Origin of the sequence: Streptomyces sp. NPDC005181 (assembly GCF_040608395.1) — a bacterium.
In the GTDB taxonomy this organism is placed as follows: Bacteria; Actinomycetota; Actinomycetes; order Streptomycetales; family Streptomycetaceae; genus Streptomyces.
The window spans coordinates 1-115,343 of sequence record NZ_JBEXID010000015.1; the positions used below are offsets into that span (position 1 = coordinate 1).

Genomic DNA, 115,343 nt, shown 5'->3' on the forward strand with positions numbered 1-115,343 from the left:
GACACCCCCGCTCCGACAGCCGCTGACCACTCGGTCACCAGCCGTCACCACACACCCGAAACCGTCACACGCTGCGGTCGCACTGAATGTTTGCACCGGTACATGACGTCACGTCACACCCGAGACCGACGAACCGGACCGGTCCTGTTCATGCAATGACCCTGCACCGAGAACCGAGGAGTTATTGATCGGCAGCCCCCTGCTACGGAGGGCGCCACGTAGTAGCGCTGACCGAGGGAGCGAAGGTCCTTATTGCAGGTCATCCATCCAGCGAGATAGCACAAGTGGGCCGCCGTCGCGTAAAGGCGTTGCTGTTGATCGAATGGCGAAAAATGGCCCTTGTTCCATGTTAGCCTAGCAGGCTAACTTACTCCACCTGCTTCCGGCTCGTGGGGCAAGGGGCGGGAGGGGCTAGGTGTTGTCGTATTCGTGGCGGAGTTCTCGAAGATCGGGTTGTGGCATGTAGCTCGTTGAAGAGGAATGGGAAGCCTTGAGTAATAATCAGAATCTCCTGACCATCGGCTCTCTGGGCTCCACCGAGTTCGCCCTCCGCGGGAAGCCGGCCATCCGTTGGGGCGACATGCCCCGCCGAGTCGGAAAGAAGTCTGAGCGGCGCTACCAGAAGGTTCTACTACTCAACCCTTCGGCCACCCTGTACCGGCATGACCTTCCCCGGTGCACATACCCGTTGGGCATCGGATACATCGCGGCTGTCCTTGAGAAGTACGACTACGAGGTCAAAATTCTCGACGTGTTCGCCGAGGGCTACCACAACTCCCAGCCGATCGAAGGAGACTCCCAGTTCCTGCGCTACGGCCTGGCAGACGATGACGTCGTCAAGGTGATGCGCGCATTCGCACCCGATGTGGTCGGCGTATCCAGCATCTTCAGCAACCAGGCCGACAACGTCCACAATCTTCTCCGCCTGGCCGACCTGGTGGTGCCGGAGGCCCCCACGGCTATCGGCGGCGCCCACGCAAGGTACTTTCCCAAGGCTTGCCTGGAAGACCCGAATCTGGACGCCGTATTCCTCGGCGAAGGGGAGATGACCTTCCTGCTGTGGCTGGAGTTCCTCAACGGCACCGTGCGTGAAGACGAGGTCCACGGCGTCGCTCTGCGGGACCATGACGGCAAGATCCGGATCAAACCCGAGCTGCCGCTCATCAGCTCCATGCGTCCGGAAGGACCCGAGACCGGGAAGTCCTCCCCCATGCTGAGCATGGCGGGCGAGCTGGATCACATACCGTTCCCCGCTTGGCATCATTTCAACATGGAGAAGTATTTCGAGATCAAGGCCTATCAGTCTCCGTATACGGTCGGCTCCCGGGTGGGCCAGCTGTACACCAGTCGCGGGTGCACTGCGCACTGCACCTTCTGCACGACCACCCACTTCTGGGGACAGAAACTCCGAAGGCGCAGCGTGGACAATGTGGTGAACGAGGTCCTGAGACTGCGCGACGAATACGGAATCGACGAGTTCCATATTCAGGACGACAACATCACCAACGACATGGATCACGCCCGTGAGCTGTTCCGAGCCTTTCGTGACGCAGGGCTCCCCTGGGCGACCCCACAAGGCACCGCGCTGTGGCGGATGGATGAGGAGCTACTCGACCTCATGGCGGAGTCCGGCGCCTACCAGGTGACCTTCGCCATCGAGAGCGGTGTGCAGCGCGTACTCAAGGACCTGATCAAGAAGCCTCTCAATCTGAAGCGCACCTCACACCTTATCAAGTACGCCCGTGGCCTGGGAATGCATGTACACGGGTTCTTCATCGTCGGCATGCCGCCGATGTTCGGAAACAACGGCGAGACGATCGACGAAATGCAGGCCTCGTACGAATATGCCGAGGAGGCCGGTTTCAGTAGCGCCTCGTTCTTCGCCGCATCACCGATCGTCGGGTCCGAACTCCTCACGGAATGCATTCGGCAGGGCTTTGTGGACCCGCAGGAGTCCCTTTACCGGATGACCTACAAGCAGGGGATCATCAATGTCCCCGGCCTGTGGGGCGGTGAAGAAATCGCCGAACTTGCCGCCAAGTTCAACCGGGACTTCAACGCAAAACGGGAACGCGCCTACACACCGCAGAAGCAGTGGAACGAAGAGCAGTACTGACTTCAAGGGAGGAACACGTGAGCAGTACCGTGACGGCGAGTGGTTTCGGAGCTCGGCTCAGAGAGCGGCGCGAGCAGGTCAAGATGGATCACGAGGCCCTGGCCTCACTCCTGGGCGAGACGCCCGACACCATCGCCGCCTGGGAAGGCGGCGACAACGGCGATCTGACGCTGACACAGCTCTCGGAGATTGCCGACGCTCTCGGAACTCCGGTCGGAAACCTGACCCCGCCTGCCGAGAACGACCTCGACAACGGTGTCGTCATACAGCTTCCCGAGGATCGTCCGATCCTCAAGGGAGTGCGCGGCGGCACCGACTACTACATCTACAACTGCCTGGTGCGCACCAAGAAGGCGCCCTCCATGGTGCCGTTGGTGGTCGACGTCCTGACGGACAACCCCGACGAGGCCAAGTTCAACGGCGGGCATGGGGGGAGTGAGTTCCTCCTCGTCGTCGAGGGAGAGATCCACATGAAGTGGGGCGACCCTGAGAACCCGCGGGAGGCCGTACTCCCGAAGGGGACGAGCCTGTTCGTGGAGGAAAACGTGCCGCACGCCTTCACTGCGGCCAGGGGCACAGGCAGCGCCAAACTCGTGGCCGTCAACTTCTGAAGTCTGCTCGCCACGGGTGGGCGGGGTTCTTCCCTCCACCCGTGGCACAGAACCGCCTATTTCGGTGAATGGAAGAGCGTGACGAGCAGGACCGACCCACGGAATGGCGACCGGCAGGATTTCGGCCACGGCGCTGTGGTCGAGCGGCGCGAGGTACTGGATGGACGCATCTGGATGCGATACCCCGTGCGAGTGGTGGCCGACAGCCCCCGACTGGTTGCCCTTTACCTGTCCCAAGGCACAGAACTCGGTTTCGGGAAAGGGCCGTTCAGCTGGGGCCCCCACCCCTGGCAGCAGATCGGTGACCGCTGGCAGAGTCCCGGGGTTCTTCAGCTTCATCGGCCGGGGCAGGGTCATTCGGTTTGGGTCCTGAAGGATCCGGTCACCGGCGCGTTCCGGCAGTGGTACGTAAATCTCGAGGCGCCTCTCCAGCGGAGCGGCACCGGTTTCAGCACCCTGGATCACGAGATCGACCTCTTGGTGGCGGAGGGTGCGAGTGACTGCCGGTGGAAGGACGTCGAAAAGTTCGAACTGAGAGTACGGGAAGGGCATTTTTCTCCGAGGGAAGCAGCCTCCATACGCGCGGAAGCTACGCGTGTCGCACGCTCAATCGCCGAGGGCACTCAGTGGTGGCCACCCAGTTGGTCATGGTGGCAGGCGCCGGACGACTGGGGGCCGCTCTCGTTGCAGACTAAAAATTGGGCAGGTATCCGGATATGACCCCCGACTTCTTGGCCGTAAAAGTGGGCGGGAGCCTTTTCTCGCGCAAGGACGAACCAGGGAATGTGGACGATGTCGCCATGTCGGGCTTCGCGAAGAGCCTGGCCCAGCTCCACCGGGTGTTCCGGGGGCGCATGGTTCTCATCAGCGGCGGCGGCGGGTTCGGCCACGGGGCCATCCGCGACCACGACACCACCGATGCCTTTTCTCTCGCGGGACTGACCGAGGCATGCTTCGAGGTGAAGAAGCGGTGGGCCGTACATCTTCGCGATATCGGGGTCAGGGCCTTCCCGCTCCAGCTCGCGGCGATGTGCTCGCTTCGCGACGGGCTCCCGCAGCTGAAGTCCTCCTTGCTGACGGAGGTACTGGACCACGGCGCGCTTCCGGTACTGGCGGGCGACGCCTTGTTCTGTGAGGACGGAGAACTCCGGACCTTCTCCAGCGACCGGGTGCCGGAGGTGCTGCTGCCGCTAGTCGAAGGACGTCTGCGCGTGGTGACGCTCACTGATGTCGACGGGATCGTCACGAACGGGACCGGAGGAGACAGCATTCTGCCCCAGGTGGACGCCGAAGCCCCGCAGAACGCCTACGCGGCCTTGTGGGGAAGCAGCGAGTGGGACGCCACCGGCGCCATGCACACCAAGTTGGACGCCCTGGTCGCCTGCGCCCGCGAAGGAGCCGAGTGCTTCATCATGCGCGGAGCGCCCGATGCGGATCTGAGCTTCCTGGCAGCTCCTTACAGCGCATGGCCGTCACAGGTCCGTTCCACCCGCATCCTGACCGCATCCGCTGGTTGATCAAGAAATCGGAATCATGGACAACTTCACGATACGCAGCAGCCGGCTGGTGGATCTCAACCTGCTGAGGGTCAGGATCTCCTCGAACCTGGAGGAGTTCGCCGCCTATTCGTACTTCTCGTCGTTCTGCCCGGACGACCGCGCGGAGGCGGACTACGAAGTCGTCTGCATCGACCTGGACCGGGACGCCATTCCGGAGTCGGTCTATGCGGACAAGGTGGACAACACCTTCCGGGGGAAGCGCTTCAAGGCCGGTTACTACCTCGTCCACTACTTCGGCGAACCTGCCTATCTGGTCACCGTCGGCCGACGGTTCCACGTCTTCGGCAGAGGACTGGAAAAGACCGTCTGGCCCTACTTCGTCAAGCACATCCTGACGATCTACGCGGCGGACCACGGCTACCTCCACCTCAAGGCCGCCTCATTCGAGCTGCCCGGTTCAGGAGCGACCTTGCTGATCGGCCGGAACGGCGCCGGCAAGACGGTCTTCCTGACGAAGGCATGCCTCAGCGGAGCACGGTTCATCAGCAATACCCACACACTCGTTCGCAGCGGCGTCGCCCACGGTGTCCCCTCTTCCATCCGAGTACGCCGCGACCGGTGCTTCGGAGAGCTGATCGACCGGCACAAGCTGACTCCGCACATGGAGTCGGGGGACTACGTCACCGACGCATCGACCCTCTTCGACAGTCCGCAGCTGGACAGGGCGCCGGTGCGCAACGTCGTCATAGCCGACTACAACCCCGCGTCCGGGCAGGGGCTGAAGCGGATATCCCCCTCCGCGGCCGGAACCTTCATGGAGCAGTTCTCGTTCGCGGTCACTACATACGGGCTCAAGGACGACCTCCTGGCCCACCACAGATCCGATTTCGACGAGTACGTCGAGTCCCTGGGGCGCATGCGGCATCAGCTGACGGAACTCCTCGAAGGCGCGCGCTGTTTCCGGGCCAACGTCGACATGCTCGACAGCGATGCCCGGGCCACGGCTCTGCGGCAGCTCGCCGGATGACTCAGCACCCAACCGGACAACTCGGCACTAAAGTGGAGGAACCACGTGAACAGACCGGTTGTGTACGTAGGCATGAGCGCCGATCTGGTCCATCCGGGTCACATAAACGTCATCAGGCAGGCCGCCGAGATCGGTGACATCACCATCGGACTACTGACCGACGCGGCGATAGCGAGTTACAAGCGGCTCCCGCACATGACATACGAACAGCGTCGGGCGGTGATCGAGAGCCTCAAGGGTGTCATCGCGGTGGTCCCTCAGCACACGCTGGACTACACGGAGAACCTCCAGGCCGTCCGGCCGGACTACGTCGTGCACGGCGACGACTGGCAGACCGGGGTGCAGAAGCACACACGGCAGCGGGTGATCGAGGTGCTGAGCCAGTGGGGCGGACAGCTGGTGGAGGTCCCGTACACCACGGGGATCTCGTCGACCCAGCTGAACCATTCGGTGAAGGAGATCGGCACCACGCCCAACCTGCGGCTCTCCCGGCTCCGCCGACTCCTGGAGAGCAAGGACATCGTCCGCATCCTGGAGGCCCACAACGGCCTGACGGGCCTCATCATCGAGAACTCGAAGGTCGAGGTCGACAACCAGAGCCGCGAGTTCGACGGCATGTGGTCGTCGTCCTTGACCGATTCCATCGCACGCGGCAAACCGGACACAGAGGCTGTGGACGTCACCTCCCGACTGCAGACCGTGAACGAACTCTTCGAAGTCACCACGAAGCCCCTGGTGTTCGACGGTGACACCGGCGGCAAGCCTGAGCACTTCGGCTTCACCGTGCGGTCCCTGGAACGCCTCGGCGTCTCGGCCGTCATCGTCGAGGACAAGGAGGGGCTCAAGCGGAACTCCCTCTTTGGCACAGCGTTTCCTCAGGAGCAGTCCACCGTGGAGGACTTCTGTGAGCGCATCCGTGTCGGCAAACGGGCTCAGATCACGGATGACTTCATGGTTATCGCACGCATCGAGAGCCTGATCCTCGAAAAGGGAATGGACGACGCCGTGCGTCGCGCCGAGGCCTATGTGGGCGCCGGAGCCGACGGCATCATGATCCACAGCAGACGATCGGACCCCGCCGAGATATTCGACTTCTGCAAGCACTTCGACAAGCTGTCCCGCCGAGTACCGCTGGTCGTGGTCCCCACCAGTTACAGCAGCGTGCACGAGCGCGCACTCGCCGGCGCAGGCGTGAACATGGTCATCTACGCCAACCACATCATGCGGGCCGTCTACCCGCAGATGATCCGGGTCGCCCAGTCGATCCTGCGGCACGGACGCGCACACGAGGCGGAGCCCATGCTCGCCTCCATCAAGGAAGCCCTGTCCATCATCCCGGAGAACGTCGCGTGATCCGCCCCGAGGACCTGGTGGCATGGCTGACGTCCGAGGGCGTGTCCCTCTACTGCGGAGTGCCGGACAGCCTGCTCAAGGATTTCAACGCCTGCGTCAGCGGCCCGATGCCCGAGGCCGTACACATGACAGCGGCCAACGAGGGCAACGCTGTCGGGCTGGCCATCGGCCACTACCTGAGCGCAGGCGCTCCAGCGCTCGTCTATCTGCAGAACTCCGGCCTCGGCAACACGGTCAACCCCCTCACATCGCTGGCCGATCCGGAGATCTACGGCATCCCGATGATTCTCCTGGTCGGCTGGCGGGGGCAGCCCGGAGTCGCCGACGAACCCCAGCACCGGAAGCTGGGCAGGATCATGCCCGAGCTGCTGGACTCTCTGGGGCTTCCCTGGTCGGTACTGCCGCAGGAGACGGATCCGGCCGCTGCGGCCGTCCGGAAGGCGGTCTCCCGGTCCATGGCCATGAGTACGCCGTACGTCTTCCTGGTGGCGAAGGGTACTTTCGGGCCCGCCTGGTCGGCGGCCCGTAGTCCCGCCGACGGCCTGCCGAGCCGTGAGGACGCCCTGATCGCCCTGGCCGGCGCGCTCGGTGGCGACCGTGTGGTCGTCTCCAGCACCGGCATGCTGAGCCGCGAGCTCGCCGAGTACCGGGAACGGACGGGGACCTGCTCCGGTCTGGACTTCCTCACCGTGGGCGGTATGGGACATGCCAGCTCGATCGCTCTGGGCATCGCTCTGCGGGAGACGCGAGAGGTGTGGTGTCTGGACGGGGACGGATCGCTCCTGATGCACCTCGGTGCCCTTCCCGTCGCCGCTCGGCACGCGCCCCAAACGTTCTTCCATGTTGTCTTCAACAACGGGGTCCATGACAGCGTGGGCGGGCAGCCCACCTCGATCGACTGCATCGACGTCCCGACACTGGCTAAAAGTTGTGGCTATCGATATGCGTCGTCCGTGTCCTCGCTCGGGGCGCTGGTGGACGAACTGGCCGTGCTGAGGGAGCGCGGAGGTCCGGCCCTGCTGGAGATCCGGGTCAGCCCCGGCAGCCGGTCCGACCTCGGCCGGCCCCGTGCCACACCGGCCGAGAGCAAGGCGGCGGTCATGGAAGCGCTGAGAGGACGGGCAGCGTCATGAAGCTCCAGGACCCCGTGGCCCGGTACGGCAGGGGCGCCGCCGCGTCGGTGCCCGGACTGGTGGCATCCCTGCCCGCCCAGAGCGTGCTCCTTGTTCACGGGGCCCGGTCGTTCGAAGTTTCCGGCGCAGCAGGGATGCTGAGCGGGTTCGGCCGGGATGTGCGGGTCCGGCGGTGGTGGGACTTCCCGCCGAGTCCGGAGGTACGCGATCTGGCGCAGGGGCTTTCGCTGGTCCGGGAGACACGCCCGGACGTCGTGGTCGGTGTGGGTGGCGGCAGCGTCATGGACGCGGCCAAACTCCTGTGTGCGTTTCAGGATGTGCCGGGCGACGAGGTCGAGGAACACGTCCGGGCCGGGAAGCCGGTTCACACACGTCGGACGAAACTCGTGCTGGTGCCGACCACTGCGGGATCCGGCAGCGAGGCCACCCATTTCGCCGTCGTGTACATCGGTGACAGCAAGTTCTCCGTGTCCGGCCCGGCCCTCTTGCCCGATGCCACGGTGCTCGACCCGGCTCTCAGCGAGAGTGGTTCTGCCCATCAGCGGGCAGCGTCGGGCATGGACGCCCTCGCACAGTGCGTCGAAAGCCTGTGGGCGGTCGACGCGTGTGTGGACAGCAGGAGCTTCGCTCTGCGCGGCGCACGCATGCTGCTGTCCGCCATCGAGGACTTCGTCCTGTCTCCGCACCCCGGTGCGGCTCGCGCGATGGCGGTGGGCAGCCATCTCGCAGGGCGCGCGATCAACCTTTCCAGGACGACGGGCGCGCACGCGCTGTCGTATGCGCTGACACGCCGCTACGGCGTGAGCCATGGTCATGCTGTGGCGCTCACGCTGGGCGCCTTCATGGACGCCCACGCAGATGCGGGTGCTTCGCAGCTGCGACGGACGGTCGGCTGGTCTGCCCACCGGCAGGCTCTCGACGACATCGCAGGACTGCTGGGGGCCCCCGGCCCGGCCTTGTCGGGACGTCACTTCGTCGCACTGGGACGGCGGCTCGGCCTGCACATGGCGTTGGCCGACGCAGGGGTGAGGACGTCGGTCGAGTTGCGTTCGCTGGCCGCTGCCGTCGACTCTCGACGGCTGAGCAACAATCCGGTCCGCTTCAACCGTGCCGAGCTTACCGAACTGATCACGGGGTGCTGATGGACGAGTCGGTAACCGCGCAGCAGCTCACGGCCCCGCTGATCGACTACCTCCAGCTCATCATGGGCCAGATCCGCTGGCCGGGCCGCCGGCCAGCGCCAAGACAAGACGTTCGAAGGCACGGCGGGAGCAGAAGAACGGATCAGGTTCGTGCGGGGCGTCGTACTGTTCCACGGGGCTCTTCGTCCAGTGGATACGATGTGGTTGGGTCCTCGAATCTTCGGAGAAGAGCCCCTTTATCACCGCGAGTTGGCCCTGTCCCTGCCCGGCCCGCCCCGGGCGAGTGTGAACGCCCGGCACATCCTCGTCAGCCAGCCCTGCTCCACCAGACGCTTCAACTCCCCCCTTCGATCTTCGCCGTCGTCGCGGGCAGCCCGATCCTCGGCACTATCTGCTTGGCCTGCAACGGCCCCGGCGCATCGGCAACAATCTCCACGATGTCCCGGTACACATCCGGCAGCACCCCCACCCACCAGGCCATCCCGCCACGGCGGCACCATCACCACCCCGATCCCCCGGACCGCAGGCACGCCCCTCGCCTTCAGCAGTTCCTCCGGCCCCACGGCCGACAGCTCTGCCGGCACTCCCGCGACCATCTCCCCTGTGATCACCTGCCGCGACAGATCCTCCCGAGCTCCCTCCAGCCGGACGGTCAACTCCGCAACCTCCGTCTGGAGTTCCGCCATCTGCCGCCGAGCCGCAGCCTCCCGCGCCAGACCCCCCCGGCAACCAGACCAGCGCCCCACCGCCACCGCCACCGTAGAAGCAAGCCGCCCCCAGCACACGACCATCACCGACTTTCCAGCTCAGCCCTGCCCCCGAAAGCAACTACACCCATCCAGGATCTCGCGCCTGACGACGACTTCGCCGGTACGGAATTGTGACTCCACGGTGCGCCAGCGTACATATGCCGCGTGCATCCCGGTTCCCGGGCTGCCGCGGGAGGAACGGGGGTGGAGAAACAGGATCATTCGGCCCGGGACGAATGGTTGCGTGCCGGAAAAAAGGAGTCGTTACGCTGGCCATGTCCCACAAAGACTGCAAGTTCCCCTTTTCCACGGAGGTCGTTGGTGAAGATTGATACCGCTCGTGCACTGGAGATCCTCCACGACCGCCAGTTGGTGCCGGACACCTGCCAAGCGGCCTTCGTGGTCGGATCGTCCGCCCGCGGCTGGGGCAACAAGAAGAGCGACATCGACATCTACCTGGTCAGCAAGGAGCCCTGGTCCGGGCCGGAAATGATCGACGTCTCGGTACCGCTGCGACCCGCCACGATCGGGTGGCACACGTTCTTCGCCGACAACCGCAGCTTCGACCTCGCCTACTGGCTCGACGACCAAGTCGACCAGATGATGGGCAAGGTCTCCTGGGATGCCTTCGACCGGGTTCGTGCCGCTTCCGGGGATGCTCTCGCGGTTAAGGAGGAAATCCTCCTTGAGCGCGTGACAACCTGCCTGCCGCTGATCGGCGAGGACTGGCTGACCCGCCGCCGTGCGGAGGTCGACGCCTCCGCCTTTCGGTCCATCCTGGTAACCCGGTCGCTGGGCAAGGCGGACGGGGCGGTGGATGACTCGCTCGGTCAGCTCGAGAGCGGCGATCCGCACAGTGCGGTCCTCTCGGCCAGGATTGCTCTGCACCATACCGTCGACGCGCTGCTGGAGGAGCAGGGCAACTACGGAAGCGAGCCGCCCAAGTGGCAGGCTCGCAGGTTTCGTGAGACCAGTCCCACGACGCTGTCGTTCGCCAAGTACTGGAAGCTCGTGACAATGCGGGAATACAACCCGGATGACCCGTCGAGGTGGATCAACGAGGTCCTCACACTGTGCCAGGACCTGGCCCTGAAGATCGAGGTCTGACGGTCTCATGGGGGACTCGACCTCGCCCGGTGCCGCACCGGTGGCCGCATGATACGGATACACCTCGACGAGTTGACTCTCGGACGGGTACGCATCGCGATCAGCCCTTTATGGGAGGCGGTTTCCAGCCTGGCACTGACCATGCGGTACCGGAGCGAGATCCCGTATCCCTACAGAAAATGGGCCGCGGCAACCCTACAGCAGGTATCGCCCGCCCTGCGCCAGGAATTGACCAGCACCGTGCGGGCGCACTGGGCAAGGTCGCCGTCATCCTCTCTCACTCCGATTCCGGACGAGTCCTCTCCCGCTATCGAGGACGAATTGTCGACGCTGCAAGCGGACGGCCACGACCGGTTCGCGCAACTCATGGGTGAGTACTGGGACGCCACGCTCGCGCCGTTCTGGCCCGCCATGCGCGGCGTACTAGAAGAGGAGGTTCTGGTGCGCGGACGCACCATGGTGACCCGGGGAGTGGACACGATGCTGGAGGATCTGGGAGGCCGGGTCTGCTGGGAGCGCCCGGAGCTGAGCGTGCCGCACCGCGCGGATCTCGACTGGCCGATGCGGGACGGCCGTTTGATCATCGTCTCCACGCTGTTCGCACGCGGCACCCGGGTGTTCGCCACCCGGCACGACACAGCCGCCTTCTCCTATCAGGCGCAAGGCGCCGCAGTTCTCGGTGGCACCAACAAAGACAACCCGGGAGAAACGCTCGGCACCCTGCGCCCGAGCGACAGGCTGACCATCCTGCTCGGACGGGGCCGGGCGACGGTCCTGCGCGCGCTGCGCTCCCCGGCCACCACGACCGGACTGGCCGGCTCCGTCGGGCTGGCCCCGAGCACCGTCTCACAGCACCTTTCCGTACTCTCCTCGGCCGGCCTCGTACGGCGCTACCGGGTAGGTCCCCGTGTGCTCTACGAGCTGGGCGACTCCGGCGCCGAACTGCTGTCGGTACTGGACGGCTGATTATGTCCGGGACCGACAGCAGGTTGGCGCGCTCCTCACTCCCGTCGCAGGTTCCTGATCGCGGGGACGGCGAGCAGCAGTCCGACCGTGACCAGGACCATCGTCGAGGAGAAGAACAGCACCGGTGTCACACCCACCCATACGGAGGCCGGTCCGGCCGTCATCTGGCCCGCCGGCCGCATGACGACCGAGCCCGCGACGTCGTAGGCGTGCACCCTGCCGAGAACGTCGGGAGGGATCTTCGTCTGAACCGCCGTGTGGAACATGACCAGCCAGAACGCCGTACCAGCGCCCCACACGACGTAACTGACGGCGATCACCGGCACCGACAACTGCAACGCCACCGCGAGCAGGCAAAGGACGGTACCGGCCAGCGCGAGGGCGCCTGCCCGCAGCGGATGCGCCGGACGCAGGCGCACGGCGACCAGCCCGCCGACGGCACTTCCGGCACCGAACATCGCCATCACGAAGCCGAGAGTGCCTTCTCCGTACTCAAGGGTGACGAGACTCTGGCCGAGCGTCAGGAAGGGACCGTTTACGGTCGCCTGGAAGAGCATGAAGATCACGATGACGCCCCAGAGCCAGCTGTGCGACGAGAACTCGCGCCACCCCTGGACGAGGTCGCTGCGCACGGAGGACTGCCGCACCGAACGGGAAACGCGCAGCCGCATGGCGAGCAGGCAGGCGCAACTGATCCCGAACGTCGCGGCGTCGAGGACCAAGACCAGCGAGATGGACGAGACGGCGATGAGCACTCCGGCGACGGCGGGCCCCAGCACCGTCATGAGCGATTCCGTGACGCGGATCGCCCCGTTGGCTTTCTGGACGTCACGGGCCGTGCGCGGGATGACGCTCACATAGCCGGGCTGGAAGGCTGCCGTGGCGGTACCGCCCAGTGCGAGCAGCGTGACGATCAGCCAGAGGTCCGGTGTGCCGACGGTGAAGGCTGCTGCAAGGCCGCCCTGGAAGATCAGTCGGGCGATGTCCGCGGCGACCATGACCCGGATTGGCGTAAATCGGTCGACGAGGACACCGCCAAGGACGACGAAGAGGGCCAGCGGCGCACCATGGGCCGCGAGGGCGTACCCCACGCCGGTGACACCGTACCCGGCCTGCAGCACAGCCACGGTGATCGCGGTCGGGAGGAGCATCTGGTCACCGAGCACGGATATCGTCCGGGCCGCGAAAAGGAGGGTGAAGTTCCGGGACCAGAGTCGCTCCGGCAGCTCACCTTTTTCTTGCGTGTGCAACGCGGCAGGCGCCTCAGTCACGATGCGCGAAGTCGTACTCGACGCGGTCCTCGATCTCCAGGTCACGGACCAGGCGAGCCACCGTGGAGAAGTCCGTGAACATCATGTCCGTGCCCGGCAGACGGCGCGTGTCGGCGATGATGTCGGCGGCGCCGCCGATCCCGACGAAGTCGATGATGTCGGCCCAGATGTCGTAGTCCTGGGCACCGAGGGCGACGATCGCATCCGGAATCGTTCGAATGAACAGCTCTCGCTGTTCTTTGTTGAGGTGCACGAAGATGTCTTTCATGACTTCCGCGACGATGGGCCCGTGCGCGGCCTCGTCCCTCGCATGCAGGCGAGCCACCAGCGAGTGCATGGGCTGGATCGTCCGGTCGTGTGCGAGCAGTTCGAGGAAATTGTTGATGTGCAGTTCGCCGACCACCGTCCACACCAGGAACAGTATGTCCCGTTCCCATTTCTCGCTCCGCTCCGCGGTCAGCCGGAACAGGCGGGTGTTCGTGATCGGATGCGAGTAGTCCGGTTCCGCTATGAGGTGGCGAACCTCCCTGGTGCGCTGCATGGCCGTCATATGCATGTAGGTGTGCCACACCTCGTCGATGTGTGCCTGCTGCACCGCTTCCTTGGCCTCGTAGCGTTCCACGCCAGGGAAAACGCCGTGGGTGAGCATCTCGAACGTCGGATTCGCGACGTACTCCTCGGCCGCGATCACCCGGGCGTTGTATGCCTGCCACGCCAGTGTGCTGACCAGTTCACGCGACTCCTCGGGCGCGTCGAGGAAACGCGGGTGGTCGGCGAACGGCACGAGCTTGACCGGATAGTCAGTCTTGCCGGAACCATCCAGTTCATCTCCCAGGAAATCGGCCATGTCGGTGCGGACGGTGGCCCGTCGGGGCCACGCCGCGACGAGGCGCTTGAGTGTGCTCGGACCGACGTGCAGCTCGGCGATGGGTTCCGCGGAATGCGATGCCTGGAGGTGGTCATCCGTCAAAGCGGCACTCCTTCATGGATCGAGATCCCCGAGACCTAGCACGGCTCCCAAGGTGAGTTTCGGATTGCATACCCATGTGATTGCAACGCCTGACGGTTTGTCAAGCCTCCTGAAGCAGGATTTCCGCGGGCGCAGGTACTCGCCAATCCCGTCGACACGAGAGCGAAAAGGGAATATTCGGCGCTGGGCGAATCATTGGGCGACAACGCCGGGCCTCGCTACTCTTGCCCCTGCAGGCCGAAATGATTCAACCAGCCAAAGGACTCAGGTTGAGCTACATCGGAGAATTGCGCGCACTGGTGGGGACGCGCCCACTCATTCTTCCCGGAGCCGCGGTGATCGTCGTGGACTCCCGCCGGCAAGTCCTGCTCCTGGAACGGGCGGACACCGGGGGCTGGGGACTTCCAGGCGGGTTCATGGAACCCGGCGAAACCCTTGAGGAGACGGCTCGTCGCGAAGTCATGGAGGAGACTGGGCTGGAGCTCGACGACCTCTCGCTGATGCATGTCTTTTCCGGACCCGATCAGTACTTCCGTTATCCGAATGGCGACCAGGTGTTCAACGTCACCACCGTGTACACGGCAACTTCCCGGCACTGGGACTACCGGCTGGATCCCCAGGAAGTGGCGGCGGCAGAGCTTTTCCCGGTGAATCGGATTCCCGCTGACCTCATTGCTCCCGAGGTGCCGATCCTGGAGCACTACGCGAAGACGACCGCTCATTCTGTGTGACCCCGGGAGCGCTCCGAAGTGGCTTTTCTGACTTTCCTGGAACCTCTTCTCCACGACGCCGGCAAGCGTGTGATGGAATTCCCGCGCGGCCTGCCTTTCCATATGAAGGGGGAAGATGCAAATCAAGTGGTGACACCGGCGGACCTCGTCATCGGAAAACAGCTGAGGAGTCGCATCCATGAACGGTTCCCTGATGACAGCATCATCGACGAGGAATCGGGAACGGTCTCAGGAACGTCACCTGTCACCTGGGTGATCGACCCCATCGACGGAACGTCCAACTTTGCGGCGGGAAGTCCGCTGTTCGGTGTCATGGTGGGCGTTCTAGAGCACGGGAAACCTGTCGCCGGCGGGGTGGCGCTGCCCGCCCTGTCGGAGACCTACCTCGCCGAGGCAGGACAGGGGGCCTTCCGCAATGGCGCCCGCATACAGCTCACACCCGATGTCGATCCGGCGCAGCACCTGCTCGCCTATGGCATGGACATCTATCCGTCGGAGATCGAACTCGACTGCCGCATCCTGGCCCGTCTCGCCTCCCGGTGCCGGGGCATTCGCATGAGCAACAGCGTTTTCGACTGCATGATGGTGGCCAGTGGCACGTACGGGGCATTTCTGCACCGCCGCAACCGGATCTGGGACTGCGTCGCGCCGCACGCCATCATCGAGGAAGCGGGCGGATTATTCACCGGCATGGACGGCCGGCCTCTCGATTACACGGACCCGAAGGGGAAGATTTCGGAGGTGTTCTCCATTCTGGCCTGCCGCTCTGGATCTCATGAACTGCTCACGCACACGATTTCAGGGGGCTTCCATTGATACCGCTCGTTTCTGTCAATGTGCGGGAAGCGGAGCCGTTGGTCATGGAGGTCCTCCGGTCGGGGCACCTCACCCAGGGCCCAATGGTGGAGCGGTTGGAAGCGGCCATGGCCAGGATCGTCGGCACCGAGCACGCCGTCGCCGTGAACAGCGGGACGGCGGCGCTGTCCCTTAGCCTGGAGGCTCTGGACCTGCGTCCGGGGGACGAGGTCATCACGTCACCGTTCACGTTCGCTGCCACGTTGAACGCCATCATCGCCAGTGGCGCCACGGCCCGGTTCGCCGACATCCGGCCCGGTGACTTCAATATCGATCCCGCCCACGTCGAAGGCCAGGTCAACGAGCGGACGAAGGTTCTACTGCCGGTGAGCCTGTACGGCCAGATGGCGGACATGGTGGCGATCGAGAAGCTGGCGGCAGTGCACGGCCTGACAGTGGTCGAGGACTCTGCCCAGGCCATCGGGGCAACTCTCGACGGCCGGCCGGCCGGCAGCTTCGGGGTCGGCTGTTTTTCGCTATACGCGACCAAGAACGTGACGGCCGGTGAAGGGGGCGTCGTCACGACCGACGACAGCAGAGTGGCCGACCGCGTGCGCCTGTCCCGGAACCAGGGAATGCAGAGCCGCTATGACTACTCCTGCGTCGGAGGAAACTACCGTCTCTCCGACATGCATGCGGCGGTGGGCCTCTCGCAGATCCGTCGGCTGGAGGGGTTCACCACGCGCCGGAAGTACAACGCTGACAGGCTGTCGGAAGGTCTCGCCGGAATTTCCGGGCTGATCATTCCTGACACCCTTGAAGGGCGTCGTCACGTGTGGCACCAGTACACCGTTCGCCTCACCGACGACGCAGCGTGTACGCGTGACGAACTCGCAGCCGTGCTGGCCGCAGAAGGAATAGCGACGGGCATCTACTACCCACGACTGGTGTTCGATCACAACTGCTACCGCGGGCACCCCCAGGTCATGGCCTCGGAGGCTCCTGTGGCAGCACGGATCACCTCGGAGATCCTCTCCCTTCCGGTGCACCCTGGGCTGACCGATCCACAACTGGATCGCATCGTCTCCGCTATGCAGAGTGCGTTGCGCGCATGAGCGGAAATCCACTTCCTCGCGTCGTCCTCGTCGGGGCCGGCGCCATGGGAAGCCACCACGCACGCGTCATCTCCGAGAGCAACCGCAGCAGTTTGGTGGCTGTAGTGGATCCCGCCGAACATACCGGGCGTAGGCTGGCGCGGCGTTTCGACGCCGACTGGATACCGAAGCTCGAGGACCTTTCGCAGGTTGATGCCGTGGTCGTCGCCTGTTCAACGGCTCAGCACCTGACCATCGCGTTGGACGTGCTGGCAGCGGGTATTCCGCTGCTCGTGGAAAAGCCGCTGTCCGCGAGCCTGAGTGACAGCAGGGAGATGGTGGACACGGCGCTGCGCCGCGGAGTCCCACTGATGTGCGGGTTCATCGAGAGATTCAACCCCGCCGTCCGCGAGATCCTGGCGCGAATGGAATCCCCGACGGGCGTGCGCACGCAGCGGCTCTCCAGTTACTCCCCTCGCATGCATGCCGGCGTCTCCTGGGATCTCCTGGTGCACGATCTCGACCTCGCGATCAGCCTGTTCGGCGGGGACACCCCGAAGGTCGTGTACGCCGCGGTCGAGCGCCACAGCGGCGAGGGCCGGATAGGAGAGGACACGGTGGCGACCAAGCTGCGGTTCCCGGGTACGCGCCACGCGAGCTTGACTGCGAGCCGCGTATCGGACACCAGGACCCGGCGGCTCACGGTCGTCGAGCGCGACAGGACGATCGTCGCGGACCTCCTAAATCCGTGCGTCACCGTGTACGCACGGCCGCCGCACGAATCCTTCGACGCCTCGACTGCTTCTCCCGTCGAGGACGGTGCCACGGAAAGAATCGAGTGCGGCGGGCGCCGTGAACCCCTGGCGGCGCAGTGGGACAGGTTCATCGATCTGGCGGAGGGGCAGGCCGACGCTGTCGCGGAGGCGCGCTCGATCCTGCCGAGCCACGAAACCGTCGCGGCGATCCTGGATTCCGCCGAGACGGATCGGACACCGCACCCGTCGCATCCCCCAGCCTCAAGGGCGTGACGCGGTGTCCCCACGCTTCCCGCGCAGCGTCTCTCTGCAACCTTTCGTGCTCCAGGAGCCCGATCTCGTGCGCGCGCTCGACGTGCATCTGCTGGAGACCGGTCCGGGCACGCTCGTCCTACAGTACGTGCTGGAGGGAGATCTCTCCCGCCTCCGCATCCCGCCCACCCGGGAGCCACGGCACACAGATGAGCTGTGGAAACACACGTGCTTCGAGATGTTCGCACGAAGGACTGCGGACGGCCCCGCCTACCTTGAGTTGAACGCCTCCCCCTCCACGGAGTGGGCGCTCTACACCTTCGACGAATACCATGCGGGAATGGCGCCAGCCCGCCCCGCCCGACACCCTCAGATCCGGGTCACGCGTACGGCGCACCGGCTGGAGATGGAGGTGCAGGCGGACCTGCGCGACCTGCCGCATGCGGGCGCAATGGCCCTGACCACAGTGATCGAGGACGACACGGGCCGACTCAGCTACTGGGCGCTGAAGCACCCCGCGCCGAGACCCGACTTCCATGACCCCGCCGGTTTCCTTATCGCACCATGAGGCGATGACGCCCGCGACCAGCGAGGAAGCCCTTCCAGGGCTCAGCCAGCTCGTACTCGACGATTTCTGCGACCATGCCGCCAACCTACTGGCCACGATGAGCACAGTCGCGCGGCCCGCAGTGGGAGTGTCATTCCTGATAGCCCCCCGCAGTAGCCGATCGTGCTCCTGCGGAGACGCGGACGGATGGTGCACAGCGCACATCCATCCATAGGACACAGGTGGAGCGCCGGCGGAGCCACGGCGAACGCTCATACGCGCGGTGATCGGCGGCCACACTCGGGCCGCGACGAATGCAGCAGTGGCTCCCAAACGCTCGTGATTCAGCAGCGAACCCACACGTCTGAGGCAATTATTGGCGAGATGCCCCTCGGGTTCCCGCAGCTTCCCCTTCGAGATTCTGCGAACCCGTCGGTTTCTCGGCTCGGGCGGGCTGAACGCGGCCTACCTCGCCGAGCTCGTCGGCGAGGACGGTGAAGTCGTCACCGTCGACATCGACCCCGTCGTCACCGGACGTGCGCGCCGCCTCTTGGACGAGCACGGCTACGGCCGCGTCCACGTCGTCACCGCCGACGCCGCCGAACCCATCCCGGACCTCGGTGAGGTCGACATCGTGATGGTGACCGCCGGGGCCTGGGACATCTCCCCGGCGTGGATCGCGCAGCTCAGGCAGGGCGGCCGGCTCGTGGTGCCGCTGCGGATGCGGGGCTTGACCCGGTCGGTCGCCTTCATCCAGCTCACGGGCAAGCACGGCAGCTACCTGAAGAGCGAGTCGGCACGGATCTGCGGCTTCGTCCCGATGCAGGGCTCGACCGCCCACCGGGAAGAACTCCTTCTGGTCAACGGCACCCCGGAGATCGGGCTCAAGTTCGATGACGGCCTGCCGGCCGACCCGCACCGGCTCGACAACGCGGTCACGACACCGCGCCACGAGCTGTGGACCGGCATCACTGTTCGTCTCCAGGAACTCATCGACACCCTCCAGATGGCGATGGCGATCAGTCTGCCGGGCTTCTGCACGATGGCCGTCGACGACGACCTGGACACAGGCCTGGTCGCCCCCGTGAACAAGCGGTTCGCCCTCGCGGCCGTCGAGGACGACACCTTCGCCTACCTCATCACCCGCCGCACCGAGGACAACAAGCACATCGAGTACGGCGTGCACGCCCTCGGCCCGAACGCGCAGCAACTCGCCGACAAGGTCGCCGACGTTCTCCGCGATTGGGAGGCCAACCGGCGCGGCGGCCCCAGCCCGGTCATCCGGGTCTATCCGGCGGGCACCCCCGATGACCGGATCCCGGCCGACCGGGTCATCGACAAGGTGCACAGCCGGATCTCGCTCTCCTGGCCCTCGGCATAACCCCGGGAGCCAGGTAGTCCCGCACCATCCGAACAAGAGGAAGGCACACCATGACGAGCGCCACTCTGGCCCCGCCCGCACCGCTGGCCGGCCTGGACGACGACTTCGCGCCCCTGGACGTGAAGGTCGTCATCGCCGAGCACGCGTACGGCAAGCTCATGTGCTCCACGGGCGACGGCTGCGGCAGCACCTGCGCGACCGGCGCCTCCGCCTGCGGCTCCTTCACCGAGGACCCGGCCTGATCCCAGGCCCGTTCCTAGCCGGTGGGCCGGGCGAAGCGCTGCGCCCGGCCCACCGGCCCCTCTCTCCCTCTCCTCCCCCGCGCCGCCTGACGGAAGGGCCTCATGGTTTCCCGAGCAGTCGCCGACTACCAGTGGCAGGGCGTTGCGATGCTGCGCGCCACCACCAGCCCCGGACCGGCAGACATCCCCCGCGCCCTCGACCTGAACGACGTGGCCGTCACCCGCGGCTGGCTGAACCGCATCTGGCAGCGCGAGGACTTCCGCCGCGCGCTGGAGGCTGCCACCCCCGCCCTGTCCGACGCCATCGAAGCCGTCGTACGCGGCCGGCAGGCCGAGCCCCGTCACGTGCGCCGCACAGCGCTGTCGACGGCCTCCTACCTCCTGCGGTGGCAGCACCGCCCGACCCCGCTCGGCCTGTTCGCCGGCACTGCCCCGGTGTCCGTCGGGCCCCGGGCGAGCGCGCGATGGCGCGACAAGCACCGCGCGGTGATCAGGCCGGACGCCGAATGGGTCACCGACATGGTCCTACGGCTCCAGCGCACCCCCGCACTGCTTGAGCGGTTACCGCTCGTCGCCAACAACGCCGCTCACACGCGCGGCGACCGGCTCGTGGCGCCCGGCCCGCCCTCCGACGGCCACGCCGTCCTCCTGGCCCCCGTCGAGATATCCGTCCGCAACTCCCGCCCGGTGGCCGCCGCCATGGACGCGGCCCGCACCCCCATCCTGTACGGCGAACTTCACGGCCACCTGCGCGACAGCTTCCCCCAGGCCACCGAGGAGAAGATCGACGCTCTCCTCCTGTTCCTGGTCGAGCAGCAGTTCCTCATCACCAGCCTGTGGGCGCCCATGACCACCGTGGATGCCTTCCAGCACCTGTGCCGCGAACTGGACCGGCACCAGGCGGACACCATTCCGGAGGTGCGGGACCTGGTCCGCGCTCTGTACGCACTGCGAGACGACGTGTCCACCCACCAGCCGACGCTCTCCGACACCAACGTGAGCGCCCTCGCTACACGGATGCGCGCCCTCACCCCTGTCACCCCGACACCGCTGCTCATCGACACCGCCCTCGACTGCGAGACCCAGCTCCCACAGGCCGTGATCGCGGAAGTGCAAGCAGCCGTGTCGGTGCTGTACCGGACCACTCCGCAGCCCTACGGCTACCAGCACTGGCGCGACTACCACCGCCGCTTCCGGGCCCGGTACGGCGTCGGCGCCATGGTGCCGGTGATGGATCTGGTCGCCGACAGCGGCCTGGGACTGCCCGCCGGATACGTCGGCTCCGAACGCGGCGCCGCCTCGAAGCTGCGCACCGACCGGGACGAACTGCTGCTCGCCCTGATGCAGCAAGTCCTTCTGGACGGCCGCGACGAACTCCGGCTGACGGACGACATGGTCGACGCCCTGGAGAAGGCCGCCGGAAGCGATGCGCGGCTGTTCGTGCCCCGTGTGGAGACAGCCTTCGAAGTCCACTCCCCCAGCACCACAGCTCTGTCCCGCGGCTCCTTCGACGTCCTTCTCACCGCAGCGCCTCGCCCCGGCAGCAGCATGGCCGGCCGGTTCGCCCACGTCCTGCCGCCTGACCAGCAGGACGCGCTCGCCGCTACGTACGACGGAGCTCCGGGCGTCCTCACGGCGCAGCTCGTGTTCCCGCCGCGCCGGCACCGCAACGAGAACGTCACCCGTACGCCGCAGCTGCTGCCGCACGTCATCGAACTGTCCGGCCACCGGGAAGCGGACGAGACGAAGATCCAGCTCACCGACATGGCCATCACCGCGGACCCGCGCAGTTTCCACCTCGTGCAGCTCTCCACCGGCCGCCGCATCGACGTGCGGGTCCTGCACTCCCTGGAAGGCGGGACGCAGACCCCACCACTGGCCCGATTCCTCGCAGAAGTGGCCAACGGACGGTGCGCCGCGTACAAGCCGTTCGATTTCGGCGCCGGCTCCCGACTGCCGTTCCTCCCGCGCGTGCGCTACCGCCGCGCCATCCTCACGCAGGCCCGATGGCTGCTGATGTCCGACGACCTGCCCGGCCGTAAAGCCACGACACAGGAGTGGGAGAGCGCCTTCACCGCCTGGCGGGACCGGCTGCGGGTTCCGAAGCAGGTCGCCATGATCGAGTACGACCAGCGCCTCCCCCTCAACCTGTCCCACCCGGTCCATCTCCGGGTGCTGCGCGCGCACCTGGACAGCACCCGGCGCCTGGAGCTGCGCGAGGTCCCGGACGGCGATGCCCACGGCTGGATCGGGCGGGCACACGAGATCTGGCTCTCCCTGGGCCGATCGCAGCCGGAGACCGCCGATGTGCCCCGGCCGCGCACCACCACTTCGTCGACCCCCGAGCGACACCTCCCGGGCGCCGGCGACATTCTCCACTCGCAGCTCCACGCCCATCCGCGCCGCTACGACGAGATCCTGAGCCGTCACCTGCCCAGCCTCCTCGCCTCGTTCGGCAAGCAGCCGCCGGCCTGGTGGTTCACCCGGCACCGGGAGATGGCTCGTCCGGACGCCGACCAACACCTCGACCTCACGCTGCACCTGCCGCCAGGCGCATACGGGTCCGCTGCCCAGCACATCCGTACCTGGGCGGACAGTCTGCACCGGCTCGGTCTGGTGGCCGGGCTCGTCCTGGCTCCCTACCAGCCGCAGACCGGGCGCTTCGGCGGCGAGGCGGCCATGGACGCCGCGCACCAGGTGTTCGCAGCGGACTCCGCCGCCGCCCTCGCGCAGATCCAGCTCACCGAACGCACCGGTGCCTTCGCCCCGCAGGCTCTCGCCGCAGCCAGCGCCCTGCACCTCGTCACCCCCCTGGCGCCGAACACCGCGGCGGCCGAGGGGTGGTTGGTGCGCAACCTCTCCCAGGGCACAGGGCGGCTGAACCGGGACCTGCGTGCCCAGGTGCTCGAACTCGCCGCGCCGAACGGCACCTCTGCGCTCGCGGCCCTCCCCGGCGGCCCTGCGGTCGTCGAAGCCTGGCGGGCCCGCGCCGCCGCCGTGGCCACCTACCGGACGACCTTGACCGGTCAGCGTGATCCGCTCGACGTCGCCCGGTCGCTCCTGCACCAGCACCACGTCCGGGCCCTGGGCGTTGACCCGCGCGCCGAGGAGAGCACGATCCGGCTCGTACGAACCGCGGCCCTCCAGCACCGGATGGTCACACGATGACCGCGCCAGCCGTCACCACCGCGGCGATCCTGGAGCAGTACACCGCCCGACTCGCACAACCCGCTCCTCCACCCCCGGACGAGCCTTGGGCGGTGCAGTCCCTCGCCGACGGCGCCGCCGGAATTAGCCTGCTGCACATCGTGATGGCCAGCCGTCACGGCGGCTCCTGGCGCCCCGCCCACCGGTGGATCACCGCCGCAGCGGCCGGGCACATCAGCGCGGCCGACACTGCCGGCCTGTTTCTCGGCGCTCCGGCCCTCGGCTTCATCCTCACCACCGTCCCGCTGTCCTTCCAGCACCTGTACGAACCGGCGCGCCAGACGCTGCACCAACACATCACCGATCTGACGCACCGGCGCGTGGACGCCGCGCTTACCCGCATCCGCAAGGGCGACCTGCCCACATTCGCCGAGTACGACCTGTTCTACGGCCTCACCGGCATCGGGGCCTACCTCCTGCGGACCGACCCCGAAGGGCTGCCCCTGGAACGAGTCCTTAAGTACCTCGTCGCCCTGACCCGCCCCCTCGCCCCCGAGGGCCGCGGCCTGCCGGGCTGGTGGGTCCGCCATGACCCGGCCCGCGGTGAATCCCCCCACTTCCCGGGTGGCCACGGCAACTTCGGCGCCGCCCACGGCATCACCGGCCCGCTCCTCCTGCTGGCCCAGGCCATGCGCCGCGGCATCACCGTCAGCGGCCACCGCGAAGCCATCTGGAGCATCTGCGAACACCTCGACGCCTGGTGCCAGCTCAGCCCCTCCGGTCCCTGGTGGCCCGAGCACATCTCGCGCCGCGACCTCGACCTCGGGCGCCCGCACCACGACGCTCCCACCCGGCCAAGCTGGTGCTACGGAACCACGGGCATCGCACGAGCCGGACAACTCGCCGGGCTCGCCCTGCGCGCCCCCGACGTCCAGGCGTTCTACGAGGACGCCCTGTACCGCGCCCTGACCGACCCCGAACAGCTCGCACACGTCACCGACTCCGGCTTGTGCCACGGCTGGGCAGGCATCTACCAGACCGCTACCCGAGCAGCCGCCGACTCTCTCGATCCCCGCCTTCAGACCCTCCCGAAGCGCCTCGGCGACACCCTCGCAGCGAACGCTCACCCCGGCAACCTCTCCGCGACCGGGCTGATCAACGGCGACGCCGGCACCGCGCTCGCCCTCACCACCTACGCCTCACAGCAGGCCACGATCAACGGATGGGACGCATGTCTCCTGATCAACTGACCCAGAGGGAACCGAGCCGGGTCCAAGGTGCGGTCCTCGCTGTCCTCGCTGTCCTCACCGGACTGCCGATCGCCGACGTCGCTCACCAGTACCGGATGGACACCGTGGCTCTGTCCGACGCCGTCAAGATCTACGACCAGGCCGGCAGAGAAGCCCTCGCCCGCCGCTCCACCACCAACTGGTGGCAGGCATACCTCCACTTCGCCGACTGGGCGAACGCCGACGCCACCTTCACCACATACGTGCTGCCTGTCCTGCGAGGCGCTGAAGCAGCCGGCGCCATCGACGGCTGGTGGTACACCCGCAAGCGCCCCTGCTGGCGTCTGCGACTACGGCCCATGACGGGAGCCAAGTTGGCTGTCGGTGATCACCTGGATCGCCTCGTCGCCGACGGACACCTCCAACGATGGTGGCCCGGCATCTACGAGCCGGAGACCACGGCCTTCGGAGGGGCGGCCGGCATGACGGCCGCGCACGCCCTGTTCATCACCGACAGCCGGGAGGCACAGCAGTTGCGGCAGCGCGGCGACCTGGCCGTGGGGCCTCGCGAGCTGTCCGTCCTTCTCTGCACGCTCATGATGCGCGCCGCCGGGCTGGAGTGGTACGAGCAAGGAGATGTCTGGCACCGCGTCATCACGGAAGAACACCGCTCGGCCATCACCGATGTCGCCGCGGACAGCCTCGACGCCCGCGCCCAGGAGATCCGGCCCCTGCTCATCGCCGACAGCAACGCCCTGCTGCGCCCCGGCGGACCACTGGAGCCCGTCGCCGAGTGGGCTGCCTCCTTCCGCGACGCGGGGCAGAAACTCGGCCACGCCGTCCAGGACGGAACGCTCGACCGCGGGTTGCGACAGGTGCTCAGCTACCACGTGATCTTCCACTGGAACCGCCTCGGACTGTCCATGCGGGGACAGAGCGTCCTGGCCTGGGCAGCCAGGGCAGCGATCCTTCACACAGAGAACGGATCGTGACTGCTTGGGTTGCGCGTCCCCTCGGGCGTCCCAAAAGCCGGTCCGAGCAGCCCCTGCACGTGGACACACGAACCACAAACGGCCTGATCAGAAAATGGTCCGGGATGCTGGTCTGTGATGACGCAGCCGTCGATCTTCACTACCGGATTTCCGTCGCGACCGGGTAGAGGAAGAAGAGGCACTGGTTCGCGTTGAATTCACCCACCTCGGCGACGAAGCGGAACTTGTCGCCTGCGCCGACTGTGGCAGGGATCTTCTTGCCGGTCAGGTTCAGGTTCCCGATGTTGACGTTCTCATACTTGAAGCCCGGGCCAACCGTCGTCTGCGGTCCCTTGTCGCCTGGGCCCAAGAGGAAGTCATAGCGGGTCTTGTAGTCACGGTAGGGCGCCATGTGCACGATCGAGCCGTTGAATGCAACCGTCTGCCCCTCATGCTTGGTCGCGAAGTCCTGGTTCGCGTCGTCGCACGAGTCCCCCGTCTTCAGCAGCGCCGCGAACTCCGGGTTGTTCTCAGGCGTGATCACCTCAGCGGCAGCTGGCTTCGCCGCGGTCGGAGTCGGCGTGACAGAGGGTTCTGCGGTCGTCATCGGCTTGTTCGACTCATCTTTCTTCTCGCCTCCGTCCTCGAGCGCCGCGGCTACGCCGATGATGATGGCCAGGACCACAAGGCCGCCGACCGCCGTGCCGATCAGGAGTCGTGGCAGGGGCTTCTTCGGCCGGCGGAATTTGAGGGTGGAGCGCAGCCTGCCCTGGTCCTGTTCCGCGAGCTCCCAGCCATCCTTCTGCATCTTCGAGATCACCAAGCCGTCGGTGCCGCGAACTGTTCGCACTGACTTGTACTCGTACCTGATCTCGTCGGCCATGCGGCTCCGCGCCCCCTAAATGAACTGTTCACACCAACTGCTCGCGAGCATAGGGGACTCCGCGAGGATCTCGGCACCCTCTTCGAGGTCGGCCCTACTCTCCCAGGCCATGGCCTACCTGGACACGGCCGAGCTGGAAGCCAACCTCACGATGAGGCGTAGTGAAGGACGAGGACGGCCTTCACGAAGTCGGTGCTCCGGTCGGTGCCGCAGCGGAGCTTCCGCAGGAGGCGCCAGCCCTTCAAGACGCCATGGCCTGCTCGCCGACGCCCCGGATCTTGGCGTGGCTGTTGTTGCGTCGTCGCTTCCAGCGCTTGAGCCGACGGCCCCGGAAGGGAACTCGGATGTGCCGTCCGGCGTCTTGGTACGCCTTGCCCGCCCAGCACTTCAGTCCCGCGGCGGCGGCGAGTGCGTCGACGATTCCGCGCTAGCGGGCAGCGGTCAGGTACCGGCCTCGGCCAGGGTCAGATCGCGGGCGGCCAGGATCCTCGGTGGCCTCACGCCGGGCCGCGCCCGCGACCTGACCGGTCGCTTCGGGATGCCCAACTGCCCAGTGCCGTCCGAGCGGTGGCGTGCCGACAGAAGCAGGATGTAAGCTCCTCTCCAATCCAGAGAAGAGGAGTCGCAATGGCGACGCGGGTTGACTTTAATTTCGGCGACGACGGAAGCCAGGAGAGCGTCGTGATCTCCTCCGACCAGCTCGCCCGAGTGGTGCGCGCCGCACTGCAAGACAAGGTGCTGCTGTCGGAGCAGGCCGCGCCTCATGACCTGTGGCGGGACATCGAAGCTGTGACCAGACTGCTGAAGGGTCTGGAGGATTGGCGGGAGAGGGCCATCGTGGCGGTCGACGAAAGCGGCGCCGTGGACCGGAGCGCCCTCGGCATCGCCGCGAGGATGGGCGCGGCAAAGCTGTACGACCTGCTGGAACGGCACGGCCGGCCACGCAGTCAGACCCGGCTGACCCAGGTGGAGATGCTGGAGAGCCGGGTGACCGGCGAGAACGGAGAGTGGGACGCGGCCCGCGTCGTCGCCACCCTGAACAGCTACGGCTGGGAGATCGATGACAAGCGGGCCCGCGCACTGCTGCGGGCACTGACCGAGCAGGAGGTGCTGGAAAAGATTCCGAACCGAGGCGGACGCGCTGTCTACCAGGTCGTCGGCCCTCGGGACTGGCTGTACTGCCTGGACCCGGAGCGCGACACGATCGAGAACGGCCCCTCCACCCCAGCGCGGGTCGCGAGGCTGGCGCGCGAAGACTCCGGTCCGACCGAGTGGTGGCTCGGGAAGTCACTGAAGCGGATGAGGGACGGCGACCGGCTGTGGATCTACTTCGGCGGGGTCGATGGAAAGATCGCGGCAATGGCGCATGTGAAGTCGTCGCCGCGACCGGCGCCGATCGGTTCGCAAAAGCCGTACGAGTTCGACGCCGAACTGGACCTGGAGGCGACCACGGCTCTGTCCAAGTTCCCGGTACGGCTTGAGGAGATGGATCAGAGGCACCCGCAGGCATGCGGGGAGATGCGGGCGGCGGACGTGAAGCTGGCCGAAGCGCGTGCCAACCTCTGACTGCCCCTCCCGCTGGGAGAGCACCGCATCGCCGTGCATGCTCAGCTCTTGAGAGCTTGCTCGATCCGCTCGAAGTCCTCAGGGCCGAAGTTGCCCCGGCCGATCTGCACGCTCCGGTTTTGTCCCGGCGTCACCACATTCGAAAAGCTCCTGGCGGACTGGTGTTCTTGGCCGTGAACCCGTCTACCAGGAGCCTTCTTCCTGCCCGTCGCCGGGGCTACCAGCCACAACCACTCGTGAGGTTGGAAGCGGTTCAGTAGCTCAAGTTTGCGCCTAAGGCTCACCGTCCCGATCGTGAGCGACACGTTGGCGACTTCCTGGAGTAAGGACGGGTGGGCCGATTCTCCAGTTTACGGGCGGGGGCAAGCGGGTAGTCACGCGTCCGGACGGGGGTCGGTGCGGTTCCCGTTCGACCATGTGGCATCGAACTCTTCGCCAAGGTCATCCAAAGGGCGTGTCCAACGCCTCCTCCCTCCCACCTCCCGACCTACGTTGTCCCGGTGGAGCAGCCCAGAACACGCCCCCCTCAGCGCCGGCAGTCGTCAGAGCAGTCCCCGCAGGGCACCATCGACGAGGCCGCCACCGTCTACCGGGTGGTGAGCACGCCCGGCGCGCGGGCACGACGAGTGCCGCCCGTCCTGCGCAGGCTGCCCAATCCACGGCTGACCGGCATCGGTGCGGGACTGTTCGCCGCCGCCGTCATGTTCGCGCTGGCCTGCCTCGACTGGCTGCTGTTCGATGGTTCGTCGGTCCTGTACGGGGTGCTGTTCCTGCCGGTCAGCGCGCTGACCGCGCTCTGGGTGCGGCCCGCGGACCTGGTGACCGCACCGATCAGTGTGCCGATCGCGTTCGCCGTCGGTGTGATTCCGATCGCCGGCGGCACGGGCAACTTCGGCGGGCAGACGATGGCGGTGGTCACGGCGCTCGCTGTCCATGCCGGCTGGCTGTACGGCGGCACGCTCATCGCCGGGCTCATCGCCACCGTGCGCAAGGTCCGGCTGATGCGGCAGCGCCGGCGGCGGATGCGGCTGGCCGCGCAGGCGGCGCGGCCGACCCGCCCCGCCCGGCCTCCCCGGCGCCCTCGGGCGAAGGACAAGCCCTGAGGCCGAGGGCAGGAAGAGCTATCTGCCTGCCGCCGCCATTGCCGCGCCCACGATGCCCGCGTTGTTCTGCAGCTCCGCCGGCACCATCTCGGCCCGTACGTGCTCGATCAGCGGCAGGAACTTGTCGGCCTTGCGGCTGACTCCGCCGCCGATGATGAAGAGCTCGGGCGTGAACAGCATCTCCAGATGGGCCAGGTACTTCTGCACCCGGTGCGCCCAGTGGTGCCAGCTCAGCTCCTCGTCCTCCTTGACCTTCGTGGAGGCGTGCTTCTCCGCTTCGTGGCCGTCCAGCTCCAGATGGCCGAGCTCGGTGTTGGGGACGAGCTGCCCGTCGATGAAGACGGCGCTGCCGATCCCCGTACCGAGCGTCAGCATGATCACGGTCCCCTTGCGGCCGCGCCCCGCGCCGAAGGTCATTTCGGCGATTCCGGCCGCGTCGGCGTCATTGAGGACGGTCACCGGAAGGCCCAGCTTCTCGCCGAGCAGCGTCCGGGCGTCGTGGTCGATCCAGCCCTTGTCGACATTGGCCGCGGTGCGGGTGACACCGCCGGTGACGACGCCCGGGAAGGTGACGCCGACCGGGCCCGACCAGTCGAAGTGGCGGACCACCTCGGCCACGGAGTCGGCCACGTCCTTGGGCGTGGCCGGATGCGGTGTCAGTACTTTGTGGCGCTCCTGCGCCAGTTCTCCGCGGTCCAGGTCCACGGGAGCGCCCTTGATCCCGGATCCGCCGATGTCCACGCCGAAGATCTGCATGTGATCCACCGTACGGGCTGACGCCGCACCCCGCCCCCCTTCCCGGAGCACCGGCCACTCCCCCGGGGGAGTGGCCGGTGCGCATCACTCGGCGGTGAGTGCCGCCGCCTCTGCGCGCAGGTCCCGGCGGAGCTCCTTGGGCAGCGAGAAGGTGATCGACTCGTCGGCCGTCTTCACCGTCTCCACGTCGCCGTAGCCGCGCTCGGCCAGCCACTCCAGTACGCCGTCCACGAGCACGTCGGGGACCGAGGCGCCGGAGGTGAGGCCGACCGTGGTGACACCTTCCAGCCAGCTCTCGTCGATCTCGCTCGCGAAGTCCACCAGGTGCGCCGCCGGGGCCCCCGCGTCGAGGGCGACCTCGACCATGCGGATCGAGTTCGAGGAGTTCTTGGAGCCGACGACGATGACCAGTTCGGCGTCCTCGGCGAGCTTCTTCACCGCGATCTGCCGGTTCTGCGTGGCGTAGCAGATGTCGTCGCTGGGCGGCGAGACCAGCTGCGGGAACTTCTCCTTCAGCGCGTCCACCGTCTCCATCGTCTCGTCGACCGAGAGCGTGGTCTGGGAGAGCCAGACGACCTTCGACTCGTCGCGCACGGAGACATGGGCGACGTCCTCGGGGCCGTCGACCAGCGTGATGTGGTCGGGGGCCTCACCGCTCGTGCCGATGACTTCCTCGTGGCCCTCGTGGCCGATCAGGAGGATGTCGTAGTCCTCCCTGGCGAACCGGACGGCCTCCTTGTGGACCTTGGTCACCAGCGGGCACGTCGCGTCGATCGTGGCGAGCCTGCGCTCGGCGGCCTCGGCGTGCACGGTCGGCGCCACGCCGTGCGCGGAGAACATCACGATGGAGCCCTCGGGCACCTCCGCCGTGACGTCGACGAAGATCGCGCCCTTCTTCTCCAGGGTCTGCACGACGTATTTGTTGTGCACGATCTCGTGGCGGACGTAGATCGGGGCCCCGTACTGCTCCAGGGCCTTCTCGACGGCGATCACGGCACGGTCCACGCCCGCGCAGTAGCCACGGGGCGCGGCGAGCAGGACACGGCGGGTGTCACTGCGGCGCGCGGTGCCCGCACTCGGGGCGGCGGCCGGTGACGGGCTGGGCGAAGCAGTCATGCGTCCCATCGTAAGGCCGTACCGAACAGGCGCGGGTTCGGCCGTGTCGGGAGACTGAGCCGTACGCGACGTTCGCCACGTGTACGCCCTGTAATGCCACGTATGCACGTACGCGACGGTGTCCTTGCGATCGACGGAGGGTTCATGGCGGGCAGCAGTACGGCGGCCCGGGCGGCCTTGCGGCGCACACTCGGGTTCCGGGACCTGGTCGTCTACGGACTGCTGTTCATCGCCCCCATGGCACCCGTCGGCATCTTCGGCACGCTCGATGCGAAATCGGACGGCGCGGTCGCGCTGGTGTACATCGCGGCGACCGTCGTCATGGGCTTCACCGCGTTCAGTTACGCGCAGATGGTGCGCGTCGCCCCGCTGGCCGGTTCGGTCTTCACGTACGCACGCAAAGGGCTCGGGGAAGGGCCCGGGTTCATCGCCGGGTGGATGGCGATGCTCGATTACCTGCTGATTCCGGCGGTCGCCTATCTCTTCTCCGGGATCGCGATGAACTCGCTGGTCCCGGAGGTGTCGCGGTGGGTGTGGACGGCGCTGGCGGTGGTCATCACCACGCTGCTCAACCTCTGGGGCGTACGGGCTGCCGCGCGGGTCGGCTTCGCGGTGCTCGCGATGGAGATCGTGGTGCTGCTGGTCTTCCTGGTGTCGGCGGTGGTGGTTCTCGTACGGGACGGGGCGCAGCGCGGCTGGTGGACGCCGTTCACCGGTGACTCCGGCTTCTCCGTGCAGGCGGTCCTGGGTGCGGTATCGGTGGCCGTGCTCTCGTATCTGGGCTTCGACGCCATCGCCTCGTTCGCGGAGGAGGTCACCGGCGGCTCGGAGAAGGTGGCGCGGGCGGTGCTGTTCTGTCTGGCCCTCGCGGGGGTGCTGTTCGTGGCGCAGGGCTATCTCGCGGCGCTGCTGGAGCCGATGACCTCGGCGGAACTGGCCGCCGAGCCGGCCAGGCAGGGGTCGGCGTTCTACGACACGGTCGACTTCGCGGTCGGCACGTGGCTGCACGACCTGGTGGCGGTGAGCAAGGCGATCGGGGCGGCGTTCGCGGCGCTGGCCGGGCAGGCGGCGGCAGGGCGGCTGCTCTTCGCCATGGCCAGGGGGCAGCGGCTGCCCTCGCTGCTGGCCCGGGTCGACCCGCGGTCCGGAGTGCCGCGGGTCGCGATCCTGATCGCCGCGGCCGTGACGCTGGTGGCGGCGGTCTGGGCGGCCCGTCGCGACGACGGCCTCGACCATCTGGTGTCGGTGGTCGACATCGGTGCGCTGACGGCCTTCGTGCTGCTGCACGCGTCGGTGGTCGGCTGGTTCGCCGTACGCCGGATGGACGGGCCGCCGAGCTGGTGGCGGCATGTGCTGGTGCCGGTGGTGGGTGCGGGTGTGCTGATCGCGGTGATCCTCGGCGCGACGGCGAGCGCGCAGGTGGTGGGGGTCTGCTGGCTGGGGGTGGGGCTGGTGGTGCTGGCGATGCAGTGGGGGCGGAGCCCGGCTGTGTAGGGCTGCCTTGTTGTCCGTGGTGGCGGATACGCTCGCTCGCATGGCTCTCAATACGTCCGCGGAAGCCCCGCTGCCCGTCGGCGAGGTGTCACGGCTCATCGGCGGATGGATCGACCGGCTCGGGGCCGTCTGGGTCGAGGGGCAGATCACCCAGCTGTCGCGGCGGCCGGGCGCCGGGGTGGTGTTCCTGACGCTGCGCGACCCGTCGCACGACATCTCGGTGAGCGTGACCTGCTTCCGGCAGGTCTTCGACCGGATCGCGGATGTGGTGACGGAGGGCGCCCGCGTCGTCGTCCTCGCCAAGCCCGAGTGGTACGCGCCCCGCGGCCAGCTGTCCCTGCGGGCCACGGAGATACGGCCGGTCGGCATCGGTGAGCTACTGGTCCGGCTGGAGCTGCTGAAGAAGTCCCTGGCCGGCGAGGGACTTTTCGCCCTGGACCGGAAGAAGCCGCTGCCGTTCCTGCCGCAGCTGATCGGCCTGGTCTGCGGGCGGGCGTCGGCCGCCGAGCGCGATGTGCTGGAGAACGCGCGGCGGCGCTGGCCCGCGGTGCGCTTCGAGGTGCGCAATACGGCGGTGCAGGGTGTGCACGCGGTGAACCAGGTGGTCCAGGCGGTGAAGGAGCTGGACGACCTGCCGGATGTCGACGTGATCATCGTGGCGCGCGGCGGCGGCAGCGTGGAGGACCTGCTGCCGTTCTCGGACGAGCAGCTGATCCGTACGGTCGCCCAGTGCCGTACGCCGGTGGTGTCCGCGATCGGACACGAGCCGGACTCCCCGCTGCTCGATCTGGTCGCCGATCTGCGGGCGTCCACGCCCACGGACGCGGCGAAGAAGGTCGTGCCGGACGTGGGCGAGGAGCTGGACCGGGTGCAGCAGCTGCGCGACCGGGCTCTGCGGACCGTACGGGGGCTGCTCGACCGGGAGGAGCGGGGACTGGCGCACGCGCTGGGCCGGCCCTCCATGCAGCAGCCGCTGCGGATGGTGGACGAGCGCGCGGCTGAGGTCGACGCGCTGGTCGGGCGCAGCCGCCGGGTGCTGGGGCATCTGCTGGACCGGGCGGACTCGGAGCTGGCCCACACCCGGGCGCGGGTCGTCGCGCTGTCGCCCGCGGCGACGCTGGAGCGCGGTTACGCGGTGCTGCAGCGGCCGGACGGTCATGTGGTCCGCTCTCCCGCGGACGCCGGGGCGCCGGGCGACGAGCTGCGGGCGCGGGTGTCGGAGGGCGAGTTCACCGTGCGGGTGGCCGAGTAAGCCGGTACGGCGGCCCCTCTTCCCTCCGCCCGGACCGGGCGCAGCCGCGGACGCGGTTCGGGCCTGGCTGTCGTAGCTCACACATAGGGTGGATCACATGACGGACGACGCGACAACGGCAGCTGCCGCCACGGACACGCTCGGCTATGAGCAGGCGCGCGACGAGCTGATCGAAGTCGTGCGGCGCCTGGAGGCGGGCGGCACGACGCTGGAGGAGTCCCTCGCGCTGTGGGAGCGGGGCGAGGAACTGGCCAAGGTCTGCCGGCGCTGGCTGGAGGGGGCCCGGGCCCGCCTGGACGAGGCCCTCGCCCAGCCCGGGAAGGACCAGCAGGACGACGCCGGGTGACCTCCTAGGGGCGCGCCGTCCACGCACACGCTTGTGGGGTGGATCACCCAGGCCAGGCTTTAGTTGAAAGTTAACCTACCTCTCGGTTACGGTCACTGCGTCGCTTGATCCGCATTCGTCCGGAAGGTATTTCCGCAAGATGTCCCTCGCTCTTGACCCCGCCGCCCAGGACCTCCTCTTCCGCGAGGCCCACACCGCCAACACCTTCACCGACGAGCCGGTCTCAGAGGAGCAGGTCCAGGCGATATACGACCTGGTCAAGTTCGGCCCCACCGCCTTCAACCAGTCGCCGCTGCGCATCGTCCTGGTCCGCTCCGACGACGCCCGTGCGCGCCTCGTGAGCCACATGGCGGAGGGCAACCAGCCGAAGACCTCCACCGCCCCGCTGGTCGCGATCCTCGCCGCCGACAACGAGTTCCACGAGGAGCTCCCGGCCCTGTTCCCGGTCTTCCCGCAGGCCAAGGACGCGTTCTTCTCCGAGCGTCCGGTCCGTGAGACGTCCGCCACGCTGAACGCCGCCCTGCAGGCCGCGTACTTCATCATCGGCGTCCGCGCCGCCGGTCTGGCCGCCGGCCCGATGACCGGCTTCGACGCCGCGGGCATCGAGAAGGAGTTCCTCGACGGCGACCACAGCGTGCTGATGGTCGTCAACATCGGCAAGCCGGGCGAGGACGCCTGGTTCCCGCGTCTGCCGCGTCTCGCCTACGACGAGGTCATCGAGACCGTCTGACCCGTCCGGCCGCACGGGGAAGGGCCCCGGAGCACTCGGTGCTCCAGGGCCCTTCCCCGTATGCCGTATGCCCGGCTCAGGACGTCTTGAGTGCGGCGGCCATCTCCGCCAGCCGCTGCGGCGACGCCGAGCCCGTGACGACCGTGGTCACGCCGTCGTCGTGACGCACCAGCGCGTCGTACTTCGGGCCCTCCCAGTGCTGCCACGTCTCGCCCGCGACCTGCTGCGTGCGCCCGGTGTTCTTCGCGTCCTGGCTGACCTCGGACACGTACTTCTTCGCCGGGGACGTGGACTGCTCCACCGCGACGTACTTGCCGTCAGGATCGAGGAAGCCCAGGTGCCAGCCGTTGCCCGACTGGCGCTCGAAACTGACCGAGGTGGGCTTCCAGTCCTTGGACAGACCGGCCGGAGCGGCCACCGGATACGGCGCCGCACGCCGCGCCGTCAGGAGCTCCACCCGGTAGTCGACCGGCTGCACCGGGTTGGCCTTGTCGTCGTGCGGTACGAAAATGTAGACACCCCCGGCGACGGCGGAGATCACCGCCATCGACAGGAACATGTCCCGCACCGTCTGCTTGCCTCGCTTGCTTGCCACGGGTCCATGTTCGCATTGCGTCCGACGGGCCCCACCGAGGGGAGGTCGAATACGACAACCGGCCAGCGCGGCCGCTCATACGTGACCCGGTCTGCTCATTTTGTCGACCTGGCGATAGAGTCACAGCACCCTCTTCCGGTCGTCGCCGTACAGAAAGGTGCGTTCCGATGTCCGAGCATCACCTACCGTCACAACTAGAGGTCTCCCCGGAGGCCCCCGACCGCAACCTGGCGCTGGAGCTGGTCCGGGTCACCGAGGCCGCCGCCATGGCCGCCGGGCGCTGGGTGGGCCGCGGCGACAAGATCGGCGCCGACGGCGCGGCTGTGAAGGCCATGCGGGCCCTCGTCTCCACCGTCTCGATGAACGGCGTCGTCGTCATCGGTGAGGGCGAGAAGGACGAAGCGCCCATGCTCTTCAACGGCGAGCGGGTCGGTGACGGCACCGGCGCCGAGGTCGACATCGCTGTGGACCCGATCGACGGCACGACCCTGAACGCCAAGGGCATGCCGAACGCGATCGCCGTGCTGGCCGCCGCCGACCGCGGCACCATGTTCGACCCGTCCGCGGTCTTCTACATGGACAAGCTGGTCACCGGCCCCGAGGCCGCCGACTTCGTGGACATCAACGCCCCGGTGTCGGTGAACATCCGCCGGGTCGCAAAGGCAAAGAACTCCGCCCCCGAGGACGTCACCGTCGTCATCCTGGACCGCCCGCGCCACGAGGGCATCGTCAAGGAGATCCGGGAGACCGGCGCCCGGATCAAGTTCATCACCGACGGCGATGTCGCCGGCTCGATCATGGCCGCCCGTGAGGGCACCGGCGTCGACCTGCTGATGGGCATCGGCGGCACCCCCGAGGGCATCATCTCGGCCTGCGCCATAAAGTGCCTCGGCGGTGTCATCCAGGGCAAGCTCTGGCCGAAGGACGAGGCGGAGCGGCAGCGCGCGCTGGACGCCGGGCACGACCTCGACCGGGTGCTGTCCACGGACGACCTGGTCAGCGGCGACAACGTGTTCTTCGTCGCGACCGGCATCACGGACGGTGAGCTGATGCGCGGTGTGCGGTACCGCAGCGAGACGGCGACCACCGAGTCGATCGTGATGCGGTCCAAGTCCGGCACGATCCGCAAGATCGACTCGACCCACCGGCTGTCGAAGCTGCGCGCCTACAGCGCGATCGACTTCGACCGCGCGCAGTAGAGCGCGCGAGGCAGGCGGCGCGCGGTACGCGTCGGAACGCGAAGAGGCGCCCCCCATGTGCGGTGGGGGCGCCTCTTCGCGTCGGTGCGGGGTCGTCGGGCCGGCCGTCGGTCCAGAAGCGCAGTGCGGGCCCGTCAGCCGGCTGCGGCGATGCGGTCGGCCGAGGCGGCCGCCTTGAGCTCCATCTCGCGCCGTCTGCGGCGGGCGAGCACCACACGGCGCTCGGCAGCGGTGAGACCGCCCCACACCCCGTACGGTTCGGGCTGCATCAAGGCGTGTTCCCGGCATTCGACCATCACCGGACAGCGCGCGCAGACCCGCTTCGCGGACTCCTCGCGGGACAGTCGGGCAGCAGTCGGCTCCTTCGACGGGGCGAAGAACAGCCCGGCTTCGTCCCGGCGGCACACCGCCTCCGAGTGCCAGGGGCCGGCCTGGTCCTCCCGAGCAGGAGTGCGCTGGGTGGGAACGGCGGCGACCTGCAGGGGCTGATGCGGCAGTTGCAGCACGGTCTACTCCTGACGACGGCTTCGCGAGCGAGAGACGATGCAGCACTCCCTACCCGCTGTGCGCGCGCCTAAGCACTGGGTGGCACGGACTTCCGGGTGACGGAATTGCGGTCGATCGGAAATATGGCCTGATCCAGGGCGGTGCGGACCGGTGCGGGTTCAGCGGCCGAGGTGTTTGCGCAGCTGGTTGTGGAGATCCGTAATGAGTTTCCCGCGCTTCGGCTTTGCCTCGACGTTTCCGAAGACGGAATAGCCGTTGACAACGATCACCGGGGCTTCCGGGTCCGCGGATTCCAGTGTGACGACTTCGAAATTGCCGAAGACCCCCGTTCCGCTGCCGCGCAGCGAGATGTTCTCCGGAACCTTGATCTCGACGCTGCCGAAGATGGAGGTCGCGTTGATGACGGTGAGTCTCTGGCTGAAAAGCGCCTCGGTCAGATCGATCTCCACGCTGCCGAAGAGCGCGAAGGCGTTCGTACGGCCACCGACCCGCCAACGGCCCTTGCGGGTGGAGCTGCTGAAGACCGCCACCAGATTGTCGGCCGGGCCCGCGGGGGCCTCGGGGCCGTACGCGTACGGCGTGGCGGACGACGGCCGCGCGGAACCGCCGGGAGTCGGCAGGTCCTGCACCAGCGGTTCGAGTTCGCCGACGGTCTTGGCGCGGTAGACGGCGTCGACCCGCTCGGCGTGCTCCTCGACGGTCAGCCGGCCCTCGGCCATGGCCTCCCGCAGGATGTCCGCGATCCGGTCGCGGTCTGCGTCGGAGGCGCGGATGCCGGCGGGCGCGGGCGGCGCCGGGGCTGCGGGCTGCTGAGGGTGCTTTTCGAGGTCCACCGACCCAGCGTACCCAAACGCGATAGATCGCGACTAGGGCCACTCCGGGTCGATCGGAGCGGGCGAGCGGCGCATGCGGGGCTGGAACTGAGCCTTACCTCACAGGTTCGACCCGCTTGCGGCGTTCTACCCTGGTGGGTGCGCTGCCCAAGGGTGGTCAGCCGCTGTCGCCGAGTGAGGAATGGCCGTAATGCCAGAGTTTGCGTACTCCGATCTACTCCCGCTGGGAGAGGACACCACGCCGTACCGGCTGGTGACCGCCGAGGGCGTCTCGACCTTCGAGGCCGACGGCCGTACGTTCCTCAAGGTCGACCCGGAGGCGCTGCGCACCCTGGCCGCCGAGGCGATGCACGACATCTCGCACTATCTGCGCCCCGCACACCTGGCGCAGCTGCGGCGGATCGTCGACGACCCCGAGGCGTCGTCCAACGACAAGTTCGTCGCCCTCGACCTGCTGAAGAACGCGAACATCGCCGCCGCGGGTGTCCTCCCCATGTGCCAGGACACCGGCACCGCGATCGTCATGGGCAAGCGCGGGCAGAACGTGCTGACTTCGGGTGGTGACGAGGAGGCCCTGTCGCACGGCATCTTCGACGCGTACACCAAGCTCAACCTGCGCTACTCGCAGATGGCCCCGCTGACCATGTGGGACGAGAAGAACACCGGCTCGAACCTCCCGGCCCAGATCGAGCTGTACGCCACCGACGGCGGCGCGTACAAGTTCCTCTTCATGGCAAAGGGCGGCGGCTCGGCCAACAAGTCGTTCCTCTTCCAGGAGACGAAGGCCGTCCTGAACGAGACCTCCATGATGAAGTTCCTGGAGGAGAAGATCCGTTCGCTGGGGACCGCGGCCTGCCCGCCGTACCACCTGGCGATCGTCGTCGGCGGTACGTCGGCCGAGTTCGCGCTGAAGACCGCGAAGTACGCCTCCGCGCACTACCTGGACGAGCTGCCCGCCGAGGGCTCCCCGACCGGTCACGGCTTCCGCGACAAGGAGCTGGAGGAGAAGGTCTTCGAGCTGACGCAGAAGATCGGGATCGGTGCGCAGTTCGGTGGCAAGTACTTCTGCCACGACGTGCGCGTGGTGCGCCTGCCGCGGCACGGTGCCTCGCTGCCCGTCGCGATCGCCGTGTCCTGCTCGGCGGACCGCCAGGCCACCGCGAAGATCACCGCCGAGGGTGTCTTCCTGGAGCAGCTGGAGAAGGACCCGGCGCGCTTCCTGCCGGACACCACGGACCAGCACCTCGACGAGGCGGGTGACGTCGTCGAGATCGACCTGAACCGGCCGATGGACGACATCCTCGCCGAGCTGACCAAGTACCCGGTCAAGACCCGGCTCTCGCTGACCGGTCCGCTGGTCGTGGCGCGCGACATCGCGCACGCCAAGATCAAGGAGCGGCTGGACGCGGGCGAGGAGATGCCGCAGTACCTGAAGGACCACCCGGTCTACTACGCGGGCCCGGCGAAGACGCCCGAGGGATACGCCTCCGGTTCCTTCGGCCCGACGACGGCCGGCCGCATGGACAGCTATGTCGCGCAGTTCCAGGCGGCGGGCGGCTCCAAGGTGATGCTCGCCAAGGGCAACCGGTCCCAGCAGGTCACCGACGCGTGCGACACGCACGGCGGCTTCTACCTCGGCTCGATCGGCGGGCCGGCGGCGCGCCTCGCCCAGGACTGCATCAAGAAGGTCGAGGTCGTCGAGTACGAGGAGCTCGGCATGGAGGCGGTCTGGAAGATCGAGGTCGAGGACTTCCCGGCGTTCATCGTCGTCGACGACAAGGGCAACGACTTCTTCACCGAGCCCGCCCCGGTGCCGACGTTCACCAGCATTCCGGTGCGCGGTCCCGGTCTCGCCTGATCACCTCGTGCGTACGTGCCTGCGGGGGCGTTCCGGTTGCGGCCGGGGCGCCCCCGTGGTGCGTCCGCACCGCTTCGCTCAGGGGTCGAGCAGCCCCGACGTAGCGAGGAGATAGCCGAGTTGGGCGCGGCTGCTGCTGCCCAGTTGTTCCGAGACCTTCCGCATGTGTTCGGCGACGCTGCGGCGGCTCATCCCGAGCCGGCGGGCGATCGACGCGTCCGTCTCGCCGCCCACGACCGCCAGCAGAATGGTGCGCTGGAGGTCGGACATGATGACGGAGGAGCGCAGCGGCGCGCCGTCGGGGCGGATCGGGACGGAACGGGACCAGGCGTTGTCGAAGTTCCGGACCACCAGGCTGACCAGGGCCGGGTGCTGGACCCGCAGCGCCGTGTGCGGCTCGTCGGGGACGGGCACGAACGCGATTTCCCGGTCGCAGACGATGACCCGGTCGACGACTTCGGCGACTGTCCGTACCTCGGCTCCGGCCGAGGTCACCTGCTCGATGTAGGAGAGCGTCGCCCGGTGCGAGCGGACGGTGTGCTGGTAGATCGTCCGCTGCCGCACGCCGCGCCGCAGCATCCGCAGATCGCGGGGGAGCGCCTCGCCGAGGACGTGCGAGGGGCGGCCGCCGCCGGGCTGTGCGGTGAGCAGCTCCTTCCGGCAGCTGCCCACGGCCGCGTCAAGTGCCTTGCTGATGACGGCTCTTCCGGCGAGACGGGTGAGTACGGGCTGTTCGGGCCGGTGCACTTCCGCGTAGAGCCCTTCGAACGCGGCGAGGCTGGCGCGGACCGCGCGCAGGTGGCGGCGCTGCTGGACGATCGCCTCCTCGATGGGTCCGAGTGCGGCGAACGATGCCGTCTCCGGCGGTACGGGGATCAGCGAACCCGGTGCGTCCCGGTCCGTCACCACCAGCTGCAGGGCCCGTAGACAGGCGGGTGCACCGTCCTGCGGAAGGCTTCCCTCCATGAGCGCGCGCCGGTACGCCGCCAGCGCCGTCCCGCAGGGACGGTCCGGCGACGATTCGCGGCAATCACATGCCCGTGGGCTGGATTGATCGTCCTTCACAAGTATGCAGATTACATTTGTGCAAACGGCTCGACATCAGGGGTCGTGGTTGCTCGACGAGTATGTCCGGGTGACGCTCGGCATCGACCAGACCAACAGCCATTCCGGCGACGGACCGGACCGCACGACGCACGGCGAACGGCGTTATCGATTCCTCGTCGCCGGATACGCCATCTCTTCGTACGGAACCTTCCTGAATATGGTGGCGCTCAATCTGTTCGTCTATGAGACGACGGGCCGGGCAATCGCCATGGGGCTGTTCATGGCGGTGCGACTGGGGTCCGGCTTTGCCGCCGGTCTGACGGCCGGCACGCTGCTCGCGCGCTTCACCGCCAAGGCCGTGATGCTCTGGACGAATGTGGCGCAGGCGGCGGTGATGCTGCTGCTGGTCCTTGCGCCCGACGGGCTGCGGACGGGCGCACTGGTGGCCGTCTCCGTGGTGGTCGGGTCCTGCGGAACGCTGTTCATGGTGTCGCTGCGCAGTTCCATTCCCGAGATGGTGGGCGCCGACCGGCGCGGCTGGGCGAACTCCCTTTCCATCACCGGGCGTTCGCTGGCGATGGTGGCCGGCTTCGCATCGGCCGGTGTGGTGGTGTCGCTGGTCGGGTACACCGCCGCCTTCGTGGTGGACATGGCCACCTTTGTGATCTGTGCCGTGACGGTGGCGCTGCTGCCGATCGCGGGCGGAGGCAGAGGGAAGAGCGCTCGGCCGGATTCGGAGGGGGATTCCGGCGGGCGTGCCGAACAGGGTGCGGCGGCCGCGGAGAAGACGGGGCGGCGGCGGATGCCCGTCGCGTTCGTCGCGCTGGCCGCCGCGCCCGGTCTCGGTCTGATGGTGGCGCTGCGCGGGGTGGACGCGTTCGGCTCGTCGTCACACAACGCGGCGCTGCCGATCTACTCCACCGAGCTCGACGCCTCGCGCCCGGCCGTGTTCGTCAGCGCCTTCTGGTGCCTGTGGGCGCTGGGGAACGTCGTCGCGCAGCAGGTGATCCAGCGGTACGCGAAGCGCACCGGCCGGTCGGTGGGTGCGCTGGGCTTCGGTTACGGCACGATCGTGATGTCCGGGGCGTTCATCCTCGCGTTCGCGGGGTTCCCGCTGGTGGCTACGGGGGTGATCGCACTGGTCGCGGGCGCGGCCGACGGGCTCACGGAGGTCTCGTACACCTCGCATCTGCAGACGCTCTCCGCCGACCTGCGCGGGCATGCGTTCGGGCTCTCCGCGACGTTCGAGAATCTCGGCTTCGGCGTCGGAATGATCCTTGTCGCAGCGGCACTTGACCGCTACAGCCCATTGACGGTCGTGGGATGGTCCCATGGCGCTGCGATGGTGGTCGCGGTGGCGTTCCTGCTCCGGGTGGCGGGGCTGCGGAGGGGAGAGAGGCGCGGTGGCGGAGACGGCGGGAGAGCGGGAGCGGGAGCGGGAGAACGAGAACCGCATCGCGGTGATCGGGATGGCGCTGAGGTTCCCGGGAGCTGACAGCCCCGAGCAGTACTGGCGCGACATCCGGGCGGGCGTTTCGCGCGTACGCCGGTTCACCGGGGCCGAGTTCGCCGCCGCCGGGATACCGGAGGCGGAGTACGGGGCGGAGGGGTTCGTCGGGGCGGCGGCGCTGCTGGGCGGCGACGGGCACGGCGGCATCGACGGGTTCGACGCCGGGTTCTTCGGGATGAGCGGGCGCGAGGCGGCGCTCACCGATCCGCAGCAGCGGCTCTTCCTGGAGTGCTGCTTCCACGCCCTGGAGGACGGCGGATATGCCGGTCGCGACGAGTCGCTGCGGATAGGGGTGTACGGGAGCGCCGGTTACCGCCTCTACTCCCTGCACAGCTATCTCGCCGAGAATCTGGCCACCGAGGCACGGTCCGGTGACTGGCTGACCGTCAAACAGGTCCAGGTCGGCAACTACCCTGATTTCACAGCCAATAGAGCCGCGTTCCGGCTCGGCCTGACCGGTCCCGCGGTCAATGTGGCGACGGCCTGTTCCAGTTCGCTGGTCTCCGTGCATCTGGCCTGTCAGGCGCTGCGCGCCGGTGACGCCGATCTGATGCTGGTCGGCTCGGCGGCGCTGCACCTGCCGCAGGTGACCGGGCACCGCCATGTGAAGGGTTCCACGCTGTCCCGGACCGGTGCCGTGCGGGCCTTCGACGCAGATGCGGACGGCACGGTCGGCGGCAACGGTGTCGCTGCCGTCCTGCTGAAGCCGCTGGACCGGGCGCTCGCCGACGGGGACACCGTGCACGCCGTGATCCTGGGCTCGTCGGTCACCAACGACGGTGCGGCGAAAGCCGGTTTCGCCGCGCCGGGTGTCGCCGGGCAGCGAGATGCGGTGCTGGGCGCGCTGCGGGCCGCCGGGATCCCGGCGGAATCGGTGGGTTACGTGGAGGCGCACGGCACGGGCACGTTCAAAGGCGACCCGATCGAGTTCGCCGCCCTCACGGAAGCCTTCCGCCGGCACACCGACCGGACCGGGTTCTGCGCGCTGGGCTCCACCAAGCCCGCCATCGGGCACCTGGACAGTGCGGCGGGGCTGGCCGGGCTGATCAAGGCGGTCCTGGTGCTGCGGCACGGGATCGTCCCGCCGCTGGTGAACTTCCGGGCGCCGAATCCGGCGCTCGCCGTCGAGTCGAGTCCCTTTGTCCTGCCGGCGCGGGAGACTCCCTGGCCGGTGCGTGGAGAGGTACGGCGAGCCGGGGTGCACTCCATCGGGATGGGCGGTACCAATGCGCACGTGATTCTGGAGCAGGCGCCTGCGGTGCGGGAGAGGGAGCGGAGGCGGGACCGGGGGCCGGAGCGGAACGTTTCCCCGGAGACTCTGCCCCTGCTGCCGCTGTCCGGCGCGAGCCATGAGGCCCTGGTGGCGTACGCCCGCGCGTTCCGCGAGCGGCTGACGCGCGGGGCCGGGACGGCGCCCGCCGATCTGCTGGTCACGGCCGCGCTGGGGCGACGCCACTTGGGCCACCGGCTGGTCGTGACGTCCGAGGATCCGGTGGCGGGGCTGGATGCGTTCCTGGCGGGGGCGCCCTCGGGCGACGCGTACGACGCCGGGGTCGTCGAGCAGGAGCCGGAGCGGCCCGTCTTCCTCTTCAGCGGGCAGGGCGGCGGACATCCGGGCATGGGCGCGGAGCCGGCCGCCCGCTTCCCCGTCGTGGCCGAGGTGCTCGTCGCCTGCGCCCGCGTGTACGAGGAGGAGACCGGGAACGGCGACTTCCTCGACCGGGTCGTGCACGGCCACGGTCCGGCCGCCTGGACCACCGACTTCGCCCAGCCCGCCCTCTTCGCCCTCCAGATCGCCCAGGCCCGCCTCTGGGAGCAGCTCGGCGTCACGCCCTCGCTGGTCGCCGGGCACAGTGTCGGCGAGTACGCGGCGCTCTGCGTGGCCGGGGCGCTGAGCATGGGGGACGGGATGCGGCTGCTGTGCCGGCGCGGGCGGCTGATGCAGGAGCAGTCGGCGGCCGGTGCGATGCTCGCGGTGTTCGTACCGGGGTCGCGGGTACGGGAGTTGCAGGCCGCTGTCGAGGGGCTGGAGCTCGCCGTGGTCAACGGGCCGGCCCACCATGTCGTCGCCGGGCCCCCGGAGGCGGTCGAGGCCGCGCGCGCCCTGCTGGCGGCGGGCGCAGAGCCGTACGAGCCGCTGGCCGTGGACCGGGCCTTTCACACCGCCCTGCTCGATCCGGTCCTCGACGAGCTGCGGACCGCCATCGGGAAGACCGGGCTGCTCCCGCTCCGTACACCGTTCGTCAGCGGGCTCGACGGGGCGGTGCGGCGCCCGGGGTGGCGGCCCGATGCCGACTATCTGATCCGGCAGACGCGCCGGACCGCCGACTTCCACGCGGTACTGCGGGCCATAGGATCCACCGGATCCGCCCAACCCACCGGACCCACCGGCCCCGCCGGCGCGGTCCTCCTCGAACTCGGCCCCTCCGCCGCGCTGACCGGGATGGCGCGCCGGGTGCTGCCGGGCTCCGCCCCCGTAGCGACATCGGCGTTCCGGCACGCGGTGGCCCGGCTGCACTGCGCGGGGGTGACCGTCGACTGGGCGGCTCTGGTCGCGGGGTGCGGCGGGCGGCGGGTGCCGCTGCCGACGTATCCGTTCCGGCGTCAGTCCCACTGGATCGGTCCGCCGCCGGTCCCGACGACTTCGTACGTACCCGAGCGCACAACGGAGGATGGCATGACTGAACAGGCCGTACTGGACCGGGTGCTGGCGCTGACCGCCGGCCATCTCGGCTATCAGCCGTCGGAGGTCGGTGCGGACAGGACGTATGTCGGACTCGGCGCCGACTCGCTTCAACTAATCGGCATGGTGCGGCAGTTGGAGGCGGAGTTCGGTACGGAGATTGCGATACGGGAGATACTGGAGGAGGCGGGCACCCCCAGGCTCACGGCTCGCCTGATATCGACGCGCACCGCTCCGCAGCCGCCGGTGGCGGCCGGGTCGGAACCGGTCTACGCGACGCGCGCCGAGGTCGAGGAACTGAGCCGTCAGGTGAGCCAGTTGGCCCGGACCCAGGCCGCGATGCTCACCCAGCTCTCGGATGCCGTAGCCCTGCTGACCGGCATCTCCGCCCCCGCCTCCGTCCCCGAGGGGGACCGCCGATGAGCCACGCGGACGGTGCGGCCGCCGAGGTGGCCCGCGCGGCGGGACTCTCGCGACGCCTGACCGAACAGCTCGCAGCCGCCGCGGTCTCCTCCCCCTCACCCGGTGCCGCTCAGCACGGCCCCCGCCTTGTCGTGGATCCCACGGCCGGCATGGCCGGGGCGGGCGCCGACGCCGCCCAGCGCGCGCACACCGCTTCCCTCGTCCGGCGGTTCACCGAGCGCACCCGCACCTCGAAGGAACTGGCGCAGCAGCATCGGCCGGTGCTCGCCGACAGCCGGGCCGTCGTCGGGTTCCGCCAGACCACAAAAGAGATGCTGTACCCGATCGCCGCCCGGTCCGCGCACGGATCACGGCTCACCGATGTCGACGGCAACGACTACACCGACATCACCATGGGCTTCGGAGCCCTGCTCTTCGGGCACGAGCCGGAGTTCGTCACCGATGCCGTACAGCGCCATCTCTCGCGGGGTCTCCGGTTCGGCCCCCGCTCCCCCGATACCGGTGAAGTGGCCGCGCTTCTCACCGATTTGACAGGGATGGAGCGGGTGGCGTTCGCGAGCTCCGGTACGGAGGCGAACTCGGCGGCGGTCCGGCTGGCCCGGGCCGCGACCGGACGCGACAAGGTCGTCATGTTCCGCGGCTCGTACCACGGGCACATCGACTCCGTGCTCGGCCGCCCCGGCGGTCCGGGCGGCCGAGGCGCCGTCCCTGTCTCGCGCGGCATCCCCGCAAGCGCCGTCGCAGAGCTGATCGTGCTGGAGTACGGCAGCCAGGATGCCCTCGACACCATCGACGCGCTCGGTGACACCGTGGCGGCCGTCCTCGTCGAGCCCGTACAGTGCCGCAACCCCGCACTCCGCCCGACCGACTTCCTGCGGTCGCTGCGCGACCTCACCGCCCGCCGCGGCATCGTGCTCCTCTTCGACGAGATGCTGACCGGCCTGCGCCCGCACCCGCGCGGCGCCCAGCACCACTTCGGCGTCGTCCCCGACCTGGCCACCTACGGCAAAGCGCTCGGCAGCGGCTTCCCGATCGGCGCGATCGCGGGGCGCGCCGACATCCTCGACGGTGTCGACGGCGGTCTCTGGCAGTACGGGGACGACAGCAGGCCCCCGCACGAGACCACCTTCTTCGGCGGTACGTATATGCAGCACCCGCTCTCGATGGCCGCGGCGCGGGCGGTGCTGACCCACCTCAAGGAGGAGGGCCCCGGTCTCCAGGAGGGGCTGAACGCCCGGACCGACGCGCTCGCCCACCGCCTCAACCGCTTCTTCCGGGACGAGGAGTTCCCGCTCGAACTGGCGCACTTCGGCTCGATGTTCCGGTTCACGCACCGCGCCGACATGGAGCTGCTCTACCACCACCTCCTGCTGCGCGGCCTGTACGTCTGGGAGTGGCGCAGCTTCTATCTCTCCACCGCGCACACCGACGACGACGTGGCGGCGGTCGCCGGCGCCGTGGAGGGTTCGCTGCGCGAGCTGCGCGACGGCAGCTTCTTCCCGTCGGCGAAGCGGGCCGCCCGGCCGCTGCCCGCTCCGCGCACCCGCCCGCGCCCCGCCCCCGCCCTCGGCATCTACTTCTTCGGCGACTACCCGGAGACCGTGGACACGGCCCAGGCGTACGACAGCGTCGTCGAAACCGCCCGCTTCGCCGACGAGCGCGGCTTCAGCTCCGTCTGGCTGCCCGAGCGGCACTTCCACTCCTTCGGCGGCCTCTTCCCCAACCCGGCCGTACTCGCCGCCGTCCTCGCCCGTGAGACCGAGCGGATCAGGATCAACGCGGGCTCGGTCGTTCTGCCGCTGCACGACCCGATCCGGGTAGCCGAGGAGTGGTCGGTCGTCGACAACCTGTCCGGCGGGCGGGTCGGCATCGGCTGCGCCACCGGCTGGCACGCGCAGGACTTCGCCCTGCACCCGGACCGCTTCGAGGACCGCCGGGAGATCGCCTTCTCCCATCTCGACGACGTCCGCCGACTGTGGGCCGGCGAGTCCGTCGCGCGGCGGACGGGCGAGGGCGCCGATACCGATGTACGCATCCACCCCCGTCCGGTGCAGGCCGAGCCACCGATGTTCCTCGCCACCTCCGGGCAGCGTGCCTCGTACGGGGAGGCGGCCCGGCGCGGACTGGGGATCGTCACCAACCTCATGAGCCAGAGCGTGGCCGAACTGGCCGCGAACATCGACCACTACCGGCAGGTGCGCGCCGACTGCGGACGCGATCCGGACGGCGGCCGGGTGACGGTCCTGGTCCACACCTACCTCGGTACGGATCACGCCGCCGCGCGGGCCGAGGCGCTGGAGCCGATGAGCCGCTATCTGCGCTCGTCGCTGCTGATGCGGTCGGCCGCCACCGCGCTCGGCCGCAGCCCCGAGGACGTGGCGACGGCCGACGAGGACGACCTGGACTATCTCTTCCGCCGGGCGTACGACCGGTACTGCGACCAGCGGGCACTGATCGGCACCCCGGAGAGCTGCGCCCCGCTCGTCGACGCCCTGCACAGGGCCGGGGCCGACGAGATCGCCGCGCTCGTCGACTTCGGGCTGCCCGAGGAGCGTATGCGGGCGGGGCTGGAACAGCTGGATCTGCTGCGGCGCCGCATCCGGGAGCGGAAGCCGCCGGAGAAACAGGAACCGCAGGACCCGCCGGAGGCGCAGGACATCACCGCGCCGGCCACCTCCGCGCAGCGGCGACTGTGGCTCGCGGCCCGGCTGCTCGGCAACTCCGCCGCGTACAACGAGACCCAGGCGGTCCGCCTGCACGGCCGGCTCGACGAGTGCGCCCTCCGTACCGCCCTGGACGGGCTGGTCGCCCGCCATGCCGGGCTGCGGACCGTGTTCCGGTCCGGGAGCGGCGACGAGACCGTGGTCCAGGTCGTCCGCCCCGGTCTGCGGATCCCGCTCCTGGTGACAGACGCCCGGGGGCAGTCCCCCGGCCGGGCCGACCGGACGATCGCAGCGGCGCTCGCCGAGGAGAGCGGGCGCGGGTACGACCTGGCCGAGGGGCCGCTGTTCACGCCCCGGCTGATCCGGCTCGCGGACGACGACCAGGTGCTCGTGCTCGGGATGCACCACATCGTCACCGACACCCACTCCGCGGGGCTGGTGACGCATGACCTGGAGGAGCTGTACCGGGCGGCGGTGGAGAACCGTGCGCCGGTCTTCGCACGGCCCGCCGGCACGACGGCCGGCGCACCGCAGCCGCCCCGGGACCCGGCCGATCTGACGTGGTGGCGCGAGCAGTTGGGCGAGAAGCCACCGGTGCTCGAGCTGCCCACCGACCGGCCGCGGGAGCGCCGGGTCGCGGGGCGCGGCGGGGCGGTGGCCGTACAGGTCGGCCGGGAACCGACCGTGCGGTGGCAGGAGTGGAGCGGGGAGCAGGGCGCCACACTCTTCGCGACGCTGTGCACGGCATGGCAGCTGGTGCTGCGCGGGCGGTCGGGGCAGGACGAGTTCGTGCTCGGGTCCACCTTCGGGCGGCGTACCCCGGAGACCCGGGACACCGTCGGCTTCCATGTGGCGCTGTTGCCGCTGCGGGTGTCGCTGCCGGACGGTACGGACACCGCCGACGCGGTACGAGCCACCGGGCGCGCATTGCGCGAGGCGGACAAGCGGCAGCACGTCGACCTGGACGCCCTGCTCGCCGGGGCGCACCCTGACCCGGGCAACCCGCGCCCCCTGATCACCGTGTCGGTGGACCTGGACAACGAGACGCTGTCCCGGATCGACCTGCCGGGACTGCGGGCCGAGGAGGTGCCCGGCGGGACGGAGTCCGCCCCGCTGGAACTGGCCCTGATGGCGACGCGTACCGCATCGGGCCTGCGGCTGCGGCTGCGCTACGACGCGGATCTGTTCGACGCGGAGACGGCGCGCGGGTATCTCGACGAGCTGGTCGGGACACTGGAGTCGATGACGGGTGGTGGCAGGGCCACCGGGGACGAGCCACCGCACTCCACCGCGGACACGCTCCGGGAGGTCTGGGAGTCCGTCCTCGACGTCCGCGGCTTCCCCGCCGAGACCAACTTCTTCGACCTCGGCGGCAATTCGATCGCCGCGATCCGCCTGGTCAACCGGGTACGGGACGCGCTCGGCGTCGACTATCCGATGGCGGACTTCTTCTCCGAGGCCACGCTGCGGGCGATGACCGACCGGCTCGTGCCCGAGCCCGCACCCACCGGGGACGACGTCGAGATCATCGACCGCGCCCCGGTCAGCGACCAACAGGCCCGGATGATCGCCGGCCACCACTCCGTACCGCACTGCGAGGTGTGGAACGTTCCGACCCGGATCACCTTCACCGGCCCGCTGGACGTGCCGGCGCTGCGGTCCGCGCTCACCGAGCTGCTGGCCCGGCACCACTCGCTGCGGACCCGGTTCGTCGAGGAGCACGCGTCCTGGTGGCAGGAAGTCGTTGCCGCGCAACCCGTCGATCTGCCCGTCGAGGACCTCACCGTCCTGCCGCCGGACCAACGACGGCCCCGGGCCGAGGAGTTGTGCCGCGAGACCGCCGCGAGCGGCTTCGATCTCTCGCAGCCCGCGCTGCCGAGACTGCGACTGCTGCGCGTCGAGGAGGACCGCTGGGCGCTGATGTTCGTCCTGCACCACATCACCGCCGACGGCTGGTCCCTGTCGCTGCTGCTCGCCGAGATCGCCGCGCTGTACACCGCGGCGGCGACGGGCGTGCCGCACACCCTCGACCCGCCGGGCTCGCAGGTCACGGAGTACGCCCGCTGGCAGCGTGCCCAGGACGACCCGGAGACCGAGGCCCGCCGGGCCGCACACTGCGCCGCATATCTGGACGGAGTGCCGTCCCGGGTGCCCGTACCGACCGACCGCCCCCGGCCCGAGCAGCTCAGCGGGCTCGGCGGCACGATTCGCGGCCGGGCGTCGGGGGCGGTGCGGGCGGCCGTCGAGGAGTTCGCCGCGGCTGTGCACACCACCCCGTTCGCGGTGGCGGCCACGGCGCTCGGAGTGTTTCTGACCAGGCTCTCCGGGGAGCCGGACATTCTGCTGAGCGTCCCGTACGCCAACCGTCAGGGCACCGCCTTCGAGTCGCTCGTCGCCATGACGTCGACGGCTGTGATGGTCCGCGTACGACAGGATTCGGCCAATCTTGAGACCACCTGCGCCGAGCTGGCGGCGCGCACCGGAGCAGGGGCGATGGGGGCGATGGCGCATGTGCTGCCGACGGCCCGGATCATGCAGGCGATGCGCGATGCGGGCGCGGACGACGTACCGGACCGCGTACCGCATGTGCTCGCCTTCCAGAACTCCCTCGACACGGACATCGAGATCCCCGGGCTGGGCGTCGAGGTGGAGGATCTGGCACCGCCTCTTTCACGCAGCGAGCTGTGCTTCGGGCTTGCGCCGTGCCGGGACCGTACGAAGGGTTATCGGACGTTCCTGGAGTACTCCGCCGACCTGTGGGACCGGGAGACAGCTGAAGAACTCCTCAGCCGGTACATCGCGCTGCTCGAAGAGTTCTGCGCCCGGCCGGACCGCCCGGTCCGGGAACTGCTGCTCCCGTCGTCCCCGTCACCCACGCCCCCGAAGCCTTCATCCCCACCCTCACCCTCGAAGCCGAACAGCGGAAAGGCGGACGCCGTATGACGCCGGCCCCCCACCCCAGTCACCGCAGCCACACCGACGACTTGCTCTCCTTCATCCGGGCCAGCCCGTCCCCGTACCACGCGGTGGCGAGCGCCATCCAACGGCTGGAGAAGGCCGGCTTCCGCGAGCTGCGCGGTACGGACGACTGGGCGGGCACGACCGGCGGCAGCTTCGTCGCCCGAGGTGGCGCCCTGATCGCGTGGTACGTCCCCGAGGACGCCGCCGCGCACACCCCGTTCCGCATCGTCGGCACGCACACCGACTCGCCGAACCTGCGGATCAAGCCCACCCCCGACACCGGCTCGGCGGGCTGGCGCCAGATCGCCGTGGAGATCTACGGCGGGGTCCCGCTCAACACCTGGCTCGACCGTGACCTGGGCATCTCCGGCCGGCTGGCGCTGCGCGGGCCCGGCGGCACGACCGAGTCGCGGCTGATCCAGATCGACGAACCGCTGCTGAGGGTGCCTCAGCTGGCGATCCACCTGGACCGTTCCGTCAACGAGGGGCTGACGCTCGACCGGCAGCGCCATGTCGCCCCGCTGTGGGCGCTCGGCGCCCCCGAGGAAGGTGCGCTGCTGCGCCGGGTGGCGGCCGCCGCCGAGGTGGATCCGTACGAGGTGCTCGGCTGGGACCTGATGCTGCACGACATCCAGCCGCCCGGATACCTGGGCGTGGGCCGGGAGTTCGTCGTCTCCTCACGACTGGACAACCTCGTGTCGGTGCACGCGGGCGTCACCGCCCTGGCCGGCGCGGCGACGGGAGCCGAGCGGCCCGCGTACATCCCGGTCCTGGCGGCCTTCGACCACGAGGAGGTCGGCAGCGGTTCCGAGACGGGTGCGCAGAGCCCCATGCTGGAGCGGGTCCTCGGCCGCTCCGTCACCGCGCGCGGCGGCAGCTCGGAGGACTGGGCGCGGGCGGTGTCGGGGGCCTTCTGCGTCTCCGCCGACATGGCGCACGCGGTGCATCCCAACTACGCGGAGCGGCACGACCCGGACCACCACCCGCTGCCCAACGGCGGACCGACGATCAAGGTCAACGTCAATCAGCGGTACGCCACCGACAGCACCGGTATGGCCGTGTTCGCTGCGGCATGCGAGCGGGCGGGCGCACCGTGGCAGCCGTTCGTCTCCAACAACGCGATGCCGTGCGGTACGTCGATCGGTCCGCTCACCGCGGCCCGGCTGGGGGTCGCGACGGTCGATGTAGGGGTGCCGGGACTCTCCATGCACTCGGCGCGCGAGCTGTGCGGGGCGGACGACCCGGCGTATCTGGCCGCCATCCTGGGCGCGTTCGTGACGTCCGGCTGACCCTCCCGTACACCGAGACCGGAAGAGAGACCGTGGAAGAGACTGTCCTGATCTGCCTGCCCTTCGCCGGGGCGGGTGCGTCGTTCTTCACGCCGTGGCAGGGGCAGGCCCCGGCGGGGCTGACGATCCTGCCGGTGCAGCTGCCGGGCCGGGAGAAGCGGTTCGCCGAGCCCGCGTACACCTCGGCGGCCGAGGCCGTGGATGATGTGTACGCCCAGGTCACCGCCGCGCTCGGGAGCACGGGCCGGCGGGTGGCCGTGTTCGGGCACAGCATGGGCGCGGTGCTCGCGTACGAGCTGGCGCACCGCCTCGAACGAGCGCCCGGGATCCGTCTCCACACGCTCTTCGTCAGCGGCTCGCCCGGTCCGTGGACCGCCCGCACGGACCGGGCGGGCGAGCTGCCGGAGGACGAGTTCGTCGCACGGGTGAAGAGCTTCGCCGGGTACGCGCATCCGGCGCTGGAGAACCCGGAGATGCGGGAGCTGCTGCTGCCGTCGCTCCGGGCCGACGTACAGCTGCACGAGAGCTACCGGCCGGCCTCCGAGCGGCCGCTGACCGTGCGTGTCGTCTCGGTCCGCGGGCGTGCGGACACGCTGGTCGGTGCGGCCGGCGCTGCCGAGTGGGGGTGGGCGACGAGCGGGAAGCTGACCGTCGCCGAGCTGGACGGCGGGCACATGTATCTGGCCGACCGGCCGGGCGCGCTGCTGTCACTGATCGCCGCCGAACTGGGCGAGGGATGACGACGAGCGGCGGAACCGGGCGGCTGGCCGGGCGGACCGCGCTGATCACGGGTGCGGCACGCGGGCTCGGCAGGGCCTGCGCGCTGACGTTCGCCCGCGAGGGCGCGGATCTGGTGCTGCTCGATGTGGCGGGCCCGCTGCCCGGCGTGCCGTATCCGCTCGGTTCGGCGAGCCAGCTCGCGTACACGGCGGAGCTCTGCCGCGACGCGGGCTCCGCCGTGCTGACCCGGCAGACGGACGTGCGGGATCTCGGCGCGCTGGAGGCGGCGGCGGACGATGCGGAGGAGCGCTTCGGGCGGATCGACGTCCTCGTCAACAACGCGGGGATCGCGGCCCCTTCGGGCCGTCCCGCGCACGAGATCACCGAACCCGAGTGGCAGCTGATGATCGATGTGGATCTCGGCGGTGCCTGGCGGGCGATCCGGGCCGTCGGCGGGCGGATGACCGCGCAGGGTTCCGGCTCCATCGTCAACATCGCGTCGACGGCGGGCCTGGTCGGCTACCGGCACTTCGCCGGTTATGTCGCCGCCAAGCACGGCCTCGTCGGGCTGACCAAGGCCGTCGCACTGGACTACGCGCCGCGCAAGGTGCGGGTGAACGCGGTGTGCCCCGGGTCGGTGCGGGACGACGAGGCGATGGAGGGCCGGATGCTCGCGGAGATCGCCCGGTCGCTGGAGGTGCCGGTCGCCGAGCACGAGGAGACGTTCGTCCAGGCGCAGCCGATGAACGCACTCGTCGAGCCGCAGGATGTCGCGGACGCGGCGCTCTGGCTGGCGTCGGACGAGTCGCGTCAGGTGACGGGGAGCGTGCTGACGGTCGACGGCGGGTTCACGACGCGCTGAGGCGCGCCCCTACGAGGAGGAGAGCACCGGTGCCAACTGGCCGCCCCACGCTGACGGTCCGCCTGCCGCAGGGTGCGACGGACGACGGCCCGGTCGCGACCGCGCTCGCGAAGGCGTCGAAGCGGTGGTGGCCGGACGGCCCGCACCCCCGGCTGTGGACCGAGACCGTCCCGGCGCCGGCGGACTCGGAGAAGGCAGCGCGCCGCCGCGAGACCGAGACCCGGCGCCCGCTCGGACCGGGGCAGCGACTGCGGGTGCTGCTGCTGCGGTACGAGGAGGAGGGCGCGGGTGAGTCCGGGGGCGGGCTCGCGGGCGCCCCCGCGAGCGCGACCGCGCAAGGCACGGTGCGCACGCCCGTGCCCCGTACCGGTGACCTGGTCCTCGTCGCCGATCCGAGCGCGTTGGACGCGACCTCGCTCCAGCTGATCTCTCGCGTGCTCTGCGGGGAGCTCGGGCCGCACGAGGTGCGGACGGCGGAGTACTCCCCCGCGGCACGTCCCGCCCGCGTCCCCGACCCCGTGGCCCTGCGGCGCGCTGCCGCCACCGCACTCGTCCTCGGACGGTACGAGGGCAGGTCGTCCGTGCGCGTGGCCGTGCCCGTATCGGCGCTCGACCGGTCTCCGCACACCCTCGGCGCGTTCGACGGCCGGGCCGTGCTCGAAGCCGACCTGTCCGAGGACCGCACGGTCGCGGACCTTCTCGCCACCCCCCTCGGTTCTCCGGGCGACGACGTCATCGACGACGCCATCGGCGGCTCCGCCCCTTCCGAGCGCCATATCTCGCGCGTCCAGGACCAGTTGGCCACTCTGCCGCTCGAGACCCCCCTCGTCGACCTCGTCCTGCTCGACGAGACGGAGTCCGCCGAGCAGCTCTCCCTCGGCCGCCCGCCCCACCCGGCCGCCCCGCCGCCTCCCCCCTCCCGCCGCATCGACGAGGCCTTCGCGGACCAGGTCGCCCTGCGCCCCGACGCGCCCGCTCTGACCTGCGGCGAGCACACCCTCACCTACCGGGAGCTGGACTCCCGCGCCGACGAACTGGCCGCCGGGCTGCGCGCCCGTGGCGTCCGGCCCGGGGACCATGTGGGTCTCTGCCTGCCCCGCTCGACGGACCTCGTCGCGATGATGCTCGCCGTCCTCAGGGCGGACGCGGTGTATGTACCGCTGGATCCGGATCACCCCGCGGACCGCCGCGCCCGCAGCGCCGAGGACGCCGGCCTGCGGCTGACGGTGGAGGACACCGCCCCGCTCACCGGCCACCCGGCCGGCCGGCGGGCCTCCGCCGCCCGGCCCGCCCCCGCCCCCGCGTACGTCATCCACACCTCCGGGTCGACCGGCCGCCCCAAGGGTGTCGTCGTGCCGCACGCCAATGTTCTCGCCCTCATCGACGCCACCCGCGACGACTTCCGTCTCGGCCCCGGCGACACCTGGACGCTCTTCCACTCCAGTGCCTTCGACTTCTCCGTCTGGGAGATCTGGGGCGCCCTGCTGACCGGCGCCCGGCTGGTCGTGGTCGACTACTGGGTCTCGCGCTCCCCCGTGGACTTCCATGCCCTGCTCGTACGGGAGGGCGTCACCGTTCTCAGCCAGACCCCGTCCGCGTTCACCCAGCTCATGGCCACCGACCGGGAACACCGTGGCCAGGGGAGGCCGCTCGCCCTGCGCCTGGTCGTCCTCGGCGGCGAACCGCTGGACGCCCGCCCGCTGCGCGACTGGTTCGACCGCCACCCCGAGGACCGCTGCCGGCTGGTCAACATGTTCGGCATCACCGAGACGACGGTCCATGTCACGGCGCAGACAGTGACCCGGCGCACGGCGATGTCCGGTTCCCGCTCGGTGGGCCGTCCGCTGCCCGGCTGGTACGTGTACGTGCTCGACGCCCGGGGCAGGCCGGTGCCGCCCGGTGCGCCCGGCGAGATCCATGTCGGCGGCGCCGGGGTCGCGACCGGGTACCTGGGCCGCCCGGACCTGACCGGGCAGCGCTTCGTACCCGACCCGTGGCACGGCGGGCGGATGTACCGCAGCGGCGATCTGGGCCGGCTGCTCCCGGACGGCACGCTGGAGCATCTGGGCCGGATCGACAGCCAGGTGAAGGTGCGCGGCTTCCGGATCGAGCTCGACGAGATCCGTCACGTACTGCTGGCCGATCCGTCCGTGAGCGCGGCGGCTGTGACGGTGTCCGGGGACGCGCTCCTGGATGCGGCGGGTGTGCGGATCGATGCGTTCGTGGTCCTGGCGGCGGACCCGGTCGGCGCGGCCGACGACATACGCCGCCGGGCCGCGAAGCTGCTGCCGGAGCACATGCTGCCCGCCTCGGTGACCGCCCTGCCGCAGCTGCCGCTCACCCCGAACGGCAAGCTGGACCCGTCCCGGCTGCCCGCCCCGACGGCCCCGGCCGACGCCCCGCTCGACATCCCTTCCGGCCCTTTCGCCGAACTGACCGGGATCTGGGAGTCCGTCCTCGGCGTGCCGGTCGGCCCCGACGACAACTTCTTCGATCTGGGCGGCAATTCGCTCTACGCGATCCGTCTCGCCACCGCGATGCGTGAGCGCGGCCTGCCTCCGGTGTCGCTGCGACGGCTCTATCTGTCGCCGACGGTCCGGTCCCTGAGCGAGGCGGAGGACGAGTGACGGCGCGGTGGCCGCACCGCGCGACCGCCCCGCCGTCATCCGCCCTGCGGACCTACGCGAAACGCTGCTTCGCCGTCCCGTCGCAGGCCTGGAGCTTCAGCGGGTCCTTGGCCGCCGCGAGCGTCAGGCACAGCCCGGTCGAAGCCGCCGGGCGCACCGTGCCCGACTCGCGGACGAACTGCTGGTTGGCCGCGCCCGAGCAGTTCCACAGGATGAGCGTGGCACCCGCCTTGTAGTCGGCGCCCGGCACATCCAGGCACCGGTCGTGGCTCAGCTCCGTACGGATGGTCTTCGTGCCGGCGTCGTACCACCACCCCTGGTTGCGGCCGCCGTGGCAGTCCCAGCCCGCGATCTTCGTGTTGTTGCGGGTCACCGACGCGGGGACGTCCGCACACGTTCCGGTGGCCTCGTTCTTCAGGGGCTTGAAGACCGAGTCCCAGGCGGCAGGCTCCAGGACCGGCTTTCCGGTGCTCGCCGGGTCGGCGCAGCTCGCCTCGCGCAGACCGGAGTTGTAGATCTGGGTCAGGCAGGAGGCGAAGGCGGCGTGGCCGCGCGCGTTGGGGTGGAAGGACTGCCGGACGGAGTTGGAGTCCGGCGGGAAGTGCGAGAGGTCGATGTAGAGGCCGCGGGCCCAGGTGTCCTCCATGCAGACCTCGTGGCCGTGGAAGAGCCGGGAGTTGTCGAGGTAGACGGCCCCGGTGTCGGCGGCCGCCTTGCGCATACCGCGTTCGAAGGCGGGGACGGCGACGTTACGGCCCCAGGCGGCGTCGGAGTCGTAACCCGCGCAGCCACCCGGAATCTTGCCGGGGAAGTTCGGGTTGTCGTTGAAGTCGGGGCCGATCGGGCTGGGGTAGCCCATGACCACGAGCCGGTAGTCGCTACTGGCGTAGCCGGCCCCGGACATGACGGTCCTCAGGTCGCGGACGGTCTTCTCGACCTTGGGGACGAGCCCGTCGACGCGGGCCTGCCAGCCGCCCTCGTACGTCGGCCGGCACGCGCCCTGGAGGAGCACCCAGCGCTCCACACAGTCCGTCATGACCGGACCGAACTGGAGGTCGTCGTTGGCGCCGGCGACAAGCACGATCATCTTGAGGCGGGTGTTGCGGGCCTTGATGGCGAGGTTGTCGCTCTGCACGAGCTCGTCGGCGTACTGCTTGGATCCGCCGATCACGATGTTTCCGGTGTACGCGCCGGAGCAGGAGACGTTGTACGTGACGTCGGCGGGGATCCCGGTGCGGTGGATGGCTGAGTCGGGCGAACGGTGGCACCAGTTGTCGGGGCCGTTGGTGCCTGCCTCGTAGGTTCCGACGCCCTCGCCGGAGATCTCGCTGTCGCCGAGCGAGATCAGCCCGGTCTTGCGGTCGGCGAGCGGGCGCTCGGCCGGGTCACCGTACAGCTGGGTGGCTTCGGCGGCGCGGATGGCCTCCAGCTCGGGCGAGAGGGGGGTGGATGCGGTAGTGGTGGTACCGGACTGGGGTGCCGCGCCTGCCGGTCCGGCGGCAGCGGTCATGCCGCCTGATGCCGCCGCCATGGCCGCGGCGGCCGCGACCGTACAGCGGAGTCTGTGTCTGGTGCGCCTCATTGCGCCTCCCCGGATTGTGGTTACCCCCGGTATTTACTGGCCGGTAGGCGACTTGGGAATACACAGAACAAGACAAGTGCTCAACTTTTCCAGGAGGTTGAAACCCATGGACGACGCACAGAACCCCGCCGGCACGGACGGCACGACCGGCACGGCCGACAGCACCGGCGGCACCGAGTACCGCATCGAGCACGACTCGATGGGTGAGGTGAAGGTCCCCGCACACGCCAAATGGCGTGCCCAGACGCAGCGCGCCGTGGAGAACTTCCCGATCTCCGGCCAGCGCCTGGAGCGGGCCCACATCGAGGCCCTGGCCCGGATCAAGGCCGCCGCGGCCAAGGTCAACGCCGAGCTCAAGGTGCTCGCCCCGGACATCGCCGACGCGATCCAGGACGCGGCGGGCGAGGTCGCCGACGGCCGCTGGGACGCGCACTTCCCGATCGATGTCTTCCAGACCGGGTCGGGCACGTCCTCCAACATGAACACCAACGAGGTCCTGGCCACGCTCGCCACCGAACGCCTCGGCCGCGAGGTCCACCCCAACGACCACGTCAACGCCTCGCAGTCGTCCAACGACGTCTTCCCGTCCTCCATCCACATCGCCGCGACCGCGGGCGTCACCGGCGAGCTGATCCCCGCCCTGGACCATCTGGCGGCCGCCCTGGAGCGCAAGTCCGCCGAGTTCGCGACGGTCGTGAAGTCGGGCCGTACGCATCTGATGGACGCGACGCCGGTGACCCTGGGCCAGGAGTTCGGCGGCTACGCGGCGCAGATCCGGTACGGCATCGAGCGGCTGAACGCGTCCCTGCCGCGCCTCGCCGAACTACCGCTGGGCGGCACGGCCGTCGGCACCGGCATCAACACCCCGCCCGGCTTCTCCGCCGCCGTGATCGCCGAGGTCGCCCGCGTCACCGGACTGCCGCTCACCGAGGCCCGCGACCACTTCGAGGCACAGGGCGCGCGGGACGGGCTCGTCGAGACGTCGGGCCAGCTCCGTACGATCGCCGTCTCGCTCACCAAGATCTCCAACGACCTGCGCTGGATGGCCTCCGGCCCGCGCACCGGATTGGCCGAGATCAGCCTCCCCGACCTCCAGCCGGGCTCGTCGATCATGCCGGGGAAGGTGAATCCGGTCATTCCCGAGGCCGTCCTGATGGTCGCCGCCCAGGTGATGGGGAACGACGCTACGGTCGCCGTCGCGGGCGCGGCCGGCAACTTCGAACTGAACGTCATGCTGCCGGTCATCGCGAAGAATCTGCTGGAGTCGGTCCGGCTGCTGTCCCATGTCTCCCGGCTGCTCGCGGACCGCACGGTCGACGGGATCACGGCCGACGTGGAACGGGCCCGGGAGTACGCGGAGTCCTCGCCGTCCGTCGTCACCCCGCTGAACAAGTACATCGGCTACGAGGAGGCGGCGAAGGTCGCCAAGAAGTCGCTCGCCGAGCGGCGGACGATCCGTGAAGTGGTGCTGGCCTCGGGGTACGTGGAGCGCGGCGATCTCACGGTGGAACAGCTCGACGAGGCGCTCGACGTGTTGCGTATGACCCGCCCGTGACGTGGATCGCAGCGACCGGGCAGCCGCATCCCTAAGATCTGTCCATGGCAGGTATGGGAGACAACGCGCGCGCAGGAGCCGAGCCCTCGGACGTCGCGCACTGGGCGCCGGGCGATCAGATCCTGTGGCGCTACCGCGGCAACGGTCCGCGGTCGCCCGGCGGCGCCCACAGCCCGGTCCACATCTGCCGGCCGGTCACCGTCGTCCAGGACACCGACGAACTGCTCGCCGCCTGGATGGCGCCCGGCACCGAATGCGTCCGGCCGGTCCTCGCCGACGGCACCAGTGTGCACGCCGAGCCGCTCGCCACCCGGTACACCGCGCCCCGTACCACCGCCCGCTCGACCTGGTTCGGCACGGGCGTGCTGAAGCTCGCCCGGCCCGGCGATCCCTGGTCGGTCTGGCTGTTCTGGGACCGCGGCTGGAGCTTTCGCAACTGGTACGTGAACCTGGAGGAACCGCGCACCCGCTGGGCCGGCGGCGTCGACTCCGAGGATCACTTTCTGGACATCGCCGTGCACCCCGACCGCAGCTGGCGCTGGCTGGACGAGGACGAATTCGCCCAGGCGCAGCGGGTCGGTCTGATGGACCGGGACACCGCGCGGCGGGTACGGGAGGCGGGCCGCGCGGCCGTCGGTGTGATCGACGCCTGGGGTGCGCCCTTCCGGGACGGCTGGGAGAACTGGCGGCCCGATCCGCGGTGGCGCGTACCCGCGCTGCCGGATGACTGGGACCGTACGCCCTCGCATATGCCGTCGTGAGACCCTTGATGCACCCCAGGGGGGCAACCGTAGGATCGTCCTCCGGAGGGCTGCTCCGCTCCAACCGGCGGGCGCGGCACAGGACCTGACCGCAAGTCATCGCACGAGTTGCACGATCTTCATGAGCCGCATCAGTTGCATGAGCAGCAAGAACCGCACAAGCCACTACGAGGGGGTGGAGATGTGCACGCTGTCCGCCGCCGAAAAGGCGGGAACGTTGTCAGCGACACACCCCGCAGGCATACGGTTTCGGCCCCGCAAAGCTGGGCATGCGGTGGCAGCCGTTGTCATCACCGCTCTCGCCGGGGCACAGTGGCGCCCCACAAGGTGATTGCCTCATACAACCGGCCCGGACGGACGGAACCCCACGCGTGACGGAGCATCCCACCTCCCACGAAGGCCCGCAGCCTCTCGCGGCCCGGTCGCAGGAACGCGCCCGGCCGCGGCAGCAGGACGCCGCGCCGGCAGCCGCCCCTGCCACCGCAGCGATCCCCGGCCCCGCCGCGGCGTCGGGCCCCGGCTCGAAGCCCGCCGCGTCGGGCCCCGGCTCGAATCCCACGGCGATTCCCGGCCCCGCGGCAGCGCCGAACCCCGCCGTCTCGCCGAGTGCCGCCGCAGCGGGACCGGACCCGCAGACGGTGGCCCGCCGCGAAGGTGACCGGCTGCGTTTCGTGGGCGCCGCGACCCGCCGGATCGCCCGTGGCATAGATCTGGACGAGATCGTCCTCGGCCTGTGCCGGGCCAGCGTGCCGACGTTCTCCGACGCCATACTCGTCTACCTCCGCGATCCGCTCCCGGTCGGCGACGAGCGCCCCGTCGCCCCGTTCGTCCTGCGACTGCGCCGGTCCGACCGGCTGCGTTTGAGCGATGAGGAGACCGAGACCTCCCCGGAGACCGAGCGGCTGCGCCCGCCCGCCATCGACCCGTACGCCGATCTGACGCCCGCGGCCGAGCTCTGCGAGGTGCAGGCGGGCGGTGCGCTCGCCGAGGTGCTGCGCGGCGTACGGCCCGTCTTCGGGGACTCCGCGGCGGCCCGCGTCGCCCTGCCCGAACTGCTCGGCTCCGGGCGCACCGTCCCCTCCGGCCACCGGGCGATCCTCGCCCCGCTGCGCGGCCGTCGGCGGGTGATCGGTGCTGCCGTTTTCCTGCGCGGGACCGAGCGGCCGCCGTTCGAGGCCAATGACCTGCTGGTCGCCGCCCAGCTGGCGACGCACACCGCGCTCGGCATCGACAAGGCCGTGCTGTACGGGCGCGAGGCGTACATCGCCGATGAGCTGCAGCGCACCATGCTGCCGGACTCGCTGCCGCAGCCCACCGGCGTCCGGCTCGCCTCCCGCTATCTCCCGGCCGCCGAGACGGCCCGGGTCGGCGGTGACTGGTACGACGCCATCCCGCTGCCGGGCAGCAGGGTCGCCCTGGTCGTCGGCGACGTCATGGGCCACTCCATGACCTCCGCGGCGATCATGGGCCAGCTGCGCACCACCGCGCAGACCCTCGCCGGGCTCGACCTGCCGCCGCAGGAGGTGCTGCACCATCTGGACGAGCAGGCGCAGCGGCTCGGCAGCGACCGGATGGCCACCTGCCTGTACGCGGTGTACGACCCGGTCGCGCACCGGATCACCATCGCCAACGCAGGGCACCCGCCGCCCGTGCTGCTCCATCTCGGCGGCCGCGCCGAGGTGCTGCGGGTGCCGCCCGGCGCCCCGATCGGTGTCGGCGGGGTGGATTTCGAGGCCGTCGAGCTGGATGCGCCCTCGGGCGCCACGCTGCTGCTGTACACGGACGGTCTGGTGGAGTCCCGGCTCCGGGACGTCTGGACCGGGATCGAGCAGCTGCGCGAGCGGCTCGCCGCCACCGCCCAGCTCACCGGACCGGACCATTCGCCGCCGCTGGAGGCCCTCTGCGACGACGTGCTCGACATGCTCGGCCCGGGCGACCGGGACGACGACATCGCGCTGCTCGCCGCCCGGTTCGACGGGATCGCACCGAGCGATGTCGCGTACTGGTTCCTGGAGCCGGAGGACTCCGCCCCCGGACGGGCCCGCAGGCTGGCCCGCAGGGCACTCAGCCGGTGGGGTCTCGACGAGCTCTCGGACTCGGTGGAACTGCTGGTCAGCGAGGTGGTGACCAATGCGGTGCGGTACGCGGAGCGACCGGTGACGCTGCGGTTGCTGCGGACCGACATCCTGCGCTGCGAGGTCGGCGACGACGCCCCGCAGCTGCCCCGGCAGCGCCGGGCCCGCGACATGGACGAGGGCGGCCGCGGACTGTTCCTGGTGAACCGGCTGGCCCGGCGGTGGGGTGCGACCCGGCTGTCGACCGGCAAGGTCGTCTGGTTCGAGATGCCGACCCGCGGCCAGCAATAGGGCGCGGACGAAATAACCCAAGTCTGGACAAGGTCCACATGTTGCCGACCTCTCGTCGCCGGAGTTGACTCGGTCGTGACCGGGCGCCGCCTGGACAACCTGACCGACACCCCGCACCGACGGGAGGACGCTCGTGACCGAGGAAACCAAGAACGCTCCTTACACCACGAACAACGCCGGGATCCCGGTGGAGAGCGACGAACATTCACTCACCGTCGGATCCGACGGCCCGATCCTGCTCCAGGACCACTACCTCATCGAGAAGATGGCCCAGTTCAACCGTGAACGGGTCCCCGAACGGGTGGTCCACGCCAAGGGCTCCGGGGCCTACGGCACCTTCGCCGTGACCAACGACGTCAGCCAGTTCACCAAGGCGGACCTCTTCCAACCGGGCAAGCAGACCGCCATGCTCGCCCGCTTCTCCACGGTCGCCGGCGAACAGGGCTCCCCCGACACCTGGCGCGACCCCCGCGGCTTCGCGCTGAAGTTCTACACGGAGCACGGCAACTACGACATGGTCGGCAACAACACGCCGATCTTCTTCGTACGGGACCCGATGAAGTTCCAGGACTTCATCCGCTCGCAGAAGCGCCGCCCGGAGAGCGGGATCCGCGACCACGACATGCAGTGGGACTTCTGGACCCTCTCCCCCGAGTCCGCGCACATGGTGACGTGGCTGATGGGTGACCGGGGCATCCCGAAGACGTACCGCAACATGAACGGTTACAGCTCGCACGCCTACATGTGGGTGAACGCGGGTGGCGAGCGGTTCTGGATCAAGTACCACTTCAAGACCGACCAGGGCATCGACTTCTACACTCAGGCCGATGCCGACGAGATGGCCGGTATCGACGGCGACGTCCACCGTCGCGACCTGTTCGAGTCGATCAAGCGCGGCGATCACCCGAGCTGGACGCTGTACGTCCAGGTGATGCCGTTCGACGACGCACCGGACTACCGGTTCAATCCGTTCGACCTGACCAAGGTGTGGCCCCACGGCGACTACCCGCTGATCGAGGTCGGCCGGATGACGCTGAACGAGAACCCCGAGGACTTCTTCGTCCACATCGAGCAGGCGTCCTTCGAGCCGTCGAACCTGGTGCCCGGCATCGGTCCGTCGCCCGACAAGATGCTGCTCGGCAGGCTCTTCTCGTATCCGGACACCCACCGGTACCGGATTGGCCCGAACTACGCGCAGTTGCCGCCGAACCGCCCGCGCTTCGGCCGGAACTCGTACGCGAAGGACGGTCCGATGCGGTACGAGCCGACGCGCACGGGAGCGGTCTACGCGCCGAACTCGTACGGCGGACCGGCCGCGGACACCGAACGCTTCGGTGATCCGGCGGGCTGGGCCACAGCGGGCGAGATGGTCCACGAGGCATACAAGCTGCACCGGGAGGACGACGACTGGGGCCAGGCGGGCACGATGGTCCGCAAGGTGCTCGACGACGCGGCGCGCGAGCGGCTCGTGTCGAACATTTCCGGCCATCTCCTGGACGGCGTGAGCCGCCCGGTCCTGGAGCGGGCGCTGCAGTACTGGCGCAACGTCGACAAGGACCTCGGCGACCGGGTTGCGAAGGAGGTCAACGGCAGCTGACACCGTCGTACGCGGACACAGAGGAGAGGGGCGGTGCCGGTCGGCACCGCCCCTCTCTCATGCGTTCACTGCTCTCTCATGCGTTCACTGATTGAGCGGGTTGTTGTTTCCCGGCCGCCCGGAGTTCGCTCCCCCGCCCGGCAGGACGGGGGACTCGCTCGGCAGGACGGGGGACTCGCTCGGCGGCTCGATGGGCGACTGACTGGTCGAATCGCTGGGCGCCTCGCTCGGGCTCTGCGAAGGCAGCTCCGACGACTCGGACGGCGACGGGTCGGGGCTCTGTGACGCCGAGGGGCTCGTCGACGGGCTGGCCGGCACGGAGACCTCACCGCGCTCGACGTCCTGCAGATCGAACTGGGCACTGGAGCCGCCGCCCAGCGCGCCGAGGGTGTAGTCCGCCCAGATCTGCGCCGGGAAGCCGCCACCGTTGGCCCGGCCGGCGTTGGCGGTACCGGTCAGACTGACCTGGCCGCCGCCGTCCTTGGGGGATTCGCCGAAGAGCGCCACGACCGTGGTGAGCTCCGGGGTGTAGCCCGCGAACAGCGCGGCCTTGTTGTTCTCCGAGGTGCCCGTCTTGCCCGCCGCCTCATAGGCCGAGGTGTTGGCCGCCTGGCCGGAGCCGCTGTCCACGACGCCCCTCAGGACGGAGGTCACGGTGTCGGCGGACTTGCGGCTGATCACCTGATTCCCGATGCCATCGACCGGCTCGACCGTGCGGTCCCGGTGCTTGGCGGACTTCACGATGAACGGGGTGACCTTCCGGCCGTGGTTGTCGAGCGTGGCGTACGCGCCCGCCATGTCCCAGGTCGAGGCGTTCATCGTGCCCAGCGTGATGGCGGGGCGCTCGGGGAAGTTCTGGTCCGGCAGGCCGAGCGCCAGCGCGGTCTCCTTCACCTCGGGCGGGCCGACGTCGACGACCATCTGCGCGAAGACCGAGTTGATCGACTTGTTCATCGCGGTCTGCACGGTGACGTCACCGTAGCTCTGGTTGTCCTCGTTCTCCGGGGCGAACGGGGTGTCGCTGCCCACGACCGGCCGCTTGCTGGTGCCGTCGTAGCGGGTGTTGACGCCGATCAGATCGCCGTCCTGGGTTTTCGCCTCGTTCTCCAGCGCGGAGGCGAGCACCAGCGGCTTGAAGGTGGAGGCGGGCTGGTAGTCCCGACGGGTGGCGTTGGAAATGTAGTGCTTGACGTAGTCCACCCCGCCGTAGAGCGCGACGACTGCGCCGGTCTTGGGATCGACGGAGGTGGCACCCGCCTGGACGGTCGCGTCGACCTTGTTGCCCTTGCGGTCCAGCTTGGACTCCAGCCGGCGGTCGACCGACTCCTCCAGCTGCTTCTGCCGCTTCTTGTCGATGCTGAGGGTGAAGGTCCAGCCGCCGGCCTGCCGCATGTCCCCCGTGATGCCCTGCTTGTCCAGCTCCTTGTTGGCGGCCTCGACGAGGTATCCGGTCTGGCCCTCCATGCCGCGGGCGGGCTTGGGCTTGTCCGGGACGGGGAACTTCAGGGTGTCGCGCTCGGTCTTGTCGAGCCAGTGCATCCCGACCATGTTGTCGAGCGTGTAAGCCCAGCGATCCTTGACGAGCCTCCGGCCGGTGGGCGTCGCGACTGCCCAGTCGTACTGGCTGGGGGCCTGGAGCAGTGCGGCCAGATAGGCACCCTGGGAAACGTTGAGATCCTTGGCGTCGACCCCGTAGTAGGCCTGCGCCGCGGCTTGGATCCCGCTCGCGCCGCGTCCGTAGTACGCGGTGTTGATGTACCCGGCGAGGATGTAGTCCTTGTCCTTCTTCTGGTCGACCTTGAGCGAGATCACCAGCTCTTTGAGCTTGCGGCTGACCGTCGGGTCCTGCGTCAGGTAGTAGTTCTTCACGTACTGCTGGGTGATGGTCGAGCCACCCTGCTTGCCCTTGCCGGAGAGGGTGTTGAGGATGCCGCGCGCGGTGCCCTTCAGGTCGACGCCCTTGTCCTTGTAGAACGTCTTGTTCTCGGCGGCGACGAAGGTGTGCTGCACCTCCCTGGGGACCTCGTCGAGGTCCACGATCTGGCGGTTGACCCCGTCACCGGTACGGGTCAGCACTGCGCCGTCGCTGTACTGGTAGACGTTGCTCTGCCGCTCGGCCAGGGCGTTGGCCTTCGGTATGTCCACGTACAGGTAGAGCGCCACGAAGGCGCCCATGATCAGCAGGCAGAACCCGAAAAACGTGCCCAGCATCTTCCGCCAGGTGAAGAGTCTGCGTATGCCGCCGCTCTTCGTAGCCCGCCGCGCTCCGCGCTGCTGGGCTCGTCGCGCATCCGCTCGACCCATCGCTGTATTGCTCCCGTTTCTCTGCTCGGCCTGATCCGCTCAGCCCAGCCAGCTAACACTGTCGGCAAGGACAAAAAGTGAGCGATCCGGTCTTTTCCGGACGTGACAATTAGCACCCGTTCCCTAAGGAACCGACTCCCGGGAGGTGCGCATGGTTGCGAAATCGCTTAATGTGTAATCACATTGCTAGCAACGCGCTAGACACACAAACAGGGGGAACCATGACCGACCAGCCGATAGCGGCGCAGACCGACGGTGGACCGGAGATGCCCGAGCCGCAGGTCCGGGAGACCACGGCCCACTCCATCCCCGGCGGCTTCGGCCTGCTCCTGACCGTCCTCGGTGTGTTCCTCGGCGTCGGTCTGGCAATCATCGGGGGCGTCCTGGACGCGGGCGGACACAACGGGGCGGGCATCCCGCTCCTCGTCGTCGGGGTGCTCCTGGCCATCGCCTCGTTCTTCTGCATGAGCGGCGTCAAGATGGTGGCGCCCGGCGAGGCCCGCGTCATCCAGCTCTTCGGCCGGTACGTCGGTACCATCCGCGCCGACGGACTGCGCTGGATCAACCCGCTGACCAGCAGCCGCAGGATCTCCACCCGGGTCCGCAACCACGAGACCGCGGTCCTCAAGGTCAACGACGCCTACGGCAATCCGATCGAGCTCGCCGCGATCGTCGTGTGGAAGGTCGAGGACACCGCGCAGGCGCTCTTCGAGGTCGACGACTTCCGGAAGTTCGTCGCCACGCAGACCGAGGCGGCCGTCCGCCACATCGCGATCGAGTACCCGTACGACGCCCACGACGAGGGCGGCCTGACGCTGCGCGGCAACGCGGACGAGATCACCGAGAAGCTGGCCGCCGAGCTCACCGCACGGGTGCAGGCCGCCGGCGTACGCATCATCGAGTCCCGCTTCAGCCACCTCGCATACGCCCCGGAGATCGCCTCCGCGATGCTCCAGCGTCAGCAGGCGGGCGCAGTGGTCGCGGCCCGTCAGCAGATCGTCGAGGGCGCGGTCGGCATGGTCGAGATGGCGCTGACCCGGATCGCCGAACAGGACATCGTCGAGCTCGACTCCGAACGCAAGGCGGCCATGGTCAGCAACCTGATGGTGGTGCTGTGCGGTGACCGTGCGGCGCAACCGGTCCTCAACACGGGCACGCTCTACCAGTGACGGAAGAAACCCCGAAGCGCAAGCAGATGCTGCTGCGGCTGGACCCCGCGGTGCACGACGCGCTGGCCCGCTGGGCCTCGGACGAACTGCGCAGCGCGAACGCCCAGATCGAGTTCCTGCTGCGCAGGGCACTGGCAGAGGCGGGCCGCCTGCCGAAGACAACATCCCCCCTTCCCCGCCGAGGCCGCCCCCCGAAGCCCCCGACGCAGTAGGCGGCGGCCGGACGGGGCGGCCCCGGCTGCGGGTTATTCCCTCTCCGGATACCTCTCGTTCGCGGCGGGTACCGCACCGACCCCTACGTTCGCTTGTGAAAGTTGTGCAATTCACGAGGAGCTGTTGTGAACAGACGCGTGCGTAGTGCGCGATGGGGAGCACCCGTCGCTGCGGCCGTCGTGGCCGCCGTCGCCACGATGGTGCTCAACCCGACGCTGGGTGCGTCGGCCACTGCTCCGCAGTCGGTGGCGAAGGCGAAAGCCCCTGCGGCGAAGAACGTCATCTTCATCAACGGTGACGGCATGGGCGCCTCGATGCGCGAGGCGGCAAGGCTCAACCTCTCAGGCCTGGAAGGCCAGCTGGCGATGGACCGCCTCACGGCGTCCGGCCAGCTCACCACCACCCCGCGGGACCCGAAAGCCGTCGTGACGGACTCCGCCGCGGCGGCGACCGCGTGGGCCACGGGCGAGAAGACCTACAACGGCGCGATCAGCGTCGATGTCGACGGCAACCCGCTGGCGACCCTCGGCCAGCAGGCCAAGGCGGCCGGCAAGGCCACCGGCCTGGTGACCACCGCACAGGTCACCGACGCGTCCCCGGCGGCGTTCTTCGCCAACACCACGGACCGCTCGAAGCAGGACGAGATCGCCCGTCAGTACCTGGACGTCAGCAAGCCCGACGTCATCCTGGGCGGCGGCGAGGACTGGTGGCTGCCGGCCGGTACGCCGGGCGCGTTCACGGACAAGCCGGCGGAGGACACGACCGAGGGCAGCCGCGGCACCAAGGGCGACCTGATCAAGAAAGCCCAGAAGGCCGGCTACTCGTACGTCAACAGTGCGAGCGGACTGAGCAAGGCCAAGAACGGCAAGATCCTCGGGCTGTTCAGCAATGAGGAGATGTTCCAGCAGCACCCCGAGGGCCAGGGTGACGTCTACAGCCCGGTCGTGGACCTCGGCACGATGACCAGCAAGGCCCTGACCAGCCTGGACAAGAACAAGAAGGGCTTCTTCCTCATGGTCGAGGAGGAAGGCACCGACGAGTTCGCGCACTCCAACAACGGCACGCGCGTCCTTCAGTCGATGCAGCAGCTGGAGAAGGCCGTCGCAGTCGCTCGCTCGTACATCGCGACGCACCCCGACACGCTGCTGGTCGTCACCGGTGACCACGAGACCGGCGGTCTCTCGGTCGAGGAGGTCGACGCCAACGACGAGTCCGGGGACGCCATCTCCGCCGAGGACGGTCCGTTCTCGATCCGCGGCAGCGACCGCAAGTTCGTCATCGACTGGACCACGTCGGGTCACACCAGCGTGGACGTGCCCGTGACGGCGAGCGGTCCGCTCTCCGACAGCTTCTCGGGCAAGCACCCGAACACGTACGTGCACGACGTGCTCAAGCAGGTGCTGGCACCGCGCCGCTGAGCGCGGCGACACGGGGACGGGCCCTGGGAGAACGCTCCCGGGGCCCGTTCCCGCGTGCGGGCGCGATGCCCCGCCTCCTCGCGAGGAGGGCTGTCCAGCCGACGTATACATGCACGGTATACACGCCGTGTACAGTGCCTCACATGTCTATCGGCCACACCCTCCTCGGACTCCTCGAGTCCGGCCCCCGCCACGGCTACGACCTCAAGCGCGCCTTCGACGAGAAGTTCGGCCACGACCGCCCCCTGCACTACGGCCAGGTCTACTCGACCATGTCCCGCCTCCTCAAGAACGGCCTCGTAGAGGTCGACGGCATCGAGAGCGGCGGCGGCCCCGAGCGCAAGCGGTACGCCATCACCGAGGCCGGCATAACCGACGTCGCCGCCTGGCTCGCCCAGCCCGAGAAGCCGGAGCCGTACCTCCAGTCGACGCTGTACACCAAGGTCGTTCTGGCCCTGCTCACCGGCCGCAGCGCCGAAGCCCTCCTGGACACGCAGCGCGCCGAGCACCTACGCCTCATGCGCATCCTCACCGACCGCAAGCGGGGCGGCGACCTCGCCGATCAGCTGATCTGCGACCACGCCCTCTTCCACCTGGAGGCCGACCTCCGGTGGCTGGAACTGACCGCCGCCCGGCTGGACCGTCTCGCCCGCGAGGTGGTCGCATGACCCCCACCGGCTCGCTCCTCGTCGCCCACGACCTGCACAAGTCGTACGGCTCGACACGCGCCCTGGACGGCGCCTCGTTCTCCGTCCACCCCGGCGAGGTCGTCGCCGTGCTGGGCCCGTCCGGCTCCGGCAAGTCGACCCTGCTGCACTGTCTCGCCGGCATCGTCACCCCCGACAGCGGCACGATCACCTACGCGGGCCGCGAGCTCTCCGCAATGTCCGACGCCGAACGCAGCCTGCTGCGCCGCAGCGATTTCGGCTTCGTCTTCCAGTTCGGACAGCTCGTGCCGGAACTGACCTGCGTGGAGAACGTCGCCCTGCCGCTCCGCCTCAGCGGCGTCAGGCGCAAGAACGCCGAGCGCACCGCCCTCCGCTGGATGGAGCGCCTGGAGGTCGACGACCTCGGTGCCAAGCGTCCCGGCGAGGTCTCCGGCGGCCAGGGGCAGCGCGTCGCCATCGCCCGCGCCCTGGTCTCCTCCCCGAAGGTGATCTTCGCGGACGAGCCGACCGGCGCCCTGGACTCCCTCAACGGCGAGCGGGTGATGCACCTGCTCACCGACGCCGCCCGGTCCGCCGATGTCGCCGTGGTCCTGGTGACGCACGAGGCCCGGGTCGCCGCCTACTCCGACCGCGACGTCACCGTGCGCGACGGCCGCGCTCGCGACCTGGAGCACGCCGCATGACGCTGCTCGACCGGAAGAACGTCCCGGCGGCCGAGGAGCCCCGGCCCCCCGAGCCCTCCCGGGCGACCGCCCTGCTGCGCGATCTCGGCCTCGGCATCCGGTTCGCCTCCTCCGGCGGGCGCGAGGGCTGGATCCGCACCGTGCTCACCGCGGTCGGCGTGGGCCTCGGCGTGGCGCTGCTGCTGGTCGCGTCCTCCGTACCGCATCTGCTCGACCAGCGTTCCGCCCGCGAGCAGGCCCGCACCGAGGCCCGCGTCTCACGCGACGACACCGTCCCGAAGTCGGACTCCACGGTGCTCCGGATCAGCGCGCCGTCCGAGTACCGCGGCCGCTCCGTCGAGGGCTTCCTGATGCGGCCGGAGGGGGCGCACCCGGTCACCCCGCCCGGTGTGGCGAACTTCCCCGGCCCGGACGAGATGGTCGTCTCGCCCGCCCTGAAGGAGCTGCTGGGCTCCCCGGAGGGGAGTCTCCTCAAGGAGCGGCTGCCGTACCGGATCACCGGCACCATCGCCGACCCGGGCCTGATCTCCCCGGGCGAACTGCGCTTCTACGCGGGCAGTGCCACCCTGACCGCCGCCGCGGGCGGCCACCGGCTGGCCGGTTACGGCGACCGGGACCCGTCCGAGCCCCTGTCCCCCGTCCTCATCGTGCTGATCATCATGATCTGCGTCGTCCTGCTCGTGCCGGTCGCGATCTTCATCGCAACCGCCGTGCGCTTCGGCGGGGACCGCCGCGACCGCAGGCTCGCCGCGCTGCGCCTGGTCGGCGCGGACATCCGGATGACCCGTCGGATCGCGGCCGGTGAGGCGCTGTTCGGCACGGTGCTCGGCCTGCTGGCGGGCCTGGTGCTCTTCCTGGTGGGACGTCGGTTCATGGGCGCCCTCGAGGTATGGGACGTCAGTGCCTTCCCCGCCGATCTGGTCCCGGTCCCCTGGCTGGCGGCGCTGATCGCGGTGGCAGTTCCCGTGGCGGCGGTGCTGGTCACCCTGACCGCCCTGCGCTCGGTGGTGATCGAACCGCTCGGCGTCGTACGCAACAGCCGCCCCCGCAGCCGCCGGCTCTGGTGGCGGCTGCTGATGCCGGTCGCGGGCGTGGCGGTGCTCGCACTGACCGGAAATGTCGACGAGCACACCCCCGTCGATCCGTATCCGATCGCGGGCGGCGCTGTCCTGGTCCTGGTGGGGCTCGCGCTGCTGCTGCCGTGGCTGGTCGAGGCGTGTGTGAACCGGCTGCGCGGCGGCCCGGTGCCCTGGCAGCTCGCGACCCGCAGGCTCCAGCTGAGCAGCGGGGCGGCGTCCCGTGCGGTCAGCGGCATCACGGTCGCGGTGGCGGGCGCGGTGGCGCTGCAGATGCTGTTCGCTGCGATGAGCGACGACTTCAACCGGGTGACGGGGCAGGATCCCTCGCGGGCCCAGTTCACGACGTCCTCCGAGAACGTGACCGGTGACGCGGCCGCGCGCACGATCAAGGAGTTCCGGGCCACCAAGGGCGTGGAGGCCGTCATCGGCACGGTCGAGGTGTACGTGACCCGGCCGGGGAAGTACGAGGGCGACATCCGGCCCACCACCTCACTGTCCATCGGTGACTGTGCGACCCTGCGCGAGCTCGCCCGGATCGGCTCCTGCAAGGAGGGCGACGCCTTCGTCGTCCACCCCAGGAACGACAAGGACATGGCCGCCTGGATGGACCAGACAGCCCGTAAGGGCAAGGAGGTCGAGATCGGCTCGTCCGCCGAGCTGCGGGACGGCGTGAAGTCGAGGCGGTGGACCCTGCCCGCCGACGCCCCGACCGTCGTCTCCCGCCGCGATCCGATGGGCGAGGACCACTGGGGCATCATGGCCACCGTCGGCGCGGTCGACCCGAGTACGCTGCCCGGCGCGACGGTCCACGCGCAGATCAAGGTCGACGAGAGCGTCGCGGACGTCGCCGAGTACGTACGGAACACGGCGGCCAGGATCGACCCCGGCATGCGCGTCGTCGCCCTGCATTCGGTGACACGCGACCGGCAGTACGCGAGCGTGCAGACCGGCCTTCAGGTCGGCGCGACCGCGACCCTGCTGCTGATCGCCGCCTCGATGCTGGTCTCCCAGCTGGAGCAGTTGCGGGAGCGCAGACGCCTGCTGTCGGTCCTGGTCGTCTTCGGCACCCGGCGGACCACCCTCGGCTGGTCGGTGCTCTGGCAGACCGCAGTACCGGTGGTCATCGGCCTGGTGGTGGCGGTCGCCGGCGGGCTGGGGCTCGGCGCGGTGATGATCAGGATGATCGCCAAGAAGGTGACCGACTGGTGGGTGTTCCTGCCGATGGTGGGGGCGGGCACGGCACTGATCCTGCTGGTCACCCTGGTCTCGCTGCCACTGCTGTGGCGGCTGATGCGATCCGACGGCCTGCGGACCGAATGACGACGGCGAAGCGGTGAGCGCAAGGGGTGCGGTCCCCCTCCGAAGGAGGAAGGAGACCGCATCCCTCTCACGCGTGTGACGCGCCCACGGTCACCCGTACCGGCAGCGCCTGCATCGCCTCACGCAGCGCGGCCGCGAACTCCTCGAACTCGCCGTGCCGCGCCGCCCCGGTCCGCATCCCCAGCGCCACCTGCCGCGACGGCGCGGGCTCCGCGAAATATCCGGTGGTCAGCGCGTCGTTGCGGGCCGTCTCCACGGTGACGGCGGTACGCGGCAGCAGGGTCACCCCGAGCCCGCCCGCGACCAGCTGCACCAGCGTGGAGAGCCCGGCCGCGGTCGTGGTGACCGGCGCCCCCTCCGTGCGCCCCGCCTCCCGGCAGATGTCCAGCGCCTGGTCGCGCAGACAGTGCCCCTCGTCGAGCAGCAGCAGCGGCAGCTCGCGCAGCGCCTCGCGCGGAATGTCGGCGCGACCGCCCAGCCAGTGGCTGCGCTCCATGACGAGCACGAAGTCCTCGTCGAAGAGCGGGAGTTCGGTCACCTGGGGCACCCCGAGCGGCACAGCGAGCAGCAGGAGGTCCAGCCGGCCGGCGGCCAGCCCCTCCAGCAGCGACGAGGTCTGCTCCTCGTGCACCTGGAGGTCGAGCTCCGGGTAGCGGTCGTGGACCAGCCGCAGCACGGTCGGCAGCAGATACGGGGCGACGGTCGGGATCACGCCGAGCCTGAGCACTCCGGTGAACGGAGCCCGGACCGCCTCGGCCTCCTCCATCAGCTCACCGACAGCCTCCAGCACCGCCCGGGCCCGCACCGCCAGCCGCCCCCCGGCGGGCGAGAGCAGCACCTTGCGCGTCGTACGCTCGATGAGCTGGACACCGAGTGTCTCCTCCAGCGCGGACACGGCGCCGGAGAGCGCGGGCTGGCTCATCCCGATTGCTGCCGCCGCATCCCTGAAGTGCAGGTGCTCGGCCACGGCTGCGAAGGCACGCAGCTGCGACAGGCTGGGCTGTTTGGGGCGATTCCCCTGATTGCTCTGCGCCACTGATAGGAACCTCCGATCATCACGACCGAGTGTAGCTATTTCTGCGATCAATGCACTCTGTGCCAAGGTGGACAGCGTCCAACCCCCAGGAACTCCCGCAAAAGGGAATTCCTACGCTGCAAGGAGAGCGCGTGCTCACTGTCGGTGACAAGTTCCCCGAGTTCGACCTGACCGCTTGTGTTTCGCTGGAGAGCGGCAAGGAGTTCGAGCAGATCAACCACAAGACCTACGAGGGTCAGTGGAAGATCGTCTTCGCGTGGCCGAAGGACTTCACCTTCGTGTGCCCCACCGAGATCGCCGCCTTCGGCAAGCTGAACGACGAGTTCGCCGACCGTGACGCCCAGATCCTCGGCTTCTCCGGTGACTCCGAGTTCGTGCACCACGCCTGGCGCAAGGACCACCCGGACCTGACCGACCTGCCCTTCCCGATGCTGGCCGACTCGAAGCACGAGCTCATGCGTGACCTCGGCATCGAGGGCGAGGACGGCTTCGCGCAGCGCGCCGTCTTCATCGTCGACCCGAACAACGAGATCCAGTTCACGATGGTGACCGCCGGTTCCGTGGGCCGTAACCCCAAGGAGGTCCTCCGGGTCCTCGACGCCCTGCAGACCGACGAGCTGTGCCCGTGCAACTGGACCAAGGGCGAGAGCACCCTGGACCCGGTCGCGCTTCTCTCGGGCGAGTGAGCTGACACCGACATGGCACTCGACGAACTGAAGGCCGCCATCCCGGACTTCGCCAAGGACCTGAAGCTGAACCTCGGTTCGGCGATCGGGAACAGCGAACTCCCGCAGCAGCAGCTCTGGGGCACCGTCCTCGCCTGCGCGATCGCCTCGCGCTCGCCGAAGGTGCTGCGCGAGCTGGAGCCGGAGGCCAAGGCCAACCTCTCCGCCGAGGCGTACACCGCGGCGAAGTCGGCCGCCGCCGTCATGGCGATGAACAACGTCTTCTACCGGACCCGGCACCTGCTGTCGGACCCCGAGTACGGGACGCTCCGTGCAGGCCTGCGGATGAACGTCATCGGCAAGCCGGGCGTGGAGAAGGTCGACTTCGAGCTGTGGTCGCTCGCCGTCTCCGCGATCAACGGCTGCGGCCAGTGCCTGGACTCCCACGAGCAGGTGCTGCGCAAGGCCGGCGTGGACCGTGAGACCATTCAGGAAGCCGTCAAGATCGCCTCGGTGATCCAGGCGGTCGGCGTGACCCTCGATGCCGAGGCCGTACTCGCCGAGCAGTAACAGCAGTACCCCTGATACGAGAAGGGCCCCGAGGACGACCGACCGTCCACGGGGCCTTTCTTATCTTTCCGCCTCGCTGCGCTCCTCGCCTCACTGCACCGGCGGCTTCCCTTCCCCCTCGCCCTCGCCCGCGAGCGGTGCGCCCGGGGCCGGCGTCGGGGCCACACCGACCGCCGAGGCCCCGCGCGGCTGCGGCGCGTAGCGAAGGGCGGCCTCCTGGCCGTACGTCCGCAGATAGCCGACCACCGTATTGGTGACCGCGACCAGTGGCACCGCGACGACCGCGCCGCCGATGCCCGCGACCATGCCGCCCGCGGCGACCGAGAGGACGACAGCGAGCGGGTGGACGCGTACCGCGCGGCCGAGGATGAACGGCTGCAGCACATGTCCCTCGATCTGCTGCACGGCCAGCACCACGGCCAGCACCAACAGCGCGGTGAACACGCCCTCGGTGACCAGCGCGACGACGACCGCAAGCGCTCCGGAAACCACCGCGCCGACCAGCGGGATGAAGGCGAACAGGAAGATGAAGACGGCGAGCGGCACCGCCATCGGCACATCGAGGAACCAGATCCCGAGCCCGATGAAGATCGCGTCGATCATGGCGACCAGCACCGTGCCCCGCACATAGGCGGTCAGCGTCCGCCAGGCGCGCGGCCCGGCGCCCGCGACGCCCGGCCGGGCCTGAGCGGGTACGAGCTTGAGCACCCACTGCCAGATGCGCTTCCCGTCGTACAGCAGGAAGAGCGTCGAGAACATCGCCAGCAGTATCCCGGTGAGGACCTCCACCATCACAGTGACGCCCTGGAGCCCGGCGGAGGTGATCTCTTCTGTGTTGGTGCCGATGGTGTCGCTGAGGTTCTTCGCGACATCGTTGATCTGCTGCTCGGTGACGTGGAAGGGGCTGTCGAGCAGCCAGCGCTTCAACTCGTCGATGCCGTCCCGCACTTTGTCGGAAAGGGTGTCGAGGTTGTCCATGACCTGCCAGACGACGAACCAGCCGACCAGGCCCATGATGACGAAGCCGAGGATCGCCGTGACGGCGGTGGCCAGGCCGCGCGGCAACCCGTGGCGCCTCAGCCGGGCAACGGTCGGCTGCAGCATCGCGGTGACGAGCAGCGCGGCGACGAACGCCAGCACCACCAGCTGTACGGCGCTGATGACCCGCATCAGCACCCAGAGCGTGCCCGCCAGGACGAGCAGCCGCCAGCCGGCCTCGGCCGCGACGCGCATCCCCCAGGGGATCGCCGCGACCGGATCCGGCCGGGCGGCAACGGACGGCGCGTATGCGGGCGGTGGCGGCACATGGTCGGCCGTGGTGGCACGGTGGTCGGCGGCGGTCGGTACGACTCCGGCCGGGATCGGCGTCTCGGCGTCCGTGTCCCGGTCCTCCTCGGCCTCCGCTGCGGCCCGGCGCTCTTCCAGGCGCTTTCCCAGCTCGGTCAGTTCGGCGCCCACCCGGCCGAGCCACCCTGGCAGTTTCGACATATATGTTCCTTTTCCCCCGAGTTCTCTCCCCACCACTCCCCCCGGAGTCGTTCGGACGACGGTACACGCGCGAAGCCCCTCACCGTAGGACGGTGAGGGGCTTCGCAAGGTTGAGACCAGAACCCCGGAGGGTTCCGATTTCTAGTACCAGTTGTTCGCCTGCCAGAAGGACCAGGCACCGCACGGGCTGCCGTAGCGGCTGTCCATGTAGTTGAGGCCCCACTTGATCTGGGTGGCCGGGTTGGTCTGCCAGTCGGCGCCCGCGGATGCCATCTTGGAGCCGGGCAGCGCCTGGACGAGACCGTAGGCGCCGGAAGAGGCGTTGGTCGCCCGGTAGTTCCAGCTCGACTCGTGGTTCACGATGTTGCTGAAGCACTGGAACTGATCGCTGGGGATCATCTGGCGAGCCATCGCCTGGACTTCGGCCACGGTGTACGAGCTCTGCGCGGTGAACGCGGAGGCGCTGCGGACCTCGGAACGGCTGGCGCGCTCGGCGTCTTCCTTGGCCTGGCGCTCCCTCTCCAGCTTGTCCTCGGCCGCCTGCTTCTTCGACTTGGCGTCCTTGGCGGCCTGGATGCGGGCCGCTTCCTCGACAGACTTCTTCGTTGCCGCGTCGGCCGCGGACGCCTGGGCGTCGGCCTGCTGGGTCAGCGAGGCGGTCTGCACCTGGGCCTGCTGGCCCGCAGGGATGTCGGCGAGAAGCGTCGTGTCGGCTGCGGTCGCCTCGAAGTTGTTGTCGTCGACAGCGGGAGTGCTGCCCGAAGCAACGCCTACGACGGCGCCGACGGTGGTTACCGCAGTGGCAGATGCCACGGCGAACCCCCGGACCGAGATCCGGCTCACACGGTGTCCTTCCAGCATCGCCCGCTTAGGTGACCTCGCGGGCGCAATCGTGCCCCTGACGCTGGCCTCCCTACTGCTTGGGTCACGGGGAGGCACGGGCCCGGTGGGCAACTCCCCTGAAGGAGTGCCGCGTGGTGCTCGCGGGCGGCATACGGACGGCGATTGTTGAGTTGTCTGGTGCGTAGCACCTCTGGAGGTGCGGGTGTGCCGTATGCGGGGCCTGACGGAAGCAAGACTCTGCCGGAACGGGCCGCCGCGAAGCAATTCTCCGTTGCGTGTGAAAGCTCACACCCCGTTTGGCCCAGGTGTTTTGCAGAAATGGCGCCGCAACATGACGCCGCCCGGCTAAGCTCATTGGCTCGCCGGGCGGCATCAACTGTCCCATCCCGTATCAGATCTGGCCTTCCTCCAGCATTTCGGTCACCAGTGCGGCGATCTGCGAGCGCTCCGAGCGCGTGAGCGTGACATGCGCGAAGAGCGGATGCCCCTTCAGCTTCTCGACCACGGCGACGACTCCGTCGTACCGGCCGACCCGGAGATTGTCCCGCTGGGCCACGTCATGCGTGAGCACAACCCGGGAATTCGCCCCGATTCTGGACAACACGGTCAGCAGGACGTTCCGTTCGAGCGACTGCGCCTCGTCGACGATCACGAAGGCGTCGTGGAGCGACCTGCCCCGGATGTGGGTGAGCGGCAGAACCTCCAGCATCCCGCGCCCCAGCACCTCCTCGATCACCTCACGCCCGGCGACCGCCGAGAGTGTGTCGAAGACGGCCTGCGCCCAGGGGCTCATCTTCTCGGCCTCGGTGCCGGGGAGATAGCCGAGCTCCTGCCCGCCGACCGCATACAGCGGCCGGAAGACCATCACCTTCTGGTGCTGCCTGCGCTCCAGCACGGCTTCGAGACCGGCGCAGAGCGCCAGCGCCGACTTGCCGGTGCCGGCCCGGCCGCCCAGCGACACGATCCCGACGTCCTGGTCGAGCAGCAGATCGAGGGCGATGCGCTGCTCGGCGCTCCGGCCGTGGATCCCGAAGGCCTCCCGGTCGCCGCGGACGAGACGCACATTGCCCTCGGCCGTGACCCGGCCGAGCGCCTTGCCGCGCTCGGACTGGAGGACCAGTCCGGTGTGCACGGGCAGTTCCGCGACCTCGGGAACGTACAGCGTCTCCTCTCCGAAAAGCAGATCCACCTGTTCGGCCGAAAGGGGAAGTTCGGCCATCCCCGTCCAGCCGGAGTCGGTGATGGCGAGCTCCGCGCGGTACTCCTCCGCGAGGAGGCCGACCGACGATGCCTTGATGCGCAGCGGCAGGTCCTTGGAGACGACCGTGACGTCGTACCCCTCGGCCTGGAGATTGCGCGCGACCGCGAGAATCCGAGAGTCGTTGTCCCCCAACCGGTAGCCGGCGGGCAGTACGCCGGGATCGGAATGGTTGAGTTCGACGCGCAGCGTTCCGCCGAGATCCCCGAGCGGGATCGGGGCATCCAGCCGGCCGTACCGGACCCGGAAGTCGTCCAGCAGGCGCAGAGCCTGCCGGGCGAAGTAGCCGAGCTCCGGATGGTGGCGTTTGGCCTCCAGTTCCGTGACCACGACGATCGGGAGCACGACTTCGTGCTCGTCGAATCGGGCCATGGCATGGGGATCGGCCAGCAGGACGCTGGTGTCGAGAACGTAGGTGCGCCTGTCGGGCATGCGGCGCTTTGTACTGGTCACCACGGAAGGACGTACCCCCTCGGACGAGGTTGGGCTGCGACGGCGTCGCGGAGCATCCCAAAGGGAGAGGACGGACCGGGCTGCGGCCACCTTGCGCGGGCCGAGCGCCGGCCCTCCGCGTCGGCCGCACTGTATGTACGGTCCTTCGTGTGCAAAGGGCCTCCCGGGCGAGCGGACTCGATGCCACTCACTTGGACACGACGTCCGCCTGGTTTTTGACCGGACGTCGACCTGACAGGGGTATTCCCTCGAACAAGCGAAGCCATGCCGCCACGTGGCGGGCGGGTGAGCCGGAGGTGATGCCCCGACCACGCAGGTCCGGGCCCACGATGTGGGCCGTCCGGAAGCAGTGCCGTCGAGAGCGGCACGTGGCAACTCCGGGCACCCGGGTCCGGGCCCACCCGCCCCAAGGATCCGTCCTCGAACGGCCGGACGGGCCGGGTTCCGGGCGGGGCCGGGCGTGGGCGTTGAGCGGTGGTGGCGCGGGCGCGCGGCGTCAGCCGCCGAAGCGGCGGCCCCGGGCCGCGTAGTCGCGCAGCGCGCGAAGGAAGTCGACCTTGCGGAAGGCCGGCCAGAAGACTTCGCAGAAGTAGTACTCGGAGTGCGCGCTCTGCCAGAGCATGAAGCCGGACAGCCGCTGCTCACCGCTCGTACGGATCACCAGGTCCGGATCCGGCTGCCCCCGCGTGTACAGGTGCTCGGAGATCAGGTCCGTGGAGACGATCTCCGCGAGGTCCTCGAAGGACGTCCCCTTCGAGGAGTGGTCGAGCAGCAGCGACCGCACCGCGTCCGCGATCTCCTGCCGTCCGCCGTAGCCGACGGCGACGTTGACCAGTATGCCGTCGACGCCGACCGTGGCCTGCTCGGCCTCCTTCAGGACGGTCTGGGTGTGCGCCGGCAGCAGGTCCAGCGTGCCGACGTGGTGGACGCGCCACCGGCCGTCCGCCGCCAGGTCGCGCACGGTGTTCTCGATGATGCCGAGGAGCGGGGTCAGCTCGGACGCGGGCCGGTCGAAGTTGTCCGTGGAGAGCAGCCACAGGGTGACGACCTCGACATCGGTCTCACTGCACCAGCCCAGCAGCTCCTGGATCTTGTCCGCACCGGCCTGGTGCCCCTGCGCGGCCGTGCCGCCGGACGCCTTCGCCCAGCGCCGGTTGCCGTCGAGGATGACACCGATGTGCTTGGGCACCTGGGTGTGATCGAGGCGGGCCTCCACCCGGCGCGCGTAGAGCCCGTACACCAGGTCGCGCAAGTTCACTGAGTTCACCTCTCGGTTCTGTGCGGGCCCGCCCGCCCCATTGCCCGGGGTCCGGGGTCGTCCCCCTGGGGATCGCCGCACAAGTCCGCAGAGTCCATCGCTCCGCCGTGCCGTGGCAGTCCCCGACGCCGCCACATTACTGCGCAGGCGCCGCACCGGCCCAACCTGGTCTGTCACAAGTACGTGATAAAGAGGGAAACGTGACTGATTCTTCTTCCTCCTACCGCGCCGCCGATTCGCGCTACGACTCCATGGAGTACCGCCGGACCGGCCGCAGCGGCCTCAAGCTCCCTGCCATCTCGCTCGGCCTGTGGCACAACTTCGGCGACGACCGCACGCTGGACTCCCAGCGGGCGATTCTGCGCCGCGCCTTCGACCTCGGCGTGACCCACTTCGACCTGGCCAACAACTACGGGCCGCCGCCCGGCTCCGCCGAGCTCAATTTCGGGAAGCTCTACCAGCAGGACTTCGCCCCGTACCGGGACGAACTCATCATTTCGACCAAGGCCGGCTACGACATGCACCCCGGCCCGTACGGCGAGTGGGGCTCCCGCAAGTACCTGCTCTCGTCGCTGGACGCCTCGCTGAAGCGGATGCGCCTGGACTACGTCGACATCTTCTACTCGCACCGCTTCGACCCGGACACCCCGCTCGAGGAGACGATGGGTGCGCTGGCCTCCGCCGTGCAGCAGGGCAAGGCGCTGTACGTGGGTGTGTCCTCGTACAACTCGGAGCAGACTGCCGAGGCCGCCCGGCTGCTCAAGGAGATGGGTGTGCCCGCCCTGATCCACCAGCCGTCCTACTCGATGATCAACCGCTGGACGGAGGACGACGGGCTGCTCGACACGCTGGAAGCGGCCGGCATGGGCTGCATCTCCTTCGTGCCGCTCGCCCAGGGGCTGCTCACCAATAAGTACCTCACCGGCATCCCGGAGGGGTCGCGCGCGACCCAGGGCAAGTCCCTCAGCCCGGATCTGCTCTCGGACGAGGTGGTCCGCCGGCTGAACGGGCTGAACGGCATCGCTCAGCGGCGCGGCCAGTCCCTCGCCCAGCTGGCACTCAACTGGGTGCTGCGGGACAGCCGCATGACGTCGGCCCTGATCGGCGCGTCGAGTGCGAAGCAGCTGGAGGAGAACGTCGCTGCGCTCGCAGGGCCGGCGCTGTCCGCCGAGGAGTTGAAGGAGATCGACACCTTCGCCGTGGACACCGCGGGCACCAACATCTGGGCCGGACGGGGCTGATCGGTCCCGTCTTCACAGGTCCCGCGCAGGGCCTGCATCACTGGCCCACAAAAAATCGGGCCGGTCCGTGGGGGGGATACGGACCGGCCCGAGGGGGGGTTTCCACCATAACCCTTCGTAAGTGATGCTGCGTGCCACGCCACCGGATAATTACTCTCCGAACTCACAGGACTCCGGTCCGAGCACGGATTCCGGGGCCCGGGAGGGGTGCGAAGAGGGCGGGAAGAGGGCGGACGGCCGGGGGCGCCGGCTTGACGCCGGACGGGTTCGGCCCCGTTCCCCTTCGCGGCGCGCAGTGGGCTCGCGGACGCCGGCCTCGATGATGTGCGGGTTGTGGGCCACCGGAGTGAGCGCCGTCTTGATCCGCTCGGCCTGGGCATCGGCCTTCGCCCGGTCGGCGGCGGAGAGTTCCGGCGCCTGCTGGAAGGCGTGGTTCTCCTTTGGGACACGCCCTGACCTGATGGGCCGCTAGTTTCCGCATCATGACGACACGAACCGCGACCGTGACCTGGGCCCAGGCGAACGCGCGCCGGATCGAACGCCAGGGCCTCGCCGCCGCCACGACATCCTCCCCCGACCGGGCCGTGGCGGCCATGCTCGCCGCCCATGCGCAGGTGCTGTCCGCCGCCGAACTGTCCGTGGGGCTGCGGCTGGCGGGCGGGACGCGTACCGACGTACGCAAGGCGCTGTGGACCGACCGCACCCTGGTCAAGACGTACGGGCCGCGCGGCACCGTCCATCTGCTGCCGACGGCCGAACTGCCTTGGTGGACGGGTGCCTTGTCCGCGATCCCGGCCGGGACCAGCCCGTTCCGCAAGGACGTCCGGCTGAGCGCCGAGCAGACGGAGGAGGTACTGGCGGCGGTCGGCGACGCGCTGACGGGTGCCGAGCTGACGATCGACGAGCTATCCGACGCGGTGGTGGCCCGCACCGGGCCGTGGGCCGGGGACCGGGTGATGCCCGCGTTCCAGGACATGTGGCCGCGCTGGCGGCAGGTGATGCATCTCGCCGGCCACCGCGGTGTGCTGTGCTTCGCCCCCGACCGAGGCCGCAAGGTCACGTACACGAACCCGGGCGCCACCTCGCTCGACGGCCCGGAGGCGCTGGCCGGGCTCGTGCACCGCTATCTGTACGCGTACGGTCCCGCCACACCGCGGCACTTCGCGAAATGGCTCGCCGCGCCCAGCAGTTGGGCGGAGTCGGTCTTTGCGGACCGGGCCGGGGACGGGGCCATCGAAGAGGTGGCGTATGAGGGCGGCGGGCCGGCCTGGCTGGTGGCGGGCGACACCGGCTTCCCCACCGGGCCGGCGCGCGGGGTGCGGCTGCTCCCCTATTTCGACGCGTTCGCCATCGCGGCGCAGCCGCGCGAGAGGCTCTTCCCGGGCGCGGCGTACGCCCGCGCGCTGGCGGGGGGCCAGGCGGGGAACTTCCCGGTGCTGCTGATCGACGGCACGGTCGCCGGGGTCTGGCACCAGCGCCGCTCGGGCCGCCGGATCGCGGTGACCGTGGAGCCGCTGTCGCCGCTCACGGCCGGGCAGCTGCGGGGGCTGGAGGAGCAGGTCGAGCGGGTGGGGACGGCGCTGGAGGGGAAGGCGGAACTGACGGTCGGGAAGGTGACGGTGGGGCCGCACGCGTAGCGCCTACGTGATAGCTGGTCACGTGCGTTCTCATGTGGTCGCTTCCGCACCGCGGTGGCCGCGGGTGTACCGGATCGCGACCGTGTCCCCGCCCATGACCACGAAGCGCCCGCCTTCGCACCGGATGACGGCCTGGTGCACCTCCCCGCGCTCGTCCCGGAGTTCCTCGGTGCGGGTGACCGTCCAGCCGCCTTCGGGCGGTTCCGGCAGGTACGGCAGGGCGGCGAACTCCCACTGGCCGGCGGGTACGCACCAGTCGGGCAGGCGCGGCCAGGTGCCGGGGCCGACATGCAGGGTCCAGTCGGAGGTGCAGGTCAGCAGCACCGACTGGCCCTCGGAGAGCAGGAATTCGACGGCCTCCGGTTCCCCCATCCGCCCCTCCGGCCGGTAGAAAAGGCCGAGGACGCCGACGATCCGTGCCCCTCTGAGCCATTCGGCGTTGCCCTGCCGCGGGCTGCGGGAGGCATCCTCGCCGTTCTCCACCCTCATGGCCTGCTCCTTCCCCGTGCGCTCACCGCCCAGGGTCGCATCATTTTGGGCGTACGCCGGTGAAGAGAGAGTGATGGCACATCATGCGCCACCGCGTTTGCGGCTACTGCGGCTTGCGGGCCTCGATCAGGAAGCGGGTGGTGTGCGCGACGAACGGCCCCTCGGTCTCGATGAGGTGGTGCAGGGCGGCCAGTTGCGGCCGGTACTGCTCGACCGTGAAGCCGGGCACCATCCAGATCACCTTCCGCAGGAAGTAGACGACGGCGCCGATGTCGAAGAACTCGGTACGCAGCGTCTCCGGCCGCAGATCGACGACTTCGAGTCCGGTCGCCTCCGCGTCGGCGCGGGTCCGCTGCGGGTCGCGGGCGCCGCGTGCCTCGGGGGGGCTGCGGGCCGAGGAAGTACTCGACGAGTTCGAAGACACTCGCCGGGCCGACCTGCTGCGAGAAGTACGTACCACCGGGTTTCAGCATGCGCGCGATCTCCGCCCACCATGTGGTCACCGGATGCCGGCTGACCACCAGGTCGAAGGCCGCGTCCCCGAACGGCAGCGGCGGCTCGTCGGCATCGGCGACCACGACTGCGCCGAGCGGGTGCAGCAGGGAAGTGGCGCGGGCGATGTTCGGCGGCCAGGACTCGGTGGCGACGGTCACCGGCGGCAGCTTCGGGGCGGAGGCGAGGACCTCGCCGCCGCCGGTCTGGATGTCCAGGGCTGCCTGCGCCCGGCCCAGCCGGTCGGCCATGGCGCGCGCATACCCCCAGGAAGGGCGCTGCTCCGTGGCCCGGCCGTCGAGCCAGGAGAAGTCCCAGCCGTCGACGGAGACGGCGGCGGCCTCGGCGACGAGCGCTTCGAAGCGTGTGCGTTCCTGTTCTTCGGATGTCCCGGGCATGCGGGGATGGTGTCATCCGCGCATGCCCGGGCGCGACCGAATTCGGGGTGCCCGGCGGGTCAGGCGGCGAGGCCGCCGAAAAGCATCCCGAGCAGCGCGCCCGCGATCATGAACGGCCCGAACGGGATGCCCGTCCTGCGTCCGGCCCGCCGCAGGATCATCAGCCCGAACCCGTACACCGCACCGAACACGAACCCGGCGAAGCCGCCCGCGAAGACGACCGCCCAGCCGTACCAGCCGAGAGCCACTCCCAGCGACAGGGCGAGCTTGACGTCGCCGAAGCCCATCCCGTTCGGGTTGACCAGGAAGAGCAGGAAGTAAAAGCCGCCGAGCGCGAGGCCGCCGAGCAGGGCCGGCAGCCACGAACCGCCGTGCTCCGGAAGCAGCGCCGCACCACCCAGCAGTACAACGACCGCACCGGCGAGCGGCAGCGTCAGCTGGTCGGGCAGCCGGTGGACACGGCGGTCGATGGTGGCGAGGAGCACGGCAACAGGGGCAAGCAGCAGCCAGACGGCAAGCTCGGGTCGAAGCCCGGTGGCCGCGGCCAGGGCGGCGCAGCCGAGGGTGGTGGCGACGGGGGCGAGGACGGCGGGGGCGTACCGCGCGACCGGTTCGGCGGAGAGGTTCGCCTCACGGCCGTCGCCTTCCCTCGTGCTCGCGTCGGCCGGCCCGGTGGGGTCGACGGGTTCGGCGGGTGCGGCCGGAACCGCAGCCGTCTTCGTCTGCGCAGTCGTCCGCACCGCAGCACCGGTGGCACACGCCGCGCACCGCGTGGAACCGAGCCAGCCGCGGGCCACCCCACTGAAGGGGTGGCCCGCGGGGCAGGTGTCCCGCCATGCGTCCTCCGGCTCGACGGAGAACCGGTAGGCGGCGCGCGGGACCAGCAGTCCGGTCGCGGCGCCCCAGAGCGCGGCGACCCCTATCAGCATGGCGTACACGGAACCGACCCTAGGCGGGCAACGCACACGGGGTCATGGGCCCTGGGGCCCACTGCGCAGCATTTCGGGCCCAGTGGTTCTCACCGGGCGCTACCGTCGTCGCCATGGGTCAATGGCGCAATGGCAAGGGGACGTTGACGGTCGCGGACCGGGAGGGTGGACCGGGGCTGGAAATACCGCTCCGGATCGCCGCCTCGTACCGGGCCCGGTCGAAAGGGCTTCTCGGGCAGGACGGGATCGACGGGGCGTTGATGCTCACCCCGTGCGGGAGTGTGCACACGTTCCGGATGCGGTTCACGATCGATGTGGCGTACCTGGACCGGAAGTTCAACGTCGTGGCGCTCCACACGATGAAGCCGGGGCGGCTCGGGATGGTGCGGCTGCGGGCCCGGCATGTGATCGAGTCGGAGGCGGGGACGATGGAGAAGTGGGGGCTGCGTCCGGGCGTGCAGGTGCAGATCGTCCAGACCGACTGAGTCGGCGGGCTACGGAAGCTTGGCCAGCTGCGCAATGACCACTTCCGCCGGAAGCTCCGGGGTCGTCGCATCGACGAAGTTGGCGACGTAGAACGTGACGACCGTCGATCCTCTCCGTACGAGCTGGAAGACCAGGGGCACCTTGTCGCCCTCGATGTTTCCCGTCACCCGGTAGGCGATGCTCTCCTCGCCCACCCGTGGCGCATCCAGCAGCTCGACCTTGCTGTATGTGGACGGGCCCTCGTGGCTCGGCGTCCGGAACCCGCCCGCGCAGGCCTGCACCGCGTCCCGGACGTCGCGCAGCACCTGCTGGGCCGCACCCTTCGGGTGGGAGGTGAGAATCTCGGTGACGACGGTCTGGTCGCCTTTGCCTTCTTCCGACTGGTCCATGACGATATGGAGGACGGTGGCGCCGGCGGCCGGTTCGGGTGCGCCGTTGATCACGGCGGCCAGTGGCCGGCAGGCCTGGTTCTCGGCCTTCTCCCTGCCGGTGTCCTGGCTGCCCTGTAGAGGGGTGACCTCGTAGTCGGGTACGTCGCCGGTGGCCAGGGCTGCCTCGGTCAGCTCCGCCACGGTGAGCACCTTGCCGGTGCCGGCCGGCAGCGTGCTCGGGGACGGCTGCGGGGGCGTGGGCGAGGTGTCGTTGCCGGACGGCTTCGCGCGCGACGGACTGCTCGCCCTGCCGTTGTCCTTGCCGTGGGACGAGTCGTCGCCGGACGGGCCGCAGGACACGGCCGCGAGGCAGAGCGCCGCTGTCGTCGCCGCCATGACTGCTGTACGAGCCTTCATCGTTCCCCGTTCCTGACCATGGCCCCCGCTCTCCTGCCCGGCACGCTAACAACCGGGCGGCGGTGGGTGCGTGGGCCCACGGGCCCAACTCGGAGCGGCGCTCAGGAGGTCGAGGGCCGGGTGCCCAGGCCGCGGCCGACGAGCGGGGACACCGTGCGGATCAGCTTCAGTTGCGTGGAGCGCAGGACCTTCACGGTCGTGTCGTCGGACCAGCCGGTCGTTGTGGACCACTCGTAGCCCGAGCCGACCACCTCGCTGGCGAACGCCAGCTCCGTGGCGAGCAGCGCCCGCGCCCAGTCCATCGGCTCCAGGGGTTCCTTCGCGGCCAGCGCCGTACGGATCGTGGCCCCCCTCCGGTTCAGGTCGGCCGCGTCATCGAAGCCCATGGCCACCGCGAACTCCTCCGTGCAGCGCGCCGGGCCGCTCCACTCGACCAGGCCCTGTTGCAGGAGCCGGGACTCCTCCTCGGTCAGCGCCAGCTGCTCCGCCGTCTGCAAGCGAGTCCTCACCCGTCCACCCTTCCGGTCCCGCGCCCGCCCCGTGGTCGTTGTCCGTACGCGGGGGCGGGCGAGCCATGAACACTTCCGGGGCACGACGCTAGCGACCCGCCCCGGACCCGTCTTGGGCCCCAGGACTCAGGCGGGGACCCAAGGTCGGCGACGAGGCCGATCCGGCGTCATTCGCTCGGGCGCTTCCCGTAGTAGGGCTTGACCGTCCTGGCCAGCTTCCGCTGGATCGACCGCAGCATCATGATGGTCGGCTCGTCACCGAGTCCCGTGGTCGTCCGCCATTCGACGCCGGTGCCGGCGAGGTCGCTGACGAACACGATCTCCACGGCCAGAAGGGTCCGCGCCCAGTCCACCGGTGCGAGCGGGGCATCGTCGGCGAGTGCACCCCGCAGCCTGCCGCACTGGTCGACCAGATCCTGCTCGTCCGCGAAGCCCATGCCGACGGCGAGCTGATCGCTGCAGTGGGCCGGGCCGCCCCATTCCAGGAGCGCCCGCCGCAGGAGTTCGGTCTCGGCCCCCGTGAACAGTTCGCTCGCCGCCACTTCGCCTGCCGGCATCAGTTCAGCCCTTCCCAGTACTCTTCGAGCTTCGCCGGGCCCCGCCGGAAGATGGTTCCGCCGTCCGGGCTCATTGGATCGTGGATCACGATGGTCGTGCCGTCCTTGCCGAGGAACGCCTTCCGGCCGCTGCCCAGGTCCTTGGTCCGCGACGGATTCTTGATCACGTCCTTGGCCAGATCGGCGAGATCGTCGGTCGACAGGCCGGGGAAGTCGCCCGCGTGCTTGCTGTCCGCGTGCCCCTTGGCGATGTCGTCGGCATCCTCGAGACGTTCCTCGTCGGTGCACCACGAGTTGTTGTGCACCACGACGGGGGCGCCGCCTGCCAGCACATAGTACGTGTGCTACGCGACCCCTCCCCACCTGCGTTTTAGCAGGTCAGCGGCAGTTTGGCGGTGCGTCGAGGTGCGTGGTTGTGCGCTGGCGTGCGCGGTTGTTGCCGTCGGCGCTGCCGTCAGAGGTATAGACCACTGGTCGGGCTACGGCAGGAGTGTCAGCGCGGGGACGTGGGCGGGCTTGACGACGCTGAAGTGCCGCCGGTCGAGGGTGGCCACCCGGTCCACGCCGAAGCGCTCGGCCACCGCGATCACCGAGGCGTCGACCCCGCCGAGCGGGAAGTCGGCATACTGAAGGACCAGCTCACCCATGCGCGTCAGGTCGGCGGGAGTGAGGTGCACCAGCTCGAATGTTCCCCGTGCGACCTCGGCGGGGAACGCCGCTTCGACCTGGGGCCAGCGCTCCAGCAGCCAGCAGACCTCGGTCATGACCGGGCTGGGCAGCAGACGGCGGCCGGTCAGCGACGTCAACAGGGAGGCGCACTCCGGGTGCCGCAGGTCGGCCGCGTTGAACGCCGCAGCCAGGGGTCCGGTGTCCAGGACCGTGGCGATCACGCCGAGTCGCCGAACCGCTCGCGCATCCGCTCGCGGATGTAGTTGTCGTGCCGTTCAGCCAGATCCTCTGGGCCATTCACGCTGCCGATCAGGGCCAGCAGCCCGGCCGGGACCGACTCCTCGGCCTCGTTCGCGTCGACTGCCGGCAGCGACTGGGCAACCTGGGACAGTTCCTCATCCTGGGTGACGAGCAGGCGCAGGCGTCGCACCTGGGTCGGGGTGAGCCGGTCCACCAGGTGGTGCATGTCCTCGTAGTCGTATGCAGCGGTCACGCCAGCAGTGTAGGACGGCCCCGCGGCCTCGGACAGCTGGATCGGCAGAGGTTCACCCCCGCTGGCGTGCGGGCAGTCGCCCGAGGATTGCCAGGAACTTGGTCGACGTCCCCGCGTGTGTCCTGTCTGGCACTTCCCCCAGCGGCCCGTTCGCCGGGAAGGGCGGTCCTCGGGCGTCGGGGCGGTGCTGGTGCCCCCGCCAGTGCGGCAGCGCGGAGGCCGGGTGGGGAGGGGTCCACCGCCGGTGGTATCGCTCCCCGCAGGAGGCGGTGCCGGCCACCGCCCCCGGTGAGCCTGCGCGACGCATATGAAGGGTCGGCCCCTGGTCGGCCCTGTGCCTGCGATCCGGCCGTAGGACGGTCGCAGGCGGATGATGCGTACGCGTCCGCTGAAGGTGGCGCTGCTGGGCTGTGGAGTGGTCGGCTCAGAGGTGGCGCGACGGAGGCCAGCGGATGGCTGAGCGGGATCATCGCCGGGTGCACACGCGCGGTGACGGACCGGCCGTCGGTGGCGCGCTCGCAGATGGCGAGGAGTTTGACGGTGCAGCCCATGCGGCGGGTCGGCGAGGTGCACCGCGAGGGCATCACCGAGGTCACCGCGGCCGATATCGCCTCGGGTCCCCGATCGTGCCGGCGGCGCAGACCCAGCAACCGGACGTCCGTACGCGGCCGGGAACCCCGTGACCACCGTCGGATCCGACGACGCAACTCCCCCAGATGTGACATGGTTTCGACGCTAACGAGCGTACGGTGCACCCGCCTTGGGCCCTCGGACCCCCATGAGCACCCACGTGCAGCTCCCACCGGGGCAGCGATTCCCTGACCGGCTGAGCCGGCTGCCCGGGCCCTCGTACCCACCTGAGCGCCCGGGGCCCAACGACCCGTTCCCCCGGACTTGGGCCCGGAGTTGGGGCCGAGGGCCCAGGTCACCCGGCCCGTCCGGCCGTACGCTCACGCCACACCCGAGGTTCAGCAGCGGGGCGGGCAGGCAGTGCGAGTCGGTGGCGGAGGGGAAGACCGTGAGAAGTGGCGGCGGCTGGAGAAGTGGAAGCGGAGGCCACATACCGCGGGGGCGTGGCGGGGGTGTGTTCTTTCCCCTGACGCGCAGTTGGGCCGTCGGCGCCCTCGTCTACGTCTTCGCCGGGATCCTGGTGACCCGTGGGCTCGTCGAGACGCTCGCCACCGACGAGCGGCTCCAGGACTTCACCTGGCGGCTGGCCCTGCTGCATGTGCCCAGCGTCATCACCACCCTTCTCACCACCCTGGCCGCCGCCCGCGTCCTGCCCGGTGAGCAGCGCGGGTCCCGTCTCCTGTATCTGCTCGCCACCGTGGGTGTCCCGGTCGTCGGGCTCGCGTACGGCCTCTTCGTCTCGTGGCATGTCGTCGGCGTCGAGGGCGTGTTGATGCCGGTGGTGGTGCTGGTCACCGGCTCGGCCGTGGGGCTGGCCGTCGACCGGCTGCTGGAGGACGGCGAGACGGAGTCCGCCGCGACCCCGAACTCGTACACCTGGCGCGACAGCGGTGCCACCGCCGTGGAGTACCTCGGGGTGATCGTCCTCGTCGTCACCTTGATCGGTGCGATGGCGATGGCGGGTGTCGGCGGGAAGATCGGCGACCGGATCCGGTGTGCGATCAGCTCGATGGGCGGCGGCAGTGCCGGATGCACGACGGGCGGCGGGGACCCGACCGCGAAGCCGAAGACCGATGCCGACTACGAGCCCAAGCTGTGCCAGGTCTCCAGCGTCTCCGACACCGTCGGCGACAAGGTGAAGATCGGCTGGTTCGAGTGGGGCAACGAGTACGGCTTCCAGCAGAAGGTCAGCCAGGCCAAGACGGATGTGAACGAGGACGGCAAGGTCGACGAGAACGACAAGCTGGTCTACATGACGTTCACGGACGCCGCGTCCGTGGGCGCCACTGCCAGTACTCCCGGCGTCAAGCTCGGCAAGCTCGGCAAGGCGGATGTCGACGTCGGCGGCGGCGTCAAGATCACCAACGGTGACACCTGGGTCTTCAAGAGCGAGGAGGACGCCAAGAAGATGCGGGACGACATCGAGGAAATGAAGATGTGGGAGACCTCGACCAAGTACAGCGGCGGCTACGGCGGCGGCTGGTACTCGGGCATGAAGTGGGCCGAGAAGAAGGAGGACGTCGAGAAGAAGATCGGCGACAAGAAGATCTCCTACTCGACCATCGGTCTCAACGTGTATGCCGACGGCGGGCTCTCCATCAGCGCGGCCGACGAGTCCGCGCTCGGTGCCAAGCTGGGCGGCAAGGCCAAGTTCTCTCCCGATGTGACCATCACCAAGGACGACGTGAACGGCAACGAGTCGTACACGTACACCGCCAAGCTCGAACTCGAGGGCAAGGTCGGCGGCACGGCGGGCCCGCTCACCGGCACGGCCGGCGCGAAGGACACCCGCACCGGGGCGATCACCGTCACCCGTGACCAGAAGACCGGCAAGATCGTCCGCATCGACATGACGAAGACGGTCGAGACGGGCTCGACGTCCGACAAGGGCGAGGCCAAGGGCGACAACGGCAAGAAGGACGGCGACAAGCGCGGCGGCAAGGGCAGCGTCACGGACTCGTCCGGCGACACCGGCATCGAGGTCCAGACGAACTCGATCGTCTTCGGCAAGGACACCGACAAGGCCACCGAGGACAAGCGGGCGATCGCCGAGAACTGGCTGGACGGCAGCGGCAACAACACCGCACCGTTCGAGTACATGTTCGGCGACAAGTCGCTGCAGCAGAAGCCCGACGGAACGGACCCCTTCGACCAGATGATGTTCCAGGACGGCCTGTCGAGCACCATGCAGTACCACGGTGAGTCGGACGCCCAGGAGTTCGGCTTCGAGGTCTCGCTCGGCATGAGTCTCGGCTTCTCCATCTCGGACGAGCACAAGAAGGAGACACTGACGGACGCGCAGTTCCTCGGAGCTCCGCAGGGCGACAAGCGCAGCTTCCTTCCGTACAGCTACTGCGCGAACTGAGCACCTCACAGCACCCGCAGTACCCGCACGACGAGAGGCGATGAACAGACCATGGCAGCGGCAACGGCAAGGGCGGCAGTGAACAGGTCCCGGACGCTCGGCGCGGCAGTTGCCGCCGCCATCGGTCTCACCCTTCTCACCGGCTGCGGCTCCTCGGACGCCGGCGCCGTCCCGGACGGCTGGGGCACGCTCGACACGAAGAGCCTGTCCGTCGGCTACCCGAAGGACAAGGGATACAAGGAGCAGTCCGCGGCCGACCGCAGCAAGAACAACGCGGCCGTCGCGCTCAAGACGGAGGGCGGGCTGCGCACCGGCATGGTCTCGGTCCAGCTCGACTTCGCCACGGGCGTCGACGACGCGGGTGAGGCGGCCGCCGCGGCGGGCGCGGGCATCGGCCTCGGTGCGACCCGCAAGGACACCTCCGACGTGCGGCTGGCGGGCGAGGAGAGCGCCCGTGACGCGCGGCGGATCGACTACGAGTTCACCTCGTCCGGAAAGGAGCAGACCCCGGCGAGCGGCACCCGGATGACGGGGGTCGTGGTGGCGGGGGTCGACTCGAAGGACGTACCGTTCGCCATCCGGATCAATGCGGTGAAGGGCTCGCTGAGCGCGAAGGATCTCGACGCGTTCGTCGGTTCGATCACCGTGAAGTAGCCCGTGGAGGACTGGCGTTCATGAATGTTCTGCCCGGCGGCACCGCGACCTTCCTGCTGCTGTTCGGCCTGTTCCTCGGTGCGTTCGCCGTGCGGTCGGCGCTGCGGCTGGGCCGGGTGCTGAGCCTGATCCGGCACGGGGTGCAGGTCGAGGGCCGGTGTGCGGAGCGCCGGGTCGTGGACCGGGGGGCGGACCGGGAGCGTGGTTACGCGACGGAGTACGTGTTCGCGTTCCGCACCCTCGACGGCCGCGACATGGAGTTCGTCGACCACGCGCCGGGCCCGTTCGGCTTCGAGGTCGGGGCGCCGATCCGGGTCACGTACGATCCGGCGGACCCGGAGAAGCGCGCCACGGTGGCCGGGCCGCGGGCCTGGGGTCCGGTGCTGATGCCCGCGGTGTTCACGGCCGGCCTGACGGTGTTTTCACTGGGCCTGCTGTACGGATTCGTGGCGATGCGGGGCTGGGTCTGAGGGCTGCGGGGGCCGTACGGGTCCGATGGCCCGCGCGTCGGCCTCCGGGTACAGGCCCGGCGGCCGCTACCGGCTGGCAAGACCCCAAAGGGCCCGCGCCTGCCCGCTCCGTCGCCGCGCTGCTGATCGACTCCGCCGTCGGCCCCGCGGAACAGGAGCGGACTCCCGGCACGGAGAACCGGTAACCGGCCGAAGAACGGCTCCTGGGCCGTCTAACCGATCGCGTCGAGCCTGGGCACGATGCGTGCGACGACCTGTTCGGTGAAGCTGACCGGGTGCCGGTCCGGCAGCACCTGGACGGCGGTGATGCCGAGTTCCGCGTACGCCTCGACGTCGGCGAGGAACGCATCGGTCTCGTCCAGGACCGGCCTGCTGAACATCAGGGTCTTCTCGATGGCGTCGTAGTCGCGGCCCGCCGCCTCGCAGTGCTCCCGCAGTACGTCGAGCTTGTGGGCCACCTCGTCCACATCGGTAGCGAACAGGTTGCACGCGTCCCCGTACCGGGCGACCAGCCGCAGCGTCTTCTTCTCGCCCCCGCCGCCGATCATGATCGGCGGCCGCTCGCCGATCGGCTCCGGCACGCACAGCGTCTCGGCCAGCCGGTAGTGCCGCCCCTCGTACGGGCCGTTCTCCTCGCTCCACATCTGCAGACAGATCTGAAGCATCTCCTCCAGCCGTTCGAACCGCTCCGCGACCGGAACGACCGGCACGCCGAGCCCGCGCTGCTCCCGCTCGTACCAGGAGGCGCCGATACCGAGCACGGCCCGGCCGCCGGACAGCACGTCGAGGCTGGTGACGATCTTCGCCAGCAGGCCCGGGTAGCGGTACATCACGCCCGTCACCATCACGCCGAGCGTCATCCGCTGGGTCAGCGCCGCCACGTATCCGAGGGCCGTGTATCCCTCCAGCATCGGCTCGTCGGCCGTGCTCTGCGGGGTCTCCATCTGGAAGTAGTGATCCATCACGGTGAACGCCGAGACCCCGCCCTGGTCGGCGATCCGCGCCGACTCGGCGAGCGTGGGCGCGATGAGCGCGGGGTCGGCGGGTTGCGAGTAGTTCCAGTAGTGCAGGCCGAGCTTCACGTCCACTCCTCCGTACCGGAACATCTTCGACGACCCTGTGCAGTCCCTCGTCACGTTACGTGTGTCCGGGCAGTCAGGCATGGACGGTACGCCCGGCCGGGTGCCGAGACGCAAGGTGCTCGCCGACGGCGGCCACAGGTGCACCGGCCCGTTCGGGCTCGCCGAGGCGACCCGGCGTCCCCTCGGAACTCCCCTGCGGGCTTCGGCATGCTCGCCTGCATGCGGTAACCCGGCGCGCGCAGCGCACCTCCTCCCGCAAAGCTGTTGGGCGTACGCACTCCCACCGTCCCCACGGCGAAGACAAAGAAGGTCTCCCTGTGCGTTTGTACCGAATGGCACTGTGGGTCACGGTCCCTGTGGCGGTCTCTCTCATGGCGGCAGCGGCCGGGGGGACGAGGGCCGGAACCGTCAGTGGGGCGATGCCGAAAAGCCCTTCCTCGGTGCAGCAGACCGGAACCGTTGCGGAGCCGGTCGTTGACTCCGCACGCCCATTCCCCGTCCTCGGAGCGACGCCCGTGACCTTCCCCCGTGCAGCGCATCGGCCCGTCATCGTGTCGCGTGGGCAGTGGCGGGCCGACGAGACCCAGCGCGACCCTCATGCCCACTACGCGGGAGGGGTGACGGCGATCTTCATCCACCACACCGACACCCCCAACGACTACGACTGTGCGGACGTCCCGCGCACCCTGCGCAACCTGTACACGGGCCAGACCCGTGACCGGGATTGGGGAGACCTCGGCTACAACTTCCTCGTCGACCGATGCGGCACCATCTACGAAGGTCGCGCCGGCGGTGTCGACCGCCCTGTCGTCGGCTCCCACACCCTGGGATTCAACCGGGACACTGCGGGGATCGCGGCGATCGGCACCTTCGAACGAGGTACGCCTGTGCCGGCACCCATGGAGCATGCGATCGCGGCTCTCGCCGCCTGGAAACTCGGCCTGCGCGGTGTCGACCCCCGCAGCAAGGTGCGACTCACGTCCACCAATGACGGAAGCCGCTACCCCAAGGGCACTTCGGCAGAATTCGCCGCCATCTCCGGCCATCGCGACGGCAACACCACCGACTGCCCCGGAGACGCACTGTTCGCCCGGCTCCCCGCGATCCGGGACATCGCCGCCGATCTCCAGGGCAGGTCCGCAGGAGCGCCCTCCAGCGTCGGCGTCCCCGTGACCTTGCAGAGCCTCCACGAGGGCAGTGATTGACGGCGGGCATTCCTTCGGCCTGCGGACGCCGACGGCGCGAACCATCACCCGTTCAGGGTCACCCGGCAGTGCGAATGGGTCCCTCCGCATGCGTGGACTCCGATGAGCCGCGGTTTCCCGGAGGAGCGGAAGAGGCTTGCTCGCTCGTACCAACGCGCTGCGCGGTCGGTACTCACGGACATCGCGTCTCTCCAGGACGCCTCCCGGCGAGCCTTCGTCAGCTACTCGTCCCTCGTGTCCGGCGAGCAGAACGGCGTGATCAACCGGCTGGCCATCGTGTCGACGATCTTCCTGCCGCTGACGTTCCTGACCGGCTTCTTCGGCGTGAACTTCACCTACATGACCAACGAGCTGGAGAGCACGGCCGTCTTCTGGCTGCTCGCTGTGGGGTTGCAGATGATCGTCCTGTTCATCGCCCTCTACGTGCTGCACCGCACCCGCCTGTGGCGGAAGCTGCGCGACGACGGTCCCGTTGAGCTGTGAGCCTGCGCACGGTCGGCGTCGCCGCTTCCTCCTCCGGCCCTCCCCGGCGGCCGTCGCCCCTGCGGGAGGTCAGGCCGCAGTCGTGATGTTGTGCTGCTGTTCGAAGGAGCTCATCGTGCGCGTGAAGTCACGGGTGGACAACAGCAGCTTGTAGATGATTGCCAGCTCGAAGGCCAGCAGCAGCGCCCCGCTGACGACTGTGGCAGCAATGACCTGGTCCAGGAGCGGGCCGATGATGAACACGCTCATCTGAAACTCGATGCCACTGATCAGATGGGTGCGGATGCGGTGGCGCAGCATGAACGAGCGGAACCGCAGGTAGGCCGGGAAGCGGTGACGGAACTCCTGATGCAGGTCGATCACTTGCCCTCGGGAGGCGGCGAATGCCACCGGGCCGCGGGGTGTCTCCTCCTGCGTCGGGAGGCTGGTTGCATCGTGCTCGATGTCGGCTTCGGGGTTGTCCCGAAGCAGGTCCTCCATGAAGGCGAGCTCTGTCTGGTCCTCGGCTCGGCGGGCTGACCGGATGCGCGCCTTGATCTGCTTGCGCATCGTGTGCCGGGTCTTGAAGATCTCCAGCGAGTTGATGTACCGCAGACCGTCCAGGAAGACGACGACGGCAGCGAGCCAGATGTAGGCGATCTCACCGGTGCGGTGGAACTGGCCGGCCATAAGGGCGACGGCACAGGCCATGACCCGTATCCGGTCGAAGATGTAGTCCAGCCAGGCGCCGAACACAGAGCCCTGACCGGTGAGACGGGCCACCTTGCCGTCCATGCAGTCAAGGATGAAGCTCAGGTGGTAGATCAGCGCGCCGGCGGTCAACCAGTACCAGTCGCCCTTGGCGAAGCACGCGGCGGCGGCCAGCCCCAGGACCAAGGCGCCCCAGGTGATCTGGTTGGGAGTAATGCCGGTGCGCCGGGCAACGAACCGCACCAGAGGTGTGGCTACGGGGTCGACAAGGAGCACGGTCCACCACGCATCGCGCTTCTTTTGCGTGATGCGACGCACCTCGACGAGGGGCGGTATGTCTCGGCGCATGGAACAACTTTCTGGAGTTCTACTGGCGTTCACCTGAATTTAAGAAAGGGGATATGCAGATGCAAGGCTCCACTCACGCAACCTTTACCCGCCGGTAGGAGTCATGGAGCCCTTTCCGGCCCGCCCCCACTCGTACACAAACGCGACCTTCGACGCCGCCGCACTGCGATCCGGATAAACACGTACGACCGCAGCCCGGCGAAGCCTCCGTCATCTGGGCAGCCGGACCCAGGACCTGGTGCCCGCGTGCGGCGGCAGCGCGTCACAGACGCCCCACTCCCCACCCCAGTCGTCCACGACGGAATCCAGCAGCCACAGAGCGCTCCGGCGTCGCTCCTCACAGAGGGTGACGGCAGCCGGGTCGGAGTGGCGAGGGTGCTGGTCCCAGACGGCCAACCGAAGCGAGTTGTCGCGGTGCCGGGCGGAGACGTACAGGTCCTGGCCCGGGGTCATCATGCCGGCGACCCCGACGAGTTCGCCCAGCACGAGCGCCGCCGGCCAGGTGTACGGAGTGAGCCCGTACGCGCTCAACGAGGCCGTGACGGCATTGCGCCCGATCGCCGAGCTGCGTGGGTCGCCGACAAGAGTGAGACTCAGCGCGAGGCCACGATCGGCGGTGCGGCGCCTGGGTTGCAGATATGCATACGGGTCGGGTGCGGGTTCCTCGGTGACCACCGGACAGAGCGCGGCGGGCGGAGATTTCGGCATAGCTGACTCCCCTGGTGAGGGTGGCGAGTTGGCGGTCTCTCTCTTTCGCGTCGAGGCGCACAAGTGGCTCTTGCGCTGAGGAATGAGCGGTGGCTTGCCTCCCTGGCGCGGTACCGCCCCTCCCAGGGCAGGAGGGTGCGGGCAGGACCGCACGATGCACTTCCGGCTCGCCGCAGCGTGAGCAGTGCGTCACCGACTGTAGAGCATTCGGGAGTACGTGTACTACGTTTCGGTTGAATCCCGCGGGCCGCCAGTGGACCTTCAAGCAGCTCGAGAGGCAGACTGGTGCCATTTCCGGGCTGTACGGGAGGGGCACATGCCACCGAGAAGCGCGCCCACCGAGCGCCAACGACGCCTCGGGGCAGAGCTGCGGAAGATGCGAACCGCCGCAGGCATCACCACGGAAGCAGCTGCCGCACTGCTCGGCGTACCGCGCACGAACATCCCGAACATGGAATCAGGACGGTCCGGCATCAGCGCCGAACGGGTCCGCACACTGGCCGACACCTACGGTTGCGTGAACAGCACACTGGTCGAAGCCTTGGTCGCGATGACGTCACGGCGTAGAACTCAATGGTGGGACAAATACCGGGAGTTGCTCCCGTCCGGGTTCCTCGATGTAGCCGAGATGGAATGGTACGCCCGGCGCTTGCGGATCGCGCTGACTGTCCACATGCCCGGCCTGCTCCATACGGAGGACCACGCCCGTGCCCTCTTCGAGCACGTCATCCCCCGACTCAGCACCGCCGATATGGACGTACGCATGGCACTGCGACTCGACCGCCGCCAGGTGCTGGACAAGAACGACCCGCCGTCGATCGACCTGATCATGTACGAGGCCGCTCTGCGCACACAGTTCGGCGGTCCGAAGGTGGCCAAGCATCAACTGCACCACATCCTGGAGATGTCCGAACGTTACGACGTGACGGTACGGGCCATCCCCTTCAGCGCTGGAGGGTTCCCAGGCGCCGGGCAGTCGGTGATATACGCCGAGAGCCCTGTCCCCGAACTCGACACCGTGGAGCTTGACAGCACCCATGGCCCAGAGTTCTACGACTCTGAGAAGCAGCTCCGCAAGTATCGAGCCCAGCTTGACGCGATGCAGGCCGTGGCATTGGACCCCGACACATCCCGCGACTTCATCCTGGACATCGCCAACGATCTTTAGGGGAGACGATCATGCCGGACATCACCTGGGAGTCCCCGTACTGCGGTGAGGCAGCCAACTGCTACCGCCTGGGAACCGATACGCAGGGCAACAGCTACATCGCCGTTGTCGGCGCAGAGGATCGTTACCTCACCGACAGCCGCGAAGCGCTCCAGCAAATGATCCGCGACATCAAGGCCGGCAAGGCCGACCACCTGCTGTAACGCCTGCGCGCGAGCTATGCCGCCGGCATACTCACGGTCCAGCAGACACGCGTCGGCGAACACATCACGCAACGCCGGTGACCTTGTACCGGTCGCAGCTCAGCAGCCGCCCTGGCCCCTTACGACTCGGTGTCGCCGCGTCGAGCGCATCGCGGCACACTGAAAACGGGCGTCGATCCGGCGCCGAGTGCTCCTCAGGACGGGGGTCACCACCTCACCTGCGGGATCATCGAAGACTCGGGGCGGTCACCCGCTGTGAGGATGAGTGACCGCCTCGACGGCCGACGGAGGTGCCTGGGCCGTGAGGGGCGACGCACTCATGATCATCGATGGTTCCGGTGTGATCACGGAGTGGAGTCACGAGGCCGCCTCCTTGCTGGGCCTCCCCGCGTCCGAGGTGCTGGGTCTTCCGGCGACAGGACTCTTCACGGTCGGCAAGGGCAACCATGGCGGGGAAGAGCTGCAGCTGAGCAGCCGGGAGGGCCGCACGGCAACGTGCGAGCTGTGGGTGCGACCGGTGCTGCGAGACGGCGCCGTGGCCTGGGAAATCGGGCGGCAGCCGATGGAACCCACGGGCGGGGCCCATGCGGACGGCATCAGCGAGAGTCTGATCGAGGCCCTGTTCACCGAGTCACCCATCGGCTTGCACATCGTCGACCGCGAACTCCGGATCGTGCGCGTCAATACGGCCACACGTGCCTTGCACGGAGTGCCGTCCGAGAGCCTGCTGGGTCGGCCACTCATGGAGGTGTACGCCCTCTCGGACCCTGCGATCGAGGAATCCGTGGCTCGTCGTGTCCTGGAGGAAGGCGTGCCGGTGCTCGACCGCTTGGTGCGCGTTCGCTTTGCTGCCGATCACGGCGGGGAACGAGTGTTCTCCGTATCCACCTACCGGCTGCAGGACACCCGAGGTGCAGTCCTCGGGCTCGCGATCTCCACAGTCGAGGTCACCGGCCGGGAGCGGGCGCACGCGCACACCGCCGTCCTCGCCCGTGTGCGCGAATCCGTCGGCCGGACCCTCGACGTGGTCGCCACCTGCCAGGAGGCAGCGGATGTCCTGGTGCCTGAGTACGCCGACATCCTCGTGGTCGAGGTAGTGGATGAAGTCGTACGGGGTGAGGACCCCCCGATCGGTCCGCTCAGCCGGGATGTGCCCCTACGGCGTGCTGCCTTCCGCAGCTGTGTCGCGGAGCCCGTGCATCCGGTCGGCGATGTACGCACCGCGCCCTACGGGACCCCGTTCGGGCAAGCTCTGTCCGACCTGCGTCCCCGGCTCGTGGAACTGACTGCCGACAGTGCCTGGCTGGCGGCGGATCCGGCACGTGCCGAGGCCATTCGCGCGTCGGGAGCGCATTCGCTCATCACGGCGCCGCTGACGCTCCGTGGCACAGTGCTGGGGCTGATGAGCCTGTACCGCTGCGGACAGACCGAGATCTACGGCGAGGGCGACGTCGACCTCGCCCTCGAACTGGCCGCCCACACCGCGCTGTGCATCGACAATGCCCGCCGCTTCACCCGCGAGCGGACCATCGCCGCCACGACCCAGCGCCGGCTCCTGCCCCAGAGCCCCGGTCCGCGGACAGCCGTCGACACTGCGTGGCTCCGCCTCCCCGCGGACCTGGGTGCGAGCTGGTTCGACACCATCACCCTGCCCGGCGCCCGCACAGCGCTGGTCACCGGCAACGCGACCGGGCAAGGAATCTCTGCCGCCACCACCATGGGGCAGCTGCGCACCGCAATCCACGCGCTGGCCGCACTCGACCTGGAGCCGGACGAGCTCCTCGCCAGACTGCACGACACCACCGGCCGACTGGCCGAGGAACGTGCGGCGCTCCCACCCGCCGATCCGCTGCGCAACGAGACACTGACCGCAAGTTGCCTCTACGGGGTCTACGACCCCATCACCCGAATCTGCACCATCGCCCGTGCGGGGCACCCCGCACCGATCGTCGTCCTCCCGGACGGCACGACGCACATCTGCGACGTCCCGGCAAGCCCTCTGCTGGGCTGCGCCGAGGACCTGCCCAGGGCCTCCGCGAGCCTCGAACTCGCCGAGGGAAGCACCCTCGCCTTCTACACCGCAGCCCTGCTCCCGGAGGGAGAAGCGGAGACGGATCCCGGCCTGCTCCGGAGCGTCCTGAGCCGGTCCGACCGCTCCCTGCAGTCCCTGTGCGACGACGTCGTCTACGCACTGGGAAACGATCCCCCACGAGGCGACGCCGCGCTTCTCCTGGCCCGTACCTCCGGCATCGCCCCCGACCACGTGGCCACCTGGCGACTCACCCCCGACGCGACAGCCCCGGGCGAAGCCCGGGCCCTTGCCCGGTGCCGCCTCACCGACTGGCAACTGAACGAGGAAGCCGTGTTCACCGCAGAGCTGATCGTCAGTGAGCTGGTCACGAACGCCGTGCACTACGGAGCCCCGCCCGTGCAACTGCGCCTCATCCTGGAGCGCACACTCACCTGCGAAGTGACGGACGCCGGCAGCTCCGCACCCCATCTGCGGCACGCGCCGGTCGCGGACGAAGGAGGTCGCGGGCTGTTCATCGTCTCCCAACTCGCCCACCAGTGGGGCACCCGCTACAGCCAGAACGGCAAGACCATCTGGGCCGAACAGACCGTCCTCGGCCGTGAGTGAGGGCAAGGACAGCATGGCGCCGGGTGACTCGGCGGGCCCGACCGTCCGTGGGAAAGCTGTTCCTTTCTGATCACGTGTGCCGCTACAGTGACGCAGCTGTCGTAGGGGAACGTGAGATTCCGTTCCGCGCCGGGGAGGCGAACGGCAGCCTTTCATCACTCTTGTGGGGGCACATGAAGATTCGCAGACGCCGCGTGCTCGCGGCACTGGGCACCGCCGTCGCCGTGGCGGCAGGCATGGCCACCGCGCCCGGCGCGGCGGCGGCAGACCCTGTGACGTGGCAGGCCACGGACGGCAAGCTGATGTTCCTCAACGGCGCACGCAACGTCGTGCAGACGCACCAGCTCGGCAGCAGCACCTACACCGACTTCGTCGCCGGAGCGAGCCAGCCGGCCTGGTCGCCCGACGGCAGCCGGGTCGCGTACGTGAAAAACGGCCGGGTCGAGACCCGCCGGTACACCGGCTCCACCCTGGTCAGGATCCAAGAGCAGGGCTCCATGAGCGGGGTGAGCGACCCGACGTTCCTGTACACCGGAAGCACGGTCGTCTACTCCGGCGGCGGCCGACTCCGCTACGCCCCCTCGGACGGCTCCCGCTATACCCAGCCGCTGTTCTCCACCGCGGAGGACGGCTGCGACCGCGAGCCGAGCGCGTCCGTCAACGGCCTGATCGCATTCGTCCGCACCGGCGACACCTGCAGCTCACCGACCGGGTCGGCCATCTGGCTCTACGACGACACCACCCGCGGCTTCACGAAGCTGACCGACAACGGCGACAACCCTGCGATCTCGCCCGACGGCACCCAGGTCGCCTTCGTCCGCGAGGCCGACGGCCTCACCCGGCTGTTCGTCATCAACGTCGACGGCACCGGGGAGCGCCAACTCTCCTTCAGCGACGCCGCGTACACCCCGGCATGGTCGCCCAGCGGCACCCGGATCGCCGTCACCAACGGAACCGACGAGGACGCGGCCACCCCCCGCATCGTGGACGTCGCCACCGGTGAGGTCACCAAGATGCCGTCGCCACCGGGCACCTCGTCGACCCTCGACATTGCCTGGCAGCCGCTGCGCCGCCAGAGCGTCGGCCGGGTCTGGGGCACCGACTCCTCGGCCACCAACGTGGCCTCGTCCCGCTGGACGTGGAACACGGTCGGCCGGAACGAGCCCGGCCTGATCGACGCGCGGACGGCCGTCCTCATCAGTAAGGACAGCCCGTCCTACGCCCTGACCGGGCAGACGCTCGCCGGCCAGAAGCAGGGCCCCCTGCTGATGACGTCGAAGACCTCGCTGTCGAGCGCCGTGCAGACCGAGCTGAAGCGCACGCTGAAGCCCGGCGCCACGGTCTACCTGGTGGGTGGCATGGACATCCTGTCCAGCACGGTGGCGAGCAAGGTCAGCTCGCTCGGTCTCACGCCGAAGCGGCTGGCGGGAACCTCGCGCTACTCCACGTCCGTGGCGGTCGCCAAGGCCGTCACCAGCGCCCCGGAGTACGTGTTCCTCGCCACCGGCACCGACTACCACTCGGCGCTCGCGGCCTCCGCGGCGGCCGGGTCGCTCGGCTACGGCGGCAAGGGCACGGTCGTCCTCAACGACGGCAACACGCTGTCGTCGTCGGTGAAGTCGTACCTCAACTCGCTCGACCCCGACCAGACCATGGTCATCCCGGTCGGCTCCTCGGCGAAGTACGCGCTCACGCACACGCACCTCCCCAACTGGCCCGATACCTGGACGTACTACCCGATCAGCGGCAGCGGCCACGACGGCACCTCCGTCGCGCTCGCCCGGTTCTGGTGGAGCTCCCCGTACCAGGTGGGCCTGGCCTGGTCGGACAGCTGGCGCGGCGGCGTCTCCGCGAGCGCCGGCATGCTCTCCTACGGCCCGGTCCTGTGGACCGACGAGACGACGCTGACGGAGACGGACGCGACCTACCTGCGCCAGCAGGCGGCCGGGGTCAACTCCGTCATCGCCTTCGGCGGGACGGGGTCGGTCTCCTCGACCGAGCTGACCGCGGCAGGCTCCGCCATCAGCGCGGGCAGCTCGCTGGTGGACTACCACCCGTACTACAACGGTCTCTTCCCGGCGCAGCAGTCGTCGCTCTCGGCGCAGCGCGACGCGAGCGACACCGGCACGGCCGCGCCGAGGGCCGGGACCGCAGCACCGCAACCGGACCTGGACGCGGTGCGGACCACGAACAATTAGCAGACGGGCCACACGGTCCACCGGCCCCGGGCGTCACGTACGCCCGGGGCCGGTGCGCGAATCCGAGACTTGCAGGACCTCGCCGCTCGTGGCCAACTGCGGCGCTGTGACCGGGATGGAGCGGTTGATCCCGTCCGCCACCGACCTTGCCATCCGGGAGCAACTGGCCCACGCGCAAGTTCGGCGTCTCCGCCGCGGCGAATCGATCACGCTCCAGACAGGGCCTGGTGGAGTCAAGGCCGTCACCGGGCGGCGAGCGGTCGACAAGGGCTTCGCGCTGCAACCGCTGACTGCACGGCCACGTGCGGAAAGTGCAACCTTGCCCGGATGCACGTGGTTTACGGCTGGCAAGTCCTTGCCATGGCGATGACTTGCCGTCATCAAGCCTTCACGTCGGCGTCACTGGCCGATAGACCCATGGCATGTTCTCCCCCTCACTATCTTCCGCCTTCCGGCGCAGACGCTGGCAGCTGCTCTCGGCCGCCACCGCGGTGCCGCTGCTGGCGTCGGGGCTCGCAGTTCTGCAAGCGCCCGCACAAGCCGCTCCGAGCAAGCCCACCGTTCCCGCCAAGCCCTCGGCGATCCACAAGGTCACCCTGGTCACCGGCGACGTCGTCACGGTCAGCACGATGGCCGACGGCAAACAGATCGCCGACGTCGACCGGCCGGACAGCGCCGTCGGCGGCGTGAAACTCCAGGAGATCAAGGGTGACCTGTTCGTCATCCCGGACGAGGCGGTGCCGCTGCTGGGCACGGGCAAGCTGGACCGGCGGCTGTTCAACGTCACCGACCTGATCGAGATGGGCTACGACGACGCGAAGTCGGCCGCGGTGCCGCTGATCGCGACGTACGCCCAGCCGAAGTCCCGCGCGGCCGTCGAGCCGACGGCCCCCCGGGGCAGCAAGCTGACCCGCAAGCTCAGGGGCATCCGCGGTGCCGCGCTCAGCACCGAGAAGCGGCAGGCCCGCACCTTCTGGACCGCCGTCGCGCCGCAGGGCAGCGCGAAGTTGGGCGCGGGTGTGGCGAAGCTGTGGCTCGACGGTCACGTGAAGGTCAACCTCAAGGAGAGCGTGCCGCTGATCGGCGCGCCCGAGGCCTGGGCTGCCGGGTACACCGGCAAGGGCGTCAAGGTCGCGGTGCTCGACACCGGCATCGACGTCAACCACCCCGACTTCGCCGGCGTGATCGACGGCACGGTCAGCTTCGTGCCGGGTGAGGCCGTCACCGACGTCAACGGGCACGGCACGCATGTGGCCGGCACGATCGTCGGTTCGGGCGTCGCCTCCGGAGGCGACAACAAGGGCGTCGCCCCCGGCGCCGACCTGTTCGTCGGCAAGGTGCTCGGCGGCGCGGAGGGCTACGGCCAGGACTCCTGGGTCATGGCCGGCATGCAGTGGGCCGCCGAGTCCGGTGCGGACGTCGTCAACATGAGCCTCGGCGACTCCTACCCGACGGACGGCAGCGACCCGATGTCGCAGACGGTCGACGCGCTGTCCGAGCAGTACGGCACGCTGTTCGTCATCGCCGCCGGCAACGCGGGCCCGGAGAGCATCTCCGCCCCGGGCGCGGCCGCCTCGGCGCTGACCGTGGCCGCCACGGACAAGCAGGACCAGCTCGCGTCCTTCTCCAGCACCGGCCCGCTGGCCGGCTCCGGCGGCATGAAGCCGGACATCGCGGCGCCCGGCGTGGACATCACCGCGGCCCGCTCGCAGGAGATGACCGACGGTGGTGAGGGCCTCTACCGGACCCTCAGCGGCACCTCGATGGCCACCCCGCACGTGGTCGGCGCGGCGGCGATCCTGGCCCAGCAGCACCCGGACTGGACCGGCGCGCAGCTCAAGGAACACCTGATGAGCACCGCGAAGGGCCTGGCCGACGGGTACTCGCCGTACGAGGTCGGCACCGGCCGTGTCGACGTGGCCGCCGCGGTGCGCACCACGGTCCGCGGCACCGGATCGCTCTTCTTCGGCAACTACACGTGGCCGCACGAGCCGAGCGACGCCGCCGTCAAGAAGGACCTGACCTTCACCAACACCGGTTCCGCCGACATCACGCTGAACCTGGCGCTGACCAACGACGGCGGCCCGTTCACGCTGGGAGCCACCACGGTGACCGTCCCGGCGGACGGCACCGCCACCGTCCCGGTGACGGGTGACCCGCAGACCGCCTCGGCAGGCCGGCACGTCGGCTACGTGATAGCCACCGACGCGGCCACCGGGCAGCCGGTGACCCGCACGTCCGTGGCGCTGCTCAAGGAGGAGGAGCGCTACGACCTGAACATCAAGCTGGTCGGCCGGGACGGTAAGCCCGCCGCCGGCTGGGCCACGATCAACCTGGCCGGCGACTTCTGGCCGTGGACGGTCTACGTCGACGGCTCGACCACCATGCGCATGGCACCCGGCCTGTACACCGTCGCGGGGTACCTCGACGTGGCCGGCGAGAAGGCGGACCGCTCGGGTCTGGCCGTGCTGGTCGCCCCGGAGACCGTGCTCGAGGACGGCTCGGCGGACGTGGTGCTGGATGCGAGCAAGGCACACCTGCTGCAGACCGAGGCGCCACAGCGCACCGAGGACCGCCAGCGCAAGGTCGACTTCAACGTCCACTACAAGGGCCTCGACCCGTTCCTGGACTACCGCAGCGCGTACGTGCTGCCGCCGACGTACGACGACGTCTACGTCGCGCCGACGAAGCCGATGACGCAGGGCGAGTTCCTGCTGACCACCCGCTGGCGCAAGGGCGAGCCGCTGCTCAGCCTGAGCACGCCGGGCGGTCGGCTCCGCTTCGAGGCACTGGTGCAGGCGGGCAGCGCCCTGGGCACCGCCACGGACAGGCTGGACGCTGTCTACGCGGGCAACGGCGCGGCGGCCGCATACGAGAAGGTCAGGGCCAAGGGCAAGGTCGTCGTCATCAAGCGCAGCGACGAGGTCCCGCCGCAGGAGCGCACCGAGGCCGCGGTCGCGGCCGGTGCGAAGACGCTGATCGTGGTCAACGACGGTGTCGGCGCCCTGATGGAGTACGTCGGCGAGTCGACCATCCCGGTCGCCACCGTGCACCGCGACGCGGGCAGGACCCTTGTCTCGATGGCCAAGGCCGGCATCCTGAAGCTGACCGCAAAGCAGACCGAGTACACGCCGTTCGTCTACGACCTGACCCGGGACTACCCCGGCCGGGTGCCGGACCGGGCCCTGGTCTACAAGCCGACCAAGGGTGACCTCGCCCGGATCGATGCCCGCTACTACTCGGCCACGGACGGCGGGTTGGCGGAAGGTTACCGGTCCGACTTCACCCTCAGCCCGTCGTTCAACCTCCCCGAGCTCGAGTGGCACCCGGGCACCCGCACCGAATGAGTGACGCCGCGCCAGGTCTGGAGGGAGTTCCACACGCAGGGCGTCGACGGAGCCCTGCCGTGGTCGATGGTGTCGGGCGACAACACGTATGCCAAGGGCAGCACCACCCGTCTGGACTGGTTCGCTCCGGCGACCCGGCCCGGCCAGGGCGAGGCCTTCGGCGTGTACAACTCCCGCTGGCAGAACTACATGACCTGGAACGTGCAGGCGTGGGCCTCCGCCAGCGACAACATGCGGCTGGGCGGCTTCCTGCCGTGGGGTGAGACGCCGACCCACCTGCAGGTCTTCCAGGGCGACACGCTGATCCACGACAACCCGGACAGCACGGACATGCAGTGGGTGGAGGTGCCGGCGGGCAACCTGCCCTACCGCGCCGTCCTCGACGTGCAGCGGCCCGGTGACGTCTTCCGGCTGTCGACGCGCACCCACACCGAGTGGACCTTCATGTCCGACACCGTCGACTCGGACTTCTTCGAGCCGTTCTCGGTACTGAACCTGGACTACAAGCTGGAGTCGGACCTGCACGGCGACGTCAAGGCCGATGCGACCCAGAAGATCGCGCTCAAGCCGGTGTCGATGGGCCTCGGCACCGTGCCGGGCACCGTCACCACGGTGAAGCTGGACGTCTCGTACGACGACGGCGCCACCTGGCAGAAGGTGACCCTGGCCAAGGGCGCCGACGGCTACTGGACGGGTTCGTTCAGGACGGCCAAGAAGCGCGGCGGCTTCCTCTCGGTCCGCGCGAGCGCCGAGACGGACAGCGGCTTCAGCGTCAAGAACAAAATCATCCGGGCGTACGGCCTGCGATGAACCGCACTGTCGGGCCCCGGAGAGGCGAATCCCCGGGGCCCTTCCCGTCACACCTGCTCCCAGCAGGGACTACTCAGGGTCTGCCGCCATGGCGCATACTCTCCCCGCTGCGGCAAGCGGAAGAGAGTCGGTCGCCGATGCTGGATGTTCTGGGCCTCGAACCCGATGACGAGCGCGTCTACCGGGCGCTGCTCGGACGGCCGAACTCCACCGCGATGCTGCTGTCGGATCTGCTCGTCGTATCGCAGGCCGACGTCGACGAGGCCTTGTCCCGCCTGGTCGGGTGGGGACTGGTGATCAGATCGGCGGACGAGCAGTTGACTGCCGCGCCGCCGGCCATGGCGCTCGGCGCTCTCATCAGCCAGCGCCGGGACGGGACGGGCTGCGGATGGCTGAGCAGGCACTGGTGAGCTTCGCCGAGGAACACCGGGCGGCGATGACCGGAAGCAGCATCAACGATCTGATCGAGGTCGTCACGGGCGTCGACGCCATCCGTCATCGCTTCCTGCAGGTGCAGCAGGCAGCCCGCACGCAGGTCCGCACCTTCATCACCGCACCGTTCCTCGCCGTGCCGCCCGACGAGAACACGGCCGAACCCGCGGCCATCGGGCGCGGCGTGCACTTCCGGGCGGTACTGGACCGGGCCGTGCTCGCAGAGCCGGGCATCATCACCGATGCGATCGATTCACTGCGCAACGGCGTGCAACTGCGTGTCGCCGACCAGCTGCCGATGAAACTCGTGCTGGCCGATGCCGACCTCGGCCTTGTCCCGCTCGCGGTCACACCGGCCGGAGAGCCCGGCGCCGTGCTGCTGCACCGCAGCGGCCTGTTGGATGCGCTGGACGCGCTGTTCGAGACGGTATGGCGCACCGCCCACCCGCTCGAGCTGTCGGGCACCGGCGGAGGAGCCGAAACCACCGTCGAGCTCGGTGCGGAAGGCCCGACCGACCTCGACCGAAGGATCCTCGCGCTACTGCTGGCCGGCCTGACCGACCCGACGGCCGCGACACAGCTCGGTCTTTCACCGCGCACGCTGCACCGACGCCTGCGCTACCTCATGGACATAGCCGGAGTTCGGACCCGGATGCAGCTTGGCGGTTACGCCGTCCGACACGGCTGGGTAGAGCCACGCTGAAGATCCTGTGCCGTTCAGAAATGCGTGCGCGCCTCCGGCTACCGAGCCGAGATGATCACCGCTTCGCCATCGGGGACCAGATCACCGGCGTCGCCGGCCGACCCACCACGGCCTGAACACTGACCCGAAGCCCGAGCTCCGCCACGCCCGACGCGCCGTCACGGACCTGCGCACCCAACAAGTGACAACGCCCCAATTCATCGTGTCGCCTGCGCTACCGCGCACCTCGGTCGGCCGTGTCGCGGGGGGACGGTCAGCGGGAGGTGAGGGGGGTTTCGGACTCGACGCGGGTGAGCTTTTCGGGGTTGCGGACGTAGTAGAGGCCGGTGACACGGGCGTTCTCCACGCGGAAGGCCAGCACGCCGTCGATCACGCTGTCCAGGCGCAGGATGAGTCCGGGGTTGCCGTTGACCGTCGTGGGCTCACTGGTGAAGGTGCCGCCGGCCTTGTCGAGACTGCCGGCCATGTAACGGAGCACCTTGTCGGCGCCGACGACCGGCCGCAGGGCCGCCAGCCTGAGGCCGCCGCCGTCGCTGACGAAAACAACGTCCGGGGCGAGTACGTCGAGCAGCCCCTGCAGGTCCCCGGTCACGAGCGCGGACTGGAACGAATTCAACGCTGCCCGGGCTTCTTCCGGGGAAACCGGTGTGCGCGGCCGGCGGGCGTCGACGTGTTGGCGGGCGCGGTAGGCGATCTGGCGTGTGGCGGCGGGGCTCTTGTCGATCGCGGCCGCGATGTCGTCGTAGCCGATGTCGAAGACCTCGCGCAGCACGAAAACGGCGCGTTCGGTCGGTGAGAGGGTTTCGAGGATGAACATGAGTGCCAGCGACAGGTTCTCGGACAGTTCGACGTCCTCGGCCACGTCCGGCGCGGTGAGCAGGGGCTCGGGCAGCCAGGGGCCGACGTAGGCCTCCTTGCGCCGTTTGAGGGTGCGTAGCCGGTTGAGTGCTTGCCGGGTCGTGATCCGTACCAGGTAGGCGCGCTGGTCCCGCACCTGCGCCAGGTCGACCTTGACCCACCGCAGCCAGGCCTCCTGGAGGACGTCCTCGGCGTCCGCCGCCGATCCGAGCATCTCGTAGGCGACGGTGAACAGCAGGTCGCGGTGGGCGACGAAGGCCTCCGTCGCGGGGTCGGTGACGTGGTCGTTCATGTCGTGCGCTTCACTCTCTCGTGGTCGGCCCCATGGGCCGGAAGCAGGCCGTGGAACATGTACCCGGTCTGATGACGGGGTCGTCGGCAGCAGCCTCCCCACTGATCAGGCCGCGTGGGGCGGGCTGGTGGGAATGGCGCCCCGGCGCCCGGCCACGGCATACGAGGCGTTGTGTGCTTGTCACTCCGGCTCGGTCCTCCTTGAGCCGGACCGGTCGGTCCGGCCCAAGGAGGGGTCTTGGCGGCTAAGCCGCGCGTCGGGTGCCGGACGGCGTCGTGCGGTGTTCCGACTGAGGCGATTCCAGGCGGTCGGTGCTGTCGCCGTGGGATGCGCGGGAACTGGCCTTGCGTGCCCCGGACACCAACTTATTGAGGGTGAACCGGCAGGCGATCTCCTTGACGCCGGCACCGAGCCGCCCGCTGAGGTGGAGCGCGTTCACCCTGTCGTTCGGGTAGGAGAACTGGGTGACGCCCTCGTTTCGGCCGAGGCTGAGGCACTGCCCGGAGAAGAACATCCGGACGGGAGCGGGTGTTTTCCCCGCGATCCGGCGCAGGATCGTGGCGGCGGCCGCCGGGCCCAGCTGCACGGCGGCCTGGCAGCTCATCCGGAACGGCCGGTCCGTCATCACCGCCGCGTCCCCAGCGGCGACGATGCGCACGTCGTCCACACTGGTCAGCGTCGCGTCGGTGACCAGACGGCCTTCGGTGTCGGTGCGCAGCCCGCTGCGGGCGGCCAGGTCCGGGACACGGAATCCCGCGGTCCAGATCGTCACAGCGCTGGGCAGCTCGCGGCCGTCGTCGAGCTGCACGCCGTCGCGTGTCACTTCCGTCACCCGCGCACGGGCACCTTCGAGGACGGTCACACCCAGCTTGGCGAGCCGGCGGGCGACCGGGCGGCGGCCCCGGGCATGCAGGGAGGGGCCGAGCACGTCGCCGCAGACCAGGGTGACCTTGCGGCCCAGTTCCGCCAGCTCGGCGGCGGTCTCCAGGCCGGTCGGGCCGGCCCCGACCACGGTCACCGGAGCCGACGCGGGCGTCGCGGCCAGCGCCGACCGCAGTCGTTCCGCCCCCTCGATGTCCGACACCGAATGAGCGAACTCCGCCGCTCCGGGCACGCCGGGATCGGAGGCGCCGCTGCCCACCGCGTAGACGAGGTAGTCGTATGAGACGGTGCCACCGCCCGCCAGCGACACCCGGCGCTCGGCAGCGTCGATCCGGGTCGCGGTGTCGACCACCAGCCGGACGTTCCCGCCCAGAACCTCACCGAAGCCCTCGACCGCGTCATCGGAGCCGGTCACGAGCTGGTGCAGACGGATCCGCTCGACGAAGTCGGGACGCGGATTGACCAGGGTCACCGACACGCCATCGCGCCGAGCCAGGCTATTGGCCGCCGTCACGCCCCCGTACCCGCCGCCGACGACGACCACCTCGACGTTCCCGTTCATCATGTCTCCCTCGTGTTGTGGACTCGGCATGGAGACACCAGCCGCCCATCCGGTGTAACGGCCCCCGGATGAGACGTAGCGCACATCGGACGCGGCGGAAACGCCGTCCGCTGCTGAACGCGTTGGAGCTGAAGTGCAACAACACGGCCTACCGGCCGGTGATGGACGCGATCGACCTACTCAAGCGATACCTGGACCAGCCCATCGCAGGAGGGCGCCTACTTCGACGAGGCCGAGCGGATCCCTCATTCCGGGGTGGTGCGCGAGGAGTGGCGCAAGGCAGTGGTCGATGACAAGGGCCGGGTGGAGCGGATCCCGTACGAGCTGTGCGTTCTGGTCGCCTTGCGCGACGCGCTGCGCCGGCGGGAGATCTGGGTGGCCGGGGCGAACCGGTGGCGCAACCCGGAGGATGACCTGCCGCCGGACTTCGAGGACAACCGCGATGTCCATTACGACGCGATCCGCCAGCCGCTGGACGCCGCCGCCTTCACCGACGCGCTGGAGAAGAGGCTGCGCGACGCACTGACCCGCTTCGATGGCGAGCACGAGAACTCGCAGGACTCCGACGTTCGTAAATGACCTCGACCGCGCTGCGAGACCTGGCCCGCGCCAACCCGGGCCCTGCTGACATCCACTCAGCTCTTCCCCGTGGCGCGCTCCTTTCGCCAATGGATGAACGGCTTCAGCACGCCGCGATAGAAGAGATACTCGGGAGTCTCCTCGATCGAATCCCACCCTCGGTAGAGGCTCACGTTCCTGATGTGTGGAGCCTCGGCCCGCAGAGCATCGAGATCGCCGAGCACAGACGAGCTGAGACCGGGGTCACCGAGGAACTGCCAGAACACGTTCTGGCCGGACACCGCGTCCAGTTGATCGGCCAAGGCCGGGCCTTCCGAGTGGAGTCCCCAGAAGAAGAACAGGACGAGGGTCGGGGTATCGCCCTCCGAAAGGTTTTGCGCAATCTCCCTGACCGCCTCGCCTGGGTCCTCCGAATCGAAGAGCGCATAGCGCTCCGCGTACTGGGTGAGCAGGTTTCCCGGTGAGGCATCCCGGGAGAGCAGGGGCGCTCGTGGCAGTACCCCCCAGTCCGCGATCCACCGTTCGGCATCCGACAGCCGAAGACTCGGTAGACGGTGCGCCCGTGACGTGTAGATCCACGTGTCCACATCCGACGTGGGCGATATGACCTTGCCCAGCACGGCGGCTCTTCGCACCATATCGGCCACGGTCCCGGCCTTGAACGGATGACGAAGCGCCCCCGGGAGGGCCAGAACCACCCTGATTGAGTTCCGCCGCACACCGCTGAAGCGTGCGGCTGCGGATGCAGTAATTCGGCCTTTACGGAGGTTCATTCCGTTTTTCGACGTATACACTTCACCAGATGTCATATCCGGAGGGTATGACCCCAGGGCCCCGGGGCGAGTAGGTTTGATCAGGGGATTCCGTGGAGGGCGAGGGCAGTTCCGGGTTGCGTGTGGGCGCGTCTGCCGCTGGCGATGTTGGTCCAGCCGGCCCGGTGGAGGGTGGCGCGGGCCAGGTCGCGCAGTGTGCTCATGACGGCGGCTGCGTGGTGGAGGCGGACCTGGCCGGCGTCCTCGGTGAAGGTGACGTCTTTGGTCCAGTGGACGGTGCTGTCGATGATCCAGTGCCCGCGTGCCCAGGCAGCGATCTCCTTCGCGGTGACGCCACGGCCCGCGCCAGGCGCTGACCCCGGCAGTGCGGGGCAACCAGCACACTCAGGTGGGCCACCGACCGCGGCCAGGACCGGTACCCGGCCGCGGCGACCACCTCGTTGCCGCGGCGAAGACAGAACGCGGGAGAGGAGATGTCCTCCAGACCGCTCTCGCCGGCCTCCTCCTGCCCGGCCAGGGCCAGCAGTGCGGCCAGGTCGCCGTCACCAATCGGCAACTGCTCAACCCCGGTAACTTGATGCGCAGGAAGAAGAAGTCCGTCCTGGCCGAGATAGAAGAGCGAAGCCGGCCCGAGGACATCGAGTACGGGCAGCACCGCACGCAGACGAGCGACGTCGAAGAGCTCTTCGGGGGACATCTTCCGCGCGGCGTCGTCCACCATTCCGGCGGCCCGAACGCTCGGTGCAGTGACGATGGCAGCGTCACCGATCCGTACGACCCCGGTCCACGACGGCGGACACAGCCGCGACCTGGGCGCGACCACAACCTTCGCCCCTCCTGAGGGACAGAACTCGACCGGTGTGTCCGCCAACTCCATCCACAGGTCCCGGGCGCGAGCGAGCAAGGGATCGTCAGTCATGGCCGCATCCTGTCGTCTTCGCAGCCGGGGTGCGACTGGGTTCCTCCCGGACGGGCAGCCCCACCGCAAAACGTGGCTCAGTCGTGATTCGTTGAGAATCTGCCAGCTTGCATGCGACAGGACACCTCGCCAATCTCGCGGCGATGTCGTATGCGACATCCATACGACATCGGCCGTGAGATTACGACACGAAGCGTGAGGCCCTACACCTACAAGGCCCTGTAGGGTCTCGCCGCCGATGACATGTCGATCTTCTGTGACCTGCTGGTTCTCTGTTGTCTCACCGCGATGTCACCCAAGATCAGTCTCAGATCGATGCCATTTCCTCGGGGGAACGATGAGTCTGCGGCTGAGCCACCGAGCACGAGGACTGCATGCGAGCTCAGATCGCGCACCGATGAGTTTCCCGCGCCGCGCCGGTCTGTACGCGTGAGACCGACTCACGGAAGGCTGGAGCCATGCGGAAACTGATCTACGGCATGAACCTGACCCTGGACGGCTACATCGCCGCGCCCGGCGACGACATCGGCTGGAGCGTGCCGAGCGACGAGCTGTTCCAGTTTTGGTCCGACCAGTTGCAGGCGACCGACCTGTCGCTGTACGGGCGCAAGCTGTGGCAGACGATGAGCTCCTACTGGCCGACCGGCGACCAGCAGCCCAACGCCACCCCGGCGGAAATCGAGTTCGCGCGCCGCTGGCGGGACATGTCGAAGGTGGTGTTCTCCTCGACGATCGACAAGGTCGACTGGAACACCCGCCTGGTCACCGGCGACGCGGTCGCCGAGATCACCCGGCTCAAGGCCGAGGACGGCGGCCCGATGGACATCGGCGGCGCGACGCTCGCCGGGGCGGCCATGCGGGCCGGGCTGATCGACGAGTACGTGCTGGCCACCGCGCCGGTCCTGGTGGGCGGCGGCACGCCGTTCTTCACCGCGCTGGACAGCTGGGTGAACCTGAACCTGGTGGAGACGCGGACGCTTCCCTGCGGCGTGATCCTGACCAGGTACGAGACGAGGCGCTGAGCGCCCGTCACGCGACTCGACCGCCTGCCGGGTCCACGCGAACGTGAACGCCACCACTGGGGTGGACAGCCGGCAGTGCGGCTTCACATCCACCACTACCGGACCCTGCTCAGTGGTCAAGATGTAATCCGGCATGTGCTTGCGGGCCTGCCCCTCCACAACGGCCTTCAGCAGGAACGGCTGGGCCACGATGCCGCGTACGGACGGATCGAAGTCGGCAAAGAGCAACCGCGACAG

General features: G+C 69.1%; 98 protein-coding genes and 5 pseudogenes (1 of these 103 running past the window's edge). 65 read left to right on the top strand and 38 right to left on the bottom strand.

The window, feature by feature from the left end:
• Positions 1-490 precede the first annotated feature (490 nt).
• From ABZV38_RS12875 to ABZV38_RS12910, 8 genes are all read left to right on the top strand, one after another.
• On the top strand, positions 491-2,116 hold the full coding sequence (locus ABZV38_RS12875; RefSeq protein ID WP_356326832.1) for a radical SAM protein: 1,626 nt from the start codon (positions 491-493) through the stop codon (positions 2,114-2,116).
• A gap of 17 nt (positions 2,117-2,133) precedes the next feature.
• A complete protein-coding gene (locus tag ABZV38_RS12880; protein WP_356326833.1) occupies positions 2,134-2,727 on the top strand; it encodes a helix-turn-helix domain-containing protein in 594 nt (197 codons plus the stop codon).
• A gap of 174 nt (positions 2,728-2,901) precedes the next feature.
• A complete protein-coding gene (locus tag ABZV38_RS12885; protein WP_356326940.1) occupies positions 2,902-3,447 on the top strand; it encodes a DUF402 domain-containing protein in 546 nt (181 codons plus the stop codon).
• Positions 3,444-4,244: a hypothetical protein gene (locus tag ABZV38_RS12890; RefSeq protein ID WP_356326834.1), complete on the top strand. Its 801-nt coding sequence runs from the start codon at positions 3,444-3,446 to the stop codon at positions 4,242-4,244. Before ABZV38_RS12885 ends, ABZV38_RS12890 begins: the two co-directional genes overlap by 4 nt.
• 13 nt (positions 4,245-4,257) lie before the next feature.
• Complete coding sequence (locus ABZV38_RS12895) at positions 4,258-5,253, top strand: FomB family phosphonate monophosphate kinase (protein ID WP_356326941.1); 996 nt, start codon at positions 4,258-4,260, stop codon at positions 5,251-5,253.
• Positions 5,254-5,298: 45 nt separating this feature from the next.
• Complete coding sequence (gene aepX / locus ABZV38_RS12900) at positions 5,299-6,606, top strand: phosphoenolpyruvate mutase (protein WP_356326835.1); 1,308 nt, start codon at positions 5,299-5,301, stop codon at positions 6,604-6,606.
• Entirely contained in the window at positions 6,603-7,739 is a 1,137-nt protein-coding gene (gene aepY, locus ABZV38_RS12905) for a phosphonopyruvate decarboxylase (protein ID WP_356326837.1), read from the top strand. The genes aepX and aepY overlap by 4 nt, the downstream gene beginning before the upstream one ends.
• Complete coding sequence (locus ABZV38_RS12910) at positions 7,736-8,881, top strand: phosphonoacetaldehyde reductase (protein WP_356326838.1); 1,146 nt, start codon at positions 7,736-7,738, stop codon at positions 8,879-8,881. The genes aepY and ABZV38_RS12910 overlap by 4 nt, the downstream gene beginning before the upstream one ends.
• Positions 8,882-8,898: 17 nt before the next feature.
• Here ABZV38_RS12910 and ABZV38_RS12915 read toward each other — a convergent pair.
• Positions 8,899-9,055: pseudogene (locus tag ABZV38_RS12915) on the bottom strand (ISKra4 family transposase); the annotation flags it as partial.
• 160 nt (positions 9,056-9,215) lie between these two features.
• On the bottom strand, positions 9,216-9,362 hold the full coding sequence (locus ABZV38_RS12920) for a hypothetical protein (RefSeq protein WP_356326839.1): 147 nt from the start codon (positions 9,360-9,362) through the stop codon (positions 9,216-9,218).
• Between the two features lie 589 nt (positions 9,363-9,951).
• Here ABZV38_RS12920 and ABZV38_RS12925 point away from each other — a divergent pair.
• Together ABZV38_RS12925 and ABZV38_RS12930 are read left to right on the top strand one after the other, a co-directional pair.
• Entirely contained in the window at positions 9,952-10,737 is a 786-nt protein-coding gene (locus ABZV38_RS12925) for a nucleotidyltransferase domain-containing protein (RefSeq protein ID WP_356326840.1), read from the top strand.
• A 321-nt stretch (positions 10,738-11,058) separates the two neighbouring features.
• Positions 11,059-11,703, top strand: a complete 645-nt coding sequence (locus ABZV38_RS12930) for an ArsR family transcriptional regulator (protein WP_356326841.1) — start codon at positions 11,059-11,061, stop codon at positions 11,701-11,703.
• A 35-nt stretch (positions 11,704-11,738) separates the two neighbouring features.
• Here ABZV38_RS12930 and ABZV38_RS12935 read toward each other — a convergent pair whose 3' ends face one another.
• Positions 11,739-12,974, bottom strand: coding sequence for an MFS transporter (locus ABZV38_RS12935; protein ID WP_356326842.1), 1,236 nt, complete (start codon positions 12,972-12,974; stop codon positions 11,739-11,741).
• Positions 12,967-13,944 carry a diiron oxygenase gene (locus ABZV38_RS12940; protein WP_356326843.1) on the bottom strand — a complete coding sequence of 326 codons (978 nt, stop codon included), beginning with the start codon at positions 13,942-13,944 and terminating at the stop codon, positions 12,967-12,969. The genes ABZV38_RS12935 and ABZV38_RS12940 overlap by 8 nt, the downstream gene beginning before the upstream one ends.
• Before the next feature lie 269 nt (positions 13,945-14,213).
• Here ABZV38_RS12940 and ABZV38_RS12945 point away from each other — a divergent pair, with 269 nt between their 5' ends.
• The 10 genes from ABZV38_RS12945 to ABZV38_RS12990 all read left to right on the top strand — a co-directional run bounded on the left by ABZV38_RS12945 (position 14,214) and on the right by ABZV38_RS12990 (position 25,109).
• On the top strand, positions 14,214-14,675 hold the full coding sequence (locus ABZV38_RS12945; RefSeq protein ID WP_356326844.1) for an NUDIX domain-containing protein: 462 nt from the start codon (positions 14,214-14,216) through the stop codon (positions 14,673-14,675).
• Positions 14,676-14,693: 18 nt separating this feature from the next.
• A complete protein-coding gene (locus ABZV38_RS12950) occupies positions 14,694-15,491 on the top strand; it encodes an inositol monophosphatase (protein ID WP_356326845.1) in 798 nt (265 codons plus the stop codon).
• 44 nt (positions 15,492-15,535) lie between these two features.
• Positions 15,536-16,585, top strand: a complete 1,050-nt coding sequence (locus ABZV38_RS12955; protein WP_356326847.1) for a DegT/DnrJ/EryC1/StrS family aminotransferase — start codon at positions 15,536-15,538, stop codon at positions 16,583-16,585.
• Positions 16,582-17,592 carry a Gfo/Idh/MocA family oxidoreductase gene (locus ABZV38_RS12960; RefSeq protein ID WP_356326848.1) on the top strand — a complete coding sequence of 337 codons (1,011 nt, stop codon included), beginning with the start codon at positions 16,582-16,584 and terminating at the stop codon, positions 17,590-17,592. The genes ABZV38_RS12955 and ABZV38_RS12960 overlap by 4 nt, the downstream gene beginning before the upstream one ends.
• Positions 17,593-17,659: 67 nt before the next feature.
• Positions 17,660-18,139: a DOMON-like domain-containing protein gene (locus ABZV38_RS12965; protein WP_356326849.1), complete on the top strand. Its 480-nt coding sequence runs from the start codon at positions 17,660-17,662 to the stop codon at positions 18,137-18,139.
• A 397-nt stretch (positions 18,140-18,536) separates the two neighbouring features.
• On the top strand, positions 18,537-19,499 hold the full coding sequence (fxlM, locus tag ABZV38_RS12970) for a methyltransferase, FxLD system (RefSeq protein WP_356326942.1): 963 nt from the start codon (positions 18,537-18,539) through the stop codon (positions 19,497-19,499).
• 50 nt (positions 19,500-19,549) lie between these two features.
• The gene (locus tag ABZV38_RS12975; RefSeq protein ID WP_356326850.1) at positions 19,550-19,741 is read left to right on the top strand and encodes an FxLD family lanthipeptide; all 192 of its coding nucleotides are present in this window, start codon (positions 19,550-19,552) and stop codon (positions 19,739-19,741) included.
• A 102-nt stretch (positions 19,742-19,843) separates the two neighbouring features.
• The gene (locus tag ABZV38_RS12980) at positions 19,844-22,909 is read left to right on the top strand and encodes a lantibiotic dehydratase (RefSeq protein ID WP_356326851.1); all 3,066 of its coding nucleotides are present in this window, start codon (positions 19,844-19,846) and stop codon (positions 22,907-22,909) included.
• Positions 22,906-24,138, top strand: coding sequence for a lanthionine synthetase C family protein (locus ABZV38_RS12985; RefSeq protein ID WP_356326852.1), 1,233 nt, complete (start codon positions 22,906-22,908; stop codon positions 24,136-24,138). The genes ABZV38_RS12980 and ABZV38_RS12985 overlap by 4 nt, the downstream gene beginning before the upstream one ends.
• On the top strand, positions 24,120-25,109 hold the full coding sequence (locus ABZV38_RS12990; protein ID WP_356326853.1) for a thiopeptide-type bacteriocin biosynthesis protein: 990 nt from the start codon (positions 24,120-24,122) through the stop codon (positions 25,107-25,109). The genes ABZV38_RS12985 and ABZV38_RS12990 overlap by 19 nt, the downstream gene beginning before the upstream one ends.
• Positions 25,110-25,248: 139 nt before the next feature.
• Here ABZV38_RS12990 and ABZV38_RS12995 read toward each other — a convergent pair whose 3' ends face one another.
• Positions 25,249-25,971: a DUF4839 domain-containing protein gene (locus tag ABZV38_RS12995; protein WP_356326854.1), complete on the bottom strand. Its 723-nt coding sequence runs from the start codon at positions 25,969-25,971 to the stop codon at positions 25,249-25,251.
• Between the two features lie 146 nt (positions 25,972-26,117).
• Positions 26,118-26,416: pseudogene (locus ABZV38_RS13000) on the bottom strand (transposase family protein); the annotation flags it as partial.
• Positions 26,417-26,598: 182 nt separating this feature from the next.
• Here ABZV38_RS13000 and ABZV38_RS13005 point away from each other — a divergent pair.
• Together ABZV38_RS13005 and ABZV38_RS13010 are read left to right on the top strand one after the other, a co-directional pair.
• Entirely contained in the window at positions 26,599-27,537 is a 939-nt protein-coding gene (locus tag ABZV38_RS13005) for a hypothetical protein (RefSeq protein WP_356326855.1), read from the top strand.
• Between the two features lie 593 nt (positions 27,538-28,130).
• Entirely contained in the window at positions 28,131-28,640 is a 510-nt protein-coding gene (locus ABZV38_RS13010; protein WP_356326943.1) for a DUF6542 domain-containing protein, read from the top strand.
• An 18-nt stretch (positions 28,641-28,658) separates the two neighbouring features.
• Here the strand turns inward: ABZV38_RS13010 and ppgK are convergent, their stop codons facing one another.
• Both ppgK and ABZV38_RS13020 read right to left on the bottom strand, forming a co-directional pair.
• Complete coding sequence (gene ppgK, locus ABZV38_RS13015; protein WP_356326856.1) at positions 28,659-29,396, bottom strand: polyphosphate--glucose phosphotransferase; 738 nt, start codon at positions 29,394-29,396, stop codon at positions 28,659-28,661.
• Between the two features lie 84 nt (positions 29,397-29,480).
• The gene (locus tag ABZV38_RS13020; protein WP_356326857.1) at positions 29,481-30,512 is read right to left on the bottom strand and encodes a 4-hydroxy-3-methylbut-2-enyl diphosphate reductase; all 1,032 of its coding nucleotides are present in this window, start codon (positions 30,510-30,512) and stop codon (positions 29,481-29,483) included.
• Positions 30,513-30,656: 144 nt separating this feature from the next.
• Between ABZV38_RS13020 and ABZV38_RS13025 the strand changes: the two genes are divergently transcribed.
• The 4 genes from ABZV38_RS13025 (at position 30,657) to ABZV38_RS13040 (ending at position 34,334) form a co-directional block, all read left to right on the top strand.
• Positions 30,657-32,006: an APC family permease gene (locus tag ABZV38_RS13025; protein WP_356326945.1), complete on the top strand. Its 1,350-nt coding sequence runs from the start codon at positions 30,657-30,659 to the stop codon at positions 32,004-32,006.
• Between the two features lie 40 nt (positions 32,007-32,046).
• On the top strand, positions 32,047-33,258 hold the full coding sequence (gene xseA, locus ABZV38_RS13030; protein WP_356326858.1) for an exodeoxyribonuclease VII large subunit: 1,212 nt from the start codon (positions 32,047-32,049) through the stop codon (positions 33,256-33,258).
• Positions 33,259-33,355: 97 nt separating this feature from the next.
• Positions 33,356-33,604 (top strand): exodeoxyribonuclease VII small subunit, encoded by a 249-nt coding sequence (locus ABZV38_RS13035; RefSeq protein ID WP_030969405.1) that lies wholly within the window; start codon positions 33,356-33,358, stop codon positions 33,602-33,604.
• 139 nt (positions 33,605-33,743) lie between these two features.
• A complete protein-coding gene (locus tag ABZV38_RS13040) occupies positions 33,744-34,334 on the top strand; it encodes a malonic semialdehyde reductase (RefSeq protein ID WP_356326859.1) in 591 nt (196 codons plus the stop codon).
• A gap of 76 nt (positions 34,335-34,410) precedes the next feature.
• On the opposite strand, the gene ABZV38_RS13045 is transcribed toward ABZV38_RS13040, so the two are convergent.
• The gene (locus ABZV38_RS13045) at positions 34,411-34,929 is read right to left on the bottom strand and encodes a DUF4245 domain-containing protein (protein ID WP_356326860.1); all 519 of its coding nucleotides are present in this window, start codon (positions 34,927-34,929) and stop codon (positions 34,411-34,413) included.
• A gap of 167 nt (positions 34,930-35,096) precedes the next feature.
• Between ABZV38_RS13045 and glpX the strand changes: the two genes are divergently transcribed.
• On the top strand, positions 35,097-36,128 hold the full coding sequence (gene glpX, locus ABZV38_RS13050; RefSeq protein ID WP_356326861.1) for a class II fructose-bisphosphatase: 1,032 nt from the start codon (positions 35,097-35,099) through the stop codon (positions 36,126-36,128).
• Positions 36,129-36,262: 134 nt separating this feature from the next.
• Here the strand turns inward: glpX and ABZV38_RS13055 are convergent, their stop codons facing one another.
• The gene (locus ABZV38_RS13055) at positions 36,263-36,634 is read right to left on the bottom strand and encodes a WhiB family transcriptional regulator (RefSeq protein ID WP_356326863.1); all 372 of its coding nucleotides are present in this window, start codon (positions 36,632-36,634) and stop codon (positions 36,263-36,265) included.
• A 159-nt stretch (positions 36,635-36,793) separates the two neighbouring features.
• The gene (locus ABZV38_RS13060) at positions 36,794-37,468 is read right to left on the bottom strand and encodes a DUF1707 domain-containing protein (RefSeq protein ID WP_356326864.1); all 675 of its coding nucleotides are present in this window, start codon (positions 37,466-37,468) and stop codon (positions 36,794-36,796) included.
• Between the two features lie 181 nt (positions 37,469-37,649).
• Between ABZV38_RS13060 and ABZV38_RS13065 the strand changes: the two genes are divergently transcribed.
• Positions 37,650-39,326: a fumarate hydratase gene (locus tag ABZV38_RS13065; RefSeq protein WP_356326865.1), complete on the top strand. Its 1,677-nt coding sequence runs from the start codon at positions 37,650-37,652 to the stop codon at positions 39,324-39,326.
• A gap of 78 nt (positions 39,327-39,404) precedes the next feature.
• Here ABZV38_RS13065 and ABZV38_RS13070 read toward each other — a convergent pair whose 3' ends face one another.
• Entirely contained in the window at positions 39,405-40,391 is a 987-nt protein-coding gene (locus ABZV38_RS13070; protein WP_356326866.1) for a LuxR C-terminal-related transcriptional regulator, read from the bottom strand.
• Between the two features lie 82 nt (positions 40,392-40,473).
• Between ABZV38_RS13070 and ABZV38_RS13075 the strand changes: the two genes are divergently transcribed.
• Genes ABZV38_RS13075 through ABZV38_RS13105 form a run of 7 tightly spaced genes read left to right on the top strand, consistent with a single transcriptional unit; the run spans position 40,474 to position 56,111 of the window.
• Positions 40,474-41,868: an MFS transporter gene (locus ABZV38_RS13075; protein WP_356326946.1), complete on the top strand. Its 1,395-nt coding sequence runs from the start codon at positions 40,474-40,476 to the stop codon at positions 41,866-41,868.
• On the top strand, positions 41,777-44,989 hold the full coding sequence (locus tag ABZV38_RS13080; RefSeq protein ID WP_356326867.1) for a beta-ketoacyl synthase N-terminal-like domain-containing protein: 3,213 nt from the start codon (positions 41,777-41,779) through the stop codon (positions 44,987-44,989). The genes ABZV38_RS13075 and ABZV38_RS13080 overlap by 92 nt, the downstream gene beginning before the upstream one ends.
• Positions 44,986-50,595 carry a MupA/Atu3671 family FMN-dependent luciferase-like monooxygenase gene (locus ABZV38_RS13085; RefSeq protein ID WP_356326869.1) on the top strand — a complete coding sequence of 1,870 codons (5,610 nt, stop codon included), beginning with the start codon at positions 44,986-44,988 and terminating at the stop codon, positions 50,593-50,595. Before ABZV38_RS13080 ends, ABZV38_RS13085 begins: the two co-directional genes overlap by 4 nt.
• Positions 50,592-51,902 (top strand): M18 family aminopeptidase, encoded by a 1,311-nt coding sequence (locus tag ABZV38_RS13090; protein ID WP_356326870.1) that lies wholly within the window; start codon positions 50,592-50,594, stop codon positions 51,900-51,902. Before ABZV38_RS13085 ends, ABZV38_RS13090 begins: the two co-directional genes overlap by 4 nt.
• A 32-nt stretch (positions 51,903-51,934) precedes the next feature.
• On the top strand, positions 51,935-52,642 hold the full coding sequence (locus ABZV38_RS13095; protein WP_356326871.1) for an alpha/beta fold hydrolase: 708 nt from the start codon (positions 51,935-51,937) through the stop codon (positions 52,640-52,642).
• Positions 52,639-53,484, top strand: a complete 846-nt coding sequence (locus ABZV38_RS13100) for an SDR family oxidoreductase (protein WP_356326872.1) — start codon at positions 52,639-52,641, stop codon at positions 53,482-53,484. The genes ABZV38_RS13095 and ABZV38_RS13100 overlap by 4 nt, the downstream gene beginning before the upstream one ends.
• 29 nt (positions 53,485-53,513) lie before the next feature.
• Positions 53,514-56,111 carry an amino acid adenylation domain-containing protein gene (locus tag ABZV38_RS13105; protein ID WP_356326873.1) on the top strand — a complete coding sequence of 866 codons (2,598 nt, stop codon included), beginning with the start codon at positions 53,514-53,516 and terminating at the stop codon, positions 56,109-56,111.
• A gap of 52 nt (positions 56,112-56,163) precedes the next feature.
• Here the strand turns inward: ABZV38_RS13105 and ABZV38_RS13110 are convergent, their stop codons facing one another.
• Positions 56,164-57,693 carry a ricin-type beta-trefoil lectin domain protein gene (locus tag ABZV38_RS13110; RefSeq protein ID WP_356326874.1) on the bottom strand — a complete coding sequence of 510 codons (1,530 nt, stop codon included), beginning with the start codon at positions 57,691-57,693 and terminating at the stop codon, positions 56,164-56,166.
• 106 nt (positions 57,694-57,799) lie between these two features.
• Between ABZV38_RS13110 and ABZV38_RS13115 the strand changes: the two genes are divergently transcribed.
• The 4 genes from ABZV38_RS13115 to ABZV38_RS13130 all read left to right on the top strand — a co-directional run bounded on the left by ABZV38_RS13115 (position 57,800) and on the right by ABZV38_RS13130 (position 63,972).
• On the top strand, positions 57,800-59,248 hold the full coding sequence (locus ABZV38_RS13115) for a class II fumarate hydratase (RefSeq protein WP_356326875.1): 1,449 nt from the start codon (positions 57,800-57,802) through the stop codon (positions 59,246-59,248).
• Between the two features lie 53 nt (positions 59,249-59,301).
• Positions 59,302-60,009, top strand: coding sequence for a DUF402 domain-containing protein (locus tag ABZV38_RS13120; protein WP_356326947.1), 708 nt, complete (start codon positions 59,302-59,304; stop codon positions 60,007-60,009).
• Between the two features lie 371 nt (positions 60,010-60,380).
• Positions 60,381-62,375: a SpoIIE family protein phosphatase gene (locus ABZV38_RS13125; protein ID WP_356326876.1), complete on the top strand. Its 1,995-nt coding sequence runs from the start codon at positions 60,381-60,383 to the stop codon at positions 62,373-62,375.
• A gap of 133 nt (positions 62,376-62,508) precedes the next feature.
• Complete coding sequence (locus tag ABZV38_RS13130) at positions 62,509-63,972, top strand: catalase (RefSeq protein ID WP_356326878.1); 1,464 nt, start codon at positions 62,509-62,511, stop codon at positions 63,970-63,972.
• Positions 63,973-64,056: 84 nt separating this feature from the next.
• Here ABZV38_RS13130 and ABZV38_RS13135 read toward each other — a convergent pair whose 3' ends face one another.
• On the bottom strand, positions 64,057-66,276 hold the full coding sequence (locus ABZV38_RS13135) for a transglycosylase domain-containing protein (RefSeq protein ID WP_356326879.1): 2,220 nt from the start codon (positions 66,274-66,276) through the stop codon (positions 64,057-64,059).
• A gap of 221 nt (positions 66,277-66,497) precedes the next feature.
• On the opposite strand from ABZV38_RS13135, the gene ABZV38_RS13140 reads away from it, so the two are divergent.
• The 6 genes from ABZV38_RS13140 to ABZV38_RS13165 all read left to right on the top strand — a co-directional run bounded on the left by ABZV38_RS13140 (position 66,498) and on the right by ABZV38_RS13165 (position 72,826).
• Positions 66,498-67,445: an SPFH domain-containing protein gene (locus tag ABZV38_RS13140; RefSeq protein ID WP_356326880.1), complete on the top strand. Its 948-nt coding sequence runs from the start codon at positions 66,498-66,500 to the stop codon at positions 67,443-67,445.
• Between the two features lie 26 nt (positions 67,446-67,471).
• Positions 67,472-67,657 carry a hypothetical protein gene (locus ABZV38_RS13145; protein WP_356326948.1) on the top strand — a complete coding sequence of 62 codons (186 nt, stop codon included), beginning with the start codon at positions 67,472-67,474 and terminating at the stop codon, positions 67,655-67,657.
• 126 nt (positions 67,658-67,783) lie between these two features.
• Positions 67,784-69,076, top strand: a complete 1,293-nt coding sequence (locus tag ABZV38_RS13150) for an alkaline phosphatase (RefSeq protein ID WP_356326881.1) — start codon at positions 67,784-67,786, stop codon at positions 69,074-69,076.
• A gap of 143 nt (positions 69,077-69,219) precedes the next feature.
• Positions 69,220-69,744: a PadR family transcriptional regulator gene (locus tag ABZV38_RS13155; protein ID WP_356326882.1), complete on the top strand. Its 525-nt coding sequence runs from the start codon at positions 69,220-69,222 to the stop codon at positions 69,742-69,744.
• Positions 69,741-70,427: an ABC transporter ATP-binding protein gene (locus ABZV38_RS13160; RefSeq protein WP_356326883.1), complete on the top strand. Its 687-nt coding sequence runs from the start codon at positions 69,741-69,743 to the stop codon at positions 70,425-70,427. Before ABZV38_RS13155 ends, ABZV38_RS13160 begins: the two co-directional genes overlap by 4 nt.
• On the top strand, positions 70,424-72,826 hold the full coding sequence (locus ABZV38_RS13165) for an FtsX-like permease family protein (protein WP_356326884.1): 2,403 nt from the start codon (positions 70,424-70,426) through the stop codon (positions 72,824-72,826). The genes ABZV38_RS13160 and ABZV38_RS13165 overlap by 4 nt, the downstream gene beginning before the upstream one ends.
• 67 nt (positions 72,827-72,893) lie before the next feature.
• Here the strand turns inward: ABZV38_RS13165 and ABZV38_RS13170 are convergent, their stop codons facing one another.
• Positions 72,894-73,862 carry a hydrogen peroxide-inducible genes activator gene (locus ABZV38_RS13170; RefSeq protein ID WP_356326885.1) on the bottom strand — a complete coding sequence of 323 codons (969 nt, stop codon included), beginning with the start codon at positions 73,860-73,862 and terminating at the stop codon, positions 72,894-72,896.
• 131 nt (positions 73,863-73,993) lie between these two features.
• On the opposite strand from ABZV38_RS13170, the gene ABZV38_RS13175 reads away from it, so the two are divergent.
• Positions 73,994-74,548 (top strand): peroxiredoxin, encoded by a 555-nt coding sequence (locus tag ABZV38_RS13175; RefSeq protein ID WP_356326886.1) that lies wholly within the window; start codon positions 73,994-73,996, stop codon positions 74,546-74,548.
• A 12-nt stretch (positions 74,549-74,560) separates the two neighbouring features.
• The gene (locus tag ABZV38_RS13180; protein ID WP_356326887.1) at positions 74,561-75,097 is read left to right on the top strand and encodes an alkyl hydroperoxide reductase; all 537 of its coding nucleotides are present in this window, start codon (positions 74,561-74,563) and stop codon (positions 75,095-75,097) included.
• A 90-nt stretch (positions 75,098-75,187) separates the two neighbouring features.
• On the opposite strand, the gene ABZV38_RS13185 is transcribed toward ABZV38_RS13180, so the two are convergent.
• From ABZV38_RS13185 to ABZV38_RS13200, 4 genes are all read right to left on the bottom strand, one after another.
• Entirely contained in the window at positions 75,188-76,585 is a 1,398-nt protein-coding gene (locus tag ABZV38_RS13185; protein ID WP_356326888.1) for an AI-2E family transporter, read from the bottom strand.
• A gap of 141 nt (positions 76,586-76,726) precedes the next feature.
• Positions 76,727-77,428, bottom strand: a complete 702-nt coding sequence (locus ABZV38_RS13190) for a transglycosylase SLT domain-containing protein (RefSeq protein WP_356326889.1) — start codon at positions 77,426-77,428, stop codon at positions 76,727-76,729.
• A gap of 391 nt (positions 77,429-77,819) precedes the next feature.
• Positions 77,820-79,142, bottom strand: coding sequence for a PhoH family protein (locus ABZV38_RS13195; protein ID WP_356326890.1), 1,323 nt, complete (start codon positions 79,140-79,142; stop codon positions 77,820-77,822).
• 493 nt (positions 79,143-79,635) lie between these two features.
• Positions 79,636-80,397: an isoprenyl transferase gene (locus tag ABZV38_RS13200; RefSeq protein WP_356326891.1), complete on the bottom strand. Its 762-nt coding sequence runs from the start codon at positions 80,395-80,397 to the stop codon at positions 79,636-79,638.
• Between the two features lie 200 nt (positions 80,398-80,597).
• On the opposite strand from ABZV38_RS13200, the gene mgrA reads away from it, so the two are divergent.
• Together mgrA and ABZV38_RS13210 are read left to right on the top strand one after the other, a co-directional pair.
• Positions 80,598-81,638 carry an L-glyceraldehyde 3-phosphate reductase gene (gene mgrA, locus ABZV38_RS13205; protein WP_356326892.1) on the top strand — a complete coding sequence of 347 codons (1,041 nt, stop codon included), beginning with the start codon at positions 80,598-80,600 and terminating at the stop codon, positions 81,636-81,638.
• Between the two features lie 482 nt (positions 81,639-82,120).
• The gene (locus tag ABZV38_RS13210) at positions 82,121-83,275 is read left to right on the top strand and encodes a winged helix DNA-binding domain-containing protein (RefSeq protein ID WP_356326893.1); all 1,155 of its coding nucleotides are present in this window, start codon (positions 82,121-82,123) and stop codon (positions 83,273-83,275) included.
• Positions 83,276-83,305: 30 nt separating this feature from the next.
• On the opposite strand, the gene ABZV38_RS13215 is transcribed toward ABZV38_RS13210, so the two are convergent.
• From ABZV38_RS13215 to ABZV38_RS13225, 3 genes and pseudogenes are all read right to left on the bottom strand, one after another.
• Positions 83,306-83,764 carry a hypothetical protein gene (locus tag ABZV38_RS13215; RefSeq protein WP_356326894.1) on the bottom strand — a complete coding sequence of 153 codons (459 nt, stop codon included), beginning with the start codon at positions 83,762-83,764 and terminating at the stop codon, positions 83,306-83,308.
• A 103-nt stretch (positions 83,765-83,867) separates the two neighbouring features.
• Positions 83,868-84,654, bottom strand: a pseudogene (locus tag ABZV38_RS13220) (class I SAM-dependent methyltransferase).
• 59 nt (positions 84,655-84,713) lie between these two features.
• Positions 84,714-85,592, bottom strand: coding sequence for an A24 family peptidase (locus ABZV38_RS13225; protein ID WP_356326895.1), 879 nt, complete (start codon positions 85,590-85,592; stop codon positions 84,714-84,716).
• Positions 85,593-85,696: 104 nt separating this feature from the next.
• Between ABZV38_RS13225 and ABZV38_RS13230 the strand changes: the two genes are divergently transcribed.
• A complete protein-coding gene (locus ABZV38_RS13230) occupies positions 85,697-86,068 on the top strand; it encodes a DUF192 domain-containing protein (RefSeq protein ID WP_356326896.1) in 372 nt (123 codons plus the stop codon).
• 9 nt (positions 86,069-86,077) lie between these two features.
• On the opposite strand, the gene ABZV38_RS13235 is transcribed toward ABZV38_RS13230, so the two are convergent.
• From ABZV38_RS13235 to ABZV38_RS13265, 7 genes and pseudogenes are all read right to left on the bottom strand, one after another.
• Positions 86,078-86,857, bottom strand: coding sequence for a hypothetical protein (locus ABZV38_RS13235; RefSeq protein WP_356326897.1), 780 nt, complete (start codon positions 86,855-86,857; stop codon positions 86,078-86,080).
• Between the two features lie 101 nt (positions 86,858-86,958).
• Entirely contained in the window at positions 86,959-87,366 is a 408-nt protein-coding gene (locus ABZV38_RS13240; RefSeq protein ID WP_356326898.1) for a hypothetical protein, read from the bottom strand.
• 167 nt (positions 87,367-87,533) lie between these two features.
• Positions 87,534-87,923 carry a hypothetical protein gene (locus ABZV38_RS13245; protein ID WP_356326899.1) on the bottom strand — a complete coding sequence of 130 codons (390 nt, stop codon included), beginning with the start codon at positions 87,921-87,923 and terminating at the stop codon, positions 87,534-87,536.
• A complete protein-coding gene (locus tag ABZV38_RS13250; protein ID WP_356326900.1) occupies positions 87,923-88,255 on the bottom strand; it encodes a hypothetical protein in 333 nt (110 codons plus the stop codon). The genes ABZV38_RS13245 and ABZV38_RS13250 overlap by 1 nt, the downstream gene beginning before the upstream one ends.
• 147 nt (positions 88,256-88,402) lie before the next feature.
• Entirely contained in the window at positions 88,403-88,813 is a 411-nt protein-coding gene (locus tag ABZV38_RS13255; RefSeq protein WP_356326901.1) for a PIN domain-containing protein, read from the bottom strand.
• Positions 88,810-89,085: a hypothetical protein gene (locus ABZV38_RS13260; protein WP_356326902.1), complete on the bottom strand. Its 276-nt coding sequence runs from the start codon at positions 89,083-89,085 to the stop codon at positions 88,810-88,812. The genes ABZV38_RS13255 and ABZV38_RS13260 overlap by 4 nt, the downstream gene beginning before the upstream one ends.
• Before the next feature lie 437 nt (positions 89,086-89,522).
• Positions 89,523-89,652: pseudogene (locus ABZV38_RS13265) on the bottom strand (homoserine dehydrogenase); the annotation flags it as partial.
• A 517-nt stretch (positions 89,653-90,169) separates the two neighbouring features.
• On the opposite strand from ABZV38_RS13265, the gene ABZV38_RS13270 reads away from it, so the two are divergent.
• From ABZV38_RS13270 to ABZV38_RS13280, 3 genes are read left to right on the top strand one after another with little or no spacing between them, the layout of a single operon-like run.
• On the top strand, positions 90,170-92,080 hold the full coding sequence (locus tag ABZV38_RS13270; RefSeq protein WP_356326903.1) for a hypothetical protein: 1,911 nt from the start codon (positions 90,170-90,172) through the stop codon (positions 92,078-92,080).
• Positions 92,081-92,131: 51 nt separating this feature from the next.
• Positions 92,132-92,734 (top strand): hypothetical protein, encoded by a 603-nt coding sequence (locus tag ABZV38_RS13275; protein WP_356326904.1) that lies wholly within the window; start codon positions 92,132-92,134, stop codon positions 92,732-92,734.
• Between the two features lie 20 nt (positions 92,735-92,754).
• Positions 92,755-93,204 (top strand): DUF3592 domain-containing protein, encoded by a 450-nt coding sequence (locus ABZV38_RS13280; protein ID WP_356326905.1) that lies wholly within the window; start codon positions 92,755-92,757, stop codon positions 93,202-93,204.
• Between the two features lie 212 nt (positions 93,205-93,416).
• On the opposite strand, the gene ABZV38_RS13285 is transcribed toward ABZV38_RS13280, so the two are convergent.
• Positions 93,417-94,286: an LLM class F420-dependent oxidoreductase gene (locus tag ABZV38_RS13285; RefSeq protein WP_356326906.1), complete on the bottom strand. Its 870-nt coding sequence runs from the start codon at positions 94,284-94,286 to the stop codon at positions 93,417-93,419.
• A 515-nt stretch (positions 94,287-94,801) separates the two neighbouring features.
• Here ABZV38_RS13285 and ABZV38_RS13290 point away from each other — a divergent pair.
• Both ABZV38_RS13290 and ABZV38_RS13295 read left to right on the top strand, forming a co-directional pair.
• Positions 94,802-95,491, top strand: a complete 690-nt coding sequence (locus ABZV38_RS13290) for a peptidoglycan recognition protein (RefSeq protein ID WP_356326907.1) — start codon at positions 94,802-94,804, stop codon at positions 95,489-95,491.
• Positions 95,492-95,593: 102 nt separating this feature from the next.
• A complete protein-coding gene (locus ABZV38_RS13295; protein ID WP_356326908.1) occupies positions 95,594-95,974 on the top strand; it encodes a CorA family divalent cation transporter in 381 nt (126 codons plus the stop codon).
• A gap of 69 nt (positions 95,975-96,043) precedes the next feature.
• On the opposite strand, the gene ABZV38_RS13300 is transcribed toward ABZV38_RS13295, so the two are convergent.
• A complete protein-coding gene (locus ABZV38_RS13300; RefSeq protein ID WP_356326909.1) occupies positions 96,044-97,012 on the bottom strand; it encodes a CDP-alcohol phosphatidyltransferase family protein in 969 nt (322 codons plus the stop codon).
• A 210-nt stretch (positions 97,013-97,222) separates the two neighbouring features.
• Complete coding sequence (locus tag ABZV38_RS13305) at positions 97,223-97,720, bottom strand: ATP-binding protein (protein ID WP_356326910.1); 498 nt, start codon at positions 97,718-97,720, stop codon at positions 97,223-97,225.
• A 316-nt stretch (positions 97,721-98,036) separates the two neighbouring features.
• On the opposite strand from ABZV38_RS13305, the gene ABZV38_RS13310 reads away from it, so the two are divergent.
• From ABZV38_RS13310 to ABZV38_RS13345, 8 genes are all read left to right on the top strand, one after another.
• Entirely contained in the window at positions 98,037-98,888 is an 852-nt protein-coding gene (locus ABZV38_RS13310) for a helix-turn-helix transcriptional regulator (protein ID WP_356326911.1), read from the top strand.
• An 11-nt stretch (positions 98,889-98,899) separates the two neighbouring features.
• Positions 98,900-99,091: a hypothetical protein gene (locus ABZV38_RS13315; RefSeq protein WP_356326912.1), complete on the top strand. Its 192-nt coding sequence runs from the start codon at positions 98,900-98,902 to the stop codon at positions 99,089-99,091.
• 301 nt (positions 99,092-99,392) lie between these two features.
• Positions 99,393-101,729, top strand: coding sequence for a SpoIIE family protein phosphatase (locus ABZV38_RS13320; RefSeq protein WP_356326914.1), 2,337 nt, complete (start codon positions 99,393-99,395; stop codon positions 101,727-101,729).
• 173 nt (positions 101,730-101,902) lie between these two features.
• Entirely contained in the window at positions 101,903-103,927 is a 2,025-nt protein-coding gene (locus ABZV38_RS13325) for a cell wall-binding repeat-containing protein (RefSeq protein WP_356326915.1), read from the top strand.
• Between the two features lie 422 nt (positions 103,928-104,349).
• Positions 104,350-107,274, top strand: coding sequence for a S8 family serine peptidase (locus tag ABZV38_RS13330; protein WP_356326916.1), 2,925 nt, complete (start codon positions 104,350-104,352; stop codon positions 107,272-107,274).
• Positions 107,275-108,084, top strand: coding sequence for a hypothetical protein (locus ABZV38_RS13335; protein ID WP_356326917.1), 810 nt, complete (start codon positions 107,275-107,277; stop codon positions 108,082-108,084).
• 137 nt (positions 108,085-108,221) lie between these two features.
• Positions 108,222-108,494 carry a helix-turn-helix domain-containing protein gene (locus ABZV38_RS13340; protein WP_356326918.1) on the top strand — a complete coding sequence of 91 codons (273 nt, stop codon included), beginning with the start codon at positions 108,222-108,224 and terminating at the stop codon, positions 108,492-108,494.
• Positions 108,473-109,219, top strand: coding sequence for a transcriptional regulator TrmB (locus ABZV38_RS13345; RefSeq protein ID WP_356326919.1), 747 nt, complete (start codon positions 108,473-108,475; stop codon positions 109,217-109,219). The genes ABZV38_RS13340 and ABZV38_RS13345 overlap by 22 nt, the downstream gene beginning before the upstream one ends.
• Before the next feature lie 253 nt (positions 109,220-109,472).
• Here the strand turns inward: ABZV38_RS13345 and ABZV38_RS13350 are convergent, their stop codons facing one another.
• Together ABZV38_RS13350 and ABZV38_RS13355 are read right to left on the bottom strand one after the other, a co-directional pair.
• Positions 109,473-110,369: an RNA polymerase sigma-70 factor gene (locus tag ABZV38_RS13350; RefSeq protein ID WP_356326920.1), complete on the bottom strand. Its 897-nt coding sequence runs from the start codon at positions 110,367-110,369 to the stop codon at positions 109,473-109,475.
• Positions 110,370-110,613: 244 nt separating this feature from the next.
• A complete protein-coding gene (locus ABZV38_RS13355) occupies positions 110,614-111,813 on the bottom strand; it encodes an FAD-dependent oxidoreductase (RefSeq protein WP_356326949.1) in 1,200 nt (399 codons plus the stop codon).
• 255 nt (positions 111,814-112,068) lie between these two features.
• On the opposite strand from ABZV38_RS13355, the gene ABZV38_RS13360 reads away from it, so the two are divergent.
• Complete coding sequence (locus ABZV38_RS13360) at positions 112,069-112,392, top strand: hypothetical protein (RefSeq protein WP_356326921.1); 324 nt, start codon at positions 112,069-112,071, stop codon at positions 112,390-112,392.
• Positions 112,393-112,448: 56 nt separating this feature from the next.
• Here ABZV38_RS13360 and ABZV38_RS13365 read toward each other — a convergent pair whose 3' ends face one another.
• Genes ABZV38_RS13365 through ABZV38_RS13375 form a run of 3 tightly spaced genes read right to left on the bottom strand, consistent with a single transcriptional unit; the run spans position 112,449 to position 114,084 of the window.
• Positions 112,449-113,201 (bottom strand): VWA domain-containing protein, encoded by a 753-nt coding sequence (locus ABZV38_RS13365; RefSeq protein WP_356326922.1) that lies wholly within the window; start codon positions 113,199-113,201, stop codon positions 112,449-112,451.
• A gap of 44 nt (positions 113,202-113,245) precedes the next feature.
• Entirely contained in the window at positions 113,246-113,368 is a 123-nt protein-coding gene (locus ABZV38_RS13370; protein ID WP_356326923.1) for a hypothetical protein, read from the bottom strand.
• Positions 113,365-114,084 carry a GNAT family N-acetyltransferase gene (locus ABZV38_RS13375; protein WP_356326924.1) on the bottom strand — a complete coding sequence of 240 codons (720 nt, stop codon included), beginning with the start codon at positions 114,082-114,084 and terminating at the stop codon, positions 113,365-113,367. Before ABZV38_RS13375 ends, ABZV38_RS13370 begins: the two co-directional genes overlap by 4 nt.
• Before the next feature lie 458 nt (positions 114,085-114,542).
• Here ABZV38_RS13375 and ABZV38_RS13380 point away from each other — a divergent pair, with 458 nt between their 5' ends.
• Positions 114,543-115,106, top strand: coding sequence for a dihydrofolate reductase family protein (locus ABZV38_RS13380; protein WP_067385690.1), 564 nt, complete (start codon positions 114,543-114,545; stop codon positions 115,104-115,106).
• 24 nt (positions 115,107-115,130) lie between these two features.
• Here ABZV38_RS13380 and ABZV38_RS13385 read toward each other — a convergent pair.
• A pseudogene (locus ABZV38_RS13385) lies at positions 115,131-115,343 on the bottom strand (TnsA-like heteromeric transposase endonuclease subunit); its annotated part runs 84 nt beyond the window's last position; the annotation flags it as partial.

Coding starts and splice junctions, on each gene's coding strand:
- ABZV38_RS12885 (WP_356326940.1), top strand. CDS start 2,902: ATGCGATACCCCGTGCGAGTGGTGGCCGACAGCCCCCGACTGGTTGCC.
- ABZV38_RS12890 (WP_356326834.1), top strand. CDS start 3,444: ATGACCCCCGACTTCTTGGCCGTAAAAGTGGGCGGGAGCCTTTTCTCG.
- ABZV38_RS12910 (WP_356326838.1), top strand. CDS start 7,736: ATGAAGCTCCAGGACCCCGTGGCCCGGTACGGCAGGGGCGCCGCCGCG.
- ABZV38_RS12920 (WP_356326839.1), bottom strand. CDS start 9,362: ATGGCCTGGTGGGTGGGGGTGCTGCCGGATGTGTACCGGGACATCGTG.
- ABZV38_RS12955 (WP_356326847.1), top strand. CDS start 15,536: ATGGAGGTCCTCCGGTCGGGGCACCTCACCCAGGGCCCAATGGTGGAG.
- ABZV38_RS12960 (WP_356326848.1), top strand. CDS start 16,582: ATGAGCGGAAATCCACTTCCTCGCGTCGTCCTCGTCGGGGCCGGCGCC.
- ABZV38_RS12975 (WP_356326850.1), top strand. CDS start 19,550: ATGACGAGCGCCACTCTGGCCCCGCCCGCACCGCTGGCCGGCCTGGAC.
- ABZV38_RS12980 (WP_356326851.1), top strand. CDS start 19,844: ATGGTTTCCCGAGCAGTCGCCGACTACCAGTGGCAGGGCGTTGCGATG.
- ABZV38_RS12985 (WP_356326852.1), top strand. CDS start 22,906: ATGACCGCGCCAGCCGTCACCACCGCGGCGATCCTGGAGCAGTACACC.
- ABZV38_RS12990 (WP_356326853.1), top strand. CDS start 24,120: ATGTCTCCTGATCAACTGACCCAGAGGGAACCGAGCCGGGTCCAAGGT.
- ABZV38_RS12995 (WP_356326854.1), bottom strand. CDS start 25,971: ATGGCCGACGAGATCAGGTACGAGTACAAGTCAGTGCGAACAGTTCGC.
- ABZV38_RS13005 (WP_356326855.1), top strand. CDS start 26,599: ATGGCGACGCGGGTTGACTTTAATTTCGGCGACGACGGAAGCCAGGAG.
- ppgK (WP_356326856.1), bottom strand. CDS start 29,396: ATGCAGATCTTCGGCGTGGACATCGGCGGATCCGGGATCAAGGGCGCT.
- ABZV38_RS13020 (WP_356326857.1), bottom strand. CDS start 30,512: ATGACTGCTTCGCCCAGCCCGTCACCGGCCGCCGCCCCGAGTGCGGGC.
- ABZV38_RS13025 (WP_356326945.1), top strand. CDS start 30,657: ATGGCGGGCAGCAGTACGGCGGCCCGGGCGGCCTTGCGGCGCACACTC.
- xseA (WP_356326858.1), top strand. CDS start 32,047: ATGGCTCTCAATACGTCCGCGGAAGCCCCGCTGCCCGTCGGCGAGGTG.
- ABZV38_RS13035 (WP_030969405.1), top strand. CDS start 33,356: ATGACGGACGACGCGACAACGGCAGCTGCCGCCACGGACACGCTCGGC.
- ABZV38_RS13040 (WP_356326859.1), top strand. CDS start 33,744: ATGTCCCTCGCTCTTGACCCCGCCGCCCAGGACCTCCTCTTCCGCGAG.
- glpX (WP_356326861.1), top strand. CDS start 35,097: ATGTCCGAGCATCACCTACCGTCACAACTAGAGGTCTCCCCGGAGGCC.
- ABZV38_RS13065 (WP_356326865.1), top strand. CDS start 37,650: ATGGCCGTAATGCCAGAGTTTGCGTACTCCGATCTACTCCCGCTGGGA.
- ABZV38_RS13085 (WP_356326869.1), top strand. CDS start 44,986: ATGAGCCACGCGGACGGTGCGGCCGCCGAGGTGGCCCGCGCGGCGGGA.
- ABZV38_RS13090 (WP_356326870.1), top strand. CDS start 50,592: ATGACGCCGGCCCCCCACCCCAGTCACCGCAGCCACACCGACGACTTG.
- ABZV38_RS13100 (WP_356326872.1), top strand. CDS start 52,639: ATGACGACGAGCGGCGGAACCGGGCGGCTGGCCGGGCGGACCGCGCTG.
- ABZV38_RS13110 (WP_356326874.1), bottom strand. CDS start 57,693: ATGAGGCGCACCAGACACAGACTCCGCTGTACGGTCGCGGCCGCCGCG.
- ABZV38_RS13115 (WP_356326875.1), top strand. CDS start 57,800: ATGGACGACGCACAGAACCCCGCCGGCACGGACGGCACGACCGGCACG.
- ABZV38_RS13120 (WP_356326947.1), top strand. CDS start 59,302: ATGGGAGACAACGCGCGCGCAGGAGCCGAGCCCTCGGACGTCGCGCAC.
- ABZV38_RS13135 (WP_356326879.1), bottom strand. CDS start 66,276: ATGGGTCGAGCGGATGCGCGACGAGCCCAGCAGCGCGGAGCGCGGCGG.
- ABZV38_RS13140 (WP_356326880.1), top strand. CDS start 66,498: ATGACCGACCAGCCGATAGCGGCGCAGACCGACGGTGGACCGGAGATG.
- ABZV38_RS13145 (WP_356326948.1), top strand. CDS start 67,472: ATGCTGCTGCGGCTGGACCCCGCGGTGCACGACGCGCTGGCCCGCTGG.
- ABZV38_RS13155 (WP_356326882.1), top strand. CDS start 69,220: ATGTCTATCGGCCACACCCTCCTCGGACTCCTCGAGTCCGGCCCCCGC.
- ABZV38_RS13160 (WP_356326883.1), top strand. CDS start 69,741: ATGACCCCCACCGGCTCGCTCCTCGTCGCCCACGACCTGCACAAGTCG.
- ABZV38_RS13165 (WP_356326884.1), top strand. CDS start 70,424: ATGACGCTGCTCGACCGGAAGAACGTCCCGGCGGCCGAGGAGCCCCGG.
- ABZV38_RS13180 (WP_356326887.1), top strand. CDS start 74,561: ATGGCACTCGACGAACTGAAGGCCGCCATCCCGGACTTCGCCAAGGAC.
- ABZV38_RS13185 (WP_356326888.1), bottom strand. CDS start 76,585: ATGTCGAAACTGCCAGGGTGGCTCGGCCGGGTGGGCGCCGAACTGACC.
- ABZV38_RS13210 (WP_356326893.1), top strand. CDS start 82,121: ATGACGACACGAACCGCGACCGTGACCTGGGCCCAGGCGAACGCGCGC.
- ABZV38_RS13215 (WP_356326894.1), bottom strand. CDS start 83,764: ATGAGGGTGGAGAACGGCGAGGATGCCTCCCGCAGCCCGCGGCAGGGC.
- ABZV38_RS13230 (WP_356326896.1), top strand. CDS start 85,697: ATGGGTCAATGGCGCAATGGCAAGGGGACGTTGACGGTCGCGGACCGG.
- ABZV38_RS13235 (WP_356326897.1), bottom strand. CDS start 86,857: ATGAAGGCTCGTACAGCAGTCATGGCGGCGACGACAGCGGCGCTCTGC.
- ABZV38_RS13245 (WP_356326899.1), bottom strand. CDS start 87,923: ATGCCGGCAGGCGAAGTGGCGGCGAGCGAACTGTTCACGGGGGCCGAG.
- ABZV38_RS13275 (WP_356326904.1), top strand. CDS start 92,132: ATGGCAGCGGCAACGGCAAGGGCGGCAGTGAACAGGTCCCGGACGCTC.
- ABZV38_RS13280 (WP_356326905.1), top strand. CDS start 92,755: ATGAATGTTCTGCCCGGCGGCACCGCGACCTTCCTGCTGCTGTTCGGC.
- ABZV38_RS13295 (WP_356326908.1), top strand. CDS start 95,594: ATGAGCCGCGGTTTCCCGGAGGAGCGGAAGAGGCTTGCTCGCTCGTAC.
- ABZV38_RS13300 (WP_356326909.1), bottom strand. CDS start 97,012: ATGCGCCGAGACATACCGCCCCTCGTCGAGGTGCGTCGCATCACGCAA.
- ABZV38_RS13305 (WP_356326910.1), bottom strand. CDS start 97,720: ATGCCGAAATCTCCGCCCGCCGCGCTCTGTCCGGTGGTCACCGAGGAA.
- ABZV38_RS13310 (WP_356326911.1), top strand. CDS start 98,037: ATGCCACCGAGAAGCGCGCCCACCGAGCGCCAACGACGCCTCGGGGCA.
- ABZV38_RS13315 (WP_356326912.1), top strand. CDS start 98,900: ATGCCGGACATCACCTGGGAGTCCCCGTACTGCGGTGAGGCAGCCAAC.
- ABZV38_RS13325 (WP_356326915.1), top strand. CDS start 101,903: ATGAAGATTCGCAGACGCCGCGTGCTCGCGGCACTGGGCACCGCCGTC.
- ABZV38_RS13330 (WP_356326916.1), top strand. CDS start 104,350: ATGTTCTCCCCCTCACTATCTTCCGCCTTCCGGCGCAGACGCTGGCAG.
- ABZV38_RS13340 (WP_356326918.1), top strand. CDS start 108,222: ATGCTGGATGTTCTGGGCCTCGAACCCGATGACGAGCGCGTCTACCGG.
- ABZV38_RS13345 (WP_356326919.1), top strand. CDS start 108,473: ATGGCTGAGCAGGCACTGGTGAGCTTCGCCGAGGAACACCGGGCGGCG.
- ABZV38_RS13350 (WP_356326920.1), bottom strand. CDS start 110,369: ATGAACGACCACGTCACCGACCCCGCGACGGAGGCCTTCGTCGCCCAC.
- ABZV38_RS13355 (WP_356326949.1), bottom strand. CDS start 111,813: ATGAACGGGAACGTCGAGGTGGTCGTCGTCGGCGGCGGGTACGGGGGC.
- ABZV38_RS13365 (WP_356326922.1), bottom strand. CDS start 113,201: ATGACATCTGGTGAAGTGTATACGTCGAAAAACGGAATGAACCTCCGT.
- ABZV38_RS13370 (WP_356326923.1), bottom strand. CDS start 113,368: ATGAGCACACTGCGCGACCTGGCCCGCGCCACCCTCCACCGGGCCGGC.
- ABZV38_RS13375 (WP_356326924.1), bottom strand. CDS start 114,084: ATGACTGACGATCCCTTGCTCGCTCGCGCCCGGGACCTGTGGATGGAG.
- ABZV38_RS13380 (WP_067385690.1), top strand. CDS start 114,543: ATGCGGAAACTGATCTACGGCATGAACCTGACCCTGGACGGCTACATC.